A 113,660-nucleotide genomic window follows, 5' to 3' on the forward strand; every position below is an offset into this window, starting at 1 on the left:
GGAGGTCACCTGGACGATGAAGGACGACCGGCTGGTGCTGCGGACGTACTGCTCGGGCGTGGTCGCCGACTGCTCGGCCAAGCACCGCGTCGAGGTGCCGCGCGGCGTCGCCGTGAAGGTCGAGGAGGACGACGGCAGCGTCCGCGCACGGGGCTTCCGGGACGCCCTGAGCATCCGCACGGCCGACGGTTCGGTGCGCGTCACCGACTCCAGCGGGCCGCTGGACCTGCGCTCCGACGACGGTTCGGTGCGGGCGCAGGTCTCCTCGCGCCGGATCAGCGCGCACACGCGCGACGGCTCGGTCCACCTCGGCCTGGAGGCCGTACCGGACCGGGTGGAGTCCGTCAGCGACGACGGGTCGGTGACGGTCGAGCTGCCGCGGGCCACCTACAAGGTGACGACCCGCACCGGAAACGGGTCGGTCGACGTGTCCGTGCCCCGCGACGACTCCAGCGAACACGTCGTGTCCGCGCGCAGCGGCGACGGGAAAGTCACCGTGCGGAACGCGAACTAACCGGCCCGTGTGTTCGTCATTAACCGGTGGGAGAATGACTCCGGGCAGGGCGGATCACAGCACGGGAGAGGGATGTGACGGCGACACCAGCGCAGCCGTACTCGCCGTTGGTGCCGCGCGCGCGTCTGCGGGCGATCGGGGACACCCTCGCGCTCGCCGCCCTTCCCCTCGCCGCCCTCCTCCTGCTGCCCGGCGCGTTCGCCGGCGGAGGCACCCGCCGCTGGTTCGGCGGACGGGCGGAGAGCCAGCGGGCCGAGGCACAGGCCGCGAAGGACGCCGCGGCGGCCGCGTTCTACGAACTGGACACCGCCCAGCGGGATCTGCGGATCTCGATCGAGACGATCACGGCGGTCGACGCCTCGCCGGCCGCCCGGCGCGCGGTCGCCGACTTCGAGGCCATCGGGCGGCGCATCGACGAGGCCAGCCACCAGTACATCCAGGCCGTCGACGCCCACGACCTGGACCGGGACGACCTCGAGGCCTCCGCCGCCACGCAGGCGCGCGGCGAGCTGACACGCGCGAAGGACGAACTGGTCCGCGTCAAGGCCGAGCTGGACCGCTTCACGGACGGGCTCGGCCCGCTGCTCGGCAAGGCGGAGACCCAGCTGGCCCGGCTGGCGCCCGCCGTGGAGCGGGCCCGCCAGAGCCTGCTGGCGGCGTCGAACGCGCTGGACGCGGTCCGGGAGACGGGGCTGAAGGCGGACGACCTCGCCGCCCGGCTGGCCGCGCTCGCGCCCGAGCTGACCAAGCTCAACCAGGGCGCCGGGCAGCACGGCGTGCCGGGAACCCTGGAGCGGGCCGAGCGGGTCTCCCGCGAGGCGCAGGCGGTCCGGGCGGAAGCCGAGCGGCTGCCGGAGAAGGCCGCCGAGATCGACCACCGGCTGGTGTCCCTGCGCACCCGCGCCCAGGCGCTGACGACTCGATCGGGACAGGTCGAGCCGGTCCTGAGCGAGCTGCGGCGGCGTTTCACGGCGGCCTGCTGGCAGGACCTCCAGCACGTCCCCGGCCAGTCCGTGGAGCACGTACGGCAGGCGGAGGCGAAGCTCGCCGAGGCGCAGACCGCGCGGGACACCCAGCGCTGGCCGGACGCCACCGCGCTGCTGTCGACGGCGCGGGCCCTGCTGAACTCCACGGACGAGGCCGTCTCGGCCGCCGGCGACCGGCTGGCCAGACTGAACGCCGTACAGAAGGACCCGCGGCAGGAGATCGAACGGACCCGCTTCGCGATCCGGGACGCGCAGCGGCTGGCGATGGCCGGACGCAACACCCCCGACCCGCGGGACGCCGGGCCGCTGGACAAGGCGGTGGCCCGGCTGGAGCGGGCGATCGCCACGCTGGAGGGCCGCCACCCGGACTACTGGCACTTCCTCACCGAGACGGAGGCCGTCCGGCACACGGTGTCGGGTGTGGTGAGCCGCATCCGCGAGGACCGCGGCGCCGGGCACTGAGCCCGCCCGCGCCCGCCCGCGGTCGCTGCGTTGCCCCCGGCGCGCGTCGGGCGGATATTGGAGGTGCGTACGGCTCGGCTCGGACAGCGCTTCCAAGGGAGGCGAGGATGGCCACCCACATCATGCACTCGGGGACTCGGCGGCGGATCAGGCTGGACGACCACCTGCCCGTCGATCACCGTCTGAACAGGGTCTACCGGATCGGCGCCGGCCTGATGGGCCTCGGGCTGCTGATCTTCGGGATCTTCGGCATCATCGACCGGATCGGCTTCTTCGACACCGGCGGCGACACCGTCTGGGGCCTGAACACCAACGGCGCGCTCAGCTGGCTGTCGGTCGCCGTCGGCCTGCTGCTCCTCGTCGGCATGGTGATCGGCGGGAACTTCGCCTCCACGCTGAACATGACCCTCGGTGTGCTGTTCGTGGCCAGCGGCTTCCTGAACATGGGCCTGCTGGAGACGGACTACAACTTCCTGGCGTTCAAGATCCAGAACTGCATGCTCAGCTTCGTGATCGGCATCCTGCTGCTGGTGTTCGGGATGTACGGCAGGGTCGGATCGGCCCTGCCGCACGACAACCCGTACTGGCGGGCCCGTCACCCCGAACTCGCGGAGGAACGGGACCACCAGCGAGAGCTGCGGGAGCGGTTCCCGGCGGAACGCGCGGGGACCTCCCCCGAGAAGTCCCGGCCGGGTCAGGGCCCGCCGGGGCCCTGACCGGCTCCCGGCCCGTCAGGTGCGGTAGGCGTAGTACGCGGCGTTCGGGTACGACGCGATGATGCTCGCCACCGACCTGCTGTAGGTGTTGGTGGAGTGGTACGTCACGTACGGCACGCCCCGGCTGCGGGACGTGACGATCATGGTGTGGTCCTTGGAGCCGTTCTTGTCGAAGTCGACCTGGAGGACATCGCCGACGTCCAGCTGGTAGACGTTGGCGAGGCTGGTGGTGCGCTTGGAGTTCTGGGCGAACCAGGACCACTCGTTGACGCCGACGAAGGAGTCGGACTGGATGTCGGCGTTGCCGAACCACCTGGTGTAGTCGTACACGTAGCCGGGGACGTGCTTCCAGCCGCCCGCCTTCAGGGCCTGGCTGACGAAGTTGGTGCAGTCGCCGCCCGCGCCGTGCCCGTTGAAGTTCGGGTAGGCGGGGTTGTAGGAGGACCAGTACTGCTTGGCGTACGCGGCCATGGCCTTGTAGTCGAGGCCGCTGGCGGTGAAGTTCTTCGCCTTCGCCGGTCCGGGGTACGAGGTCGACGCCTTGGGGGCCGACGGCGTGGTGCTGGTGGTGGTGGCCACCATGGGCGCGACGGACGGCTTGGCCGTCTGGTTCACCGCGAGGCCCTCGTCGGTGTCGCGGATGCCGGTCAGCTGCCAGTCGCCGTGGCGGTCGGCGGTGAACGTCAGCTCGTGGTGGGCCTGGAACCCGGTGGCCTTCGGCTCGTCGCCGCGGACCTTCTCGTAGGTCAGGGTCGTGGTCTCGGTGACCGCGACCTTGGCCTTGCGGCCCTTCACGTTCGTGGCGTCCAGGGTGACGGTGGTGCTGCCCTTGCTGTACTTCTCGCCGAGCTGGGCGAGTCGCTCCTTGCGCTGGCCCAGCGAGGACAGGGTGGCGTCCTCGGTCCGGTTCTGCTTCGACGACAGCTTCACGTCACCGGAGAAGCCGTCGGTCAACGGCTTCCCGCGGTTGTCCTGCTTGCCGTCGACCAGGGCTTCGGTGCGGTCGGTGAACACCGCGTCGGCAAGGCGCTGGAAGGTGGCCTTGGTGCCGGCGTCCACCTTGGGGTCGTCGACGACCGCCGCGCCGGCGCTCCAGTTGGGCAGCAGGGCCACTCCTGCGACGACGGAGGTGGCGGCAGCCCCGAGTATCGCGGCGCGACGCCGCGTACGGCTCAATTTCCTTGACTTCACTGATGTTTCCCCTCTTGCCCCGGCGGCTGGATGCCGGGGTAGCGCATCTTTGCATGCCGCGCGTGCCCCAGGGGAGGAGGGGCGGCCCTACGGGCCCCGGAGTTACCGGACCGTCACTGCACAACCCATCCCGTGTCGACCGGTCACTGAACGACGGCCGACCAGTCCGGCGACTGAGCCGGGTCCAGGGTGCGCAGCCGCTCCAGCGTGGCGGGCTTCTGTACGTCCATCCAGTCCGCCAGCTCCTTGAAGGACACGCACTTGACGTCCTTCTTCACACACACGGTCTTGATGACCTCGTCGACGGCCTTCATGTAGATGCCGCCGTTCCACTCCTCGAAGTGGTTGCCGATGAACAGCGGGGCCCGGCTGCCGAAGTACACGCGGTTGAATCCGGACATGTAGGCGTCGACGGTCTCCTGCTGCCACTGCGGGTACTTGGCCGGGTCGCCCTCGGTCTCGCCCTCCGACTGGTTGTAGAGGAAGTTGAAGTCCATGGACAGGCCCTGGTACTTGCCGCCCTCGTACGGGAGCATCTGGAGCGGGAAGTCCCAGATGCCGTTCTTCTTCGTGGGCCAGATCTGGAAGTCGCCGGCCGAGCTGGCGTCGTAGCGCCAGCCGTAGCTCTTGGCGGCCTTCAGCAGGTTGGCCTGGCCCTCCAGGCAGGGGGCTCGGCCGCCGACGACCGCCTTCTTGAAGTCGAAGGGCAGCGGGTCCATGTCGGTGTAGCCGGTGTTCGTCTTCCACTTCTCGCCGAAGGCGAAGAACTGGTCGATCTCGCTCTTCCACTCCTCGACGCTCCAGTCGCCGCCGCCCTTGGCGCCGCAGAAGTGGCCGTTGAAGTGGGTGCCGATCTCGTTGCCCTCCTCCCAGGCCTTGCCGAGGTCCTCCAGCGTGGTGCGGACGTGCTCGTCGGTGGGGAAGCTGATCGCCGCCGACCCCTTGGGGTGCTGCGGCGGGCTGTAGAGGTCGGCCTTGCTCTTGGGCAGCAGGTAGATGCCCGTGAGGAAGAAGGTCATGTGCGCGTTGTACTCCCGCGCCATCTCCCGGTAGTGGGAGAACAGCCCGTCGTCGCCGGCCAGGGCGCCGTCCCAGGAGAAGACGACGAACTGGGGCGGTTTCTCACCCGGCTTGAGCGGTACGGGCTTGAGGCCGCCCTTCTGCGGGCCGGTGTACGAGGTGGAGCCGTCCCCGAGGACCTTGGTCTTGCCGTCCCACTCCGGCTCCTCACCCGCCGACGCCGCCGCCTTGCCGTCCTTGCCCGCGGAGGCGGTGGGCGCGGTGTTGTCCGTGCGGCTCAGCACCAGATAGCCCGCCACCAGCGAGGCGACGACGAGGAAGGCCGCCAGGGTCAGGAAACCCGGATGGGCGGCGGCGGGGCGGTTCGTTGCCCGGGCCTTGCGGCGGCGGCCCGACGGTGGCGTCATGTGCGGCTCATTCTCGAGGGGTTCGGGGACTGCGGTGCGGCCTGGGGTCAGCCGAGCGGGCTCATGGCTCTGGACCAGATGCCGTAGGGGACGCTGTCGTCCCCGGTGCCGTCGATGCCCTTCAGAGGCAGCGGTTCGAGACTCTCCGCCAGGTCGATGCGGTAGAGGACGACCGCCGTGGAGACGGCCTTGTCCGTGCCGACGTACCAGGCGGCCTTGTCGTCCTGGGTGGTCCCGGCCTTCCCCGCCACCCGGGCGCCCTCGGGTGCCGCGCCGGGGTGGGCGGTGCGGAAGGCGTCGGTGAGCGCGGAGGTGACCTCCGCGGCGGTGTCGGCGCCGATCGCGCGCGTCGGCCTGGGAAGGGCCAGCGGGACCTTGGTGCCGTTGTGGGTGATCTGCCGCACGGAGTACGGCTCGGTGTGCTTGCCTTCCGCGGCGAAGGTGGAGTATCCGCTGGCCATGCGGATGGCGCTGGGCGTGGAGCTGCCCTGTGACAGCGCGGGCACCTGTGCCCCGAGGCTGGAGGGGAGCAGTCCGGCCGCCTCGGCGGTGGAGCGCACCTTGTCCAGGCCGGTGTCCATGCCGAGCTGCATGAACGGCGTGTTCACCGACCTGGCGAGCGCCTGGTGCAGGGAGATCTTTCCGTAGGACTTGTCGTCGTCGTTGCTGGCGGCGACCTTCTTGCCGCTGCGGTCCCAGTAAGGCCCTTCGGGCGTGGTCACCGGCACGTCGTCGTCGCCGTCGTAGACGGACTCCCCGGTGACCGGTGTCGCCTCGCCGTCCCGCGTCTTGTGGACGCCGTGCTCCAGGCCGGCCGCGTAGACGAACGGCATGAAGGCGGAGCCGGCCGGGACGGTGGTGGCGTTGGACTCGTTGTAGCCCTGCGTACGGTGGTCGGGGCCGCCGTAGACGGCGAGGATGCGTCCGTCGGCGGCCACCGAGGCGGCGCCGTAGTGGGCGTTCTTCGCGTTCTTCGGGTCGTCCTTCAGGGCCTTGTCGCGGGCCTTGGTGACGGCGTCGGTGAGCTGGGCCTCACGGTCCTTCTCGAAGGTCGTGTAGATCTGGTAGCCGCCCAGGTCGAAGTCCTTCTCGTCGATCTTCGCGGCCTTCTTGGCGTACTGGGAGGCGAGTTCCACCAGGTAGTCGCTCTGCTCACCGGTGTCGTACAACGGATTGCTTTTGAGCGGCTCGGGGAGCTTCGTGTACGTGGCCCGCTCGGCCTTGGACAGTTTGCCGATGGCCACCATCCGGTCCAGGGTCCACGTCCAGCGTTCCACGGCGCGGGCGCGGTTGGCGCTGCTCAGCGTGGGGTCGTACAGCCCGGCGCCCTTGAGGAGGGCGGCGAGGAAGGCGGCCTCGCTGGCGTTCAGCTCGCTGACGTCCTTGCCGTAGTAGGCCTGGGCGGCGCGCTGGATGCCGTAGGTGCCGCGGCCGAACCAGCTGGTGTTGAGGTAGCCCTCCAGGATGTCGTCCTTGCTCATCTGGTTGTCGAGCTTGAGGGCGATCATCGCTTCGGTGAACTTGCGCCGGACCGTCTGGCTCTGGTTCAGGTAGACGTTCTTGACGTACTGCTGGGTGATCGTGGAGCCGCCCTGGGTGTCGCCCTGGCCGAGGGTGCGGAACAGGGCGCGGCTGATGCCCTTGAGCGAGATGCCGGGGTCGCTGTAGAAGCTCTCGTTCTCGGCGGCGAGGACCGCCCAGCGGACGTCCTCGGGGATGTCCTTCAGCGGCATCGCCTGCCGCTGGACCCAGCCGGTGCGGGCCATGGGCGTCCCGTCGGCCCAGAAGTACACGTTGTCCTGTTGGGTGGCGTAGCTGTTGAGGTTGTCCGGGACGTCGGTGGCGGCGTAGGCGACGGCCAGGAAGAGGGTGCTCAGGCCGAGGGAGGCGAGGAAGCCTCCGAGCGACTGCCGCCAGGAGGGTACCCAGCGGCGCCAGCCGGTCCGGCCCGGCCGCGGGTACTGCGGGCGCATGCGGCGTGCGTACGGGGCGAGGAAGGCCGTGAGGCGCGCGACGTACGGGGCGAGCAGGGCGACGAGGGGTGCCAGGCGGCGGCCGACGGCGGCGGTGAGCCGGGAGCGCAGAGGGGGGCGGGGGGCTTTCCTGCCCTTCCGCCGGTCTCCGGCTACGGAGGATTCACCGGACTTGTCCGACGTATGGGATATTTCCGGTTCATCCCTACTGCCGGGTATGCCCTCCGGTGGCACCCGCAGCTGCATGGTCTCGTCCGCCTTGAAAGAAGCGGGAACCTTCAGCTGCATGGTGGCGTCGGCCGGCTCCTGGGGCTCCTCCCCCTGCCCCACCTGAGTCACGATGTCTCCCTCCGCACTCGGTATTGCTCGCGTAGGCAGACGTACAGACGTACGAGGGTCTGACATGGTTGCCGCCGCAGCGGCAGCAAACCCTGAATCCCCCAACCTCGCGGTTCATCGCGGCGCCCTCAAATTACCAGCGCCCTTCGCAAGTTCTCCACATAAGAAATTGACAGAAGCGAACACCATCGAAACAGGGGGCACCGCTTCCCCCCATAGAGGGATTAATCTGTCCGCATGCCTCGCTACGAGTACCGCTGCCGGACCTGCGGCGACACCTTCGAACTCAGCCGTCCCATGGCGGAGTCCGCCGCGCCCGCCGACTGCCCCGCCGGTCACGACGACACGGTCAAGCTTCTGTCAACAGTAGCGGTGGGCGGCACGGTCTCCGCCCCCGCACCCAGGGCGGGCGGCGGGGGCGGCTGCTGCGGCGGCGGCTGCTGCGGCTGACGCCTACCTGTCGCGCACGCCCTTCAGGAACTCCCGCAGGATCCGCTCCCCCGCCAGCACACCACGCTCGGGCAGCGCCGTGACCTGCGGTGCCGTCCAGGCCGCGTCGGCCAGCTCACCGTGACCGGGGCGCCAGCCCCGGTCCGACACCAGCAGCAGATCGGCGTCGAGCAGGGAGTCACCGGCCGCCAGCGTCAGCTCGGCGCCGGTGCGCCGGGCCACCTCGCGCACGGCCGCGCTCTTGGTCAGCGGCTTCGGCACGGCGTAGATCTTGCGGCCCTGGAGCGACACCGTCCAGCCGCGGTTCTCCGCCCAGACCGCCAGCTCCTTCACCCACTCCTCGGGCAGCAGCTCGCGCTCCACCACCAGATAGGCGAACAGTTCCTCGGCGATGCGCTCCTTGCGCAGCCAGAGCGGGTCGGCGAAGGCCGCGAGGTGCGCCTGCACCTCCGCGAGCGGCGCGCACTCGTCGGCCAGCCGCGCGGTCACCACGGCCTGCCACTCCGGGTCGGACACCCCGTCCACCAGCAGATGCCCGCCGTTCGCGCAGATCGCGTACTTCGGCGGCGGACCCGGCAGATTGATGCGCTGGTACTGCTTGCGGGTCCGGGTCGTCGTCGGCACGAACACCGCCGCGTCCCCGAGATCCGTCAGCAGCTGCGCCGCCGTCTCCGTCAGGTACGACAGCGGACGGCTCTCGTGCACCTCCACGCACAGCAGCCGGGGCGCCCGCGCGTCCGGCATGGTCAGCGCGAGGGCCGCCGCGGAGTAGATGAGCGTGCGGTCGAGGTCGCTCGCCACGAGCACCGGCATCAGGAGGTCACCGCCTTGCCGTCGGCGCCGGTCGCGCCGCGCGTGTACCGCGGGTGGATCAGTCCCACGCAGGTGTACGGCAGGTCGCCGACCTCCTCCACCGGTACCCCTCGCTGCCCGGCGAGCAGCCGGACGTGGTCCAGGTCGGCGCCCGCCCCGGCCCGCGCCAGGATCTTCCACGGCACCCGCCGCAGCAGCACCCGAGTGGTCTCGCCGACGCCCGGCTTGACCAGGTTCACGTCGTGGATGCCGTACTGCTCGCTGATGCGCTCCACCGCCGCCCAGCCCTCCCAGGTCGGCGCCCGGTCGGCGGCCAGCAGCTCCTTCACCGCCGCGTCCACGGCGTCCGCGACCTCGGGGAAGCGGGCCGAGACGGCGTCCAGGAAGGCACCGGAGACGTCCGCGCCGGCCAGCTCGCGGTAGAACTTCGCCCCGTGGAAGTCGTCCGGCCCGACCAGGTCGGCGCGCAGCACGGTCCGCGATATCAGGCCCGACACGGTGGAGTTGAGGCAGGCGGAGGGAATCAGGAAGTCCTCCCGTGTGCCGTACGTCCGCACGCAGGAACCCGGGTCAGCGAGCACCGCGATCTCCGGGTCGAAGCCGGCCGCACCGCCGGCCGCCTCGAACTCCTCCACCGCCGCGACCAGTTCGCGGCTGATCGCGCCCTTGCCGGTCCAGCCGTCGACGAAGACGACGTCCGCCGGGTCGTGGTGCTCGGCCAGCCAGCGCAGCGCGTTGGCGTCGATGCCCCGGCCCCGGACGATCGACACCGCGTAGTGCGGCAGCTCCAGGCCGTGCCGGTGCTGGGCCCAGCGGCGCATCAGCACCCCGATCGGGGTGCCGGCGCGGGCCAGGGAGACGAGCACCGGCCGCGGGGACCGCTCGGCGATCACCAGTTCCGTCACCGCGCCGACCGCCTGCGCCAGCCGCGCCGCGTTCGTCTCCAGCGCCGCGTGGAACAGCTCCTGGTACTGCTCGCTGGGCTGGAACTCCACCGGCAGCGACTCCGCGTAGTGGGCGCCGCCGCTCTGGATGGCCTCCTCGCGCTCCTCGGTCGGCGCCTCCAGCGTCACCTCCGAGAGGTCCTGGAGCAGCCAGCCGACCTCTTCGGGCGCGTACGAGGAGAAGGCGGGACCACGGAGGGGGTCGGGCAGCATGGCGGGCCTTTCGGGTACGTACAGCGGCTCGGGGACGTACGAGGGCACGACCGCGAGGACGACGTGCGGGGTGTGCGCGGCGAGCCGGTCCAGGAGGCCGCCGGGGGCGTGCAGCGCGGGGGTGTCGGCGGCGGAGTCGACCACGACGGCCACAGCGTCGAAGCCCGCACCCGCGACGTTGTAGGCGTAGCGCTCGCCGGGGCCGTCGGCCGGATCGTCGTGGGCGGGGAAGACGATCCGGCTGCGTATCGCGTAGCCCGGGTCGTCGACCGCGAGCACGGGTGAGCGGGTGGTGGTGGAGAAACGCACCTCGGCGGCCGCGACCCGCTCCAGCTCACGGGCCAGCCGCAGCGGCGCGTACATCAGCTCCTCGAAGCCGAGGACGTGCACACGCTCTGCCTCCGCCGGCAGGGCATCGGCAAGCCGCGCCGCCATCGCGGGCAGGGCACCTTCCAGCCGGACGCGGTGCCGGGGGGTGAAGCCGTGGCGGCCGCCGTCGGGGAGGCCACGGGGCCAGCGGAGGTCGACGCGAGTGACGCCCGGCCGGGTGAGGTCGTCGTCCGGGCGCGGGCCGGTGGGGGCGGCCGACCGTGCCTCGGCGGCGGAGCCGCGGGAGTCACCGCAAGGCGCCTCCTGGGGGTCCGGTTCGTATCTCGCCACCAGCTCCCGGCCCTTCTCCAGCACCCCCTCGGGGAGCCGGACCGTGCCCGAGGCCGCCGTCACGAGGTCCACCCTGGCGTCGATCTCGCGGGCGAAGGCCTCCAGGCGCCGCGCGTCGGCGGGGGATCGCATGTCGACCAGGGCGACGACGACGTAGCGGCGGCGCGGGTAGCGCTCGTGCAGCTCACGGATGGTGTTGAGGACGGTGTTGCCGGTGGAGAACTCGTCGTCGACGAGGACCAGCGGGCCGTCCCCGACCAGCAGCGCCGGGTCCTCCGGCAGCAGCAGGTGGGAGGTGGCGTGGGAGTGCGACTCCTCGAAACCGCCCGCCGGGACGACGCCGGGGACGGGGCGCCGGGTGGAGTGCAGGTAGGGCGCCGAACCGACGCCGTCGGCGACGGAGTGGCCGAGGCCGGTGGCCGTCTCCGCGTACCCGAGGACGACGGCCTCGGCGGCCTCCTCACCGAGCAGCTCGCCCACCCGGCGGCCCAGGGCGAAGCCGTGGCCGTAGACCACGGACGGCGACTGCGGCACGTGCTTGCCCAGCACGTGGGAGACGAGCAGGTGGGCCCGCTTGGGGTTGCGGCGCAGGGCCAGCCCGAGCAGGTCGGTCAGCGCGTCGTCGCCCACGAGCTGGACGCCGAGCCGCTCGGCGACCCAGCTCCCGGACCAGACCCCGTTGTTCACTGCGTTGTTCATGCGTCCCTATGTCGTGAGGAGGGTGGTGCGGTGGTTCAGCCGGGGATGCCCGCGGCGAGCAGGTCGACGAAGCTGACGTCCTCGCGCGCGACGCCGAAGACCTCGGCGCGCACCATGGTCCGCTCGGCCCAGGCCCGGTGCGGCTTCACCTCGTTCATCTTGTTCGTGTACGCCGACCTCATCACGCCCCCGCCGCCGCGCTCCGGCCGCAGAATGTCCGCCGCGTCGCTGTACTCCTCGTGGCTGACCACGGACAGGGCGTGCACGGCCGGTACGTGCGAGGGGTGGATGCAGGTCTTGCCGAGCAGGCCGTTGGCGTGGTCGAGGGAGATCTCGCGCAGCAGTCCGTCCATCGCGTGTTCGATCAGTTTCTCACGCAGCTCGACGGCCTGTCCCTCCAGGAAGGGGCTGTGCCGCAGCATCGGCTTGAACATGCGCTCGGGGACCCGGAAGTACTCCCAGACGGGCCCGGTCACCGTGAACCCGGTGCCGTCGGCCCGCCCCAGCATGTTCACCACGTCGGCGATCACGGAGGCGACGATCTGGACGTCGTAGGCGGTCATGTCGGGTGCCCGGCGCAGACCGTACGACGAGCAGAAGTCGGTGACACCGAGGCGCAGGGCGAGGACGCGGCTGCGGTACTTCTCGACGGCGCGGGCGATGCCCTCCAGGGCGTCCACCCGTGACTCGCGGTACATCAGCTCGGGCGTCTCCAGGACGGGCATGCCGAACAGCCGTCGCCCGCCGGCCAGCTCGGCGTCGGCCAAGGCCTCCAGGAAGGGGATGCCGCGCTCCTCGGTGAACTTCGGGAAGACGAACCCGCTGAGCAGCCGCACGGCCGGGCCCAGGCGCCGGACCAGGTCCGGGATCTGCTCGGGGGTGCGGATGCGGATGAACAGCAGCGGCGGCTCCAGGTCGGGACGGGCGGCCAGGTCGGTGAACTGGCGGACGAGGTTCTCCTCCCCCTGCTCCACGTCCTCGTCGCCGATGGAATCCTCCAGGCACAGAACCATGGACACCACCCCACGCCCGGTCTGCTTCAGGATGTCCTCCGCCAGCCGGGGCCGGGTGGCGGGGCTGTAGAGCGTGGCCCCGAGGGCGGCGGACAGTGTCCGGGCCGGCGAGTCCGCGTCGAACGCACACGGCTCCCGGTGGAACAGGCGCTGCCGAACCTCAGGGGCGAGGTGCCCGAAATGACGCATATATCTCCCCCATGGTGCAAGTCGAGCGGGTGAATTCGGCAAAGAGGTGGCCGGTAATAGTACGTAGAGACCCGTGTCACGGGTTCCCACCGGTCATGAACTTCAGGTAACGCAGAGCGACACGATCCCGGCACGGTCCGTCGACGTCACCCACGGGACCGTCCGGACCGCCCGTTGCCGTGTACCCGCATTGTCGTGAGCAGAACCGAGAGGGCAGGATGAGCGCATGACGCACGCGATGCTGAAGGGGTCGAACGTCCCGCTGAAGGTCACCACGGTGCGGGCCGTGCTGCGCTGGTCACCCGGGCAGGGGGTCCCGGACGTCGACGCCTCCGCGCTGCTCCTCGGCCCCGAGGGTCGTGTGCGATCCGACGAGGACTTCGTCTTCTACAACCAGCCCCGGCACCCCTCCGGGAAGGTCTGGCGGCTCGGCAAGAAGCGGAGCGCCGAGGGCCTCACCGACACCATCCAGACAGATCTGGCCGGTGTCGAGGCCGACGTCAGCCAGATCCTCCTGGTCGCTTCGGCGGACGGCGTCACCTTCGACCGCGTGCGCGCCCTCAGCATCCTGCTGTACGACGCGGCGGCCGCCGAGGGCGAGCCGTTGGCCACCTTCGACATCCGTCCGGAGACCGGCGAGGAAACCGCGCTGATCTGCGGCGAACTGTACCGCCGCGGACAGGGCTGGAAGTTCCGGGCGCTCGGCGAGGGCTACTCCAACGGCCTCAAGGGCCTCGCCACGGACTTCGGCATCTCCGTCGACGAGTCGGAGGAGGCCGCCGCCGGCGCCGACCCCGGCTCCACGCCCAGCCTCTCCCAGCCGCTGCCGCCGGAGGAACCCACGACGGCCGTCCCGCGGCAGCCCGCGGCCTACGGCTATCCGGCGTCCCTGCCGACGTACGGCTACGGGTATCCGGACGCCCAGCCGGCCGGGGCGGCGGCCCCCGCCGGCGAGTTCCGCATGCCGCCGCAGGGACCGCAGTTCATCGGACGGTGAGGGCGGCGAGGGCGCTGCCAGAGCCGGGGCCACGGCCGGGGCCGCGGGAAGTCAGCGCTCCGCCTTGGTCTTGTAGCCCCGCCCCCACTGCAACCCCCACCCGTACAACCGGTCCAGTTCGGCCTGGAAGCCGTACACGAATTTCACCTCGCGCCGGACGAGCAGCTCCCCCTTCACGTTCTCGATCATCACCACCGCGCACGAGCGGGCCTGGGGGTGCCGCTCGTCGAGTCCCACCTCGATGCGCGGTCCGTTGCTGGGGTAGAGCGTGACGATCGCGTGCGTGCGGTCGAAGGCCGGCGTCTGATCGTAGATGTAGACGAACACCAGCAGCCGCTTGATGGCGTCGCGCTGGTCCAGGTTGACGTAGAGCGTCTCGCCGGACGCCGACCCGAACCGGTCGTCACCGCTCAACTTCACGTACGGCGCCGCGTTGATCTCGCCGAGCAGGCCGCCCAGCGGCTGGACGACCCCCTTCGTCCCGTCGGCCAGCTCGTACAGGCAGCCCAGGTCGAGGTCGACGTTGACCATGCTCTGGCTGTGTCCTATGACCTCCGGCGGGCGCAGCGCCTTGAGGGGGTGGCGCAGCAGGCTCTGCCGCGAGGAGCCGCCGAAGTCGGAGGTGCGCATCCGCCAGGTCAGGTTGACGCGCAGGTGCCCGGTGGCGGCGGCCTGCTTGGTGAGCGAGACCTGGCTGTGCCGTTTGGTCAGCTCTATCGCGTTGCTCGCCGCACTGCCCGAGTCGAAGTCGGCGGCCCTGCCTGGCCGGAGTCCGTCGAAGAAGCCCATTACCGCCCCCAAGTCCTACGCCCGAAAAACGCCTGACCGCACAGTCCCCCGGAAACGACCGGCGGGGCGGCCGTGGAGGAATCGTCCTCGACGGCCGCCCCGCTCAGAGCGTTCCTCATCCGGAAGCTGATCACACTCCGGACGAGACCTCGGTCTTCTCGTCCGAGCCCGCGTCGCCCTCTGCCGCCGCCAGCGCCCGGTTGCGGCGCACGGAGGACCAGAAGGACCAGGCGATCAGGACGACACCGACCATGCCGGTGATGACCTCGTGGATCTCGTACTGGATGGTGACGAGCAGGATCACCGCGAGGGCGCCGATCGCGTAGTGCGCGCCGTGCTCCAGGTAGACGTAGTCGTCGAGGGTGCCCTGGCGGACCAGGTAGACGGTGAGCGACCGGACGTACATGGCGCCGATGCCGAGGCCGAGGGCCATCAGCACGATGTCGTTGGTGACGGCGAAGGCGCCGATCACACCGTCGAAGGAGAAGGACGCGTCCAGGACCTCGAGGTAGAGGAACATGAAGAAGGCCGCCTGGCCGGCCAGGAGGACCGGGGACTTCTTCTTGCCGGTGCGCCGGGCCTCTTCCTCCTGCTCGTGCTCGCGTTCCTCCTCTTCCTCGAGTTTGCCCTCGAAGTAGCCGGAGAGGCCGCCGACCACCATGTACGTGATCAGGCCCCCGATGCCGGAGAGCAGGACGGTCTCGGCCTTGTCCGCGTGCCCGGCGTGCAGGTGGGCGTGGGTGGCGACGGTCAGGGAGCTGATCAGCAGGACGATCAGCGCGATGCAGACCGACAGCATGTCGACCTTGCCCAGCTTGGCCAACGGGCGTTCCAGCCAGCCGAGCCACTTGATGTCCCGGTCCTCGAAGATGAAGTCCAGGAAGATCATCAGCAGGAACATGCCACCGAAGGCCGCGATCGCGGGGTGCGCGTCGGTGACCAGTTCCTGGTAGCGGTCCTTGTCGGTGAGGGCGAGGTCGACGGCCTCGACCGGCCCGAGCTGGGCACTGATCGCGACGATCACGACGGGGAAGACCAGCCGCATGCCGAAGACGGCGATCAGAATGCCGACCGTCAGGAAGATGCGCTGCCAGAAGGCGTTCATCTTCTTCAGGATTCCGGCGTTGACGACTGCGTTGTCGAAGGACAGCGAGATCTCGAGGATGGACAGGATCGCCACGATACCGAAAGCGGTCCACCCCCCGTAGAGCACCGCTGCGACGAGGCCGAGCGCGGTGACCGCGAACGACCACCCGAAGGTTTTCAGAACCACTGGCTACCCAATCCTGTCTCTGGGCCCCGGTCCCCCCAAGCGAAGCCTGGGGGAGGGTTTCCCCCGCGCTGTACGCGGCTTTACGAAACGTTGACTCCGAAGTCTAGAGCGATGCCCCGTAGACCTGACGCGTACCCCTGACCCACCGCACGGAACTTCCACTCGCCCTGGTAGCGGTACAGCTCGCCGAAGATCATGGCCGTTTCGGTGGAGGCGTCCTCGCTGAGGTCGTACCGCGCGAGTTCCTGGCCGTCGGCCTGGTTGACGACCCGGATGAACGCGTTGCTGACCTGTCCGAAGGTCTGGCCGCGCTCGTCGGCCATGTGGATGGAGACGGGGAAGACGATCTTGTCGCACTGGGCGGGCACCGTGCCGAGGTCGACGATGATCGACTCGTCGTCGCCGTCGCCCTCACCGGTGATGTTGTCCCCGGTGTGCTCGACCGAGCCGTCGGGGCTCGTGAGCTGGTTGTAGAAGACGAACCACTCGTCACCCATGACCCGTCCGCCGGTGCACAGCAGTGCGCTGGCGTCCAGGTCGAAGGGGGCTCCGGTGGTGGAGCGCGCGTCCCAGCCGAGACCGACCATCACCTGAGTGAGGTTCGGCGCGACCTTGGAAAGGGAGACGTTGCCTCCCTTGGCGAGCGTGACGCCCATGTGCTGGTCCTCCCCTAGGCCGTGCTTCTTCGGTTCCTGCACGTCCGGCGCCGCCCGTGAACGGTGCGGCGCCGGACGATGCCGTCATGTCATGGACGACGGCGTCTCACAGGGGTCGGCTCAGACGTTGACCCCGAAGTCCTGCGCGATGCCGCGCAGGCCCGAGGCGTAGCCCTGGCCGATGGCGCGGAACTTCCACTCCGCGCCGTGCCGGTACAGCTCGCCGAAGACCATGGCGGTCTCCGTCGAGGCGTCCTCGCTGAGGTCGTACCGGGCGATCTCCGCCTCGCCGGCCTGGTTCACGACGCGGATGAACGCGTTGCGCACCTGGCCGAAGGACTGCTGGCGGTTCTCGGCGTCGTAGATCGAGACCGGGAAGACGATCTTCTCGACGTCGGCCGGTACGGCCGCGAGGTCGACCTTGATCTGCTCGTCGTCGCCCTCGCCCTCACCGGTGATGTTGTCGCCGGTGTGCTCGACGGAGCCGTCGGAGCTCTTGAGGTTGTTGAAGAAGACGAAGTTGGCGTCGCTGGCGACCTTGCCCGAGCTGTTCAGCAGCAGCGCGCTGGCGTCCAGGTCGAAGTCGGTGCCGGTCGTGGTGCGCACGTCCCACCCCAGACCGACGATGACCGCGGTCAGGCCCGGGGCCTCCTTGGTCAGCGAAACGTTGCCGCCCTTGCTGAGGCTGACTCCCACGAGTCCTCCATTGGTGTCCGGGGGCGGGGAGCCCCGTCGTGCGTCGGATATCGGATCAACGATTCGATCCTAGTGAGGGGTTCCCGCCCCCCGCAGGCCGTGGAGCCGAAGAATCACCGGATGTCGGCCACGGCCCGGCATCGCAAAGGGCTCGGCCGGGAACGGCCGGGATCACAGCGCGTCGAGTGCCGAGACGTACTCACCGAGGTCGCGGGCGTCCGGCAGCGCGTTGACGACGGTCCAGCGCACGACGCCCTCCTTGTCGATGACGAAGGTGCCGCGCACCGCGCACCCCTTGTCCTCGGCGAAGACGTCGTAGGCGCGGGAGACCTCACCGTGCGGCCAGAAGTCGCTCAGCAGCGGGTAGTCCAGGCCTTCCTGCTCGGCGAAGACCCGAAGGGTGTGGATGGAGTCGTTGGAGACGGCGAGCACCTGGGTGTCGCGGTCGGAGAACTTCGGCAGGTTGTCACGCACCTCGCACAGTTCGCCGGTGCACACACCGGTGAAGGCGAAGGGGTAGAAGAGCAGGACGACGTTCTTGCTGCCGCGGAAGTCGGACAGCCTCACGGTGCGGCCGTGGTTGTCCTTCAGCTCGAAGTCGGGGGCCTTGTCGCCGACCTTGATCGCCATCGTCGTGGAACCCTTTCCTGGGGCTTCGCCGGAGCCGGTTGCGGCATTCGGGTGAGAGCATCCCCGGAACGCCGGGAACCACCCTACGCAGCGGCCACGACGCACCTGTGGACGGGCCGATGCGGGATCGGCCCGTCCACGGGCGTCGAGAGGGGTTTTTCGCGGTTCTCCGCTACCTCGACGAGGTCGCTACGGGAACGAGGTCACTTCTTGGACTTGGCGGCCTTGGGCGTCACCAGCCGGCTGCCACTCCAGTCCTTGCCCACGCTGACGCTCTTGCTGGCCGACAGACCCGCCGTCGTCGCGGCTTCAGAGATGTCACTCGGTTCCACGTACCCCGTCCGGCCGGTCTTCGGCGTCAGGAGGAGGATCGAGCCGCCTTCTTCGATGTACGTGGTGGCGTCCACCAGCGCATCCGTCAGGTCGCCGTCATCGTCGCGGAACCAGAGCACCACGGCGTCGGCAACGTCGTCGTAGTCCTCGTCCACCAGGTCGCTGCCGATGACTTCCTCGATGGACTCGCGGAGCTCCTGATCGACGTCGTCGTCGTAGCCGATCTCCTGGACCACCTGCTCGGGCTGGAACCCCAGCCTGACGGCAGGGCTCGTCCGCTCCTCCGCGTGGTCCGCGGTCGCGCTCACGGGTTGCCTCCTGATCATGTTTCGGAAATAACTCAGCCACGCGCGTGCGCGAAGCATTGGCCGTAGTCCACACGGGCGGGGCGGATCGCGCAAGTACCCGGCGGTTCGGACCGCCGAAACGGTGACGATCCTGGCGGTGTCGCCGCAACTCCAGGCACGCGATCCGGACGGAAGGTGACGTGCACCACACCTATCTGCCCCGTTTGCGTATTTGAGAACCCTCCAAGGGTACGAGACTCGAACGGGTGCCGGTTACCTCGGGGTAGAGATGACGTTTTCGGCCCCTAGGTACACGATGGGGGCGGTGCAAGTACTGGAGAACGAACGGGGGACATCGTCCCCATGCACAGCCCCCCGCCCACACAGCCCCACACAGCCCCTCTGACAGGTAAGGACCAGCGTGGCTTCCGGATCCGATCGCAACCCGATCATCATTGGCGGCCTTCCGAGTCAGGTTCCTGACTTCGATCCCGAGGAAACCCGGGAGTGGCTCGACTCCCTCGACGCCGCCGTCGACGAGCGAGGCCGGGAGCGGGCCCGCTACCTCATGCTGCGCCTGATCGAGCGGGCCCGCGAGAAGCGCGTGGCCGTGCCCGAGATGCGCAGCACGGACTACGTCAACACCATTCCCACGCGCGCCGAGCCGTTCTTCCCGGGCAACGAGGAGATCGAGCGGAAGATCCTCAACGCGACCCGCTGGAACGCGGCCGTGATGGTCTCGCGCGCGCAGCGGCCGGGCATCGGCGTCGGCGGCCACATCGCCACCTTCGCCTCCTCGGCGTCGCTGTACGACGTGGGCTTCAACCACTTCTTCCGCGGCAAGGACGAGGGCGACGGCGGCGACCAGGTCTTCTTCCAGGGCCACGCCTCGCCCGGCATCTACGCCCGCGCCTTCATGCTCGACCGGCTGAGCGAGCAGAACCTCGACGCGTTCCGCCAGGAGAAGTCCAAGGCGCCGTACGGCCTGTCCTCGTACCCGCACCCGCGGTTGATGCCTGACTTCTGGGAGTTCCCGACCGTGTCGATGGGCCTCGGGCCGATCGGCGCGATCTACCAGGCGCGGATGAACCGCTACATGCACGCGCGCGGGATCGCCGACACGTCGAAGTCGCACGTGTGGGCCTTCCTCGGCGACGGCGAGATGGACGAGCCGGAGTCGCTCGGGCAGCTGACCATCGCCGCGCGCGAGGGCCTGGACAACCTGACCTTCGTGGTCAACTGCAACCTCCAGCGCCTCGACGGCCCGGTGCGCGGCAACGGCAAGGTCATCCAGGAGCTGGAGTCGGTCTTCCGGGGTGCCGGCTGGAACGTGATCAAGCTGATCTGGGACCGCACCTGGGACCCGCTGCTCGCCCAGGACCGCGACGGCATCCTCGTCAACAAGATGAACACCACCCCGGACGGCCAGTTCCAGACCTACGCCACGGAGTCCGGCGCGTACATCCGCGACCACTTCTTCGGCGACGACCACCGCCTGCGCGCGATGGTCGAGGGCATGACCGACGACCAGATCCTGCACCTGGGCCGTGGCGGTCACGACCACCGGAAGATCTACGCGGCGTTCAAGGCGGCCGTGGAGCACACCGGCCAGCCCACGGTCATCCTGGCGAAGACGGTCAAGGGCTGGACCCTCGGACCCAACTTCGAGGGCCGCAACGCCACGCACCAGATGAAGAAGCTGACGGTCGACGATCTCAAGGGCTTCCGCGACCGGCTGCACCTGCCCATCTCCGACAAGGAGCTGGAGAGCGGCGCGCCGCCGTACTACCACCCGGGGCGCGACTCCGAGGAGATCCAGTACATGCACGACCGGCGTAAGGGGCTCGGCGGGTACGTCCCGACCCGCGTCGTGCGCGCCCAGCCGCTGCGACTGCCCGACGACAAGACGTACGCGACGGTGAAGAAGGGCTCCGGCCAGCAGTCCATCGCCACGACCATGGCCTTCGTGCGGCTCCTCAAGGACCTCATGCGGGACAAGGAGATCGGCAAGCGGTTCGTACTGATCGCGCCGGACGAGTACCGCACCTTCGGCATGGACTCGTTCTTCCCGAGCGCGAAGATCTACAACCCGCTCGGCCAGCAGTACGAGTCGGTCGACCGGGAGCTGCTGCTCGCGTACAAGGAGTCCCCGACCGGGCAGATGCTGCACGACGGCATCTCCGAGGCGGGCTGCACGGCCTCGCTGATCGCGGCAGGTTCGGCGTACGCCACGCACGGCGAGCCGCTCATCCCGGTGTACGTCTTCTACTCGATGTTCGGTTTCCAGCGCACCGGCGACCAGTTCTGGCAGATGGCGGACCAGTTGGCGCGCGGTTTCGTGCTGGGTGCGACTGCCGGACGTACGACGCTGACCGGTGAGGGACTCCAGCACGCCGACGGCCACTCGCAGCTGCTCGCCTCGACGAACCCGGGTTGTGTGGCGTACGACCCGGCGTTCGGCTTCGAGATCGCGCACATCGTCAAGGACGGTCTGCGCCGGATGTACGGCCCGGACAGCGAGGACGTCTTCTACTACCTCACCGTCTACAACGAGCCGATCCAGCACCCTGCCGAGCCCGAGAACGTGGACGTGGAGGGCATCCTCAAGGGCGTGTACCGCTTCAGTGAGGGCACCTCCGGGGCGATCCCGGCGCAGATCCTCGCCTCCGGTGTGGCCGTCCCCTGGGCCGTGGAGGCGCAGCGGATCCTGGCCGAGGAGTGGAACGTGCGCGCCGACGTCTGGTCGGCGACCTCCTGGAACGAGCTGCGGCGCGAGGCGGTCGACGTCGAGCGGCACAACCTGCTGCATCCGGAGGAGGAGCAGCGCGTGCCGTACGTGACGCGCAAGCTCAGCGGGGCCGAGGGGCCGTTCGTGGCCGTCTCCGACTGGATGCGGTCGGTGCCGGACCAGATCGCGCGCTGGGTGCCGGGGCCGTACCAGTCGCTGGGCGCGGACGGCTTCGGCTTCGCGGACACCCGTGGGGCCGCGCGCCGCTTCTTCCACATCGACGCGCAGTCGGTGGTCCTGGCGGTGCTGACCGAGCTGGCCAAGGAGGGCAAGGTCGACCGGTCCTCGCTGAAGCAGGCCATCGACCGCTACCAGTTGCTGGACGTGGCGTCGGCCGATCCGGGGGCGGCGGGCGGCGACGCGTAGCGGCCGTCCCGGACCGGGTCGCTGAGGGGCGGCGGGGCCTGTCGGCTCCGCCGCCCCCTGTGCGTTCCCTACGATGCGGGCATGGAGCAACAATCGGCGCGGGACCGGTGGGAGCGGCGGACGCAGCGGCCGCTGCTGGCGCTGGCCCTGGTGTTCGCCGTCGCCTACGCCGTGCCCATCGTGCACACCTCGGCCCGACCGTCGCTGACGTCCGCGTGCGCCTGGGTCGAATGGGGGGTGTGGGCGGCGTTCGCCGTGGACTACGCGGTGCGGCTGGTGCTGGCCGAGCGGCGGCGGGAGTTCGTGCGCGCGCAGTGGCTCGACCTGTGCGCGGTGCTGCTGCCGCTGATCCAGCCGCTCAGGCTGCTGCGGCTCGTGTCGACCCTGCTGCTGGTGGGGCAGCGGGCCCGGATGGCATCGCAGGTCCGGCTGACGACGTATGTCGCGGGCTCGGTGCTGGGGCTGCTGGTCTTCGGCTCGCTCGCGGTGCTGTCCGTAGAGCGGGAGTCACCGCAGGGGAACATCCGGTCGCTGGATGACGCGCTGTGGTGGTCGTTCACGACGATGACGACCGTGGGGTACGGCGATCACGCGCCGACCACGGGGCTCGGGAGGCTGATCGCGGTCGGGCTGATGCTGTCCGGGATCGCGCTGCTGGGTGTCGTCACCGCGAACATCGCCGCGTGGTTCATCGAGCGGTTCGAGAAGGACGACGTGGAGGAACGCGAGCAGACGGAGGCGATCCGCACCCTCACGGCCGAGGTCAGCGCTCTGCGCGCGGAGGTGGCGGCCCTGCGGGCCCACCCCGTCGTCAGGCAAGCCCCGCCGGGCCCTGGGACTCCGCCCCCGGATCCCCGGCCCATGCCCACCCGCAACCCGACCCGGTGAGCTGAGAAGCGCGGTCCGGGGACGCGGTCCCCGGGGCAGGGGCGAGAAGGGGTGGCGGGGACGAGAACGCGCCCCGCCGGAGCCCCCGTCTCACAGCAGCCCGTTCCCGGCCATCCCCGTCCCGGTCAGCCACACCAGGGCGAGCAGTGTGTCGATCGCGCCGAGGACGACGGCGACCAGGGCCGGCACCGGGCGGGGTCCCGCCCAGCTGCGGCCCATGGCCAACCAGCCGCAGACGATCGCCGCGGGACCGAGGACGATCCCCAGCGCGAAGAAGCCGGCGACCGCGCAGACCAGGCCGACAATGCCGAGCGTCGCGTTGTCCGGCCCGCTCCGTGACCACGTCCGGCCACGTGAACGGGGGTGCCCGCGCGTTCCATGTCCAAAGCCCGCCATCGTCAACTCCCTTGTGCCTGGGACTGTTTCGATGGTTCGGGTACCCGCCTCACACCGGTTATGCGGCAACGGGCGAGGGCCGTCGGCGCGCTGTCCCCCTCCGGCAGCGCGCCGCAGCCCCGGCCGCCCTCCCATCCGGAGGGCTTGACCCACTGTGACCTGCGGCGCGTACCGGACGCGAGAAACCTTTAGCGTTCTCACCCTGATAGGGGAATTCCGCTGAAGATCCGTCAGAGTCGAAACCCGTTCAGCGAGCCGAAACCGCGTCGGAGAGCGAAGCCGCGTCCGGCTCGGAGCGGCCTCGGAGCCGGGTCCCGTCAGAGGTGACCGACCCCGGCGCCCGCCTCGGCGTTCTCCCCGCGCTTGGTGAGCAGCGCGACGAACACGGCGACGGCCGCGACCCCGGCCGCGACGAGCGAGGCGAGACTCATCCCGGAGATGAAGGTGTCGTGGGCGACGTCGGTGATCTTCGCGGCGATCTCCGCGGGCGTGCCCTCGGCCACCGGCGCCACACCGACCTGGACGGCCTCGGAGGCCTGGCCCAGTTGGGTGGGGGTGAGTTCGGGCAGGCCGGCGCCCTTCCAGTTGCCGGGCAGGTCGCTGTCGACCTTGGAGGCCATCACGGCACCGAGGACGGCCGTACCGAGACTGCCGCCGATCTGCATGGCGGCCTGCTGGAGACCGCCGGCGACTCCGGACAGCTCCATGGGGGCGTTGCCGACGATGACCTCGGTGGCGCCGACCATGACGGGGGCGAGGCCGAGGCCGAGCAGGGCGAACCAGACGGACATCGCCAGGCTGCCGGTGTCCGTCTTCAGGGTGGACATGCCGAACATGGCGATCGCCACGCAGAGCATGCCGCCGGCCAGCGGGACGCGCGGACCGACCTTGGTGATCATCGCGCCCGCCAGCGGGGAGCCGACGATCATCATCCCGGTGAGTGGAAGCAGATGCAGGCCGGCGTCGACCGGGCCCATACCGTGCACGTTCTGGAGGTAGAACGTCACGAAGAAGAGGCCGCCCATGAAGGCGATGGCCATCAAAACCATCAGGACGACACCTGCGGACAGCGGCAACGAGCGGAACAGGCCCAGCGGCACGAGCGGTTCCGCGACGAAGTTCTCCCAGGCGGCGAAGCACGCGAAGAGCAGCACGGAGCCACCGACGAACGCCCAGGTCCTGCCGTCGCCCCAGCCCCATTCGGGAGCCTTGATGAGGGCCCAGACCAGGCAGAACATCGCGCCGGAGAGCAGCGCGATGCCCAGGATGTCGAAGGAGCGCGGGGCCTTCTCGGCGCGGTGGTCGAGCAGCATCACCACACCGAGGGCGACGGCGAGGACGCCGACCGGCACGTTGATGAAGAACACGGACTGCCAGTTGACGTGCTCGACGAGGACGCCGCCCAGGATCGGGCCACCGGCGGTGGAGGCACCGATGACCATGCCCCAGATGCCGATGGCCATGTTGAGCTTCTCGGCCGGGAACGTCGCCCGCAGCAGGCCGAGCGCGGCCGGCATGAGCAGTGCGCCGAACAGACCCTGGAGGACGCGGAAGGTGACGACGAACGCGATGCTGTCGGACAGGCCGATCGCGCCGGAGGCGGCGGCGAAGCCGACGACACCTATCAGGAAGGTCTGGCGGTGGCCGAATCGGTCACCGAGCTTGCCCGCGGTGATCAGGCAGACCGCGAGGGCGAGGAAGTACGCGTTGGTGATCCACTGCACCTCGGCGAAGGTGGCGCCGAGGTCCTTGGCGATGGCCGGGTTGGCGATGGCCACGATCGTGCCGTCGAGGGCCACCATCATGACCCCGACGGCGACGGTGATGAGCGTGAACCACGGATGGCCGCGCAGCCCCTTGGCCGGTGGCTGGTCCGACGGGTTCGAGGGCGACTTGTCCGCCGGTCCCGTCGTGTCGATGGTGGTCTGACTAGTCATGTGTTCGAGGCTAGTGACAGCCGCTGACAGTTGACAAACTGATTCACAAGTCGGCAACTGACATGTCACCGCCCTTGCCCGGGCGGACGGACGGCAGAAGGAGAGGTCGCCATGGAGACCACCACGCCGCGGCCGGGGCTGCGGGAGATGAAGAAGCGCCGCACCCGTGACGAGTTGCTGCGGGCGGCCGTCCACCTGTTCACCTCGCAGGGGTACGAGCGGACGACCGTCGACGAGATCGCGGAGGCCGTGGGCGTCTCGCAGCGCACCTTCTTCCGCTATTTCGCCGGCAAGGAGGAGGCCGCGCTCGCCCTGGAGGGCATCACGGTGGCGCGCTTCGTCGAAGGGGTACGGGCCCGACCGGCCCACGAGGCGCCGATGGAGGCGCTGCGGCAGGCGGTCCTGGAGGGCTGGAGTTCCCTCAGCGAGGCCATCGAGTCGATCGCGTCCGTCGAGCTGTATCTGCGCATGTACCGGGTGATCGAGTCGACCCCGGTCCTGCTCGCCGCACATCTGCGGCGCTCGGCCGAGACCGAGGAGGCGATCGCGCGAGTGCTCGCCCACCGCGAGGGGCTGGGCGTGGACGACCCGCGGCCACGGCTGGCGGTGGCCGTCTTCGGCGCGGTGATGCGGGTGACGGAACGGCAATGGAGCACGGGCGGGGACTTCGGCCTGGAGGAGATGCGCGAGCTGGCGTCCCGGTACCTGGATCAGGTGGGACCGGCCCTGCTGGGCAGCTGGCGGACCGGGACGTGACGCACGGCGTGGTCGCGTCGGCCATGGACGATGCAGGCCCCGAAAGGCCCCCGAGGCCTTCTCGTCCGCCGAAACCGTGATCCCTGTCACTCCTGCGACCCGAGACCTTCTCGTTCTCCTAGTGTGTCCTCCCAGTGACTTCCTTCGACACCTCCCCGCAACTGACGGCATGGCGCGCACTGCTCGCACTGGCCGTGGTGTTCGTGATGCTGACGACCACCGGCTGGACCGCCGTCCACCGGCACGAGGGGACCACCGCGCTCAAGGCCTCGCTCACCGCATGGGAGCGCGGCCGGGTCGCCGGACGCCGGCTGCCCGACCCGCAGGCGGCCCCGGCCCGGCTCGCACGGTTCTTCACCTCGCTCACCGCGGCCCAGCGCGCCGGGCTCGCCGAGCGCTACCCCCTCGCCGTCGGCAACATGAACGGCGCCCCCGCCACGCTGCGCTACCGCGCCAACCGCATCGCGATCCAGGAGCAGATCGGCGTCGAGCGCGCCCGGATGCGGGACGAGCGGCTCTCGCCCACCGGGCAGCACGAGGCCGGCCGGCGTATGCGACGTCTCGAGTCGATGACCGCCGCCGGCCGTCAGATCCTCGCCTTCGACCCCGGGGGCAGCGGCCGGGTCGCCGAGGTGTTCGGCGACCTCGACCGGGCCGGGCGGATCTCCGTCGTCGTCCCCGGCGTGGACACGGCGCTGCTCACCTTCCAGCGCACCGACCGCAGGTATTCGGCGCCCGTCGGCATGGCCGAGGCACTGTACGCGGCCGAGCGCAAGGCGCGCCCCACGACGCGGACGGCCGTGATCGCCTGGGCGGACTACACCTCGCCGTCCGGACTCGGCTTCGACTCGGCGACCGCGATGCGCGCCGAGCGGGGCGCCGTGCGGCTGAACGCCCTGGTGCGCGGCCTGCCCGGCCGCTCTCCCGTCTCCCTGTTCTGTCACAGCTACGGCTCCGTGGTGTGCGGGGTCGCCGCGCACACCCTGCCGGGCCGGGTGGCCGACATCGCGGTGGCGGGCAGCCCCGGGATGCGGGTGGAGAACGCCGCGCAGCTGCACACCGACGCCCGGGTGTGGGCGATGCGCGACTCCGACGACTGGGTGCAGGACGTGCCGTATCTGGAGCTGGGCGGTCTGGGGCACGGCGCGGACCCGGTGGCGTCCGGGTTCGGCGCGCGGGTGCTGTCGGCCCGCGAGGCCAGCGGCCACGGCGGCTACTTCGAACCGGGCACGGACAGCCTGCGCAACTTCGCGGACATCGGCACCGGCGAGTACGGCTCGGTGCGGTGCGCCGACGGCAAAGACGCTTGCCGGGAGGATCTGCCCGGCACGACCACGGCCGGACGCGCGTAGAGGCGCAAAAATCACGGTGCGCGCGAGGAGGGGACGATGGAGCGAGTGCCGCATACGATGAGCCGCATGGGTGACGTACTGGCCGGGTTTCATGCCGCCTGGGAGTTCGAGTCCGACTCCGTCCTCATCCGCTACGAACGGGGCATCCGCACCCCCAAGCTGTTCTCCGCGCTGGGCGAGCGCCGGATCCCGCTGGCGGCGATCGAGGCGGTGACGCTCGAACCCGGGAGGCGCGGGACGGTGGTGCTGCGCATCGCCCCGCGGCCCGGCGCCGATCCGCTGACGGAGGTGGCGGCGGGACAGCTGAAGGAGACCTGTGACCCGTACCGGCTGGTGCTGCCCGCCGAGCGGGACGCGCTCGCGGAGTACTACGCCGACGAGCTGCGGGCGGGGCTGACGGAGTCCGGGCCGGCCGAGCGGTTCCTGGTGGCCGCGCCGGAGGCGCCGCTGTCGTTCAAGGCGTACGACGCGAAGGCGTCCTTCGACGGGCGGACCGTACGGTTCCGCTGGTTCTGGACCGGGGCCTCGTCCGCGAAGTGGAAAGCCGGCGACCAGAGCTTCGCCGTGTCGGAGCTGACCGGGGTGGAGTGGCGCTCGCCCGAGGCCCTCGAGGGCTGTCTGCGGCTGCTGCGAGGGGACGACCTGCCCACGCAGGCCGACCAGGACCCGGCGGCCGTGGTGTTCGGGCTGGGTTACGGGGCCGTGCACGAGTCGCTGCCGTTCGCGGCGGCCGTGCTGTCCGCGGTGCGCGGGCGGGGGGCCGTGGCCGCGGTGGCGGTCACGGCCCCCCGCCGCGATCCGGCGGACGTCGCCGAGCGGATCCGCCACCTCGGGGAACTCCACGGCGCCGGACTGGTCACGGACGACGAGTTCTCCGTGAAGAAGGCGGAGCTGCTGGCGGAGCTCTAGGTCCTCCCGTTCCTCGGAAGAGGGCCTCGCGGCTCGGTCCTCAGGAGAGGGCCTCCCGGCCGGCGGAGGTGAACGTCATGTCGGCGTACCGGTCGCCCGCGACCTTGCCCGCGATCGGCTCCAGGAGCGCCAGCTCGTCCGCGCTCAGCTCGATGCCCGTCGCCCGTACGTTCTCTGTCACCCGGCCGGCCTTGCGGGTCCCCGGGATCGGGATCACCGGCAGGCCGTGGACGCCGGCCTGCTGGTGGACCCAGGCCAGGGCGACCTGGGCCGCGGTGGCGTCGTGGGCGCGGGCGACCGCGCGGACCGGCTCCAGGAGGGCGGCGTTGGCCGCCGCGTTCCCCCCGGTGAAGCGGGGGTGCTGACGGCGCAGGTCGTCGGCGGTGAGGTCCTTGTCGGCGTCGACGAAGGAACCGGAGAGGAAGCCCCGGCCGAGCGGGGAGTAGGGCACGAGCGCGACGCCCAGCTCACGGGCGGCCGGCACCACCCGGTCCTCGATGTCCCGGCTGAACAGCGACCACTCCGACTGCACGGCGGCGATCGGGTGCACGCCCCGCGCGGCCCGCAGCTCGTCGGCCGTGACCTCGCTCAGGCCCAGATGCTTGACCTTGCCCTCGCGCACCAGCTCGGCCATCACGCCGACGGTGTCCTCGATCGGCACGGCCGGATCGCGCCGGTGCATGTAGTAGAGGTCGATGACATCGACGTCCAGGCGCTTCAGGCTGGCCTCGACGGCCTGGCGGATGTAGGGCGCGTCGTTGCGGATGATGCGGCGGCTCGGGTCGTCCGCCGGGATCGACAGGGCGAACTTGGTGGCGATGACGACCTCGTCGCGGTGCGCCTTGAAGAACGGGGCGAGGAACTCCTCGTTGGCACCGGCTCCGTACGCGTCCGCCGTGTCGTACAGGGTGACGCCCAGGTCCAGGGCGCGGTCCAGGGCGGCCCGTGACTCCTTGGCGTCCGAGGGGCCGTAGGCGAAGCTCATGCCCATGCAGCCCAGGCCCTGGACGCCCACCTCCGGACCCGCTTCGCCGAGTCGTGCCGTGGGGATCCTGCTGTCGGTCATCGGGTCCTCTCCGATTCGTACGCCCGTGTGGCGTCCGAGTAGAACGTGATCTTCCGGTCGAGCACGGCGAGCGTGTCCTGGAGTTCGGCGATCCGCGCCCGGACGTCCCGGCGGGTCTGTTCGAGCAGCTCGCGCCGCTCGTCGAACGTGTTCTCCCCCTCGCGCACCAGCTCCGCGTACCGGACCATGTCGGCGACCGGCATTCCGGTCAGCCGCAGCTTGCCGACCAGATCGAGCCAGTCGAGGTCGCGGTTGCTGTAGCGGCGCTGGCCGGTGTGCGAACGGTCGACGTGGGCCATCAGGCCGATCCGCTCGTACCAGCGCAGGGTGTGCGCCGTCAGGCCGGTGAAGGCGACCACCTCGCTGATCGTGTAGCGGTCCTGCCCGTCGGGGCGGGGATGCCCCGGTGGCGGGGCGGAACAGACGTCTGCGGGGGGTGGGCCTTCTTGGTTCGTCACGGGTGTGGTCTGCAACACCGTCATGTCCTCCACGCTATGACCTTCGAGCGCACTCCAAGCAAGCGAATTCGGTAAGAAGTCCGAAGGTAGGCTCATGGCCATGTCGCTCACGAGCCTCGCGCTGATCGAGAACTGGCCGGTCCCCTCCGCCGCGGCGGGTGTCGTACGGGCCGACGGCACGGTCGCGGGCACGCACGGCCCGGTCGGCCGGCGTTTCCCGCTGGCCTCGGTGACCAAGCCGCTGACCGCGTACGCCGCCCTCGTCGCGTACGAGGAGGGGGCGGTCGAGCTGGACGAGCCCGCCGGGCCGCCCGGAGCGACAGTCCGCCATCTGCTCGCGCACACCTCCGGGCTGGCCTTCGACGAACACCGGGTGACGGCGCCGCCCGGGGACCGGCGGCTGTACTCCAACGCCGGTTTCGAGCAGCTCGGGGACCACATCGCGAAGGCGACGGACATCCCGTTCGCGGAGTATCTGCGGCAGGCGGTGCTGGAGCCGCTGGGAATGACGGCGACCGCGCTGGAGGGCTCGCCCGCGAAGGACGGCGTGTCGACGGTGGAGGATCTGCTGCGGTTCGCCGCCGAGGTGCAGGCGCCTCGGCTGCTGGACGCGCGGACGGTCGCGTCGGCGATGACCGTCCAATACCCCGGTACCAAGGGCGTGTTGCCGGGATACGGCCACCAGAACCCCAACGACTGGGGACTGGGCTTCGAGATCCGGGACTCCAAGTCGCCTCACTGGACCGGCGGTTCCTCCTCGCCGCGCACGTTCGGGCACTTCGGGCAGTCCGGTACGTTCCTGTGGATCGACCCCGAGGCGGGGGTCGCCGCGGCGGCCTTGACGGACCGGGCGTTCGGGCCGTGGGCGGCCGAGGCGTGGCCCGTGTTCACGGACGCCGTGCTCGGCGAGGTCCGGGGCTCCGGTCCCGCCCGCTGACCGCCGCGCCGTCCTCCTCCGCTAACCTCCCTCTGCACACAGCGTCCAACGCGTGGATCTCGGGGGAGAGCAATGACAGGTGGTCAACCGGGCGGTCACTTCCGCCCGTTGCACAGCGGCGACCCGACGTCGGTGGCGAGCTACCGGCTGGCGGCACGGCTCGGCGCGGGCGGTATGGGCACGGTGTACCTGTCGTACACGCCCGGCGGGCATCCGATCGCCCTCAAGACGATCCGTCCGGAACTGAGCGAGGACCCGGAGTTCCGCCGCCGGTTCCGCCAGGAGGTGCAGGCAGCCCAGCGCGTGCAGGGCCTCTACACCGCGCCGGTCATCGACTACGACACCGAGGACGCCCAGCCCTGGCTGGCCACCGCCTACGTGGCCGGGCCCTCGCTGGCCTCGGCGGTCGGCGAGCACGGACCGCTGCCGGCGCCGTCGGTCCTGCTGCTGCTCGCGGGCATGGCCGAGGCGCTGTCGGTGATCCACGGGGCGGGCATCGTCCACCGCGACCTCAAACCGTCCAACGTCCTGCTCGCCTCGGACGGTCCGCGGGTCATCGACTTCGGGATCGCCCGCGCCGCCGACGCCACCGCGCTGACCGGTACCGGTGTCTCCATCGGCACGCCCGCGTTCATGTCGCCCGAGCAGGCCGCGGGGAAGTCGGTCACGCCCGCCTCGGACGTGTTCGCGCTCGGTCAGGTGGCCGCGTTCGCGGCGCGCGGCACCGGGGCGTACGGGGACGGTCCCTCGCACGCGGTGCTGTACCGGATCGTCCACGAGGAACCCGACCTGAGCGGGCTCGCGGAGCCGCTCGGCTTCATCACCCGCTGCCTGGCCAAGGACCCGGCCGAGCGACCCTCCCCCGCCGAGATCATCACCCTCTGCCAGGAGGCGTCGCCGACGCCGCTGCGCCAGTCCGGGTCCTGGCTGCCGGAGGCCATCGCCGCGCAGATCACCCAGCGCGTTTCGGCGTCGGCCGCGCTGGCGGCGGCACCGACGGCTGCCCCGGCAACCCCCGCGCCCACGGCTCCGGTCACCCGGCCCGACCTGACCCCGCCGCCGCGGACCCCGGCGCACGCCCCGGCGCACACGGCTCCCACCGAGGCCGCCCGGCATGTGCCGCCGACGCCCTCGTTCGGTCCCGCCGTCCCGCCGCCGCAGCCGCAGGCCCCGTTCCAGCCGTCGTACGGCCCGCCGACCGCGCCGCAGCCGCACTTCGCCCACCAGCAGCCCGCCTGGCGGCCGCATCCCCTGCCGCTGCCGCCGAAGCGGAACCAGACCGGCAAGTGGATCGGGATCGCCGTCGCGACCGTGATGGGGCTGGCCTGGCTCGGCGGCTGCGCGTCCGTCATCAAGGGCCTCGACGACTCGTCGGACGCTTCCACGGACACCTCCGCCACCAGCGGCGGCACCGGCGGCGGCACCGACTCGCGGAGCACCCGGCGGCAGCCCGACCCCACACCGGTCACCTACCGGGGCATCAACATCCCCGAGAGCTACTCCGTCCGGTTCGCGGACTCCCCGCCGAAGCCCTTCGAGGCCCCCGACGGCAGCAGCCCCCGCTACGAGTCGGACAGCGACCTCTACTACTACGACGCCGGCGGCTGGGACAACGACCCGCTGCTGGGCAGCAGCGGCGAGAAGGTCGTCCTGCTGAACAACGCCCAGAAGGGCTCGCTGGCCACCTGCCGCGCCGAGACCCGGTACACCGAGGAGGTCAAGCTCGCCCAGGTCTCCAAGGGTTCGCAGATGTGCGTGCACAGCTCCTCCGGCCACATCGCCCTGGTCACCTTCAAGGGCAGCGCGCCGGAGAACGACCCCAGCGACTACGTCACGGTGGACATCACGGTGTGGCGCAACGCCGAGGAGCCCACCGTCGAGGAGTAGGCGGCGGCCCGCTCAGCCGGACATCTCCCAGATCAGCACCTCGGCCGGACCCGCGCCGGCCACCGCCTCCAGGTCCTTCTCGTCGGCGGCGCGCACCGCGTCCCCCGGCCCCAGCTCGTGCGGGCCGAGCCGCACGGCGCCGCAGACCACATGGAGGTAGACCCGCGGGGCGTCCGGCACGGCCGTCCGCTCCCCCGCCGCCAGACGCCGTACGTGCAGCATCGCGCCCGCCTCCGGGACGGCGTACGGCGTGGAGTCGGCGATACCGCGGACGAGGTCGTAGGCGGGCTCACCACCCGGCTCCAGCGGGGCCAGCCACATCTGCACGAAGGTCAGCGGGCCCGTGCCGTCGTTGCGCTCGACGTGCCGCACGCCGGCCGCCGAGCTGAGCCGCTGCACGTCGCCGACGCGCACCAGCGTCTCGTGGCCGCGGGAGTCGCGGTGGGTCAACTCGCCCTCGACCACCCACGTCACGATCTCGGTGTGACTGTGGGGGTGTTCGCCGAAGCCGGCGCCGGGAGCGAGACGCTCCTCGTTGCAGGCGATCACAGCGCCGAAGCGGAGGTTGGCGGGGTCGTAGTGCGGGCCGAAGGAGAAGGCGTGCCGGGTCTCGATGCCGGCCCCCGGGTCCCCACCGGGGTAGCGCTCGTCGGCGCGGCGTACGTCCATCACGGAACCACCGTAGACCCGCCGGTCGGCGGGGCGGTGTTCTCGCCGGTGACCCGCCCGTCCGTGCTCGCGTCCCGATAAGGCAGTCTTGTCCACGTGCCCGAACCCGAAGCCCGCGCCGCCCGAGCCGCGGCGCACGCCGCCCACGCCCACTCCGCGACCCTGAAGCGGCTGGAGAAGTCCTCCGGGAGTCTCGCCGCCCAGGCCATCACGCGCATGGACGAGACGCTGCCGTGGTACCGGGCCATGCCCCCGGAGAACCGTTCCTGGATCGGGCTGGTGGCCCAGGCGGGCATCGCCGCGTTCACGGAGTGGTTCCGGCGTCCGGACGCCCCGCAGGCCATCTCCACCGACGTCTTCGGGACCGCGCCGCGCGAGCTGACCCGGGCCATCACCCTGCGCCAGACCGTCGAGATGGTGCGCACCACCATCGAGGTGATGGAGAGCGCGATCGACGAGGTCGCGGCGCCGGGCGACGAGAACGTGCTGCGCGAGGCGCTCCTGGTCTACGCCCGCGAGATCGCCTTCGCCACCGCCCAGGTGTACGCCCAGGCCGCCGAGGCACGCGGCGCCTGGGACGCGCGGCTGGAGTCGCTCGTCGTGAACGCCGTCCTCAGCGGGGAGGCCGACGAGGGCGCCGTCAGCCGGGCCGCCGCACTCGGCTGGAGCGCGCCCGAGCACGTGTGCGTGGTCCTCGGAAACGCGCCGGACGGGGACTCCGAGCTGACGGTGGAGGCCATCCGGCGGGCCTCGCGGCACGCCAAGCTCCAGGTGCTCACCGGGGTGCTCGGCTCCCGGCTCGTCGTCATCGCGGGTGGCAGCGACAATCCGATGGCCGTGGCCAAGTCCCTGATCGGGCCGTTCGCCGCGGGGCCGGTCGTCGCGGGCCCCGTGGTGCCCGACCTGCTCGCCGCGACCCGGTCCGCGCAGGCCGCCGCGGCCGGGCTCAAGGCGTGTTCCGCCTGGCAGGACGCGCCGCGCCCGGTGCTGGCGGACGATCTGCTGCCGGAGCGCGCGATCGCGGGTGACCCCGGAGCGCGCGAGCAGCTGGTGGAGGAGATCTACAGACCGCTGGAGGAGGCGGGCTCGGCGCTGCTGGAGACCCTCGCGGTCTATCTCGAACAGGCGTCCAGTCTGGAGGGTGCGGCCAGGATGCTCTTCGTCCACCCCAACACCGTGCGCTACCGGCTTCGACGTGTGACTGACGTCACCGGCTGGTCACCGTCGGATGTACGCTCTGCGTTCACCTTGCGCATCGCGCTGATCCTGGGGCGTCTCGTCGACGGGGACCCCCAGAGCTAGCGTTTTGTGGGGGGCCCACAAAACCCCCTGCTGTTCTTCGTCCCTGTCCCCACGGGCGGCCGTGCCCGTACCCAAGAGAGAGTGTGAGAGTGCTCGTACTCGTCGCTCCCGGCCAGGGCGCACAGACGCCCGGCTTCCTGACCCCCTGGCTCGAACTGCCCGGCGCCGCCGACCGTGTCGGCGCGTGGTCGGACGCCATCGGACTGGACCTCGCCCACTACGGCACGCAGGCCGACGCGGACCAGATCCGTGACACCGCGGTGGCGCAGCCGCTGCTGGTCGCGGCCGGCATCCTGTCGGCCGCCGCGCTCGGCGAGCTCGCGGACATCGCACCCGGCGCGGTCGCGGGTCACAGCGTCGGCGAGATCACCGCCGCCACCTTCGCGGGCGTCCTGGACGACATCGCCGCGCTGGCCCTCGTCCGCAAGCGGGGCCTGGCCATGGCCGAGGCCGCCGCGATCACCGAGACCGGCATGTCGGCGCTGCTCGGCGGCGACCCCGAGGTCTCCGTGGCGCACCTGGAGAAGCTGGGCCTGACCCCGGCGAACGTCAACGGCGCCGGCCAGATCGTGGCCGCGGGCACCCTGGAGCAGCTCGCCGCGCTGAACGAGGACAAGCCGGAGGGCGTCCGCAAGATCGTTCCGCTCAAGGTCGCGGGCGCCTTCCACACGCACCACATGGCCCCCGCGGTCGACACGCTGGCCGGCGCCGCCAAGGAGCTGTCCCCCGCCGACCCGCAGATCGCCTACGTCTCCAACAAGGACGGGCGGACCGTGGCCACCGGCGCCGAGGTCCTCGACCGGCTGGTCGGCCAGGTAGCCAACCCGGTCCGCTGGGACCTGTGCATGGAGACCTTCCGGCAGCTCGGCGTGACCGCGCTGATCGAGGTCTGTCCCGGCGGTACGCTCACCGGTCTCGCCAAGCGCGCCCTGCCCGGCGTGAAGACGCTGGCGCTGAAGACCCCCGACGATCTCGACGCGGCCCGCGAGGTCATCGCCGAGCACAGTGCCTGACAAGGAGCCGACGAGCATGTCGAAGATCAAGCCCAGCAAGGGCGCCCCGTACGCGCGCATCCTCGGCGTGGGCGGCTACCGGCCCACCCGTGTGGTGCCCAACGAGGTGATCCTCGAGACGATCGACTCGTCCGACGAGTGGATCCGCTCGCGCTCCGGCATCGAGACGCGGCACTGGGCGAACGACGAGGAGACCGTCGCCGCCATGTCGGTCGAGGCGTCCGGCAAGGCGATCGCCGACGCCGGGATCACCGCCGGGCAGATCGGCGCCGTGGTCGTCTCGACCGTGTCGCACTTCAAGCAGACCCCGGCCGTGGCCACCGAGATCGCCGACAAGCTCGGCACGGACAGGGCCGCCGCCTTCGACATCTCGGCCGGCTGCGCGGGCTTCGGCTACGGCCTGACCCTCGCCAAGGGCATGATCGTCGAGGGTTCCGCCGAGTACGTCCTGGTCATCGGCGTCGAGCGGCTGTCCGACCTGACCGACCTGGAGGACCGGGCCACCGCGTTCCTGTTCGGCGACGGCGCGGGGGCGGTCGTGGTCGGCCCGTCGAAGGAGCCGGCCATCGGCCCGACGGTCTGGGGTTCCGAGGGCGACAAGTCGGAGACCATCAAGCAGACCGTGCCGTGGACGGACTACCGCGACGGCGAGGTCGCGAAGTTCCCGGCGATCACCCAGGAAGGCCAGGCGGTGTTCCGCTGGGCCGTGTTCGAGATGGCGAAGGTCGCCCAGCAGGCACTGGACGCGGCCGGCATCAGCTCCGCCGACCTGGACGTGTTCATCCCGCACCAGGCCAACGAGCGGATCATCGACTCGATGGTGAAGACTCTCAAACTGCCGGAGTCCGTCACGGTCGCGCGTGACGTACGGACCACCGGGAACACCTCGGCCGCCTCGATCCCGCTCGCCATGGAGCGGCTTCTGGCGACCGGCGAGGCCAGGAGCGGCGACACCGCGCTCGTCATCGGATTCGGGGCGGGTCTCGTGTACGCCGCGACGGTCGTTACCCTCCCCTAGGCACTCCGTGCCGGATCATGCGGTCCGGAACGGAAAACACCCAATGCCACACCCTCTGGAACACAACGAAGGAGCGCCGACAATGGCCGCCACTCAGGAAGAGATCGTCACCGGTCTCGCGGAGATCGTGAACGAGATCGCCGGGATCCCGGTCGAGGACGTCCAGCTGGACAAGTCCTTCACCGACGACCTCGACGTCGACTCGCTGTCCATGGTCGAGGTCGTCGTCGCCGCCGAGGAGCGCTTCGACGTCAAGATCCCCGACGAGGACGTCAAGGACCTCAAGACGGTCGGCGACGCGACGAACTACATCCTCAAGCACCAGGACTGAGCCACTGCTGGGGCCGGATGATCCGGCCTGCCCCGCCACCCGGCGGTGGCGCCGCTGAATCCCGATCGTTGGAGAAAGAATTCCCGTGAGCCCGACCAATCGCACCGTGGTCGTCACCGGTATCGGCGCAACCACACCGCTGGGTGGCGACGCAGCCTCTACCTGGGAGGGCCTGGTCGCCGGCAAGTCCGGCGTCAAGCCCCTGGAGCAGGACTGGGCGGCCGAGCAGGCCGTCCGTATCGCGGCGCAGATCGCCGTGGAGCCCACCGAGGTCATCCCGCGGCCGCAGGCCCGCAAGCTGGACCGCTCGGCGCAGTTCGCGCTGATCGCGGCTCAGGAAGCCTGGAAGGACGCCGGTTTCGCGGCCAAGGCCGGCGAGGACGCGAGTGTCGACCCGGACCGGCTCGGCGCGGTCATCGCCTCCGGCATCGGCGGCGTGACGACCCTGCTGGACCAGTACGACGTGCTGAAGGAGAAGGGCGTCCGCCGCGTCTCCCCGCACACCGTGCCCATGCTGATGCCGAACAGCCCGTCCGCCAACGTGGGTCTGCTCGTGGGCGCCCGCGCGGGCGTGCACACGCCGGTCTCGGCGTGCGCGTCGGGTGCCGAGGCCATCGGCTACGCCATCGAGATGATCCGTACCGGCCGCGCCGACGTCGTGGTCGCCGGCGGCACGGAGGCGGCGATCCACCCGCTGCCCATCGCCGCGTTCGGCAACATGATGGCGATGTCCAAGAACAACGAGGACCCGCAGGGCGCCTCGCGTCCCTACGACACCGGGCGCGACGGCTTCGTGCTCGGTGAGGGTGCCGGTGTGATCGTCCTGGAGTCCGCCGAGCACGCCGCCAAGCGCGGGGCGCGGGTGTACGCCGAGGCGGTCGGCCAGGGCATCTCCGCCGACGCCCACGACATCGTGCAGCCGGAGCCGGAGGGCCGCGGCATCGCGCACGCCCTCCAGAACCTGCTGGACCACACCGACCTGGACCCGGCGGAGATCGTGCACGTCAACGCGCACGCGACGTCGACTCCGGCCGGTGACGTGGCCGAACTCAAGGCACTGCGCAAGGTGTTCGGCGACGAGGCCGACCACATGGCGGTCTCGGCGACGAAGTCGATGACCGGTCACCTGCTCGGCGGCGCGGGCGGCGTGGAGTCGGTGGCGACGGTCCTCGCGCTGTACCACCGGGTGGCTCCGCCCACCATCAACGTCGAGAACCTCGACCCCGAGGCCGAGGCGAACGCGGACATCGTCCGCGGCGAGGCGCGCAAGCTGCCCGTCGAGGGCCGTATCGCCGCGCTGAACGACTCGTTCGGCTTCGGCGGGCACAACGTGGTGCTGGCGTTCCGGACGGTCTGAGAACCGCCTGTACGTGCGTGAAGGGGCCCCACCCGAGAGGTGGGGCCCCTTCTTCGTGCCCGGCGCCCTCGTCCGGGGCACCGTGGCTCACACGACCTGGTGCAGCCATCTCACCGGGGCGCCCTCACCCGCGTAGCGGAACGGCTCCAGTTCGTCGTCCCAGGGCTTGCCCAGGAGCTTGGCGATCTCCGCCTCCAGGTCCGTCTCGCCGCGCTGGGAGCGGGCGAGGGCGGCGCGCAGGCGGTCCTCGGGGATGAGGATGTCCCCGTGGATGCCGGTGACGGCGTGGAAGATACCGAGGTCGGGGGTGCAGCTGTAACGCTCGCCCTCGGCGGTGGCGCAGGGCTCGGCGGTGACCTCGAAGCGCAGCAGGTGCCAGCCGCGCAGTGCGGAGGCGAGCTTGGAGGCGGTGCCGGCCTCGCCCTGCCAGGAGAACTCCGAGCGCCAGGTGCCGGGCGCGGCGGGCTGCCGGATCCAGTCGAGGCTGACGCGAGTGCCGAGCACCCCGGCGACGGCCCACTCGACGTGCGGGCACAGCGCGCGCGGCGCGGAGTGCACGTACAGAACTCCACGTGTCGTCACCGGGACCTCCGGGCAGAGCGGGACAGTCTTGCAGGCTGGCATGGCGGCTGTGGCGGGCAGCCACGTTGATGGCGAGGCTACCGTGCGACGGCGCAAGGAGTGTGACGTACCGTCGGTCCCGGGCCGCCGAAAGGCCCCCATTCACCCGGCAGGACGCCTGAACCCGCGTGATCCGTCGCTTCCTGTCGGACTCGGGAACTCCCGGACGTTGTCATTGGGGGGGGGCGAATCGTCCGGCCGGGGGACCGGCCGGCGAGCGGGACGACCGAGGGGACACCAGGGATGCGGAACCGAAGCCACCGCTCGCGGGCCGTGGCAGCCGTGACGACCGCGGTCGTGCTGGGCGCGGCCGGCTGCGATGTGCTGGGCGGGGAAGGGCCGGGCGCGTCGGGTGCGCGGGAGCGGCAGGCGAAGCCCTCGGCGTCGCCGACGCCGGTGTGGGACAGCAGCCCCGCCTCGCTGGCCGCGGTGGGCGACTCCATCACCCGCGGCTTCGACGCGTGCTCGGTGCTGTCGGACTGCCCCGAGGTCTCGTGGGCGACCGGCGACAGCGGCGAGGTGAACAGCCTGGCGGTTCGGCTGCTGGGGGCGGCGAAGGCTGCCACGCACAGCTGGAACTACGCGGTGTCCGGGGCTCGGATGGCGGATCTGCCGGCGCAGATGGTCCGGGCGGCGGCGAAGAAGCCCGCGCTGGTGACGGTGATGGCGGGGGCCAACGACGCCTGCCGGGCGTCGGCGGAGGCGATGACGCCGGTCTCCGGCTTCCGGTCGGAGTTCGAGGAGTCGCTGCGCACCCTGCGCCGGGCCTCGCCCTCGACGCAGGTGTACGTGGCGAGTGTGCCGAACCTGAAGCGGCTGTGGTCGCAGGGCCGGACGAACGAGCTGGGCAAACAGGTGTGGAAGCTGGGGATCTGTCCGTCGATGCTGGGGGACGCGGACGCGCTGGACTCGGCGGCGAATCTGCGGCGGGAGACAGTGCAACGGCGCGTAGAGGACTACAACGCGGTGTTGAAGGAGGTCTGCGCCAAGGATCCGCGGTGCCGGTTCGACGGCGGCGCGGTGTACGAGTTCCGCTTCGGGACGGACCAGTTGAGCCCCTGGGACTGGTTCCACCCGAGCAAGGACGGCCAGGCCAGGCTGGCCGAGATCGCCTACCGCAAGGTCACCGCGCGGATCGCGTGATTTAGGGTTTCGCTCATGAGTGATCACTTCGGAACACTTTCCGACGGCACCCCCGTGCACCGCTGGACCCTGGAGCGTGCGGGCGTGCGGGTGCGGGTCCTGTCGTACGGCGGGATCGTGCAGTCGCTGGAGGTCCCGGACCGGGACGGGGCGACGGCGGACGTCGTGCTGGGGTTCACCGACCTGGAGGGGTATGTCTCGCATCCGGAGCCCTACCTCGGTGCTCTGGTCGGGCGGTACGCGAACCGGATCGCTCAGGCCCGCTTCCCTCTGGACGAGGTGACCTACGCCCTCGCGCCGAACAACGGGCCGAACTCACTGCACGGCGGTGAGCGCGGTTTCGACAAGCGGGTGTGGGACGTGGAGCCGGTCGAGCACGGCCTGCGGCTGAGCCGGGTCAGCCCGCACGGCGAGGAGGGTTTCCCCGGCCGCCTGGAGGTCACGGCGACGTACACGCTGGACGCGTCGGGGGCGCTGCGGTTCGTGTACGAGGCGGTCACGGACGAGCCGACAGTGGTGAACCTGACCAATCACAGCTACTTCAACCTGAGCGGCTCGGGGAACGCCGGTGGGCACGAGCTGCGGCTGGCCGCCTCCCGGTACACGCCGGTCGACGACGACCTGATCCCCACCGGTGAACCGGCGGACGTGGCGGACACCCGCTTCGACTTCCGCACCTCCCGCAAGGTCGGAAGCGGCTTCGACCACAACTTCGTGCTCGACAAGGGCGTCACGGCCGAGCCGGTGGAGGTGGCGGAGCTGTACGATCCGGCGTCCGGGCGGCTCCTGACGGTGGCTACGACCGAGCCGGGGATCCAGGTGTACACGGCGGACCACCTGGGCGAGCCGTTCGGTCCCGGCGAGGGCATCGCGCTGGAGACCCAGCACTTCCCGGACTCCCCGAACCGACCGGAGTTCCCGAGCACCGAGCTGCGGCCGGGCGCGGTGTACCGGTCGGAGACGGTGTACGGCTTCTCGGCGCGGTAGACGCCGCGGGAGCCGGACACGGGAGCGGCTTCTCGGCGCGGTAGACGCCGCGGGAGCCGGACACGGGAGCCCGGCGGAAGTCGGACACGGGAGCCGAAGCCGGGAGCCGGACGCGGGAACCGCGGCGGGAGCCCGGCGGGGCGGTCCAGCGGGGTGCCGTGCCGCCGGCACGCCGGCGTCGGGCACCGCGCGGGCCCCCTGCGGGCCCGCCCCCTGGCACGCTGGCGGGAAATAGCCCCGGTCCAGGGGTCAGGTCCCGGACCGGGGCTGCTCTTGGGGCGCGGGGCCCGCGTCAGACGTTAATCGCCGCGACGGTCCTGCGGTCCGCGAGAGACCTACCCACCTGGATTTCGTACGAACCCTTCACAAAGGACCACCGGTGGGCGGCCCCGATCGACCCGTTGTGCTCGCTGGTCGAGTACGACGGGATGCGGCATGGCATCCCCCGGCCCCTCCGCGCGCTCCTGGGCGGGAGCGTCACCGAGAGGGAATCGCGGCGCGGGTAGGCTTCAGCGACCGGTGACCGGTACCAGCAGGTGCGGCGAACATCGCGGCGGTCCTGCGCACCGAGTGCGGCGATCGCCTCCCGAGCGGCCTCCCCCCGGAATGGACCGCTCCCCTGCTGGTGAGAGACGGCTCCGGTTCCAGCGGCTCCCGGACCCAAGCCCGGAGTCGGAGTCGGAGGACACGCCGGGCGCCTTCCGTGACCTCCCGCGGCCGCTCGGCCAGAACGTGGACCGAGGGCCGGCCGGGCCGGTGCGTGAGGCCGGGCCGGGCAGTCGGCGGGGCGGGCGGGCGCCCCATGGCGTGGACCACGCCGGTCACGCGATACTTCCGGCGTTCCGCGCCACGCGCCCCACCCGCGACGGAAGGACCTCAATGCCCCCGCGTTGCCCACGAGTTCGTGCCGGTGTCCTCGGCCTGTCCCTGGCGGTCTGCCTCTCGGTACCCGCGACGGCCACCGCCGCTCCGGCCACCGCTGCCGACGCGTCCACGGCCGAAGCCGCCACCGTCGAGGAGCAGCGGCTCGACCGGGCGGTGCCACGGGAGATCCTCGCGGCGTCCGGGTTCGACGCCGTCACCTCCGACTTCGCGCGCAAGCTCGGCGCCGCCCACTCCTATGCGCAGGCCCGGAGTGTCGTCGTGCGCGAGGGCGCGGCGCTGTGGCGGCGGGCGGTGGACCGGGCACAGGGGCGGGGGCCGGCCGGCGGGGAACTGAGCCGGGACGACGACCGGCCGCTGTACTGGGCGCGGTTGGCCATGGCACGTGAGGTGCGTTCGTGGGAGCCGGGCTTCGGCCTGAGCGTCGTTCGACGCAGGGTGCTGACGGACGACCTGGAGCGCACCACGCGCGGGCGGACGGACATCCGGTACCCGCGGGGAACCAAGGGGGTGAAGCGGGTTCTCGTCACCGGGTTCGACCCGTTCACCCTGGACCGTGACGTGCGGATCTCCAACCCGTCCGGGGCGAGCGCGCTGGCACTGGACGGCACGGTGATCGAGACCGATCAGGGACCGGCACGGGTGGAGGCGGCCGTGTTCCCGGTGCGCTGGCGGGACTTCGCCCAGGGGACGGTGGAGCGGACGCTGCGCCCGTATCTGCGGCAGGTGGACCTGTTCACGACCGTCAGTCAGGGGCGCGTGGGCCGGTTCGACGTCGAGCGGACCAACGGCGCCTGGCGGGGTGGGTTCCCGGACAACGAGAACGTGAGCAGGACGGAGACCGTCCCGGTCACCGACCCGGCCTCGCAGCCCCAGTGGACGGCCACGACCCTGCCGTACCGGGAGATCGTGGCGGCGGACACCGGTCGTTTCCCGGTGTACGACAACACGAGTGTGACCGAGATCCCCGCGGGCGGCACCGATCCCGTCGTACGGCCGGACGGGCCCACCGCCGGGTCGAGCGCGCGGGCCGGGGGCGGCGGGAACTACCTCTCCAACGAGATCGCCTACCGGGCCACCCTGCTGCGCGACCGGCTGGGGCTGCGCGACACGCTGCCGGGCGGCCATGTCCACACGCCCGTGCTCCAGTTCGGTGCAGGGAACACCGACCCGGCCACGGGGACGGTGACGGACCCGGAGTTCGTGCGCAACCGGCTGGACATCGTCGCGCAGGTGCGGGCGATCGTGGCCGTGGCGGTCAGTAGGGCCGCGGGGTAGCGGCCGGCTCCTCGCGGTCGTCGTCGGCGCCGGTCTCCTCGCCCAGCAGGTCCCGCGACATGAGCGTCGCGCCCGCGACTGCGCCCGGCATCAGGAACACCGCGACGAAGGGGACCAGGAAGGCGACCGCGAGGGGCGTGCCGAAGCCCCAGACGAGGGTCCGGCGGGAGCGGAGCAGCGCGAGCCGGGACCGTGCGTCGACGGTCCGGCGCTGGAGGGCGACGGACGTCAGTTCCTCGGTGAGGAAGAAACCGGTGACGAAAAGGCCGATCACCGGCACGACCGTCTGACCGAGGAACGGGACGAAACCGAGTGCGAACAGCAGCACGCCCCACAACAGCGCGCGCAGCAGGACCCACAGGCTGTCGCGGGCCGAGATCCACAGCTCGCGCCAGAGCGGCAGCCCGGACACCGGGGCCGAGCCGTCCGGCGACACGTCACGGTCGACCTTCTCGGAGAGGCTCTCGTAGAAGGGCTGCCCGATCAGGAGCGTGACCGCGGTGAAGGTCACCACGGCGAGCAGCAGGCCGAGCGCGAACAGCACGGCGGTGAGGAACCCGCGGAACAGGCCTTCCCAGGGGCTCGGCCAGTCGTCGGCGAACGGTGTCGCCCACCCCACGAAGTCCTCGCCCCACACGGCGAGCGTCACGAGCGCGCCCACGTAGAGGACGAGCGTGATCAGACCGGGCACGAGCCCGAACCCGTACTGCTTCCCGTGTCGGGCCACCCAGCGCTGGCCCTTCAGCAGGTATCCGAAACCCACCCCAAGATCGTGCATGGCCGGAATTCTATCGGGGCGCGGGCATGACATCCGAGCCGCTGTGGACAGCGTGCGGGACGGGGCCGGACAGCGGACCGGTGCGGGCTCGAACCCCTGTCCCGGTCGGCCACGTAGGCCATCCGGGCTATCGGTGACACCGACATCTGCTTGTTGCAGTTGAGTCGAAGGGCTCGACCTCGCCGTATCGAACCACGGAGAGCAGCTCACGATCGCGGCACGTCCAGAGGAGGTACGCGTGCGCACCACGAGAACCACCCCCGCCGGACGCTGTGACCCGGTGGACCTCCCGCCCGTCTCCGTCCGCCGGCGGACGCTCGCCGACGGGACCGGCGGTCCCTCCACGGCGGCCGGGCGACCCGCGGCCGGGAGGGCGCCGCACGCCGTTCCGGCCGGCACCGAACCCCTCTTGCGGCATCACCCGAAGGACGGGTTCCCGCAGGTCGCGCAGGCATTGTTGACCACGGCACACGCAATCAGCGGTCTGGTTGAGGAGAGCGGATGACCCAAGAGATCCATGGCACCGTCGCGGCGGGCTTCGAGACGGTGCGGGACGAGTTCGCCGCGTTCGTGGCGACCGAGCGGCCCGACTACGAAGGCCAGTTGTGCGTCCATGTGCACGGCCGGCGGGTCGTCGACCTGTGGGCCGGGCAGGACGCGGACGCCGACTCCCTCTACGGCGTGTTCTCGTCCACCAAGGGTGCCGCCCATCTGGTGGCCGCGCTCCTCGTCCAGGAGGGGACGCTGGAGCTGGACCGCAAAGTCACCTACTACTGGCCGGAGTTCGCCTCGGAGGGCAAGGGCGCGCTGACCCTGCGGGACCTGCTCGCGCACCGGGCCGGCGTGGTCGGCACCGACTCCGGGTTCTCCCGGCAGGAGTTGGCGGACGACCGGCAGATCGCCGAACGGCTCGCCGACCAGCGGCCGTTCTGGCGTCCGGGCACCGCGTTCGGCTATCACGCGCTGGTCATCGGCGCGCTCAGCGGCGAGGTCGTACGGCGGGCCACCGGCCGTACGCTCCAGGAGGTGTACGAGGAGCGGGTGCGGGCGCCGTACGGGCTCAACTTCTTCCTGGGGCTGCCGGGGGCGCACGAGCCTCGGTTCCGGCCGACGCAGGCGATGGAGCCGACCGGGAAGCAGCGGGCGCTGCTGGACTCGCTGCCGAGCGGACCGCACACCCTGTCGGCCGTCGCCTTCAACCGGCATGCCGCCGAGCCGACGGATCTCGAACTGCTGCCCAATGACCCGCTGGTCCGGGCGAAGGGGCCGGCGTCCGTCGGCGGTGTCGCCTCCGCGCGCGGGCTGGCCGGGATGTACGCGGCGGCGATCAGTGAGGTCGGGGGGAAGGCTCCGCTGCTGAAGGAGGACACGGCGGCGGAGTTCGGGCAGTTCCACTCCGTGGGGTACGACCTGGTGGCACGGGCGCACAAGTCGTACGGGCTGGGGTTCCAGGCGACCGCCGACACCTGGTATCCGGTGCTGGGCGTGGGGGCCTTCGGGCACAGCGGGGCGGCGGGGAGTCAGGGGTTCGCGGATCCGCGCAGCGGGGTGGCGTACGGCTACACGCGGCGGCGGTTCGCGTATCCGGGTGGGGCGGGACCGGAGAACGAGAGGTTCGTCGCCGCGGTGCAGGGGGCTGCGGCGACTCTCGGGTGAGGGGAGCGGGTGGGGTGCTTCGCCCGCCCGCCCGCCCGTCCCGCCCCGGGGACTCCGCCCCCGGGCCCGCGGCCTCGCCCGCCCTTCCCCGTACCGGTGGGGGAAGGCGCGGGCACACCCGCCGGTGCTACAGCTTCACGATCATCTTGCCCGTGTTGTCGCCTCGGAGTACTCCGAGGAACGCCTCCAGGTTGTTCTCGATGCCCTCGACGATCGTCTCGCGGTACTTCAGGGCGCCCGAGGCGACCCAGGGGCCGACCTCCTGGACGAACTGGGGCTGGAGGTCGTAGTGGTCGCCGACCAGGAAGCCCTCGATGCGGCCGCGGGTCTGGATGAGGCGGGCCAGGTTACGCGGGCCGGGGGCCGGCTCGGTGTTGTTGTAGACCGAGATCATGCCGCAGATCACGATGCGGCCGCCCTCGTTGAGGGAGCCGATCGCGGCCTCGAGGTGGTCGCCGCCGACGTTGTCGAAGTAGACGTCGATGCCGTCCGGGGCGGCCTCGCGGAGCTGCTCGCTCACGGATCCGTTCTTGTAGTTGAACGCCGCGTCGAAGCCGTACTCCTCCACGAGGAGCTTGACCTTCTCGTCGGAGCCGGCCGAGCCGATCACCCGCGAGGCGCCCTTGAGCCTGGCGATCTGGCCGACCTGGCTGCCGACCGCGCCGGCCGCGCCGGAGACGAAGACGACGTCGCCCTCCTTGAGGGCGCCGGTGCGCAGCAGGCCGGCGTAGGCGGTGAGGCCGGTCATGCCGAGGACGCCCAGGTAGGTGGAGAGCGGGGCGGCCTCGGGGTCGACCTTGACGGCCTGCTTGGCGTCGAAGGTGGCGTACTCGCGCCAGCCGCCGAAGTGCAGCACATGGTCGCCCACCGCGATGCCCTCGGCGTGGGAGACGACGACCTCGCCGACCGCGCCGCCCTGCATGGCCTTGCCCAGCTCGAAGGGGGCCGTGTACGACTTCGCGGCGCTCATCCGGCCACGCATGTACGGGTCGACCGAGAGGTACGCGTTGCGGACGAGCACCTCACCGGGGCCGGGCTGCCGGATCTCCGCCTCGGCCAGTTCGAAGTCCTCGGCCTTGGGCCAGCCGACGGGGCGGCTGAGCAGGCGCCATTCGCGGCTGACGGAGGGGAGCGTGGGGGTGTCGGACATGGAGGCCTTCCTTGTGTGCTTGTGCGGCGGCATGCGCGTACGGGCCAAATACTTCAGTACCTGAAACAACCATGCGCCTGGATATTTCATGATGTCAAGTAAGCGGGTACCCTGAGAGGCATGTCCACACCTCAGAAGACCGGTCGGCCCGACGCCCTCACCCTGGAGGTCGTCGAGTTGATCGGCGAGGTCGTATCGCGGTTCCACCAGGACTACGAGGAGGCCGCCGCCGGGCACTCCCTCACCGGTGCGCAGGCCAGGCTGCTCAGCCTCCTCTGCCTGGAGCCGCTGCCGATGCGGAAGCTGGCGGTGAAGCTGAAGTGCGAGCCGTCCAACGTCACGGGCATCGTCGACCGCCTGGAGGCCCGCGGCCTGGTGGAGCGTCGGCCCGACCCGGCCGACCGCCGGGTCAAGCTGGCGGCGGCGACGGACGAGGGGCGCCGGACCGCCCGGGAGCTGCGGGAGTCCCTGCGGTTCGCCCGCGAGCCACTGGCGGGGCTGGACGAAGGGGAACGGACACTGCTGCGGGGAATGCTCCAGCGGATGCTGGCGGCGTAGGACGCGGGAGAAGACGACTGTGCCCGGCCCGCGGCGCACCGGGCCGCCGGCGCAGGGGGCGTCGGCGGCGAACCGGGGCCGCGGACCGGGCAGGCCGGTTCCGGCTCAGGTCTTCCTGCGGGTCGTCATGAAGCGCTGGACCAGGATGAAGGCGCACAGCAGCACCCCGGTGGCGATCTTCGTCCACCAGGAGCTGAGCGTGCCCTCGAACTGGATGATGCTCTTGATCAGGCCCAGCACCAGGACACCGAACAGGGTTCCCAGCACATATCCGGAGCCGCCGGTCAGCAGTGTGCCGCCGATGACGACCGCGGCGATCGCGTCGAGTTCCATGCCGGTCGCGTGCAGCGGGTCACCGGACTGGATGTACAGGGTGAACAGGAGTCCGGCCAGCGCCGAGCAGAACCCGCTCACGGTGTACACGGCGATCTTCGTGCCACCCTGCGGGAGTCCCATCAGCATGGCCGACTGCTCGCTGCCGCCGACGGCGTACACCCGGCGTCCGAAGCGGGTGTAGTGCAGGACGTAGAACGCCACCGCGAGGACGACCAGCGAGATGATCGCGCCGAGCGACAGGAATCCCATCCCCAGCGACACCTGCGTCTCGGCCATGCCGCTCACCGAGGAGTCGCTGATGGAGATCGACTCCTTGCTGATGACCAGGCACAGGCCGCGGAAGAGGAAGAGGCCGGCGAGGGTCACGATGAAGGGCTGGATCTCGAAGGTGTGGATCACATAGCCCATCAGGAAACCGCCGAAGGCTCCCACGAGCAGCGCCATGGGGATCACGACCGGAAGCGGCAGTCCCTGGCGCTCCACCAGCCAGGCCGTGAACATCGTCGTGAAGCCGATCACCGAGCCGACGGACAGGTCGATGCCGCCGGACAGGATGACGAAGGTGACACCGACCGCGGCGACCAGCAGGTAGCCGTTGTCGATGAACAGGTTGAGGAAGACCTGCGGTTCGGTGAAACCGTAGTTCTGGTACCGGCTCAGGCCCACGGCGTACATCAGCACGAAGAGCAGGGCCGTCACCGCGACGGACAGGCGCCGGTCGCCGAGCAGACGCGTGGCCCTGGACGGGGTACGGCTGCCGGAGGCCGTGGGGCTCTGGGTGGTCGCGCTCATCACGACACCTCCATCTTGCGAGCGGCCTCGGTCGCCACGGCGGGGTCCGCCGGGGCCGCGGCCGGCGTGGCGCTTGCCTTGGCGCCGAACCTGCCACCGAAGACCTTGGCGCGGAACTTCGGGGACTGCATCAGGCACACGGCGATGACGACGGCGGCCTTGAAGACCAGGTTGGTCTGGGTGGGCACGCCGATGGTGTAGATCGTGGTGGTCAGCGTCTGGATGACCAGGGCGCCGACCACCGTGCCACCGACGGAGAACCGGCCGCCCAGGAGCGAGGTGCCACCGATCACCACGGCGAGGATCGCGTCGAGTTCGATCCACAGGCCGGCGTTGTTGCCGTCGGCGGCCGAGGTGTTGGAGCTGATCATCAGGCCCGCGATGCCCGCGCACAGCGCGCAGAACATGTAGACCATGATCTTGATGCGCCGGGACCTGATGCCGACCAGGCGGCTGGCCTCGGCGTTGCCGCCGACCGCCTCGACCAGCAGACCCAGAGCCGTGCGGCGGGTCAGCACGGCGGTGACGACCACGACCGCGGCCACCACGAAGATCGAGAACGGCAGCGTCAGCCAGTAGCCGCCGCCGATCAGCTTGTACGGCTCGCTGTTGATGGTGATGATCTGGCCGTCGGTGATCAGCTGGGCGACACCGCGCCCGGCGACCATGATGATCAGGGTGGCGATGATCGGCTGGATGCCCATCCTGGCCACCAGGAAGCCGTTCCACAGGCCGCAGACGACAGCGGCCAGCAGGCCGAGGCCCATCGCGAGCAGCACCCCGGACAGGGCGCTCTGGTCGGACCGGTCGCTGATGTACGAGCAGGCCAGTGCTCCGGTGATGGCGACCACGGCGCCGACGGAGAGGTCGATGCCGCCGGTGGCGATGACCAGGGTCATGCCGACCGCCACCAGGATGAGGGGCGAGCCGAACAGCACGATCGAGACGAGGCTGCCGTAGAGGTGACCGTCCGCCATGCGGATGGAGAAGAAGTCCGGTGTGAAGGGGACGTTGACGAGCAGCAGGAGGACGAGGACCGCTACCGGCCAGAACAGGTGGTGGCGGGTCAGCGCCCGCCATCGGGAAGAGGTGGTCACTGGTGCTCTCCGCTCGCGATGGTCTCCAGGATCCGGCTCGTGGTCATCTCGGGCCCGTTGGCGATCTGCGCCACGAGCCGGCGGTCGCGCAGCACTCCGATCGTGTGACTGAGCCGGAGGACCTCCTCCAGCTCCGCCGCGATGTACAGGACGGACATGCCGTCCTCGGAGAGGGAGACGACGAGCTTCTGGATCTCCGCCTTCGCGCCGATGTCGATGCCACGCGTCGGCTCGTCGAGGATCAGCAGCTTCGGCTGGGTGATCAGCCAGCGGGCCAGCAGCACCTTCTGCTGGTTGCCACCGCTGAGCTGGCCCACCCTGGCCTCGGGGTTGGCCGGGCGGATGTCGAGTGCCTTGATGTACTTGGCGACGAGTTCGTCGCGCTGGGCCACCGGGATGGGCCGGGTCCAGCCGCGCGAGGCCTGCAAGGCCAGGATGATGTTCTCCCGCACGGTGAGATCGGGCACCAGGCCCTCGCTCTTGCGGTTCTCGGAGCAGAACGCGACCCCGGCCCCGATCGCGTCGTTGGGGGCGCTCATCGAGACCTGCCTGCCGTCGATGGTCACCTTCCCGCTGTCCGGCTGGTCGGCGCCGAAGAGCAGCCGCGCGAGTTCGGTCCGGCCCGATCCGAGCAGGCCGGCGAGCCCGATGACCTCGCCCTTCCTGATCTCCAGGTCGAAGGGGGCGATGCCGCCGGTCCGGCCGAGCCCGTCCGCCTGGACCAGGGTCTGGCCCGCGTGGGAGTGCAGTTGGTGGTCGTGGAGCCGGTCGAGCTGGCCCATGGCCTTGCCGAGCATGAGCTGGACGAGCCCGACCTGGTCGAGATCGCGCACCATGTGCTCACCCACGAGGGTGCCGTTGCGCAGCACGGTCATCCGGTCGCAGACCTCGTAGATCTGGTCCAGGAAGTGTGAGACGAACAGGATCGCCACGCCCTCGTCCTTCAACCGCCGCATCAGCGCGAACAGTTGGAGAACCTCGTCCCGGTCGAGGCTGGAGGTCGGCTCGTCGAGGATCAGCACCTTGGTGCCCGGCCCCTCGCCGTCGCCGGTGCCCAGCGACCTGACGATCGCGACCAGTTGCTGCACGGCCAGCGGGTACGAGGACAGCGGGGCGCTGACGTCGATGTCGAGCCCGAGCCGCTCCACCCGTTCCGCCGCCTGCCGGCGCAGCTGCTTCCACTGGATGCGGCCCATGCGGGTCGGTTCGCGCCCGATGAAGATGTTCTCCGCCACCGACAGGTTCGGGCAGAGGTTGACCTCCTGGTAGACCGTGCTGATGCCGGCCTGCTGCGCCTGAAGCGGGCTGGTGATCCGTACGGACCGGCCGTCCAGCGTGATCGTGCCGCCGTCCAGGGGGTAGACCCCCGTGAGCACCTTGATGAGGGTGGACTTGCCCGCCCCGTTCTCTCCCATCAGGGCGTGGATCTCACCGGGGAAGAGCCGGAAGTCGACGTCCGACAGAGCCCGTACCCCCGGAAACTCCTTGACTATGCCCGCCATTTCCAGGACGGGCCGCGGCTCTGCCATAAGTCTCCTAGCGAGGGACCACCGGCTTCGTCCGGTGGGGGGAATTCACTGATCTGGTCTGTGGTGCGTTCGTTCCGCCCCGACAGGGGGCGGTTCGGGGCCGCCCGCAGGGCCGGCCGACCGAGGGTCCGGCCGGCCGGAGGCACCCTGCCCGGGCGCGGTCGGTCAGTACTTGCGGCTCGGGAGGGCGGCCTTGGCCTGGTCCTGCATGAAGTCGCCCTCCTTGGTCTTGATCCAGCGCTCGACCGTCTCGCCGGCCTTGACCTTCTTCACGACGTCCATCAGCTGGGGACCGAGCAGCGGGTTGCACTCGACGATGGCGTTGATCTTGCCCTCGGACATGGCCACGAAGCCGTCCTTCACGCCGTCGATCGAGACGATCAGGATGTCCTTGCCGGGCTTCTTGCCCGCCGCCTCGATGGACTGGATGGCGCCGATCGCCATGTCGTCGTTGTGCGCGAAGAGCACGTTGATGTCCGGGTTGGACTGGAGGAAGGCCGCCATGACCTGCTTGCCGCCGGCGCGGGTGAAGTCACCGGTCTGGCTGACGACGATCTTCCAGTCGTCCTTGTGCTCGGCGTCCATGACCTCCTTGAAGCCCTTGGCGCGCTCGATCGCCGGGGCGGCGCCCGTGGTGCCCTCCAGCTGTGCGATCTTCACCGCGCCCTTGTGGCCGGCCTTCGCCAGGACCTTCTCGAGGATCTTGGCGGCGCGGCGGCCCTCGTCGGTGAAGTCGGAGCCGACCAGCGTGACGTACAGGGAGTCGTCGGAGGTCTCCACGGAGCGGTCGGTGAGGACGACCGGGATCTTCGCGGCCTTGGCCTCCTTGAGGACCGCGTCCCAGCCGGTGACGACCACCGGCGAGAAGGCGATGACGTCCACCTTCTGCGCGATGTAGTTGCGGATCGCGGAGATCTGGTTCTCCTGCTTCTGCTGGGCGTCCGAGAACTTGAGGTGGTAGCCCGCCTCCTTGGCGGCCTCCTTGACCGAGGTGGTGTTGGCGCTGCGCCAGCCGCTCTCCGAGCCGACCTGGGAGAAGCCGAGCGTGATCGTCTTGCTGCCGCCCGCGGAGGAGGAGCCGGTGGAGCTGTCGTCCTCCTTGGCGCAGGCCGCCAGGCCGCCCGCGGCTGCCACGCCGACCGCCGCGGTGAGGAAGTTCCTTCTGCTGAGCATGTTCTTCTCCTTTGAAGAGCCGGTCCGGGGACGGACCTGCTGGTGCTCGACGGGACCGGCCACACTGCGTCCAGCCTGTCGATCATCGTTCGATATTTCGGCCACACCGCTGGGCGGGTGAGTCCGGCCGGTCGGTCAGAGGGGAGTGCGCTCCGATGGGGCGGCGTACGGGAACGTACTGGCGCGCACGACGAGTTGGGGTTCGATGGCGATCCGTGAGGGACCAGCGGGTGGCCGGCCCTCGATCAGATCGAGGAGCAGTGCGATGCCTTGCTTGCCCACCGCCGAGAAGTCCTGCCGGACGGTGGTGAGCGGAGGAGCGAAGAACTCCGCCTCCGGGATGTCGTCGAAGCCGACCACCGCGACGTCCTGGGGAGTTCGGACACCCGCCTCACGCAGGGCCCGCAGCACCCCCAGCGCCATCTGGTCGTTGGCGACGAAGACGGCGGTGAGCCCCCGGCCCACCCAGCCGGCCAGTTCCTGGCCCGCACGGTAGCCCGACAGCGGACTCCAGTCCCCGCGCAGCAGCATGGGCGGCTCGACACCCTCCGCTTCGAGGGTCGACCGCCAGCCGGCGGCCCGGTCGGCCGCCTCCTGCCAGTCCTCGGGCCCGGCGAGGTGCCAGACCGTGCGGTGGCCGGCGGCCAGCAGATGGGCGGTGGCCAGCCGGCCCCCGAGCCGCTGGTCCACGCTGACGCTGGGAATGTCGACTCCCGGCCCGCTGCCCACGACCACCACGGGGAACGGGTGGCGGAGTTCGGCCAGAGCGTCCACCGCCGACCGCTGGGGAGCGATGGCGACCACTCCTTCCACCCCGCCCTCGCTGAGGTGGTCGAGGGCCTCGGACAGCTCCTCCATGGTCAGTTTGCGCAGACTGACCGTCGAGACGAGATAGCCCTCGGCGCGTGCCGCCTCTTCGAGCGCGAACAGGGTACTGGCCGGCCCGTAGAGGGTGGTGTCGGAAGCGACCACACCCAGCGTCCGGGTGCGCCGGGTCACCAGGGCCCGTGCGGAGGAGTTGCGGCGATAACCCATCTCCTCGATCGCCCGCAGCACCCGGGCCCGTGTCTCCTCCCGCACATTGGGGTGATCCCCCAGCACGCGGGAGACGGTCTGGTGGGACACGCCTGCCAGGCGCGCCACGTCGGCCATGGTGGGCGGCCGAAGCTGCGTATGGGTCACGGCCGCACCTCCTTGGCGCTCGTCCGCCGATAAGTCCTGTGGTGTGGGTGGTCGATCCCGCGCCGCCGGCTTCACGCCGGGATTCCGGTGGGTCCGACGGCGGGGGGACGGAAGGCGAGTGGGGACACCAGGGGCACGACGCTCGTAACTCCCGTGTTTCTCGGCGGACACTGAGTGGTGAAGTGGAGGTCATTGTGAGCGCTAACAATTCATGGCGGTCAAGGGGGTTGCGGCGGAAGGTCGTCACGGTTCCATAACGCGCCTGGCGGCCATGACACATACCCCCTGGTCACAGCCCTGACGGCAGACAAAGGCACCCCCGCGCCCGAGCACGGCCCGAGCACGACTCGACGAGGGCCTGCGGTGCGGGAAGAACCCGCACCCGTGCCCGCGCCGGGGATTGTGTGCCCTTTCGCGACACCGACGGCGCCGCCCTGGACGGCCGTCCAGCCGGGGCCGCCGCCCGTTCAGCGGCCCCTCAGGACGGCGACTCGGCGCATCGGGACGCGAGACCGGTCCCGCTCCGCCTGTCCACCGCACGCGGCCCCGCCCGCACCCGGACGCCCGGAACGCCCCCTCCCCGCGGCGACGGCTCCCCAGCCGATCGACCGGGAGGCGGCCCACCGGGCACCGGAGGCGCTTTCGTCCGGCCGGAGCCCTACGAGCACCACCACAGGAAGCGCGTGCACGTCTGCGACGGCGACGGTTCGGGGGACGAGGTCGGGCCGGCGGTCGGAGCGGCGCCCGAGTCCGGGTCGGGATCGGGGTCGGGGTCCGCGCCGGAGCCGGAGTCGGACTCGGGGTCCGAGGGCACGGTCGATCCGGGGGTCGACCCGGCGGAGCCGGAAGGGGTTGCCGACTGCACCCCGTCCGGGGTCTGCGTGGCCTTGTCGTCCTTCGAGGACTCCGACGCCGACGGGGAGGCGGAGGGGCTCGGGGAGGCGGAGGCGCTGTCCCCTCCCGCGGCCGTCCTGTCGTCCAGCGACCGCGCGGACGGGCTGGACTCCGATGCCGACCCGTCGACCTCGGACGACTCTCCCCCGGCCACCGCGGGGTTGCCGGGGGACGGGAACCCCGGTGCGTCCACGCCGAGTTCGGCCAGGCTCAGGCCGCCCGCCGCCAGGGCGAAGCCGACGGTGAGCAGCACCACGTGCTTGCGGCGCCTGCGGTGGACGGAGGCCTTGCGGTCACGACGGCTCGCGTCCGGCACGGCAGTCGCGCCTTCGGGACCCCGTCGGCCGCCCCGGCCCTGCCCGCGGCGGCGCGCGGCGCGGCCTTGGGGTTCGTCGGTCTCGGTTCCGTGATCGTCCTGATCGTCCTGGTCGTCCCGGTCACCTGCACGGCCTGCGTCAGCTGGACCACCTGGATCGGCGCGGTCGTAGGGCGCCTCGTGCGCCGACACGCCCTGCGGGTACTGCTCCGTCGCGTACGGTTCGGCGGCGTACGGTTCGCTCGCCTGCGGCTGCGGCTCCGGCTCGCGCGACTCCGGCTCGTACGGCGTGGACGGATACGCGCGTAGCTGTTCGGCAGGTGCGCCGCACCCCGGGCAGGCGAGGGCGCCGTTGAGGTGTCTTCGGCACGGGTGGCAGTAGTCCATGACGCGGGAAGACTAAGTTCCAGGACGGCCGCGTTCCCAGGCCGACCTGTGAAAGTTGTGTGGTAAACCGCCATACCGGCGCGCCAACATGAGTGACCTGCGCCACACCGCCGACTGTCGGGGTTCCGAAAGGGCGCGAAACTATCAAGTCGTTACCTGTTCGACCCATTGACACCCCGCTCGCGCGATCCTTACTGTCTGCCCAGCATTTCGAACGTGTGACGAAATCTCGAACACCGAAGGGTAACTTCCGTGCGCATCACTGGAATCAGCACGCACGTGGTCGGGACGCCGTGGCGCAACCTGACCTACGTCCTGGTGCACACCGACGAGGGCATCACGGGTGTCGGGGAGACCCGCATGCTGGGCCACACCGACGCGCTGATCGGCTATCTGAAGGAGGCCGAGGTCAACCACATTCTCGGCTCCGACCCGTTCGCTGTCGAGGACCTGGCGCGCCGTATGAAGTACGGCGACTACGGGCGCGCCGGCGAGATCGTGATGTCCGGCATCGCCGTCGTCGAGATGGCCTGCTGGGACATCAAGGGCAAGGCCCTGGGCGTGCCCGTCTGGCAGCTCCTCGGCGGCAAGGTCACCGACAAGGTCAAGGCCTACGCCAACGGCTGGTACACCACCGAGCGGACCCCGGAGGCCTACCACAAGGCCGCCCAGGGGGTCATGGAGCGCGGGTACAAGGCGCTCAAGATCGACCCCTTCGGCACCGGGCACTTCGAGCTGGACCACCAGCAGAGCCTGTACGCCGTCTCCCTCATCGAGGCCGTGCGCGACGCCATCGGGCCGGACGCCGAGCTGATGCTGGAGATGCACGGCCGCTTCTCCCCCGCCACCGCGATCCGGCTCGCGAAGGATCTCGCGCCCTTCAAGCCCGCGTGGCTGGAGGAGCCGTGCCCGCCCGAGAACCTGAAGGCGCTCGAGAAGGTCGCCGCCAAGGTCGACATCCCCGTCGCCACCGGTGAGCGCATCCACGACCGCATCGAGTTCCGCGAACTCTTCGAGAGCCAGGCCGTCGACATCATCCAGCCCGACGTCGGCCACATCGGTGGAATCTGGGAGACGCGCAAGCTGGCCGCGACCGCCGAGACGCACTACATGCTCGTCGCCCCGCACAACGTGGGCGGCCCGGTCCTCACGGCCGCCTCCCTCCAGGTCGGGTTCACCGCCCCCAACTTCAAGATCCTCGAGCACTTCAACGACTTCGCCGACGCGGAGATCAAGAAGGTCGTCAAGGGAGCGCCCGAAGTGATCGACGGGTACTTCCACCTCTCCGACGCCCCCGGGCTCGGCGTCGAGCTGGACGTCGACGCGGCCGCCGAGTTCCCGCAGCAGCAGGCCCGCTTCGACCTGTGGGCCGAGGGCTGGGAGCGGCGCAGGCCGAAGGGCGGCAAGTGAGCACCGCTGTCGTCGTCGAGGGGCCGGGCGAGCACCGGCTCACCTCGCACGAGCCACGGCAGCCGGGCGCCGGCGAGGCCCTGGTCCGCGTGCACGCCGTCGGCATCTGCGGCAGCGACCGCGAGGTCTACCAGGGCAACCGGCCCGAGGGTTACGTCCGTTACCCCCTGACCCCGGGCCACGAGTGGTCCGGGACGGTGGAGGCGGTCGGGGCCGGCGTCCCGGAGTCGCTGGTCGGCCGCAAGGTCGTCGGCGAGGGCTTCCGCAACTGCCAGGTCTGCGACCGCTGCCACGCGGGCGAGACGACGCTGTGCACGGACGGGTACGAGGAGACCGGCTTCACCCAGCCGGGAGCGATGGCCGCCTCCCTCACCCTGCCGGCCCGGCTGTTGCACGCGCTCCCGGACGACGCCGACCTCACCGCCGCCGCCCTGCTGGAGCCCGCCGCCTGTATCGCGGCCGCCGCGATCAAGGCGAACGCCCGGCCCGGCGAACGGGTCGCGGTGGTCGGCACCGGCACACTGGGCATGTTCGCCGTCCAGTTCCTGAAGGCCGGATCCCCGGCCGAACTGCTCGTCGTCGGCACCCGGAGGGACCGGGAGGCCCTGTCGCGGCAGTTCGGGGCCACCGACTTCCGTACCCGCGACGAGGAACTCCCCGGCGACTTCGACGTCGTGATCGAGACCGCCGGGTCCGCGTCCGCCGCGCGCACCTCCGCGGCGCTCCTCAGACGCGGTGGCCGGCTGGTCCTGACGGGCATCCCGGCGCCCGGCGCGGAAGGGCTCGACCCCACCGACCTGGTCGTGCGGCAGCTGGAGGTGCACACCGTCTTCGGTGCGCCGCCGGACGCCTGGGCGCACACGGTGCGGGTCTTCGCGGCCGGGTTGCTGGACCCGTCGCCGCTGGTCACGCACGAGCTGCCGCTCGCCGAGTTCTCGCAGGCCATCGATCTGGTGGGTTCCGGCGATCCGAAGGTGGGCAAGGTCCTGCTCCGCCCCTAGACGTACGCCGGTACGGAGGCGATCTGACGGCCCCCGTACCGGCGTACACCCAAGCCCCCCACGCCTTGAGCCGCGAACCTCGTCCGATACACCGAACACGAAGGACAGCTTGTGACGACCGACGCCTCCGCCACGGCCCCCCGTCGACCCGGTGAGCAGGCGCTCACCACGCTCGGCCTGGGCGCGCCCGCGCTCGATCCCGCCGACGCCTCCGACCACACTTTCCCCGGCGGCGGCCGCTGGCGCACCGAGGTCCCTTCGTGCGAGGGCCCCGAAGCGCTGGCCGTCATCCTCAAGGAGGCCTCACGCCTCGACGTGCCGATCCACCGGATCAGCCAGGGCAGCGGGGTGTGGATGCTGACCGACGCCGAGATCACGGAGATGGTCGAGGCCACCGGCGAGCGTGACATCGAGCTGTGCCTGTTCACCGGGCCTCGCGGCACCTGGGACATCGGCGGCTCCACCCGGACCGACTCGCGCGGCGGGGGGCTCCGGGCCCGCGGGCACGACGCCGTCGCCGGATGCGTCGAGGACGCCGTCCGGGCCACGGAGCTGGGCGTCAAGTGCCTCCTCATCGCCGACGAGGGTGTGCTGTGGACGCTGCACCGGGCCCGTGAGGCCGGCATCATCCCGGCCGACACCACGCTGAAGGTGTCTGCGCTCATCGGCCCCGTCAACCCGGCGGCGTACGCGGTGTACGAGCGGCTCGGGGCCGACTCGCTCAACGTGCCCAGCGATCTGACGCTGGATCACCTGACCGAGATCCGCCGGGTCTCCGGCGCCCCCATGGACATGTACATCGAGGCCCCCGACGACCTCGGCGGCTACATCCGGATGTACGAGGTCGCCGAGCTGATCCGGCGCGGCGCACCGCTGTACCTGAAGTTCGGTCTGGCCAAGGCCCCGGGCATCTACCCGTACGGCCACCACCTGCGGGACCTGGCGCTCTCCACCGCCCGGGAGCGGGTGCGGCGCGGGCGGCTCGCCCTCGACCTGCTCGCGCGTCACGGAGCGGACGGCGACATGGCCCCGCTCGGCTCGCGCCTGCCGGGCGAACTGAAGCGATTCGACATCCGGTCATAACGTTCCGGAAACCCCGCTTCACAGAAGCCGACACAGGCGCGCAGAATCCCACACACCGCTTCTCGGTCTTTCCGGCCTCGTTCCCGGAGCGTCCTCCGCAGCGCGAGACCGATCCCCTGCACACACATCAAGGATGATGATCATGCCCAACCGCAGAGCCGCCCTCGCCGCCATAGCCGGAGCCGCCTCCCTCGCCCTGACCCTGACCGCCTGCGGGCAGTCCGGGGAGGGCGGCAGCAAGGCGGCCTCGGACGACGCCAAGGGCGGGACCGTCGGCATCGCGATGCCGACCAAGTCCTCCGAGCGCTGGATCACCGACGGCGCGAACGTCGAGAAGGACCTCAAGGCCAAGGGCTACAAGACCAAGCTGGTCTTCGGCGAGGACGACCCCGACCAGCAGGTCTCCCAGATCGAGAACCTGATCACCCAGGGTGTCAAGGCGCTGATCATCGCGGCCATCGACAACAAGTCGCTGAACAACGTCCTCCAGCAGGCCGCCGACGCCAAGATCCCGGTCATCTCCTACGACCGCCTGATCCTCGGCACGAAGAACGTCGACTACTACGCGTCCTTCGACAACGAGAAGGTCGGCAAGCTCCAGGCGAGCTACATCGTCGACAAGCTGGGTCTGGCGAGCGGCAAGGGCCCGTTCAACATCGAGCTGTTCGCCGGCTCCAACGACGACAACAACACCAAGTACTTCTTCAACGGTGCGATGAGCGTGCTCCAGCCGTACATCGACAGCAAGAAGCTGGTGGTCAAGTCCGGCCAGACCAAGATCACCCAGGTCACCACCCTGCGCTGGGACGGCGCCACCGCCCAGAAGCGCATGGAGGACATCCTCACCTCGTCGTACTCCAGCGGCCGGGTCGACGCGGTGCTCTCGCCCTACGACGGCATCTCCATCGGCATCCTCGCCGCGCTGAAGTCGGACGGCTACGGCAGCGCCGGCAAGCCGCTGCCGGTCATCACCGGCCAGGACGCCGAGCTGGCCTCGGTGAAGTCGATCATCGCCGGCCAGCAGTCGCAGACCGTCTACAAGGACCTGCGCAAGCTCGCCCAGGTCGCCACGGACATGGTCGACGCCTCCCTCAACGGCAAGAAGCCCGAGATCAACGACACCAAGTCGTACGACAACGGCACCAAGGTCGTCCCCGCCTACCTGCTCCAGCCGGTGAGCGTCGACAAGGCGAACTACGAGAAGGTGCTCGTCCAGGGCGGCTACTACACGGCGGACCAGCTCAAGTAAGCGTCGAACCTTACGGATTGGAAGGCACGACCATGGCGGGACCCGTCCTGGAAATGCGCTCGATCGTCAAGACCTTTCCCGGCGTCAAAGCGCTGTCGGACGTCACACTGACCGTCCGTCAGGGCGAGGTCCATGCCATCTGCGGGGAGAACGGCGCCGGCAAGTCCACCTTGATGAAGGTGCTCTCCGGCGTCCATCCGCACGGCACCTACGAAGGGGAGATCCTCTTCGAGGGAGAGGTCTGCTCCTTCAGGGACATCCGGGCGAGCGAGCAGCGCGGCATCGTGATCATCCACCAGGAGCTGGCGCTGTCGCCGTACCTCTCACTGGCGGAGAACATCTTCCTCGGCAACGAGCACGCCAAGGGCGGGTTCATCGACTGGCGGGAGACCCTGCGGCACGCCACCGAGCTGCTGCGCCGAGTCGGTCTCGACGACCACCCGGAGACCCGCGTCGCCGACATCGGCGTGGGCAAGCAACAGCTCGTGGAGATCGCCAAGGCGCTCTCCAAGAAGGTGAAGCTGCTGATCCTGGACGAGCCGACGGCGGCGCTGAACGACGAGGACAGCGGCAAACTCCTGGATCTCATACTGGAGTTGAAGAAGCAGGGCATCACCTCGATCATCATCTCCCACAAGCTCAACGAGATCCGCAAGGTCGCCGACTCGGTGACGATCCTGCGCGACGGCCGCTCCATCGAGACGCTCGACGTCAAGGCCGCTGAGACGACCGAGGACCGGATCATCAGCGGCATGGTCGGCCGGGACCTCGACCACCGCTTCCCCGAGCGCACCCTGATCGAGACGGACAAGGCCGCGGCCCCGGCTCTGGAGATCCGCGACTGGACCGTGCACCACCCGATCGACCAGCAGCGCAAGGTCGTCGACGACGTGTCGATCCACGTGCGCCGCGGGGAGATCGTCGGCATCGCCGGCCTCATGGGCGCGGGCCGCACCGAGCTGGCCATGAGCGTCTTCGGCCGCACCTACGGTCGGCACGCGGGCGGCACGGTCCTCAAGGACGGCAAGGAGATCCGCACCAAGACGGTCGCCGAGGCCATCGACCACGGGATCGCCTACGTCACCGAGGACCGCAAGCACTACGGCCTCAACCTCATCGACACGATCAACCGCAACATCTCGCTGACCGCCCTGCACAAGGTCGCCAAGCGGGGCGTGGTCGACGAGCACGAGGAGCGGCAGGTCTCCGAGGGCTTCCGCAAGTCCATGAACATCAAGGCGCCCACCGTCTTCGAGCCGGTGGGCAAGTTGTCCGGCGGCAATCAGCAGAAGGTCGTCCTCAGCAAGTGGATCTTCACCGGTCCCGACGTGCTGATCCTGGACGAACCGACACGCGGCATCGACGTCGGCGCCAAGTTCGAGATCTACACGGTCATCGACCAGTTGGCCGCCCAGGGCAAGGCGGTCGTCTTCATCTCCTCCGAGCTGCCCGAACTGCTCGGCATGTGCGACCGCATCTACACGATGGCCGCCGGGCGGCTCACGGGCGAGTTCCCGCGGGCCGAGGCCACGCAGGAAGTGCTGATGCGTCAGATGACGAAGGACAAAGAGGTAACGCGATGAGCACGGACGTGACGGACAAGAGCCCGGCGGCCGCGCCGCCCGGGAAGAGCGGGGGCTCTGCCACCGGCGGCGGGCTGCTGCAACTGATGCTGGACGGCCTGCGGCGCAACATGCGTCAGTACGGCATGCTGATCGCGCTCGGCCTGCTCGTGGTCCTGTTCCAGGTGTGGACCGGCGGCGACCTGCTGCTGCCCCGCAACGTCTCCAACCTGGTCCTTCAGAACAGCTACATCCTGATCCTCGCGATCGGCATGATGCTGGTGATCATCGCGGGCCACATCGACCTGTCGGTCGGTTCGCTCACCGCGTTCGTGGGCGCCTTCGCGGCCGTCCTGACGGTGGAACACCACGTGGCGTGGCCCGTCGCGCTGGTGCTGTGCCTGGTCGTGGGCGCCGTCGCCGGCTCGGTGCAGGGCTTCCTGATCGCCTATCTCGGCATACCCTCCTTCATCGTCACCCTCGCCGGCATGCTGCTCTTCCGCGGTCTGACGGAGATCTTCCTGGAGGGCCAGACCCTCGGCCCGTTCCCCGACGGCCTTCAGAAGATGGGCAACGGCTTCCTGCCGGAGGTCGGTCCGAACACCAACTACCACAACCTCACGCTGCTGCTGGGCTTCGCGCTGCTGGCGTTCGTGATTCTCCAGGAGGTCCGGGACCGGGGGCGTCAGCAGGAGTTCGCGCTCGACGTGGTGCCCAGGAACCTGTTCCTGCTCAAGCTCGTCGCCATCGCCGCCGCGATCCTCACCGTCACCATGCTGCTCGCCAGCTACAAGGGTGCGCCGATCATCCTGCTCATCCTCGGCGTGCTGGTGGTCGGTTACGGCTACATCATGCGCAACGCCGTCTTCGGCCGTCACATCTACGCCATCGGCGGCAACCTGCCGGCGGCGAAGCTGTCCGGCGTCAAGGACAAGAAGGTCACCTTCCTCGTCTTCCTGAACATGGGCGTGCTCGCGGCCCTGGCGGGTCTGGTGGTCGCCGCCCGTCTGAACGCGGCCTCGCCCAAGGCCGGTCTCAGCTTCGAACTCGAGGCGATCGCCTCGTCGTTCATCGGCGGCGCGTCCATGAGCGGCGGAGTCGGCACCGTCCTCGGCGCCATCATCGGCGGTCTCGTCCTCGGTGTGCTGAACAACGGCATGAACCTCCTCAGCGTCGGCACCGACTGGCAGCAGGTCATCAAGGGCCTCGCCCTGCTGATCGCGGTCGGGTTCGACGTCTGGAACAAGCGCAAGTCCGGTTCCTGAGCCGCAGCGGGCCCCGCCGGAAGGCGGGGCCCGTTCTGTTTCCGGTGGACGAGGCAGGAAGGGGAAGGCGGACAGTGGTGAAGACCCGCTTCGGCACGCTGGCCGACGGCACCGAGGTCTTCCGTTGGGCCCTGGACAACGGCGGGACCCGGCTGAGGGTCCTCGACTACGGCGGGATCGTCCAGTCCCTGGAGATCCCCGACCGGCACGGCCGCTACGCCAACGTCTCCCTCGGCTTCGACGCCATCGAGGACTACGTCGCCGGCAGCCCGTACTTCGGCGCGCTGATCGGCCGGTTCGGCAACCGCGTCGCCGACGGCCGCTTCACCCTGGACGGCGAGAGCCACCAGCTGCCCGTCAACGACGGAGCCCACAGCCTGCACGGCGGCACCGAGGGCTTCGACCGGCACCTCTGGGAGGTCGAGCCGTTCACCGACGGCCCGGACCTCGGCCTGCGCCTGTACCGCACGAGCCCCCACGGGGAGATGGGCTACCCGGGCACGCTGAAGGTGCAGGTGACATACACCCTCACCGAGCGCGGCGAGTGGCGCATCGACTACGAGGCCACCACGGACGAGGCCACCGTCGTCAACCTCACCAGCCACGTCTACTGGAACCTGGCCGGCGAGGGAAGTGGCACGGTCGAGGACCACGAGCTGGCCATCGCCGCCTCCCGCTACACGCCGACCGGCCCGGACCTGATCCCCACGGGCGAACTCGCCGAGGTCGCCGGCACCCCCTTCGACTTCCGCGAGACCAGGACGATCGGCCGCGACCTCCGGGCCGGTCACGTCCAGCAGGTCCGGGCGAAGGGCTACGACCACAACTGGGTCCTGGACAAGGGCGTCACCGCCGGTCCGGAGCACGTGGCCACGCTGCGCGACCCGCGCTCCGGCCGCACCCTGGAGATCGCCACCGACCAGCCGGGACTCCAGTTGTACTCGGGCAACTTCCTCGACGGCACCCTCACCGGCACCGCCGGCCGCGCCTACCGCCAGGGCGACGCCGTCTGCCTGGAGACCCAGCACTTCCCCGACGCGCCGAACCATCCGTCGTTCCCCTCGACGGTGCTGCGGCCGGGGCAGACCTACCGGACGACGACGGTCCACTCGTTCGGCGCCTGACACACCTTCAGTGTGGCGCACGCCCCTGCCCGGTTCCCCGGTGCTTGAACAGCGCCACACCCGTCTCCGTATGTAGGGGCGGCCCGTGCTCCCCCGCGCGGGCCACCCACATGACGACGGGCCCGGTCGTCCCCGCCGGGTCCGCCCCATACGGAGGTTCCATGGCCGACAACGTCACCTCGTTGTTCCGCAGCACCGCCGCGCACAGCCCGTCGATGGCGGCGCTGACGCGGGAGGGCGGCGACGGGGGCGGCCCGGTGGACTTCTGCATCCCCTGCAACCCGTACTTCCCCACCCCGAAGATGTTCGAGGACATGTCGGCACGGCTGCGGGACATCATCACGTACTACCCGAGCAGCGCCGACACGATCACCGCCGAGTTGTGCAGCCTGCTCCAACTGCCCCCGCAGGCCGTCGCCATGGGCAACGGGTCCACCGAGCTGATCACCTGGATCGACCACCTGCTGGTGCGCGAGTCCCTCGCCGTCCCCGTCCCCACCTTCGGCCGCTGGACCGACCAGCCGATGGAGACCGGCAAGCGGGTCGACATGTTCCCGCTCCAGGAGTCCAGCGGCTTCGCCCTGGACCTCGCGCAGTACGCCGAGTTCATCCGCGCTCGCGGCACCCGGGTCGCCGTCATCTGCAACCCGAACAACCCCGACGGCGGGTTCCTGCACAAGCACGCGATCGTGCAGTTCATGGACGCGATGGCCGACCTGGACCTGGTCATCATCGACGAGTCGTTCCTGGAGTTCGCCGACGCGGAGGCCGAGCCCTCGGTCGTCCAGGAAGCGCTGCTCCGTCCCAACGTCATCGTCCTGCGCAGCCTCGGCAAGAACTTCGGCCTGCACGGCGTCCGCTTCGGCTACCTCGTCGCCAACCCGGCCCTGGCCGGGCGCGTGCGCTCCATGCTGCCCAAGTGGAACCTCAACTCCTTCGCCGAGCACGTGGTGTTCATGCTGAAGGAGCACGGCCCCGAGTACGCGCAGAGCCTGATGCAGGTACGCCGCGACCGCCTCGACATGGCCGGCCAGCTCTCCTCGCTCCCCGGCCTGACCGTCTACCCCTCCCAGGGGAACTTCCTCTTCGTACGCCTTCCCGTGGGCGCCGAGGGAACGGTGGTCCGCGACCGGCTGCTCACCGAGCACCGGATCCTGGTCCGCGAGTGCGGCAACAAGATCGGGTCCTCCAGCCGCTTCCTGCGGCTCGTGGTGCGCCCCCAGGTGGACGTGCGTCGCCTGGTGTCCGGCCTGGAACAGGTGCTCTACGGGACCAGGAGGGGAGCCGCCGTGCCCGAGCCGGGCAACGCGACCAGTTACAGCTCGGGTACGGCGGCGGTGGACCGGCTGGTGGGAGCGACGAACGGGGCGGGTGCGCGGGGCCTTGCCGCGCAGGCACAGGCCATGGGAGGCGGGACGCCGATGCCCATGCCGGAGCCGGTACCGGCCGCGCCGCCGGTACCGGTGCCGGCGCAGGTACCGGTGCCGGCGGCGGCGCAGGTACCGGTGCCGGTGCCGGCGCAGGTACCGGTGCCGGCGGCGGCGCAGGTACCGGTGCCGGCGGCGGCGCAGGTGTTTCCGCAGTCCGTTCCGGCGCCGGCTCCGGAGCCCGTGCTGATGCCCGCGCCCGTTCCGACGCCCAGTCCGGCACCCGTGCCCGCGCCCATGCCCGCGCCCATGCCGGCGGCGGCCGCGGCGGCGTCCATGGCGCCGGTACCCCCGCCGATGCCGACACCGATGCCGGCACCCGTGACCGCGCCCCTGCCCTCCGCGCCGAACGCCGGGCCGATGGGCGGGCCGGGCGGGCAGACCCCGCCGGGCGTCCCGGCCCGCGGTGGCCTCACGGCCGCGCAGGTGCGGGGCACCAACGGCCTCTCACCCGCGGCCACGACAGGCTGGCCGAACGCCCAGAGCTGGCCCAACCCCGCGGGGATGGGCCAGGCGGGCTGACCGGCCGAGGTCGCTGGGGACCCCGGAGGTCATGCCGGGGTCAGGCGCCACTGTTGGCAGGTGTTGTTCAGCCACGTCCACTGGCGGACGTCCGCCGAGTCCGCCGCGGAGCAGTTCGCCACGTCGGCGACCTTGCCGGTGGCCTGGTTCACGATACGGACGTAGTCACTGTCCGTCGCGACGAACCGGAACCGCTGGCAGGTGTTGTTCAGCCACGACCACTGACGGAGGTCGGCCCCGTCGGCGGTGGAGCAGTCGGCCGTGTCCAGGACCTTGCCGGTGGCGACGTTCACCAGCCGGCTCGTGTCGTCGCCCTGGTCCTCCAGACGCCACCGCTGGTTCGCTCCTGCGCTGCACGTGTACTGCTGCACGTCGGCCCCGTCGGCGGTGGAACCCCCGGCGACCTCCAGGCACTTCCCGCTGTTGCGGTTGCGCACGGTGTACGTTGTCGAGGCCGCCGAGGGCTCGCCGGAGGGACCCGTCCGACTCGCCCCGAGACGAACCGGCGTACCGAGGTTCGGCGTGCCGTCGGAGTTCCAGGTGAACCTCTGCGCACGGGTCGTACGCCCGTTGTCGCAGCCTTCCGACGCCGCGTCGTTGGCGTGGTAGACGATCCAGCTCTCGGTGCCGTCGGGGGAGGTGAAGAAACCGTTGTGGCCGGGGCCGTACACGCCGTTGGCGTCGCTGCGCTGGAAGACGGGGGTGGACTTCTTCGTCCAGGACGACGCCGACAGCGGGTCGCTGCCCGTGAGGGTCAGCTGCCCGAGTTTGTAGTCGGGGGTCCAGCAGCCGCTCGCGGAGTAGATGAGGAAGGTCCGCCCGCCCCGCTGGAGGATCTCGGGCCCCTCGTTCACGGACCCTCCGCCCTTCTCCCAGGAGTCGGTGGGAGTCGAGATGGTGGAGAAGCCGGTCGCCAGGGTGTACGGGTTGGACATGCGGGCCGCCACGAGGTTCTGCGTGCCGCCGCTCGCGCTGCCGAACAGATAGAGCTGACCGTTGATCGTCGCGACCGTCGGGTCGAGCATCCAGGCGGAGTTGAGCTGGTTGCGGTAGGTGTAGGGCCCGAGGGGGTCGGAGCCCGTGCTCTCCAGGACGTGCGTGCGCTGGGTGGAGTTGTAGTCGGTGACGTTCTGACCGGCGACGTAGTACAGGTACCAGCGGCCGTTCAGGTAGTGCAGCTCGGGCGCCCAGATGTTGCAGCAGCGGCTCGCCGCGTCACCCTGCCAGACCTGCACGCTGGGCGCGGTGGCGAGTCCGGCGAGGGTGGCGGACTTGCGGATGGTGATGACGCTCGTCCAACTCGTCGTCACCAGGTAGTAGTTGCCGTCGTGGTATGTGATCCAGGGGTCGGCGCCCTTCTGTGACGTGACGGGGTTGGCGAACGAGGCCGCGCCGGCGGTGGACTGCCCGACGGAGAGGGCGAGCAGGAGCGCGGCCAGCAGGGTCAGTAGGCGACGGGCCATCCGCTGCTCCAGTTCAGGAGGTTGACGCCGAGTTTGGGGGTGCCGTTGTCGTTGCCGTCGTAGTAGTGGTAGACGATCAGGTCGCCGTCGGTGTCCTTCATGATCGACTGGCCGCCGGGGCCGATGTACCGCCCGTGCGACTCCAGGACCGGCGTGCCGCCGTTGTTCATGAGGGCGACGCCGTTCCTGTCGTAGTACGGACCGGTGACGCTGGTGGCGCGGCCGACCTTGACCTTGTAGGTGGAGCTGGTGCCGGCGCAGCAGGTGTCGTAGGAGGCGAAGAGGTAGTAGTAGCCGTTCCGCTTGACGATGTACGGCGCTTCGACCGCCTTGGTCCCGGTCGGGCGGGAGGCGAGGGAGTAGCGGGTGGTGTTGCCCGCCGACTGTTTGCCGGTGGCCGGATCGATCTGGATCATCTTCAGGCCGGTCCACCAACTGCCGAAGGACAGCCACCACTTGCCGTTGTCGTCGACTAAGAGGTTGGGGTCGATGGCGTTGTGGTCGCTGGAGGTGGTGGAGGTGTGGACGGTGCCGCGGTCGGTCCAGGAGCCGGGCAGTCCGGTGGTCGAGGTGGCCAGGCCGATGGCGGACTTGTTGGAGCCGAAGGTGGAGACGGCGTAGTACATCAGGTACTTGCCGCCCTGGTACGAGATGTCGGGCGCCCAGGCCTCGGTCGTCCCGTACGAGGACCACCAGCTCGGCCTCGTCGAGAAGGCGTCGCCGCCCGCGCCGAACGCGATGCGGTCGGTGGAGGTGCGGTAGGAGAGACCGCCGCCGGTGGCGTAGAGCAGGTAGCGGCCGCCGGACGTGCGGATCATCGTCGGGTCGTGCACGACGGTGGATCCGGTGACCGTGCCGGGGTTGGGGTAGGCGGAGGCGGCCGAGGGGACCAGGGCGAGCAGGACCGCGGCGGGGAGCGAGAGCAGTGCGGCCCGCCGGGAGGTGCGGGGGGTGCGGGGGGTGCGGGGGGTGCGGGGTGCTGGTGAGGTGCGGCGCATGCGGACGCTCCTTCAGTGGGGTTTACCGTCCGGGATACCGAACAGCAGTCGCGTCATCGGACGGGACCGTAGGATCGACCCCCTTGCGCGTCAATGGTCCGCGCAGTACCGAAACTCTCGCGAGAACGCCTGCGCGACCGGGAACCCGCCGGACGGCCACGTCACCGGCGGCCGGGGAATCCACACCGATCAGCATCTTCTTCGGCGGAACGATCACGGCCCCGGTCGCAGGAGTCTGGCCGTACAAGCGAACACGGTCACCCGCATCGCCGGGCGTCGAGCGCCGACCTCGGCAACCGGGCGTCACCGCGGTCGCGGTGGCGCCCACCCACGCCCGTACGTGCCCATCCACGCCGGCAATCGCCCGCGAACCGCAAACCGCAAACCGCAGACCGGGGACGGGGAACGGGGACGGCGGCCGGGAGGCCTAACCTTGCGGGACGTCGGCCGTCGCCGCTCCACAGCCTTCGCGGCGCATCCGTTCACTCCCCCAGACGCCGAGCGGCGCGAGCGCGTTGTTGAGCGTACGCCCGTGCTCGGTCAGGGAGTACTCCACCCGTGGCGGCACCTCGGCGTAGACCTCCCGGCGCACGAGTCCGTCCGCCTCCATCTCACGCAGATGCTGCGTCAGCATCTTCTCGCTCACTCCGGGCAGACCGCGACGCAGCTCCGCGAAACGGCGCACGCCGTGGACGTCGAGCTCCCACAGGATCCATCCCTTCCACTTGCCGCTCACCACGTCCAGCGCAGCCTCGATGCCGCAGAGGTAAGGCCCGCGTCTCGGCGCCCTGGCCATCACTCGTCTCCCTTACGAAAAGGTAAGTACCGCAGAAAATAGTGGGTACTTCCGAGGTTAGTGGCGTCGGCAGAGCATGGACGGGTGAACGAACAGAACCGCACCACCAGGCAGAACAGCGCTGTCAGCGTGATCGGGCTCGGCCCGATGGGCCAGGCGATGACACGTGCCCTCCTCACCGCCGGCCACCCGGTCACCGTCTGGAACCGCACCGCCGGCCGGGCCGACGGCGTCGTCGCCGACGGGGCGACGCTCGCGGCCACAGCCGGCGAGGCGGTGGAGGCGAGTGACCTCGTGATCCTCAGCCTGACCGACTACCGGGCGATGTACGACATCCTCGACAGCGCGACCGCGTCACTAGCCGGCCGGACGCTGGTCAACCTCAGCTCGGACACGCCCGACCGCACACGCGAGGCGGCGGCCTGGGCGGCGGGCCACGACGCCGCCTTCCTCGTCGGTGGTGTCATGGTCCCGGCGCCGATGGTCGGCACGGAGGCGGCCCACGTCTACTACAGCGGTCCCGAACAGGTGATGAAGAACCACCGGGCGGCGCTGGAGCGGCTCGGCACTCCGAGGTACCTGGGCGCAGATCCGGGCCTCGCCCAGATGATGTACCAGGCCCAGCTCGCGGTGTTCCTCACCACCCTGTCCGCGTTGATGCACGCCACCGCGATGCTCGGCACCGCGGGGATGACGGCGACCGAGGCACTTCCGGAGCTGCTCTCCTTCACCGACTCGATCGGCGCCATGCTCCGGGCCGGTGAGGAGACTCCCGGCGCAGCTCTGGACGCCGGGGAGCACCCCGGCGACCTCAGCACCGTCACCATGATGGGCGCGACGTCCGACCACATCGTCGAGACCAGCACGTCGGTCGGCCTCGACCTCGCGCTCCCGCTCGCCGTGCGGGATCACTACCGGCGCGCGATCGAGAACGGACACGGCGGAGACAACTGGACCCGCATCATCGACAGCATCCGAGAGCCGCGCTGACCCGGCGCCGCACAGGTCGACGCTCAGGTGCCGGCTCTCCGGGCGACGCCCAAGGCAGCCGGGCAGCCGGGCAGCCGGGCAGCCGAACTGGACCGCGCGGGCGGAACGGTCCGCCGCTCCAAGGCCGGCAGAAGCGGCCCTCAGCTCGCTCTCTCCCCCAGTGCCTGCCCAGTGCCTGGGCCGACTTCGTGGCCCAGGCCGGCACGTGAGACGAGGGGGCCGCCCGCGCGGGCGGCCCCCTCGTCTCACGTGCCCGGACACTCCTTCCACGCCATGTGGTACACCGTGCTGATGTCGCCGTCGGTCGAGTCCATGGTCATGAAACTGACCTTGCCCGGTGCGGAGCTGCCCGCGTTGACCCGTAGCTCTGTGTTGATGTTGAAGTTGCGCTGGACCCCGCAGGGCGCCCACACGAGCTGTGCCCAGTCGGTGTTGTCGGTCGCCTGCCAGTTGTCGTTGTAGGCGCCGGTGACGGGGTGGTTCTTGTACACCGTGCTGGACGAGCCCTGGAAGTAGTACGAGGCCCGCTGTACGGCGGTGGCGCCGGGCTGGAGGAGGGCGAAGCCCCGGTAGTCCGCGCTGGCGATGGCGTAGGTGAAGCCCTGCGGGACGTGGACGACGAGGTTGAGCTGACAGTTCTTGCGGAACGCCGTCGGGTCGGAGTTGCCGCCGGCCTGAGCGAGGTAGTCGCTGTAGGTGACGGTGAAGGCGGTGTTGTCCTCGGAGACGGCGATGGCGGCGGTGCCCGCCGGGCAGCCGGAGCCGTTCACCGTGGCGACGTCGATGACGATCTTGTCCGGGGGCGGGTCGACGAACCCGAAGGACGGGTTGTGCGCGGGAAGCGCGGAGGTGACGAGAGCGGCGACGGCGCCGCTCAGAAGGAGCCCACCTGTCATGGTCTCTCCCTGGGTCGGGGGGTGACTGCGCCCGCGCTCTCACGCCAACTGCGTGAAGAATCAATGGAGTTGAGGTGAAGAACCGGGGCGTTCGCATCGTAGGGAGGCCCCGGCGACCCGGGCAGGCCGAACTCCGGCCATTCACCTCGACGCGTTCACACCGACACCGGGTGTGTCTGCGGGTAACTCCCCTCGCCCCGCGTTCCGTTCCTTTCTGTGACCGTTCCTGTTCGACCCGTTGACACCCCGCACGCCCCCTCTTAGGGTCGCGCCAACATTGCGATCATGTGACGAGATTTCGAACGGCGAACCTCCAGGTGCACACCGGCAGAGACATCACGAGAGTCGACGGGGACCCGGATGTCAGGCCGCACCGCCGCACATCTCCGGATCCATCACGGCGCGCCCCTCACTCCGCGGTCCGGTCTGTCCAGCGCGCCCCGGGATCCCCCGTAGGCACGGGCGTCAGCTGGCTTCCTCAACGACGAGAAGAACAAGGAACGATCACCATGCGCACTCGAAGAGCCGCCCTCCGCACCTTCGCCGGAGCCGCGTCCCTCGCCCTCACCTTGTCCGCCTGCGGCGAGGACAGCGAGGTCAGCTCCAGCTCCGAGGGCGGCACCATCGGGATCGCCATGCCGACCCGAGCCTCCGAGCGCTGGCTCACCGACGGCAAGAGCGTCGTCAAGGACCTCCGGACCAAGGGGTACGAGACCAAGCTGGTCTACGGTGACGACGACCCGAAGGCCCAGGTCGCGCAGGTCGCCGACCTGATCGGGCAGGGCGTCGACGCACTGATCATCGCGGCCATCGACAACAAGTCGCTGGACGGCGTGCTCCAGCAGGCCGCCGACGCGCACATCCCGGTGATCTCCTACGACCGGCTCATCCTCGGCTCCAGGAACGTCGACTACTACGTGTCCTTCGACAACGAGCAGGTCGGCCGGCAGCAGGCCCGCTACATCATCGACCGCCTCGGCCTGGAGGACGGCGAGGGCCCCTTCGACATCGAGCTGTTCGCCGGGTCTCCCGACGACAACAACACCAAGTACTTCTACGACGGTTCGATGCACCTCCTTCAGCCGTACCTGGACAGCAAGCAGCTGATCGTCCGGTCCGGCGAAACCGCGCTCGAGAAGATCACCACCTTGCGCTGGGACGGGCCGACCGCGCAGAAGCGCATGAGCCGCATCCTGTCCACGTCGTACAACGGCAAGACGGTCGACGCGGTCCTGTCGCCGTACGACGGCATGTCCCTGGGCATCCTGTCCGCGCTCAAGTCCTACGGCTACGGCTCCGGCGGGAAGGCTTTCCCGATCATCACCGGTCAGGACGCGGAACTGGCCTCGGTGAAGTCGATCATCGCCGGCGAGCAGTCGCAGACCGTCTACAAGGACCTCCGCCAACTCGCCACGGTGGCCGCGAACATGGCCGACGACATACTCAAGGGCAGGACGCCGAGGATCAACAACAGAAGGGGCTACAACAACGGCGTGAAGCCCGTGCCCGCCTACCTGCTCCAGCCGGCGTCCGTCGACAAGAGCAACTACAGCTACGTTCTGGCCGGTTACTACTCCGCCGAGGAGCTGAAGTAGCGGTCGAGCGCCTGGCCGGGCCCGTGCTCGGCGTCACGGGTTCTCCCAGGCCGTCGGTTCCGCCGCCAGGTCCCGGACCGGCGCGGGCAGGGTGTCCGCGGCGAGGTCGGCCACCGTGACGCCCTCCAGGACCTTGCGGACGTTGGCGCGCAGGGCGATCCACAGGGGCAACAGGGGCTGTGCGGTGCCCGTGTAGGTGAGGCCGGTGGGACGTTCGCCCCGGACGGACACGATCGGGCCGTCGACCGCCCGGATCACGTCCGCGACCGTGATCCGGGCGGCGTCGCGGGCGAGCCGGTAGCCGCCGCCTCCGCCGCGCCGGCTCTCGACGACGCCGCCGCGCCGGAGGTCCCCGAGGATCCCCTCCAGGAACTTGTGCGGGATGCCCTGCTCGGCGGAGATCGTCTCCGCCTTCACCGGGTCGCCGCCCTGCCGTACGGCCAGTTCCAGTACCGCCCGTACGGCGTAGTCCGCCCGTGCCGAGATCCTCATACCGACATTGTGGGGCAGCCGGCGGCGTCCGGTTCAGGCCAGCCGGATCACGTTCCAGGACAGCGGCTCCAGCGTCGCCCTCAGCGTCCCGTCCGTGACCGCCGTACCGTCCACGGCGTGCGGCGCGACCCGCTCGGGGTCGTCGAGTGTGTTGCGGGCGTCCGGGTCGGCGTCGGCGAGCGCGCTGTGCTCGACGAGCCGCGAGACCCCGAGACCGGTCAGCGTCACCTCCAGCGGCAGCGCCTCGGTACGGCCCCGGTTGACCGCGAAGATTGTCACCGAGCCGTCCTGCGCGCGTACGGCGGTGGCGTGCAGCAGGTCCGCCTCGCCGTACTTCCGGGTCTGGTACGTCGGTGAGTCCACCCGGACGTCGAGCACCTCGCCCCGCCCGTACCGGGAGGCCTGCGCGAACGGGAAGAACGTCGTCTGGCGCCAGGCCGGGCCGTCCGGCTCGGTCATGATCGGCGCGATCACGTTCACCAGCTGGGCCAGGCAGGCGACGGTGACGCGGTCGGCGTGCCGCAGCAGGGCGATCAGGAGCGAGCCGAAGACGACGGCGTCGGTGACGCTGTAGTTGTCCTCCAGGAGGCGGGGGGCCTCGGGCCAGTCGTCCTGCGCGAACGTCGTCGCCTGCTCCTGCCAGCGGGACAGGTACCAGACGTTCCACTCGTCGAAGGAGAGGTTGATCCTCTTCTTCGACTTCAGCCGCGCGCCGACGTGGTCGCAGGTGGCGACCACGTTCTCGATGAAGGACTCCATGTCGACGGCGGAGGCGAGGAAGGAGTCCACGTCGCCGTCGACGGGCTCGTAGTAGGCGTGCAGGGAGATGTGGTCGACCAGGTCGTACGTCTCCGCCAGGACCGTCGCCTCCCACGCGGCGAACGTCGGCATCGACTGGGCCGAGCTGCCGCAGGCGACGAGTTCGACGCCCGGGTCCTGCTGGCGCATGGCGCGGGCGGTCTCGGCGGCGATCCGGCCGTACTCCTCGGCGGTCTTGTGGCCGGTCTGCCAGGGGCCGTCCATCTCGTTGCCGAGGCACCACAGCCGGATACCGAAGGGGTCCTTGTCGCCGTGCGCGGCACGCAGGTCCGAGAGCGCCGTGCCGGAGGGGTGGTTGGCGTACTCCTGGAGTTCGAGGGCCTCCGCCACGCCACGGGTGCCGAGGTTGACCGCCATCATGGGCTCCGCCTGCGGGCCGATCTTCCTCAGGAAGGCCATGTACTCGGAGAGACCGAAACGGTTGGTCTCCGTCGAGTGCCACGCCAGGTCCAGACGGCGGGGGCGGTCCTCCACCGGCCCGACGGAGTCCTCCCAGCGGTAACCGGAGACGAAGTTGCCGCCGGGGTAACGGACGGCGGTGACGCCGAGTTCACGGACGAGGTCCAGGACGTCCCGCCGCAGACCGCCCTCGTCGGCGGTGGCATGGCCGGGCTCGTGGATGCCGGTGTAGACGCAGCGGCCGAGGTGCTCCACGAAGGAGCCGAAGAGGCGGGGGTTGACCTGACCGACGGTGAAAGCGGGATCGAGGGTGAAGCGGGCGGTTCGCATGCGCGCCTTTCGAGGTGGGTGGTCGGTGTTGGCTTGACGGGTGCGGCCGCGCGGCCTTGCGGTGGCTCGTCGCGCGGTCGCCCGCGCCCTGAAGGACGGCCGGCCGTCCTACTGCCGGTGCGTGCAGGTGTCCAGGCCGAGTTCGGGTGTGCCCTCGTCCGCCGCGACGAGGCAGCGGTGCGCCAGAACGTCTCGCCCCCGTCCCTGAGGAAGGACCGGCCACCGGTCCCGACGTACCGGCCGTGGCCTTCCGGGAGGAGGTCTGTGCCGTCCGTCGGCATCGGGGTGTCGGCGCTGTCGGCGTACGGGCCCGTGATCGTCGTCGATCCGCCGGTCCTGATCCCGTACGTCTCGCTCGCATCCGCGCGGCACGCGGCGCAAGGGGCGAAGAGGCGGGAGTGCCGTCGCGCGTCCGTGGCGCCTCACCTCGGTGGCTCTCCAGGAGGAGTCACTGGCCCGCGAGGCCGGTGTGCGCGACACCTGCCACGATCTGCCGCTGGAAGAAGACGAAGACGATGATCAGCGGCAGGCCCGCCATGAGACCGCCGGCCATGAGCTGGGCCCACTGGATGCCGTAGGAGTTCATGACGGTCGCGATGCCGTTCGGCATGGTCATGAGGTCGGGGTTGTTGGTCACCATGTACGGCCACAGGAAGTTGTTCCACGAGGCGATGAAGGTGAAGATGCCGACCGCCGCCAGCGACGGGCGGGAGAGCGGGACCACGATGGTGAAGAAGACCCGCCAGCGGCCGGCGCCGTCGATGAAGGCCGCCTCCTCCAGTTCGCGCGGGATGCCCTGGAAGAACTTGTAGAGGATGTAGACCATCGCGGCGGGCGCGCACTGCGGCAGGATCATGCCCCAGTAGGTGTCGACCATGCCCATCTGCTGGACGGTGGTGAACAGCGGCACGCCGAGGACCGCCGGGGACACCATGAGGCCCGCCATCACCACGCCCATGAGGAAGCCCTTGCCGCGGAACTCCGTGCGGGCGAAGCCGTAGCCGGCGAGCGCGGCCACCATGAGCACCACGGCCGTCACGCACACCGAGACGACGAGGGAGTTCACGAACCAGTTGGTGATGTTGCCGGTCTCGAAGATGGCCGACCACGCCTGACCGGTCCAGTCCTTCGGCAACCAGTGCGGCGGCACCTCGACGGCCTCGGTCTCCGACTTCAGGGAGGTGAAAACCGCCCAGACCAGCGGCGAGAGGAACACCAGGGAGACGGCGGCGCCGAGCAGGGTGAGCACGATCTGGCTGGGCGACCACGCCCTGCGGGACTCGGCCCGTGCCGGTGTGGCGGTCTGTGCGGCGGTGGTCATCGGCCGCCCTCCTCACGGTTGCGCAGCAGCCACATCCGCGCGAGCGCGACGGCCGCGATGAGCACGAAGAAGATGATGGAGATCGCGGAGGCGTAGCCCACGCGGTAGCTGGTGAAGCCCTCTTCGAGGGTGTACTGGACGAAGGTGCGGGTCGATTCCTCGGGACCGGTGCCGAAGTCCATCATCACCACCGCCTGGTCGAAGACCTGGAGCGAGGCGAGGATCTGGAGGGCGATGACGAGCCCGGTGATGTTGCGCAGCATCGGCAGCGTGATGTGGACCATGCGGTGCCAGGCGTTCGCACCGTCCAGCTTGGCGGCCTCGTAGAGGTGTGCGGGGATGCCCTGGAGGGCGGCGAGGTAGAGCAGGAAGCTGAACCCGACCGTCCACCACAGGGTGCAGATGACGACGGCGAGCATCGCGTACGACTTGTCGGTCAGCCACGGTGTGTCGATGCCGAAGACGTAGTTGATCATTCCCGTGCCCGGGTTGAACAGCCACTGCCAGAGATTGGCGGCGACCGTGGACGGCAGCAGGAACGGGGCGAAGAAGCACAGCCGCCACAGCCACTTGGCGCGCTCGATGTGGTGGGCGAGCATCGCGAGGAGGAAGGCGAGCGCGGTGATGCACGGCACCACGAGAAGGGTGAAGTAGGCGCTGTGGCCGAGCGCGTCCCACACCAGTGGGTCGCCGAGGGCCTCGCGGTAGTTGTCGAGGCCGACGAAGCTCGCGCCGTCCCCGGTGATGTTGGCGTCCGTGAAGCTGAGGTACAGGCCGCGCAGCAGCGGCCAGATCACGAAGAGCGTGAACAGCGCCAGGAACGGCGCGACGAACCAGCCGCCGTGCTGGAACCCCTGTCCGCGGCGGAGGGTGGCGCCCCGCGCGGCGGTCTTCGCACGCGCGGGGCGGATGACGGCCTCGGCGCTGGTCGTCGTCATGCGGCCGCACCTCCCTGGGCGGCGGTCCTGCCGTCCATGGGGTTCTTCGAGGCGAGCAGCGCGGTGAGCGTGCTCCTCATGCGGCGGGCGGCGGCATCCGGCTTGGCGGAGCCCATCGTCGAGGAGACGACGATGGGACCGACGCGCTGGGCCAGGATGCCGGTGGAGCCCGCGAACCAGACCTTCGGCTCGGCGGCCTGGTGATCCATCGCCGTGACGTACTCGTTCTGCGGGCTCAGCTTCTGGTACGCGGCCGTGGACAGGGTCGGCGTGTACGCCGGGATGTGGCCGCCGGCCGCCCACTGCTGGGCGTGCCTGACGACGTAGGCGGCGAGCCGGTGGGCGGCGTCGTCGGCGGCGCCGCCGCGGCCGGACTGGTGCGGCAGGACGAAGGCGTGCGACTCGGCGTGGGTGGCCTGCTCGCCGAAGACGGGCGGCAGCGGGGCGGCGCCGTAGTCGAGTTCCGCGGCGTCGAAGACCGGCACCGACCAGTTGCCCTCCCAGACGAAGGGGGCGCCGTTGACGAACTGTTCGGCGCCCGCGCCGCCGCCGAATCCCGGGTCGGCGTAGCCGTCGGTGATGTGCCGGCGGAGGAACTCCAGGACCTGGGTCGCCTTGTCGGTGTCGAAGGTGACCTCGGTGTTGGCGGCGTCGAACCAGGTGCCGCCGAGCTGGGTGTAGAAGGCGACGAAGAACCACCACTGGAAGTTCTGGTCGTTGTGCCACAGGCCGATGGTCTGGAGCCCCTTCCCGGTGGCCTGCCTGGCCTCCTTCAGCGCGTCGAACCACGCGTCGGTGGACGTCACGGACACCATCCGCCCGTCGGCGCCGAGCAGGCCCGCCTTCCTCAGCACGTCCTTGCGGTAGAAGCAGAGCTGGACGTGGATGTCGAGGGGGAGGGCGTACAGCTCGCCGTCGATGACGGCCCGCTTCCACAGCGCGGGGTTGAAGTCCGCCTCCCGCACGCCGTACCTGGCGAGCAGGTCGACGTCCCAGGGGTCCAGGAGGCGGCCGGGCGAGAAGCCGGTGACCCGGCCCATGTGCATGACGCCGAGGTCCGGTGCGCGGTTGCCCGCGGCGGCCATGGCGAGCTTGGTGTAGAAGGGGCTGCCCCACTGGAGGGTGGAGTCCTTCACGTCGATGCCGGGGTTGTCCTTCCGGAAGGCGTCCAGCATCGCGATCATGTTGTATCCGTCGCCGCCGCTGAAGAGGTTCCAGTACCGGACCCGGGTGTCCGCACCGGAGGCGAGCGCGTCGGCTCCGGTCCCGAGCGCCGCGAACCCGAAACTGCCCGCGACGGTCAGGCCGCCGGCGGCGGCCAGAAGTTGCCTGCGACTCAGGCCAGGTCGTCCCATGTCCTGCCCTACTGTTCGACATCTCGAATTGTGCCCGTAACTTCGAACGGGACCGTAAATTCGATGCGCCCTCGCGTCAATGGTTCTGACAGGACTGCCAGGACTTCCGGCGCACCTTCCCGACACTGCGTCTGATAGCGCTTTCTGCGGGGCGGGCGCTCGGAATCCGTGCCATATCGTTGCCCCGTCGGCGTCCCGCCCGTCCCACGCCGGCGCCACGCCCGCTCCGCGCCCGCTTCCCCGTGACGCGGACGCCTCCGGCCGCGTAGCCTCGGGGACGGCTGCCGCAGGGCGGCCGGAAAGGGGACCGGATGGACATCGCGGGCGTGCGCGGAACGGCTGCCCGGATCACCTCGGAGCTGCGGCGCGCGAGGACCGGCCCCGCCATGCGCCGTCTGGCCGGCGAACTGACCGCCGCGGTGCGGGCCCGGCCCCGGACGCCGGACGGAGTGCGCGAGGTCGCCCACGCGCTGTGCGAGGAGATGGCCGCACTGCGCGGCGGACGGCCCGTCGAGCTGCGCTTCGAGCGGTTCCCCGACGAGATCGAAGTGACCGGCCTGTGGGTGGAGTTCGAAAACTTCGACCTGGTCATCGTGGAGGAACGCGCCGAAGAGGTGCAGCAACTCGTGATCCTCGGGCACGAGTTGTGGCACCTGCACGCCGGACACGACCACCACCACAGCGCCGGTACGGCGGCCGCCCGCGCGCTCGCCGTACGCCCCGCCTGGCACGACGGCATCCTCGCGGTCGCCGCCCGCAACGGCTCCCGCGCACAGGACGAGGCACAGGCCGACGACTTCGGCCACCGCCTGGCAGCCGCCCTACGGCCGCTGCTGCACGGCGACGACACCGCCGTACCCCTGGAACCCGTTCAGCGGTCCCTGGGCTACCGGGGACGCGGAGGAGCTGACCGACGATGAGCGCCCTGACCCCCGCGGCGGCGCGGCTCACCGAACCGCTGGCCCTGACACCGGCCGGCTTCGTCAACGAGTTCTACCCCTCCTTCTGGTGGATCCCCGCCGGGATCCTCGCGGCCGCCCTCGCGATCAAACTGCCCAGCATCATCCGCCTGTGGACCGACCCGCTGCTGCGGGCGGTCGGCGGGCTGCTGTTGCTCGCCCTGGCGGTGTTCGTGTTCGTGGCGCCGTCGACGATCGCCTGGGTCAACCGGGTCACCGGCGTGCCCAACATCTCCGGTCCCTGGGTGTACTCGCTGCTCACCGCGTTCTGCGGCTCGTGTCTGCTGCTGATCATCACCTGGCGCAACGGCCTGTCCGACCGCTCCGCCCGCACCCGCTCCGCCATGCGCTGGGTCCTCGGCACCTACGCCGGGGTGATCGCCGCGCTGTGGGTGCTGTTCGCCCTCGCCGAGATGCCCGAGGAACGGCTGCGCGACCTCGACACGTACTACGCGAACACGCCGTACGCCCGCGAACTGATCGTGCTCTACCTGCTCGCGCACACCGCGGCCACGCTGATCACCAACGCGCTGATCTGGAACTGGGTACGTGCCGACGGACTCGACTCCCTGCTGCGCTGGGGGCTGAAGTTCCTCGGTGTGGGCTACGCGGCCCAGTTGCTCTTCGACGCGGCCAAACTGACCGCCGTGGGCGGCCGGTGGGCGGGGCGGAACCTGGACTGGCTGAGCACGGCCGTGGCGCCGCCGCTGGCCTGCCTGTCCGCCGTCCTGATCGCGGTGGGGTTCATCCTCCCGCACGCCGGCCAGTACCTCCACGACCGCTGGCAGGTCCGGTTCGCTGTGCGCGAACTGCGGCCGCTGTACCTGCTGATGAAGGCCGGCAACGGCGGCGGCGTCCCCCGCGTCCTGCGCTCCGCGCCGGACCTGCGCCTGATCCGCCGGGAGACGTTCATCCGCGACGGGCTGCTGGCACTGGCCCGGTACGTCGACGAGGACCTGCGAGGCCGCTCCTACGACGCGGCCCTCGCCCTCGGCTTCCCCGCGGACCGGGCGAAGGCACTGGCCGCCGCGGTGACCGTGCTCGACGCGGTGGACGCCAGGAGCCGCGGGCTGGAACGCGACACCGACGGCGAGTCCGACACGACCGACCTGCTCAGGGACATCGGCGCGGTGTCGCGTGCACTGCGACAGCCGGACGCGGTACGGGCGGTGAGGGAACGGGCCGCCACCAAGGACGACGGCCGGGCCGCCGCCCCGACGAGCGGAGTCCGCGCCGACGCCCCCACGGGCGGAGTCCACAGCGACACCCCCGCGGACGGAGGCCGCACCGGCACCCCCGCGGGCCACGAACGCGCCCAGCGCTAGCGGCAGCGGCGCCCCGGCGGATGCCTGCGGGCCGAACAGGGACATGAAGGCACCGCCCCGGGCGGACGGCGAACGCACCGGGCGCCCGGCTGGCGGGCCGAACGCACGGCGGGCGTCCTGGCGTTCCGGTGGGGGCGTCCGATGCGAGGGCGAGTGGCCGGCGTGGGATCGCGCCGCGCGGTGTGCGTGACTCTTCCACCCGGTGTTCACCGGACCCGCACACTCGCCGACAAAGGCCGGATCTGGTGGGCGGGGCGTGGGTCGTTCCGGGCGGGGAGCGGGGAGTGGGTGGGTGACACGGGAGGTTTTCGGCCAGAGGTGTCGGGCCGCCGTATCCCGTTCATCCGTTACAAGCGGTTCCTCCCCACCGAGTTCGCGCCGAATCTTCCGGGCGTCGGAGGCGGAGGTAGCTGAGACGGCACAGGTCTTGGCATATTGCAGGACCGAACGCCCGCGCAGCCACGGGGAGAACCGTGCGTACGAACAGGGAGATGCGTCGCCTCGCCGACACCCTCATCGCTCCCATCCGGGTTCCGGTCCCGGCCGAGCCCGAGGCCCTGTTCGACGCCGTCGTCGCGGCCGCGGCGCGATGGCGGGGCCGCGACATCGTCGTGCACCGCGCGGTGTTCCCACCCCACACCGCCAGCGGGCTCTGGCTGGAGGGCGAGAGCCACGACGACGTCGTCATCGACGAACGGGCCGCCGTCTGGCATCAGATCGTGATCTTCTGCCACGAGGTGTGGCACATGCACCGGCGTCAGACCGACGCCGTGCCCGGCGCCGCTCCGGCCGCCGCCGCCCGCACCGACTTCTCCCTCTCCGACGAGCAGGAGGCCGACCGCTTCGGCATGCTGATGGGCCGTCGGCTGCGCTCCTGGCTGGAGGCCTCCGCCGACTCGGTGTACGCCGACCGCGGCGACGACACCCAGGACATCGCCGGCCGCATCGGCGCGGCCCTCAACTACCGCGGAACCCGCAGGTGAACGGCGCGCCCCACTACGTCAGCGCCGCCGTCCTCTGGCTCGGCCTGCTGGTGCGGGCCCCCGATCTGCTGCGCCACCGGCACGACCCCTATCTGCGGTCCATCTGCGCCGTGCTCGGTCTGGCCGGACTCTGCTTCCTGCTCGGCGCCCCGCCCACGGTCGGCGCCGTCAACCGCCTCGGCCGGACACCGAACCTGGCCGCACCGCTGACGTACGCCGCGATCACCGGATACAGCGCCGCCTCCCAGGTGCTGATCGTGCACTGGCGGGGCGGACCGCGGGTGCGACGGACGGCCCGGCGCTGGATCCTGGCCTACACGCTGGTCGTCCTCGGCATCGTCACGATGTTCGTCCTCGGCGACGCGCCCGTGGAGCGGCGCACCGACCTGGACACCTACTACGCGAACACCCCCTACCTCCGCGAGATGATCCTGCTCTACCTGCTCGGGCACCTCGCCGCCGTCGGCGTCACCAGCGTTTCCGCCCTGTGCTGGGCCCGCCAGGTGCGCGGCTGGCTGCGGGCCGGCCTCGTGACGCTGGGCCTGGGCTCGCTGTGCGGGGCCGTGTACAGCCTGTCCAGGCTCGCCGCCGTGGCCGCCCGCTGGACCGGCCACGACTGGTCCGCCCTGGTCACCGAGGCCTCCCCGGCGGCGGCCGGACTCGGCGCGGTCATGACGGTCGTCGGCGTCCTCGTCCCGCTGGCCGGACCCCGGCTGACGGAGTGGCGGCGGACCCGGCGCGCCTACGCCCGCCTCGAACCCCTGGAACGCGAACTGGACGGCGTGCTCACCCGTCACGCCCTGCGGCTGCCCCCGCCGTGCTGGGTGCGGCCCGCCACCCGGCTCGTCTGGCGCCGGACCAGCATCCACAACGCGCTGACCCACCTGGACGCCTACGTCGACCGCGACCTGTACGACGTGACGCGGCGGGCCGCCCTGCGCCGTACCGGCGACGCGGAGCGAGCCGCGGCGACGGCCTGGGCGACCGTCATCGCGGCGGCCGTACGACGGGAGGCGCAAGCCGGGCCGGACGGGGGCGACGCCGGCGTGTCCGGGGAGTCCGACTGGTTGCTGGAGCGGGCGCCGGACCCGGCCGCGCTGGTGCGCATCGCCGACGCCCTGGCCGGCGAACCCCTCGTGCGCGCCGCCGCGACGGAAGCGGTGGCGGCGGCCGGACCGGTCCCCGCCGAACGGAGGACCCCGTGAGCCTCGTCGTCTATCTCGCCGGCGCCGTCCTCCTGCTGTCCGCCGCCGTTCTGTTCCGCAGGCCCCGCTCGGCCGCGTCCAACCCCCTCACCGTGTCCACCTGTGTCGCGATCACCCTCGGCGCACTCGTCTTCGTCTGCTCGGCGCCCGTCACGCTGGCCGCCGTCAACGACCTCACCGGCATCCCCAACTTCGGCGCCCCGCTGACGTACGGCATGCTCTCGGCGTACAGCTGCTCGCTGCTGATCCTGCTCGCCCACTGGCGGGGCGGGCCGCCCGAGCGGGTACGGCGGCAGGTGCTGGGCGGCATCGCCGTGTACGGACCGCTGATCGTGGCCGTGATCGTGCTGTTCGCGCTCGCCGACGCACCCACCGAACGGCTCACCGATCTCGACACCTACTACGCGAACACGCCGTACATGCGCGAGATGATCGTGCTCTACCTGCTCGGGCACACCGTGGCGATCGTCGCGATGGCCGTGGTCTGCGTGCAGTGGATGCGCGAGGTCACCGGGCTGCTGCGGACCGGGCTGCTGCTGATCCTCGTGGGCGCGCTGCTGGACCTGCTCGGCTTCCAGCTGACCAAGTACACCGCGGTCGTGGCCCGTTGGAGCGGACACGACCTCGACTTCCTCTCCACCACCGTCGCCCCGCCGATGGCCGCCCTCGGCGCGCTGCTCTGCTCCGCCGGCTACGTCCTGCCGCGGCTGCTGCCGGCGGCCGTCGCGCACGGGCGCGGACTGCGGGACCACCGGCGACTGCGGCCGCTGTGGGACCGCGTGGGGTTCGTGTCGGTGGCTCCCAAGCCGCCCGTTTCCTGGTGGCGGCTGCCCGAGGAGCGGTTGCACTGGCGGGAGGTCGCCATCCACGACGCGCTGCTCGCCCTCGCCCCCTACTTCGACGACCGGGTACGGTCGCGGGCGCTCGCCGCCGCGCTCGCCGAGGGCCGCGGCGCGCACGAGGCACGGGTCGCCGCGGAGGCCGCCATGCTCGCCGAGGCCGCCCGACGGGCCGCCGCGCGGGAGGCGCCGTGCGAGACCCCGAGCGCCCACCGGCTGCACGCCACCGAGGTGTCCGGCGCCGCAGGACTGGTCGAGCTGGCGCAGGCACTGGCCCGAACTCCCGCCCCGGACGCGATCGGTGAAGGTACGGTGAAAGCCTTCCACGGCTGAAAGCCTTCCCGGCCGGATGCCTGGTGCGGCGGCAGGCCTTCGTGGCCGAACGTCCTGGTGGGCGGGTCCCTTCGCGGCGCACGTGCCGCGGGGCCGGTCCCCCGGTGGCCGCACCTCCGCCGTGGTGGCGTCCGCAGTCAGGATGTCCGCCGCCCCGATGTCCGCCGTCCCGCTGCTTGTTGTGTCCGCAATGACCGTCATGCCTGCCATGACTGCCATGACTGCCTTCATGGCCGAGTACGAGGAGCCCCATGTCCAGTAGAGCTGTCGTCATCGGTGCCGGGCTGGCCGGCATGCTGGCCGCGGCGGCCCTGTCCACCGTCGTGGACGAAGTGATCGTGCTGGAACGGGACGACCTGCCCGACGGGCCGGAACACCGCAAGGGCCTGCCGCAGGGGCGGCACGCCCACCTCCTCATGGCCGGCGGACTCGCCGCCATGGAGGACCTCGTTCCGGGCGTCGGCATGCGCAAGCACCTGCTCGCCGCCGGGGCCCGCGAGATATCCCTCAGCTCCGGCATGATCGCCCTCACGCCCGAAGGCTGGTTCCGGCGCTGGCGCCACGAGGGGCCGCGGATGATGACCTGTAGCCGGGCCCTGCTCGACTGGGCGGTCCGCGACGCCGTGCTGGCCAACACAGGCGTCCAGGTCCGCAAGGGTCAGGTACGGGAACTGACCGGCGACGCGCGGCGCGTCACGGGCGTACGGGTCGCCGCTCCCGACGGGGACGAGGTGATCGACGCCGCATTCGTGGTCGACGCGAGCGGACGGGGGTCGCGGGTCGTCACATGGCTCTCCGGGTTGGGCATCTCGGACGTGCGGGAGAAGACGGTCGACGCGGGGCTGGTCAACGCCACGCGGGTCTACCGCACCCCCGAAGGAGCCGAACGGTTCCCGCTCACCATCATCCAGGCCAACCCGTACCAGGGGCGGCCCGGACGCAGCGGCATGGTGCTGCCCATCGAGGACGACCGGTGGATGGTCAGCCTCGCCGGGACTCGGGGCGGAGGCGAACCGCCCTCCGACCCGGACGAGTTCCTCCGGTACACCCTCGATCTGCCGCATCCCCTCGTGGGGCGGCTGATCTCGGGCGCCGAGCCGCTCACCGACATCCACGTCAGCCGCAGCACCAGCAACCACCGGCGGTACCTGGAGAAGACGCGGGAGTGGCCCGAGCGGTTCGTCGTCCTCGGTGACGCGCTGGCCACCTTCAACCCGGCGTACGGGCAGGGCATGTCCGTTGCCGCGCTCGGCGCGCGGGTGCTGAGCCGGGAACTGGGCCGGGGCGGCGGGGTCGGGTCGGCGGGCCTCGCGCGGCGCGTGCAGCGGGGGGCCGCGTCGTCGGTCGGGGCGGCCTGGACGATGGCCGTCAGCCAGGACGTCTGGTTCCCCGGAACGCGGGGCGGTGCCCCGACCGTCGCGGACCGGCTGGTCACCGGATTCACCCGGCGGGTGATCCGCACGGCCACGGGGTCGTACGGCGCGGCGTCGGCGGTGTGGGACGTCACCAGTCTCACGGCCGGCCCGGAGCGGTTCCTTCGCCCGTCAGCGCTCCTGGCGACCCTGAGCGGCCCACCGCTGCGGACTCCGGCGGGGCCGCCGCTGACCGAGACGGAGCGGGAGGTCCTACGAGGGCTGGAGGGGTCCGGCGCGGCGGTGGGATGAGGTCGGGTGACGTGAAGGGGTGACCGTGGCGGGTCGGCTGATGCTCGGGAACGCGGCGGGCTGCGGCCCCGGGCGCGGCTGCGCCGTCCGCCTGAGGGGCCGACCGCCCCCGACGCCCTCCTCGCCGCGGTCGGCGGCCTGGTCCTGATCCTTCGGGATCACCGCCCGCCTGCCGCGTCCGCGCAGGGGGGTCCGGCCACCGCGGGACGAGTAGGCCCTGTCGCCGACGACCGCGTCCGGCCGGGTGCGCGGGGCGGCCGACGGGGCGAGGATCCGTGTCGTCGGGGGCACGGTGATGAACCGCGGGCCGTCCGCGGGCCGTCCGCGGCATGGCCCCCGGTCGGCACGAGGACCGGCGCGCGGCGTTGGCGGTCGGCGCGAGGTGGACCGTGCTGATCCGTCGCCCCTGAACGTCCCGCGAGAGCGGCCTCCAGCCGGAGTGTTCGTCGACGCCGGATGCGTCGAGTACCAGTCGGAGACCCGGCCGGCCATGGCTCGGGCGGCGGTGGAGTCGCCGCCCTGGAAGATCTCCGGATGAGGGCGTTCGGGCCGCTCCCGCTCGGGACCGGTCCCGGCAACCTGCCCGTTCCGTCCTTCGAGGCGGCCCCTTTCGGCCTGGCTTCCTCCGCCTCGGCGGCAGCCGCCTCCGGAGCGGTGAGGACGTCCTCACCTCGGTGCGTCCCGGCAGCGTCGTAGTGGGCGCCCGCGGTGGTGGAGTCCATGCCGACCAAGGACAGGTCGACTCCGCCCCGACGTCGCGGCTTCCGCGGTCGCGCCCTCCAGCACGGCCTCCACGACGCGCGGCATCACGCCACTGCCGGAAGGGGTGGTGGACGGTCGACCGGGCGCCGACCGCCTTCGGCGTGTTCGCCACTGACCGCCGTGCGGCATGCCGCGCCGGCAGCATTCATTCCCGCGTTCGCCGCCGGTGGCCGTCGGTCAGCAGAGTTTGCGCTCGCCGGACTTGACCTTGTTGCCGGTCGAGCTGACCGTCTCGGTGTAGTAGGTCGCGTTACCGTCGCAGCCGGCGATCACCGTCATGTTGCCGTTGCCGAACAGTGCGTGCGTCCGCGATCCCACCGTGACGTCCGTCTGGAGGGTCCTCTTCTTCTGGATCCTGACCGTCAGCGTGACACGGCTGGAGCCGCAGTCGGTGCGGCTGCCCACCCCGACGATGGTGCCGTTGGCGCCCGGCTGGGGCGGATTGGCACCGAGGGCACAGGCGAGCGGGCCGGCTTCGGCCGCTAACGCCGGATTCGCCATCGTCATGCCGGTAGCGATCAGGGAACCCGCCAGGGCGAGTGCGCCGAGTGTCCGAGATGTGCGGTTCACAGAGAGACCTCCTGGTCGATGCGACAACACTGTCGACAGCCCACCCGTCCGGTCGACCAACCTCCCCGCGCTCGAACCGAACGGACCCGGGCCGCCATGCGAAACGGTAACGACCACCACCGGGGCCGTCAACTGAGATAAAGAAAGAATGCACATCTCATTCACGTCAGTTGTCACCGCTAGACTGAGGGAATGGCAGACAGCAGCGTCAACAACCCGCTGGCGGCGAAGGTGAACCGTTTGTTCAGCGTGGTTCGCCGTTCGTCTGACGGCGACGAGTACACGTTCGAGGAGGTCGCCGAAGCGATCAAGGCCCAGGGTGGTCCCACCATCTCGGCGACCTACCTGTGGCAGCTCCGCAAGGGGTTGCGCGACAACCCCACCAAACGGCACCTCGAAGCACTCGCACGGTTCTTCGGCGTACCACCCGCCTACTTCTTCGACGATGCGGAAGCCGAGCGCATCGACGCCGAACTGGCCCTGCTCGCCGCGCTGCGTGACGCGTCGGTGCGGCAGATCGCGCTGCGCGCTCGAGGCCTGTCCACGAAGAGCCTCGGAGCGATCAGGGACATGGTCGACCACGTCCGTGAACTCGAAGGGCTGCCCGATCCCGCAGGCGAAACCGACCGATGACGCGGATCAACCGGCACCGGCTGAGGCGTCGCTGTGCCAGGGCGCTGCGCGAGCTCGGGCTGCCGGACACGTTCGACCTCCCGACGCTGTGCGCCGCGCTCAGCGCGCAGCGCGGTCGGCCGCTCCGGCGCATGCCCGTGCCCGGCCTGTTCGACGTGTGCGGGTTATGGATCGCGACCGACAGCGCCGACTTGATCGCCTACGAGCAGCACACGAGTGCGCCACACCAGGACCACATCGTGCTGCACGAGATCGGGCACGTTCTGTGCGACCACTTCCCAGCCACTCTCAGTACGGCCGAGCAGGCACAACTCTTGCTCCCCGACCTCGACTCGGCCATGGTCCGGCGGGTGCTGGGCCGCTCCGGCTACTCAAGCGTCGAGGAACGCGAGGCGGAATTCCTTGCGTCCCTGCTGGGGCAACGCACACGCCCCGCGCGGACGGACGAATCCGTCGCCGGCCGCCTGCGCTCCGCCCTGGACGACACTCCCCACTATGAGTGAGCTGGTACGCCGCTACGGTCCGGCGCTGATCGCCTGGGCGATGCTGCTGTGGCTGCGGCCGAGCCCGGCACCAGGTCGTCGACTGGTGCGGCTCTGCGTACTCGCTCTGGCCGTTTCGCAGACGCTGCTCACGCCCGCCGCGATCGGTTTCACGCGGGTCGTGGGCCTGGCCGGCATCGAGCGGCTCACCGGCCACGTCGCCATGCTCGTCGCCACCTGGGCAGGTTCCCAGATCCTCCTGCGCTTGCACGGACATCAGGCGCGGGCGCGGGTGAACACGGCTTGGGTCATATGCACCGGCACCGTCATGTGCCTCCTCTTCGCGCTCACTCCGAATCTGGAGCCACAGTCGCCCTGGGTCATGGAGTACTGCGTCGCCTATGCCGTAGCACTGTTCCCCGAACTCACCGTCATCGGCTGCCTCTGCATGCGGGAACTCCGCACGGTCCCGGACCGGACGCTCCGTCTCGGCCTCGGACTGATCGTCGTCGGGATCTGCGCGGCGGCCTCCTACATGACGAGCAGAACCGCGGTGGCCGTCTCGGCCCGCGCCCCCTTCGACTTCGCCTGGGGACAGTCCTTCGCCATGAGCAAGGCGCTGCCGACCGCAGCTCATCTCCTGGTGCTCGCCGGGGTGGCGGTACCGGCCACGGCGGGGTGGCTGCGCCGGTACCGGCGCTATCGCCGTCTCGCCCCTCTGTGGTCCGCCCTCTACCGGGCCGAACCCGCTATCGCCCTGGAACGTCCGAGCCCCCTGCATCCCCGGAGGCTCTTCCCCACGCAACTTCAGCTGTACCGGCGAGTGATCGAGATCCGAGACGGCCTCCTGGCGATCCGCCCCTACCGAGCCCAGGCCGACACCGTCACCGTCACCGGGCAACTCGACGGCCACCAGCAGGAAGCGGCCGAGATCCTGGCCGCCCTGCACGCCCGAGAGACGGGAGCACCGCCCGGCGTGCCCCCGTCCACCACGCCGGGCGGCCACGACCTCAGCAGCGACACCGAGTACCTCTGCCGCCTCGCCGACGCCTACCAGACCCTCGCTGGAGCTGACCGGCGGCGCACGAAACGCTGAGGAACCGCAGCAGCCAGGCGAAGGAGGTGTCCCGACCGGCGCCGTGACGTCCCGGCCCCCAGCTCCACGCAAGTCCCGAAGCACCCCGCCGAGCGCATTCGACTCCCCCCTCGGTCCGGTCGACTTCCCTCGTGGTCCACGGGTTTTCAGCGAGGGCCGGCCGTCCGTCCGCCCGCCGCCCGCCGGGCCTCACGACGCCGGCCCCGCCCCCTCAGCCGCTGAAGGCCGGTTGGGGCATGCCCTTGCCCGCGTCCGGGACGACCAGGAGCGAGCCCGACAGCGGGTGGGGGGCCTCCAGGCCCACCCGTGCTGTCGTGATGTACAGGTCCGTCAGCTCGGCACCGCCGAACGCGCAGGCCGTCACCCTCGGGGTCGGCAGCTCGATCACGCGGTCCAGCACGCCCGCCGGGGTGTAACGGCGTACCGCCGCCCCCTCCCACAGCGCCACCCACACGCACCCGTCCGCGTCGACCGTCAGCCCGTCGGGGAAGCCCGCGCCGTCCTCGATCTCGACGAAGGGGCGACGGTTCGTCACCCGGCCGTCGGCGTGGTCGAAGACGTCGACGCGGCGGGTCGGGGAGTCGATGTAGTACATCAGCGCACCGGAAGGGCTCCAGCCCGTCCCGTTGCTCACGGCGACGTCGTCGAGGACCACAGTGACCGAACCGTCCCCGGTGAGGCGGGACAGCGATCCCCCGCCCGGCGCCTCGTCGTAGCGCATCGTGCCGGCCCAGAGCGAGCCGTCGGGCGCGACGGCCGCGTCGTTGGCGCGGCGGCCGGGGACCGGCTCGTGGTGGAGCCAGCGCAAGCGCCCGTCCTCGTCCAGCACACCCACGCCGTCGCGGAGGTTGAGGACCAGGCCGCCGCCCGCACGTGGCTTGACCGCGCCCACGTGCTGGTCGGTGACGCGGACCGTGCGGCGGCCCGTCGACGGCTCGTAGGTGTGCAGGCGTGAGCCGAGGATGTCGAGCCAGAGGAGGCGGCCGGTGGCCGGGTCCCAGGTGGGGCCCTCGCCGAGGGAGGCCTCGGCGCGGACGGCGACGTCGAACACGTTGGTCATGCCAGGCTCCGGTAGCCCAGCTGTTCGGACAGCTCGGCCGCGCCCTTGGCGGCGAGCTGCTCCAGTTCGACGCGGCGCTCGTCGCTCCAGCGGATCATGGGGACGGAGATCGACAGCGCGGCCACGACCCGGCCCGTGCGGTCGCGCACCGGGGCCGCCACGCAGCTGACGTCCGGGTTGGACTCGCGGCTCTCGACCGCGATGCCCCGTTCCCTGATCTCCGCGAGGGCCTCCCGCAGCGCGCCCGGTTCGGTGATGCTGTTGGGCGTCATCGCGACCAGGTCGGCGTCGTCGGGGATCCGCGCGGTCAGCTCGGCGTCGGGGAGGGAGGCGAGCAGCATCTTGCCGACGGAGGTGCAGTGCGCGGGGAGGCGACGGCCCGCCGCCGACACCATGCGTACGGCGTGCGTGGAGTCGACCTTCGCGATGTAGATGACGTCGGCGCCCTCCAGGATCGCCACGTGGACCGTCTCGTCGCAGGTCTCGGCGACGGTCCTGGCGACCTGCTGGCCCTCGGCGGCCAGGTCGAGCTGCTCGGCGTACCGGCTGCCGAGCTGGTACGGCCGTACGCCGAGGCGGTAGCGTCCGGGCTGTCCGGGGACGGTGACGATGTACGACCGGGCGGCGAGCGTGGTGACCAGCTCGTGCACCGTGGTGCGCGGCAGCTGGAGCCGGCGCACTATGTCGGGGGCGGACAGCGTCCCGTCCCCGTCGAGGAAGAGCTCGAGGATGTCGAGAGCCCGGGTGACGGCAGGTACGAGTCGTCCCACGGCCGGCCCCCTTCCTTGGTTCGTCTCAGGCCTGCGTTCGAAATTTCAACAGACGATCGGCATGACGAACACAGGCTAGTCATAGAGCGCGGCGCCGGGCAATGGCCATGGAGGGACGCGTGCCTGGAGCGCCCATCGGCGGCCCGTCCGCCTCCGCAGTCTGCCGCCGCCTCGCCGCTCGCGTGCGCCCGTCGCCCCGTCGGCCGGCGGCTCGCCGACCCGTTCGCCGTGAGGCCGCCCGGCCGGTGGGCGACGATGGATCGCATGCCGTCCGACACGCGCCCCGCCGGCCGCCCCTTCACGCCCCTCGACCTCCAGCTGGTGCTGCTGCGCCGCATGGCGGACCACAATCCGGACCTGGTGGAGGACGCCCGCCGCGAGCTGGGCGCCTCCCTGACCGACATGCGGGAGGCCAACAAGCGTTGGCAGGCGATGGTCCGCTCACCGCGCGGCCGGGGTGCCGCCTCCCGGTACCGCTCCGTCCTCGGCGCCCCCGAGACACGGGCGGCGCGCCGCATCGGGGACCTGGACTGCGAGGCCTGGCTGTGGCCGCTCCCCCTCTGGCCCGCCCTACGCTTCGAGGTCCTCCTCGCCCCGAACGGCGCGGTCTGGAACGAGTGGCTGGTCCGCGCACCCGGCGCTCCCGCCCCCGCCCTCCGCACCCTCGACGACCTCACCCCCTGGTCCTGCACGGTCGACGAGGCCGCCCGCGCCTTCGCCCCCGCCCGCCCGCTGGAGGGCTCGGCCCCCACCCGCTGGGGTCTGGCCTTCAGCGCGCCGGACGGGGAGGGGGTGCGACGGGAGGTGGCCGCCGAGTTCACCTGGGGGCTGCTTCAGCGGACGGCGGTGCGGAAGTAGTCCGCGAAGGTCCCTGACCGGTGCCGGCCGCGGCGAGGATCGCCTCCACCACCCGCGGCACCGACTCCGGGTGCAGAAACAGGAAGAGGTTCGGCTCCACCAGCTCCAGCTCCATCACCCGTGGCCGGCCGTCGTCACCGTCCACCAGGTCGACCCGCGCGTACAGCAACTCGGATGCGTCCGGCACGGCCGCCAACGCCCGCTGAGCGACGTCGAGTTCGGCTGCTGTCGGGGTCCAGGGCTCCAGCCCCGGATGCGCCACCTTGGCCGCGTCGAAAGCGGTTCCGCGAGCGAGCACGGCCCGCTTGCGGCTGGCGTGCAGCAGGCCACCCCCGAAGAACTGGAGGGCCCGCTCCCCCGCGATGTCGATGCTGCGCACATACGGCTGGACCATCGCCGTCAGCCCTTCCTCGTGCATGCGCGCGAGATGGCGTACGGCGGCGTCGTGCAGGTCCGGCGTGTAGCGCGCGGCGTAGCGGGCGCCGGCGCCCGAGGTGGGTTTGACGACGTACTCGCGGTCCTCGGGAAGGTCCGCCGGGTCGCCGGGGGCGAGGTAGCGGGTGGGGACCACGGGTACGCCGGCCGCCTCGAGTTCACCGAGGTAGCGCTTGTCCGTGTTCCAGCGCACCACGGCGGCCGGGTTCGCCAGGCGGGTCACCCCGGCGCACCGGTCCGCCCACGCCGTGAACTCCGCCGCGCGCCAGCTGTAGTCCCAGGTGGAGCGGATCAGGGCGAGGTCGTAGGAGGCCCAGTCGGCGTCGGCGTCGTCCCAGCACACCGCCTCCGCGTCGGCCCCGGCCTCCTCCAGCGCCCGCACCAGGACCGGGAGGTCACGGTCCTTGCTCGGCTCCGGACGGGGATCATAGGTGACCAGGGCGACTCGGGACACGGCGGGACTCCCTTCTCGTGACGACGCCCTCGGGGTCGTCACCTCTCGTAGCGCCTCGTGACAGGTCGGGACGCCCCGTGACTACTCGTGGCTTACGCACGGACCCGCAGGCTAACCGGCACCCCCGCAGCCGCCGCAACCCGTTCGACCTTCCCCCTCGGCGAAGGTCCGGCATCGGTGGCGGAACGGACACGGGAGCGGGTGCGCAGACCGCGTCCCCCGCGGACCGGACAACGTGAGCTGTGGGGAGGCCGACGTGGTGCGGAAGTGACGGGCGGCGACCTCCGGAACCGGAACCGACGGGTCGGACCGGTCATGGGGTAGGAACGACCTTGTCGTCCCCTGCCCGAGGAGTGTTCCGGTGTCCTTTCTCTTTCCGGCCCTGACGGGGCCGCCGCCCGCTGCGCCGTCCGACCGCGTGGCTCTGCGGTTCGGTGAGCGGTCCCTGACGTACGCGGAACTCGCCCGCGCGGCGGGCTCGCTGGGGGGCCGGCTGCCGGGCGGCGGCGCGCGGGTCGCCGTATGGGCGACGCCCGAGCTGGAGACGGCGGTGGCCGTCGTGGCGGCCCTGGAGACCGGGGTGCCGGTGGTGCCGCTCAATCCGAGGTCCGGGGAGAAGGAACTCGGGCACATCCTGTCCGACAGCGCGCCCGCGCTCCTCCTGGCCGCCCCCGGAGACGAACTCCCGCCCGCCGTGAGGGGCCTGCCGCGCGTCGATGTGGACGTGCGAGCCACCGGCGGACGGCTCCCGGACCATCTCCCGGTCACCGGAGAGGACCCCGCGCTCGTCGTCTACACCTCCGGCACCACCGGCCCGCCCAAGGGCGCGGTCATCCCACGGCGGGCGGTCGCGGCGACACTGGACGCGCTCGCCGACGCCTGGCGGTGGACCGGCGAGGACGTGCTGGTGCACGGGCTGCCGCTGTTCCATGTGCACGGGCTGGTACTGGGCGTCCTCGGACCGCTGCGGCGCGGAGGGTCGGTACGGCATCTGGGGCGGTTCTCCGCCGAGGGCGTGGCCCGGGAGCTGAACAGCGGCGCCAGCATGCTGTTCGGGGTGCCCACCATGTATCACCGGCTCGCCGAGGCCCTCCCCGGCGACCCCGGCCTCGCGGCGGCGCTCGGCCGGGCCCGGCTGCTCGTCTCCGGCTCCGCCGCGCTGCCGGCGCACGACCACCAGCGGATCACGGCCGCGACCGGGCAGCGGGTCATCGAGCGGTACGGCATGACGGAGACCCTGATGAACACCTCCGTGCGCGCCGACGGCGAACCACGGACGGGCACGGTCGGGGTGCCGCTGCCGGGCGTGGAACTGCGGCTCGTGGAGGAGGACGGCACTCCCCTCACGTCGTACGACGGGGAGAGCGTCGGGGAGATCCAGGTGCGAGGGCCGAACCTGTTCACCGGCTACCTCAACCGGCCGGACGCCACGGCGGGGGCGTTCACCGCCGACGGGTGGTTCCGGACCGGTGACATGGCGGTACGGGACGGTGACGGTCACGTCCGGATCGTCGGACGCAAGGCCACCGACCTGATCAAGAGCGGTGGTCACAAGATCGGCGCCGGTGAGATCGAGAACGCGCTCCTGGAACATCCGGGCGTACGGGAGGCCGCCGTCACCGGGGAGGCGGACGCCGACCTCGGGGAGCGGATCGTGGCGTGGATCGTGCCCGAGGACCGGCACTCGCCGCCTTCCGAGGGCGAGTTGGCCGATCACGTGGCGCGGCGGCTCGCCCCGCACAAGCGGCCCCGCGTGGTGCGCTACCTCGACCTGCTGCCCCGCAACGACATGGGGAAGATCATGAAAAGGGCGCTGCCGTCATGAGTGGTCCGCTTCGCCTCTCCGCGCGCGAGATCCTCGCCCTCGTCTGTGACTCCCCCGCCTCCCCCGGTTCCCCCGGTACCGTCGGTTCTGCCGGGACCCCCGGCTCCCCCGGCGTCCCCGGCTCTCCTGACGCTTCCGAGCCCTTGGGTTCCTCGGGCTCCTTCGCCGAACTCCCGTACCCGGTGGCGGGTTCCGCACCCGACGGTCCTCTGTCCTGGCCCGGCTACGGCACCTCCCGCGCCCGTGCCGCCGAGCGGACCGGCGAGACGGAGTCCGTGGTCTGCGGCACCGGCAGTGTCGCGGGCACCCGCGCCGTGCTGATCGCGTTCGAGTTCGGCTTCCTGGGCGGCTCGCTGGGCGAACGCACCGGCGACCGGCTGGAGGCGGCGTACACCTACGCCCGTGAACACCGGTTGCCCGTCGTCCCGTTGGTCGCCACCGGCGGCTCGCGGATGCAGGAGGGCATGCTCGCCCTCACTCAGCTCCAGCGCGTGGCCCGGCAGTCGGCGCTGACGCGGCAGGCCGGGCTGGCGCAGATCGCCGTGGTACGCGACCCGACGACCGGCGGTGGCTGGGCCACCCTGGGCGCCGGCGCCGACGTGGTCCTCGCGCTGCCGGGCGCCCAGGTCGGCTTCGCCGGGTCGCGGGTACGTCCGCCGGACGCCGACCCCGCCGCGTACACCGCCGAGGCGCAGGTCGCGGCGGGGTCGGTGGACGCCGTCGTGGAACCGGGGGCGCTGCGGGCGACGCTGGGGCGGTGGCTGCGGCTGCTGACCCGCCCCTCGCAGGAGCCCGCTCCGGTCCCCCGTGCCCTCGGCGCGGCGGACCTCCCGGCCACCGGCTGGGAAGCCGTCCGGCGCGCCCGGTCGCCGCGACGCCCCCGCGCCCACGCCTACTTGGACGCCTACTTCACCCTGCGCGCCGAGATCGGCGGCGACCGCTGCGGCGGCACCGATCCCGACGGCATGCTGTGCGGCTTCGGCGAGCACCAGGGCCGTACCGTCGCCTACGCCGCCCAGACCGGAACCGCGACCCGGCCCGCCGGATACCGCACCGCCACCCGGCTGATCCGGCTCGCGGACCGGCTCGGCATCCCGGTGCTGACCCTGGTGGACACACCCGGCGCGGCCAACGACGCCGAGGCGGAGCGGCAGGGCGCGGGCGCGGCGATCGCCGAGCTGTTCGGCGTAGTGGCCACCGCCGGGACGCCCGTCACCACGCTGGTGATCGGCGAGGGCGGTTCCGGGGGCGCTCTGGCGCTGGCCGCGCCCGGCCGCACCTGGGTCACGCCGGACAGCTACTTCTCGGTGATCGCTCCGGAGCAGGCCGCCGCGATCCTGAAGCGGCCGCCCGAGGAGGTCGAGGCGACCGCCGGCCAACTGCGCATACGCCCTCAGGACTTGGCGGAACTGGGGGTGGTGCGCACGGACCTGCCGTGAGGGTGCCGACACCCCTGGGGAGGGGCGGCCGAAGACCTCCCGCACGGGGCACAAGGCCATGAACCCCCATTCGGCGGCTCCCCGCCCGGCCCTCTCCAGCGGGCGCCCGCCCTCCCGCCCCCGCACGATGCGAAGGAGGGCCACCGCCCGGCGGCCCTCCCAGAAGGCCCGCCGGCCCGGCGGCCGCCACGGTCTGTGCTCTCGGGAGGACCTGCCATGACCGCCAGTCTGGAGCAGCTGCGCCGCTGCCACTTCGCCGTCGATCTCGGAGCGGCGCGGACGCGGGTGTACGTCAAGGGGGCCGGCCTCGTCGTCGACCAGCCGTCCGTCGCCGCCGTGAACACACGCACCGGGGCGCTGATCGCGGTCGGCGAGTTCGCCGAGAAGATGACCGGCCGCACGCCGCACTACATCCGCGTCGTCCGCCCGGTCTCCGGTGGCACGGTCGTCGACATCGAGATGGCCCAGCGCATGCTGCGGCACCTGATCGGCGACAAGATGCGCCGCCAGTTGCGCCGCAAGCCGTTTCTGCGGGCCGCCGCGTGCACCCCGCACGACGCCGACCCGCTCGCCCAGCGCGCCGCGATCGAGACGCTCGTCGGGCTCGGCGCCCGGCGCGTCGAACTCGTCGACACCCTCATCGCCGCCGCCGTCGGCTGCGGGCTGCCCGTGGAGCGGCCCGAAGCCACCATGATCATGGTGTGCGGCGCGGCCGCCACCCAGGTCGCCGTCCTCTCCCTCGGCTCCATCGTGACCGCCGAGCGCATTCCGGTCGGCGGCGAGGCGGTGGACCACGCGATCGTCCAGCACCTGCGCCACGAACACGAGTTGATGCTCCCGAGCCAGTCCGTACGGCCGCTCCAGCTGGCCCTGTCCGGCAACGGCCTCACCCCGCACGGCCCCGCCTCCACGGAGATCCACGGCCGGGACGTCGCCACCGGCCTGGCCCGGTCCGTCCAGGTCGACACCGCGGCCGTACGGGATGCCATCGAGACCCCGCTCACGGCCGTCCTGGACGGCATCGGGCGGGTCCTGCGGGACTGCCCCCCGGATTTGGTCGCCGATCTCGCCGACCGCGGCATCATGATGGTCGGCGGTTCCGCCCTGCTGCCCGGTTTCGACCAGATGCTCCGTGAGGCCACCGGCATGCCGGTCCACATCGCCGATCGGCCCGACATCTGCGCCGCCCAGGGCCTGGGCGCGATGCTGGAGGGCAAGGTCGAGCCCCTCACCTTGCAGTCGATCGCGACCGCCTGACCCCGTCGCCTCGCGCCGGCCAGGCGGCCGTCAGGACCCGGCGCGGCGGGTCGGGCCCAGCCTCACGGCGTACGCCGACCGCGGCGCGGGCGGACTGAGGGCGGGGATGCGCGGGCGGGACGGGCAGCGGGCGGACTGAGGATGTGCGGGCGGGACGAGGCGGGGCGGCGGTGAGCGCGCGGTGGGGCGCCGGCCGTCGGCGCCCCCGGCGGAGGCGGCCCAGCGAGGAGGCGGCCCAGCGCGGAGGCGGTCCAGCGAGGAGGCGGCCCAGCGAGGACGTCACGTGTGGGACACCTTGACGATCACTGTGGCGGGTGCCACGATTCCGGCGCCGCCATGTTTACGTAAACATCGGGACGCCACGGTGGCTGATGTTTACGTAAACATGCAGAGGCGCCCAGAGACCGAGCCCCCCACGCCGTCGAACCGAACCGTCTCCCCGATCCGAAAGGCCAGGCCGATGCGCACCACCCCCACCCGCACCCGCCGGACCCCCCGCCTGCGAGCCGCCCTCCTCGCCCTGCTGATCGCGGGAGCCGGCACCAGCCTGGCCGGCGCCCCCGCCCAGGCCGCCCCGCGCATGGACACCAGCCAGTTCAAGGGCGTCAACTGGGCCGACCCGCGGGACAACTTCGCCGACGACCCGGTCGTCCTGTCGGGCCTGTCGCTCTCCGACGGCTACGCCCGGACCTACACCAAGTCGAGCCGGGTGATATCGGCGTTCCGCGCGAACCTCGGCGCCAACACCGTACGGCTGCCGATCAACCCGTACACGGTGAACGGCGGTTACTGGACGTCGTACCGTGCGGTCGTCGACGCCGCCTCGGCCAAGGGCTTCAAGGTCATCCTGTCGTACTGGGAGGGCACCGGTCCCCGCAAGGACGGCTTCATCGACGACCAGGCCACCTACTGGCCCATGTGGGACAGGGTCGTCAAGGCTTACGGGAACGACCGGAACGTGTACTTCGAGCCGATGAACGAGCCGCACGGCTACACCGACACCGAGTGGGCCGACCTCGCCGCCACCTGGCTGGACACCTACTCCTCGGTCCCCCGCGACCGGGTGTTCGTCAGCGGCGCCGGCTACAACGACCACGTCACCGGCGTCTGCGCCGACCCGCGCCTGAAGGGCACCTACCTGTCCCTGCACCACTACGGGTTCTGGAAGGAGTACGCCACCTACGACCAGTGGGTGGCCGACCTCAAGGTGCGCATCGGCGACTGCGCGAACCGGACCGTCGCCGACGAGTTCGGCGCCCACATGACCACCGGCCTCGACTACAACAGGCCGGCGCCGGACAACAACTTCGTCAACTACATGCAGGCCGTCACCGACACCTTCCGCGAGCTGAGGATGGGGTCGGTCTACTGGCCGGGCCTGCGCACCGGGGACACGTACTCCCTCCAGACCCTGACCGGCGACCCGGCCCGCCCCTGGCTGGCGACCACCAACCAGTCCGGCGCCGACCGTCTCGCCTGGGCGTGGGGCCGCGGCAAGGCGGTCCGCCCCTGACCCACACCCCACTCGCCTTCGCCTTCGCCTTCGCCTTCGGGAGAGGAGATGCCGCACCCTCCCCCGAAGGCACCCGACGGCGGAAGTGAGGGAAACCCTGACCGTGCGCCGGGGCTCGGCTAGCCTCGTCTTCTCTTGAACGCGAACTGACGTACGTCGAATACCACTTCGGGGAAACTCCGTGTCAGATCAGCGGCCGTCGCCATCGGGCCCGGCGACGAGCGAGGCCGCCGCACTGCGGCAGGCAGGCGCCTCACCCCTGCGTCCGGGCGATCCCGAACAGGTGGGACCCTACGTGCCGTTGGCTCTGCTGGGCAGCGGTGGCATGGGACGCGTCTACCTGGCGCGCCCCGTCGACGACAGCCCCGGCCTGGTCGCCGTGAAGGTGATCCGGCCGGAGTACGCGGAGGACCCCCGGTTCCGGCGCCGGTTCGAACGCGAGGCGGCCGTGCACGCCAGGCTGCGCACCCAGCACGCGCCGAAACTGTGCGGAACCGGTTTCCGGGACGAACTGCTGTGGATGGCCACCGAGTACCTCCCCGGGCCGGACCTCGCGGAGGCCGTACGGGAGGACGGCGCCCTCGCCTCCGCCGCCGTGTGGCAGGTGGCGGAGCAGCTCGCGCGGGCCCTGCGCGAACTGGCGGCCGCGGGCATCGTCCACCGCGACCTCAAGCCGTCCAACGTCCTGCTCACCGTCCGCGGCGCGCACGTCATCGACTTCGGCATCTGCAAGGCGGTGGACGCGAGTTCGATCACCGGCACGGGCAACCGGGTGGGAACGCCCGCCTACATGTCGCCGGAGCACCTCAGGACGGGCCACTCCGACACGGCGTCGGACGTGTTCTCGCTGGCGGGAACGCTGGTCTACGCGGCATCAGGACGGGCCCCGTTCGGCGATGGCACCGGTGTCGACGTCATGCACCGGGTGGCCTTCGAGGAACCCGACCCGGAGCTGCTCGGCGAGATCGCCGCGGCCGACCCGGCGCTCGGCTCGCTGCTGTCGGCCTGCCTGGCCAAGGAGCCCGAGCGGCGCCCCACCCCGGCGGAACTCCTCGCGACGGCCGCGCGGCACGCCGGCCCGCCCGGCTGGCCCGAGCCGCTGGGCGGCAGGGTCCTGGCCCGACAGCGGGCGTACGACGCGCTGTTCCGCCTGCCGGTCGACCGCAGAGCCCGCTTAGGCCGCCCGACGCCGGCACCGCCGCCTGCGCCCCCTCCGTCCGACGGGCCCGGCCCCTCCGCCGCCGTGCCGGACCCTGGCGCCGGTCCCCGCCGTCGGCGGCACAAGCCGCTGCTGGCCGGCGTCGCGGCCCTCCTCCTTGGCCTGATCTGCGCGGGCTGTTACCTCCTCACCCGTCAGGACGCCCCCGCCGCCGCTCCCCCACCCGGACGGGCCGCGACCGTCCCCGCCGGTTCCGGACCCGGCGGCACCGCCCCCTCCCCGACACGTGGCACCCGCGGCGGCACGTCCACCGAGAGCGGCAGCGCGGCCCGCGCCGACGGCACCACCGACGAGACCAAGGACCCCCTCGCCACCGCCTCCCCGTCCCCTTCCGCCGGCGGTACGGCCACCTCCGCCGCTCCACCGGCGGGCCCCGGCGCCTCCACCGGCCCCGCCCCTACCCCGAGCAGCCCCTCCGCGGAGCCCGCGACGGCACCCTGGAACACCGACTGCACCCACTACCGCGGCAACGGCCGCACCCGGCACGGCGACAGCGGCAACCGCGTCCTCCAGGTGCAGTGCATGCTGACGAAACGCGGCTACGGCATCGGTGGCAACGGCGTCGACGGCGTCTTCGGCTCCGGCACGGAAACGGCCGTACGCGGGTTCCAGAGCGACAGGGGACTGACCGTCGACGGCATCGTCGGCCAGGACACATGGAGTGCCCTGCGCGGCGAGGTCTGACGCCCCGCCGGCTGGTCAGGAGAGTGCTCCCGTCCCTGCGCCCCCGGCGCGGCCCGCACAGGTGGGCGTGGGTACGGGACGCTCATCCCACCGGCTCGGAAAGGGGATCGAACCCGTCCGCAGCGGATCCCCCTTCCCCCGCGCAGGAGCTTCGACCCGCTGTCCGGGACGGAGTCTCGACGCCCCGCGTGCAACCTGGGACGTCTCCCCGGCGAGAGGCCGAGTACGTCACGTCATCCCCGCCGGGGTCCGCAGGAGAGCCCGGGTCGCCGCGTGGCCCGGAGCGGTGAAGACGGATGCCGTGAGGCCGGACTCGACAGTGCGACCCGCGTCGAGGACGGTGACCGTGTCGGTGCGGTCCGCGATGAGCGCCAGGTCGTGACTGATGAGGACGAGGGCCGTGCCGCGCTCCTCTCGCAGCCGGACCAACAGGTCCATGATCGCCTCGGCGGTGGCCGAGTCCAGCGCCGAGGTGACCTCGTCGCAGATCAGGACGTCCGGATCGGCGGCGAGCGCCCGGGCGACGGCCACCCGCTGGCGCTGACCGCCGGACAGTTCGTGCGGATAGCGGTCGGTGAACTCGGGCGGCAGACCCACCTGTTCGAGCAGCTCCAGCACGCGCGCGGCCACTTCGCCCGCACCGCACCGCCGGTGCAGTCGCATCGGCCTGCCGACCGTGGCGCCGACCGTGCGGCTGGGGTTGAGCGCACTGAGCGGGTTCTGCGTGACCAGCTGGACCCGGCGCCGCTGTTCGCGGCTCCGGCCGCGCAGGCCGGTGCTGAGCGGCACCCCGTCGAGGCTTATCGTGCCGGCGGTGACCCGCTGCAACCCGACGACGGCACGGACCAGTGTGGTCTTGCCGGAGCCCGAGGCCCCGACGATCCCGGTCGCCGAGCCGGGCGCGACGGCGAGGGCGACGCCGTCCAGCGCGGGGGCCTCCGAGCGACGGCCGAAGACGACTCGGAGATCGCGTACGTCGAGCAGGGGTTCGCCCGCGGCCGAGGGTGTCCGCCGCTGCGGCGGTTCCTCGGCCGTACGGGGTGCGACGGTCCCCGCTGTCCCGGTGACGGTGGTGGCGGCATACACGCCGGCGTGCGTGCCGAGTTCCACCACCTCGTCCGCTATCCGCTCGACGAGTTCGGGGTCGTGGCAGGAGAGCGCGACGGCGAGGCGGTGCTCCGCGGCAAGGTGCCGTAGCAACTCGCCTATCTCGTCGCGTACTTCTGGGTGCAGTCCGGCGGTCGGCTCGTCCAGGAGCAGGACCTCGGGGCGGCGGGCCAGGGCACGGGCGAGGGCCACTCGGCGCTGCTGTCCGCCGGACAGTGCGGCGGGCCGACGGGCGGCGAGGGCGCCGTCGTCCGGGAGCCGTACCTCGGCGAGGAGCGTCCGTATCGCCTTCGGGCTCCGGTCGTCGGCGACCTCGCGGAGCAGCGAGCTGACGCGCATGCGGGGGTTCAGCCCCGAGCCGGGATCCTGGCCGACGTAGGCGAGCCGCCGGCGGCGCAGGGCGCGCAACTCCCGATCCGGCAGGGCGAACACGTCGTGGCCGAGGACCTCGACCCGGCCGGCGGTGCGTCGCGTGCCGGGCGGCAGCAGCCCTGTGAGGGCCCGCAGCAGCGTGGTCTTGCCGGAGCCGGAGGGTCCGGTCAGGGCGACGACCCGCCCTGGGTGGAGGGCGAGTCCGGCGTTCTCGAGGATCAACCGGCGGTCGGGGGCGGCGACGGTGAGGCCGCAGACCCTGACTGCCGCTTCGGCGGGAAACGCCGCGATGCCGTCGGGAGCCGAGTTGCCGTCGTCCTCCCGGTACCGGTCGGGTCCGTGGCTCACGAAACGGTCACCGCCTTCCGGCCCGTCTGCGGGGCGATCGCCGCCGCGGCGAGGTTGACGCTGAGGGCGAGGAGGCCGATGGCGATGCTGGGGGCGACGACGGCCCAGGGGTTGAGGAGAATGCCTGAGGAGTTCTCGCGGATCATCAACGCCCAGTCGGCTGCCGGGGGCTGGGGCCCGACCTGGAGGAACCCGGCGGTGGCGACCAGGTAGACGGCGGCGACGAAGCGCAGTCCGAACAGGGCGAGGAGGGTGGCGCGCAGGTTGGGCAGGACCTCGCGCAGGACGAGGTGCCAGAGGCGCTCGCCGCCCGCTGCGGCGGCCTCGACGTATCCGGAGGCGGCGACGGGTGCCACCGCGCCGGCCGCGAGCCGGACCGCGTACGGCACCCCGAGCAGTACGGCGGCGCTGATGACGGCGAGCCGGCCACCGTCCGGCCACGACAGGGTGACCAGGAGGATGCCCAGCACGGCGGGCAGCAGCATCAGCACGTCGGCGACCCGTTCCACCAGGCGCCCGACGCGCGGCCGCAGGGCGCCTGTCGCGCCGAGGACCGCCGCGCTGCCGGTGACGAGCACCGCGACGAGCAGCGAGGACAGCACCAGCTCCCGGCCGCCGGCCAGCAGCCGCGTGAGCACGTCCCGGCCGAGCTGGTCGCCGCCGAGCACGGCATCGGCGCCCGGCTCCCCGTACGGCGCGGTGACCGGCGCGTCGACTGCGTGGGGCGCGAGCCAGGGGCCGGCAAGGGCGAGGCAGACGAGCAGCAGGGCCGGCAGAACACGGATGACCGTGGCACGCGTTCGGGGGGTCATCGGCAACCTCCGGCATCGAGGGCTTCGGCATCAAGGGCTACGACACCGATGGCCACGGCATGCGTCGCCGGCCGTCGGGGGTTCATCGCCGCGCTCCCGCCGTCAGGTCGCGTACGAGGTCGGCCAGTAGCAGTACGCCGGTGATGACCGCGCCCGACAGCGCGGTCACGCCCGCGATGACGGGGCTGTCGCGGTCGGTGACCGCGGAGGCGAGGACGGAGCCGATGCCCGGGTAGTTGAAGATGGTCTCCACGACGACGGCGCCGCCGAGGAGCATGCCGGTGGAGGTGGCGAGGCCGGCGGTGATGGTGGGCAGGGCGCCGGGCAGAACGTGGTGGGTGAGGACTCTGTGGGGTGGAAGGCCGTCCAGGACGGCGGTCTCCACGTGCGGCGCGCGGGCCTCGTCGGCGAGGGCGGCGCGCACGATGCGTACGTTCCACCCGGCCTGCGGGATGGTCAGGGCGAGCGCGGGCAGGACCAGCATCTCCCAGGAGGCGGGAGTTCCGTCGGCGTCGGCGATGGTCACCGCGGGCAACCAGTCGGTCCACAGTGACAGCACCAGGACCAGGGCCACGGCGACCACGAACTCGGGGAGAGCCAGCACAGCGGTGGCCGTCCCGGACACCGCCCGGTCCACCCTGCCGCCCGGCCGGAGCGCGGCCCAGCAGCCGAGGGCAGTGGACAGCAGGGCGGTGAGCAGCAGTGCCAGGCCGCCCAGCAACAGCGTGTTCGGGAAGGCGGTCGACAGGAGGCCCGTGACCTTCTCCCCGCGTGCCGAGGTGCCCAGATCCCCCGTCGGAAGGCCGCTCATCCAGTCCCGGAAGCGTTCCGGGACCGGCCGGTCGAGGCCGAGCAGCCGGCGTCGCTCCGCGGTGTCGGCGGCGCTCTCGCCGCGCTCGGAGGTGGCCGTCGCGGCGTCCCCCGGCAGCAGTTCGACCGTGCCGAAGACCAGCGCGAGGAGCGCCGCGAGCAGTACCGCCCGTTTGAGGACGACGAGGCCGACCCGGGCGAGCGACCGGACGGCAGCGCGGGTCGGCCGGGCCTTCACCACCACGGGAGAGGGCCCGGCCGGGGCGGCCGTCTCAGGCGTCAACGGGCCAGCCACGCCTGTTCGAGCTGGACCCTGCCGTAACCGGGCAGCGTGGGCAGCCCGTGGACGGCGGACCCGGCGAGGTCGATCCCGTCGGCCATGCCCCACAGGAGGTAACCGGAGCTGTCGTACTCGATCCTCTGGAGTTCCTTCAGCAGCGCGGTGCGCTCGCGCGCGCCGGCGGTGCCGATGGCCTTCTCGTACGCCGTGTCGAAGGCCTCGTCCTTCCAGCCGGCCTCGTTCTGGCCGCTGTCGGAGACCATGGTCTTGCTGGCGAAGAAGACCACGGAGTCGTTGGTGCCCCAGTAGGTGGTGTAGAGGTCGCCCTTGAGCCAGGTCTTGTCCCAGAAGGTCCCGGACTCCTGCTTGACGACCTTCACCTTCACCCCGGCCTCGCGGACCTGGGTGGCGAAGAGGGTGGCCGACTCGGCGAGGCCGGAGATGTCCTCGGTGGTGTACAGCTCGTACGTCTTGGAGGTGTCGAACTTGGCCTCGGCCAGCAGTCTCTTGGCCTCGGCGAGGTCGCGGGTGCGCTGCGGAAGGCTCTTGTCGTAGGCCGGGTCGCCGGTGCCGAGGACGTCGTTGGCGACGGTGCCGTAGCCGGACAGGACCTGCTTGACCATGGCCTCGCGGTCGACGGCCAGGCGCAGCGCCTCACGGACCTTCGCGTCGGCGAACGGACCGTCGGCCGTGCGCATGACGATGGGCATCGCCATGTCGTTGGGGCGGCGGACGGTCTGGATGTCCTTGCGGCCCTCGGCGGTGCGGGCGGCGACGGCGCCGACGTTGGAGGCGACGTCGATCTGGTTGGCGAGCAGGGCACTGGCCATGGCCTGCGGGCTCTCGAAGATCTTCACCTCGATGGCGTCGAGGTACACCTGGCCGCCGTACCAGTCCTCGTTGCGGACGAGGCGGGCGTTGCCGCCGCGGAACCAGTCGAGCTTGAAGGGGCCGGTGCCGGGTGCCTTGGCGATGTCCTTCTCGGTGGTGCCCTTCGGTATGACGAAGGTGGTGAGGCGGGTCAGCAGGGGCAGTTCGGCGTTGGCGTAGTCGGAGACCAGGACGACGGTGTCGGTGCCTTCGGCACTGATGTTCTTCTCCTGGATGCCCGGCAGCCGGGAGGCGCCGGCCGGGGTGGCGCGCAGACGCTTGAGCGAGAAGACGACGTCCTCGGCGGTGACCGTCGAACCGTCGTGGAACTTCGCGCCCTTGGCGATCGTGAACCGCCAGGTCCTCAGGTCGTCGGAGGCTTTCCAGCTCGCCGCGAGCCGCGGCTCGGTGTTGGGCTCGGAACCGGGGACGGTCAGTGTGTCGTAGATCAGGCTGAGGACGAGGTAGTCGCTCTCGTTGGCCTGAGTGCCGTGGGGGTCACGGGTGATGGCGCCCGCTCGCCCCAGCGCGCCGACCCGCAGCGTGCCGCCGGTACGCGGCTTGGCCGAGTCGCCGGCGGCGGACCCGGTCGGCTCCTCGTCGTTGCCGCCTCCACAGGCGGTCAGCAGGGCGCCCGCGCCGAGGGCGCCCCCGGCCCACAGCACATGACGTCGCGTCAGCTCCACTTGTCCCTCGTTCTCTGGCAGTTGGCCGGGAATGCTTAGCCTTACCTACCCTGATTCGCACCTGCGCGACAAGACCGCGAACAGTGTGACACAGATCCTTCTTAGGTAAGCCTTCCCTATTTCCTCTGGGCTGGCTATGTTTCCGACGGGCTCCCCGAGGCCGCTCCGGACCACGCGGTCCGCTCCGGGAAGCCTTCTTCGCCATGCCCGTTGACCGCTGCACGCGCCCCGCACCGCACTCCGCAATGGAACGGACGGATCCCCATGCCCACGGGAATCGCCCCCGTACGCCTGCTCAGTCCCGATTCGGTGGCCGAACTGACCGCCGCCGCCCGCACCCTTCTCACCGCGTTCGACGGATCACCGACCGCCCCTGGCCTGCTGGCTCGAGTCCCCGCTGTCGCCGCCTCGTTGAGCGACCCGATCCGCCACGCCTGCCGCCCCGTCGACACCACCGACGGCCTGTTCGTCCTGCGCGGACTGCACGTCGACGACGCGGCGATCGGCCCCACCCCGGACCACTGGTCGACCGCAGGGAACGCGGGGGCCGTGTTCGATGTCGTCCTGCTTCTGCTCTCGACCGTGATGGGCACCCCCATCGCCTGGGAGGGCCAGCAGGACGGCCGATTCGTCCACAACATCGTGCCCAGTCCCGGTCACGAGGAGGAGCAGACCGGCGCCAGCAGCAGCGTGCTGCTCAGTCCGCACACCGAGGACGCCTTCCACCCCGGCCGCGCCCACCTCCTGGTGCTCGGCTGCATGCGCAACCCCGACTCCGTCGCGACCACGGCAGCCGGCATCCGTCAGGTCGAACTGTCCGACCATGACGTGGAGTTGCTCAGCCGCCCCGTTCTCCCGATCCTGCCGGACGACGCCTACGAGGAGGCGCAGGGGTACGAGGGCGAACCGCCGGCCGTGCCCACGCTGTGGCAGTCGGAAGACGGCCTGACCCTGCGCTTCGACCCGGCCTACACCCCGCTCGCCCGGGCGCCCGAGGACCACCGTGCCGCCTACGCCCGCCTGGAGCACGAACTCGGCCGCGTCAGCGTGGCGGTGAGCCTCGACCCCGGCGAGATCCTGGTCGTGGACAACGACCTGGTCGTCCACGGCCGTGTCCCCTTCAAGGCCCGCTACGACGGCACCGACCGTTGGCTGAAACGTTCCTCCGTGCGAGTGCGGGGTCGTCAGACCCGGCCTCCGGCCGAGCGCTCCGAGCACGGATACGGCCAGGCCGCAGTGGAGGCGTTCGCATGACCGACACCGACATGTCCCGGGGGACCAGCATGACGGCCGACGACAAGACCCTGCGCGTGCTCAGCACCAGTGACGTGGCCGGCATCGACATCACGCTGCCGGACGTGGTCGCCGTGGTCGAGCAGGCCTACCGCACTCTGGCCGACGGCCGCTCCGACAACCCGCGCAAGCTCACCGTCAAACCGGAGGACGGTCACTCCGTCGCGTACGCGATGCTCGGCCGGGACGGGGTGCGCGGAGTCGTCGCGGTCAAGACCTCGTACAAGTACGGCCTCCACGAGGAGCGCGACAAGCAGCACTACTACACGACGCTGACTCTCTACGACGACGAGACGGGCCTGCCCGTCGCGATGATGGACTGCGGGCGTATCGGCGCCCTGCGCACCCCCGCCGTCTCCGCGCTCCTCGCCCGTGAACTCGCCGCCCCCGGCAGCCGAAGCGCCCTCGTCATAGGCACCGGCACCCAGGGCCGGCTCGCCCTGCCGTTCCTGCTGACGACTCTGCCGGACCTGGACCGGCTGATGCTCTTCGGCACCCACCCCGACGGCATCCGGGCCGTGCGCGAGCAGTTGCACGCCCACTTCCCCGACCGCCGGCTGGAGGTCGTGACGGACCTCCGGGCGGCCGCCGCGGACGCGGACGTCGTCCTCGCCACCGCCGGGCCGGGCACCCCGGCCTCCGTCGAGGCCGACTGGCTCAAGTCATCCGCCCTGTCCGTACTGATCGGATACGGCATCGCGCCCTCCACCCTGCACCGGGCCGACCGGGTCATCGCCACCAGCGAGGCGCAGATGCGCGTCACCGGCACCGACATGGCGGACGCGGACGGCCGACTCCGCGACGCGCACGCCGAGTTCCCCGAGGTGCTGGCGGGCCGCGCCGAGGGCCGTACGGATCCGGGGCAGCGGATCTTCGCGTACAACAGCGGGCTGGTCGTCACCGACATCGCCCTCGGCCACCGCTTCGCACAGCTCGCCCTGGCGCAGGGGCTCGGCACGGCGGTGCCGTTGTGGACGTGACCAGCGCCCTCGCCTCCCACACCGCGGAGGAGGTGCGCGCGCTCCTCGCCCCGCCGGGCAGCGCCCTCCTGCACGAGCTGAGTTACGGCATCGGCGGCCCGTACCACCTACTGTTCCCGGAGCGGTTCGACGCCAACTCGGTCGCGTTCCGCGAGGCGTTCGCCGAGGCGGGAGTCGACGGGCGGGTCTACTACGCCAAGAAGGCCAACAAGGCCGCCACGTTCGTGGAACGGGCGGCCCTGGCCGGACTGGGCCTGGACGTGGCGAGCCACGGGGAGCTGCGCGAGGCACTGGCGGCGGGGGTCCGCGGCACGGACCTGGTGGTCACCGGCCCGGCCAAGGACGACCGACTGCTGCGCGTCGCCGTGCTCCAGGGCGCCCTCGTCGCCGTTGACGCCCTCGACGAGCTGGACCGGCTCCTCGCCCTTGCCCCCGACCTCGGCCGTGTGGCCAGGGTGTTGCTGCGCCGACTGCCTCCTGGGCAACCGCACAGCCGCTTCGGCCTGGACGACGGCGAGATGGAGACGGCCCTGCGCCACTGCCGCACCGAGCACGTGGACATGGCGGGGTTCAGCTTCCACCTGTCCGGCTACGACATCCGGGAGCGGGCCGATCTGGCCGCCGAGTCGGTACGGCTCTGCGCACGCGCCCGGACCCTGGGCCTGCGGGCCGACCGGGTCAGCGTCGGCGGCGGCTTCGCGGTGGACTACGTGGACGCGCAGAGCTGGAGCCGCTTCCACGAAAGCACCCGCCCCGAGCACTTCCACGCGCACAAGACCTTCTCCGGCTACTACCCGTACCACTCCCCCGTGGCCGGGGCCGACGCCCTGCGCGCCCTGCTCTCGACGACGCCGACCGGCGAGGACCTGAGTCTGGCCGAGCTGCTGCGGACGGCCGGTGTCACCCTGCTCGTCGAGCCGGGCCGGGCGCTGCTGGACCAGGCCGGGTGCACCGTCTTCAGGGTCCAGGGCACCAAGGAACGCGACGGCTACGACATCCTCACCGTGGACGGCAGCAGCCTCAGCCTGTCCGAGCAGTGGTTCGACAGCGAGTTCCTGCCCGATCCCGCGCTCGTGCCGTCCGACGGGACGGGCCGCGCCGACGCGGGCCCCTACCCCGCCTGTGTGGGAGCCGCCACCTGCCTGGAGTCGGACATGCTGACCTGGCGCAAGATCCCCTTCCCGGTCCGGCCGGCCGCCGGCGACCTGCTGGTGTACCTCAACACGGCGGGCTACCAGATGGACTCCAACGAGTCGCCGTTCCACGAGTTGCCGCTGCCGCCCAAGGTCGTCATCGACAGCCCCTCGCCCGCCTCCGGCTCCGTCCGTCCCCGCTGGCGTCTCGACCGCCACCCGTAGGGAGTTCCCGCCATGAACCGCCACCCCCTGCACCGTCCCGCCATCGTCCGCCAGGTCTCCGAACTCATCGGCGCGACCCCGCTGTTCGAGCTGTGCCGCACCGAGAGCGACGCACGGCTGCTGCTGAAGCTGGAGCAGTTCAACCCGACCGGGACGGCGAAGATACGCATGGCCCGGCAGATGGTGATCGACGCCGAGGAGCGCGGACTGCTGCGCCCCGGCGGCCGGATCATCGAGTCCACCTCCGGCAACACCGGCCTCGGCCTCGCGGTCGTCGCCGCCGAGCGCGGCTACACGTTCACCGCGGTCGTCGACCACCACGCCTCCAAGGACAAGCTGCGCGCCATGCGGGCCATGGGTACGGAACTCGTCTACGTGGCCGAGGAGGGCGACGACGAGCTGGCCACGGCGGCTCGCGAGGAGCTGGCGGAGCGGATGGCCGCCGAGTCCGACAACGCGTACTTCACCGAGCAGCACAACAACCACGCCAACGCGGTCGGCTACCACCCGGTGGCCCGGGAACTCGACGCCGCGCTGGACGGCCGTATCGACGTCCTGATCGGCGCGGTGGGCACCGGCGGCGGGCTGTTCGGCACCGGTGCCGAGCTGCGCAGGACCGTGCCCGGCGTCAGGATCGTCGGCGTCGAGCCGAAGGGTTCCATCGCGTTCGGCCCGCCCGCGCACGATTACCACCAGTCGGGCACCGGTACGCCCGAGGGCGCCACCATCGGCGCCATGGTCGACTACGAGCTGCTCGACGAGGGCGCGAAGGTCGGCGACATCGAGGCGTTCGCCACCGCCCGGTCCGTGGCCCGCCGCACCGGGCTGCTGCTCGGCGGCTCGGCGGGCGGAGTGGTCCACGAGGCGCTCACCCGGATGGCCTCGCTCGCGCCGGGGACGACTATGGTCGCTCTGATCAACGACGGCGGCGAGAAGTACCTGGACACCGTCTTCGACGACGACTGGATGAGCGCCCGGGATCTGCTCGCCCCCGACGTCGAACGCGAGGTGGACGAACTGCTCGCCAAGCTCCGCCGCGTCGAGCCGGAGGCCCGGGCATGACAGCCGAGGGATGACAGCCCCGTCGTACAGTCCCCGCACACAGGAACGGAACCGATGCCGCCCGCCCTCGCCCGCCTCCTCGGCGACAGCCGCGCCCTCGCCTCGCTCGCCGTGCCGCTGGCGCTGACCCAGCTCGCCCAGGTCGCCCTCACCACCACCGACACCGTCATGATGGGCCTGCTCGGCACCGAGGCCCTGGCGGCGGGCGGCCTCGCCATGGTGATCTTCAATCAGTTGCGGACCATGGGCGTCGGCATGGTCACCGCCGTCGGCAACCAGGTCGCGGCGGCCGACGCGCGGGCGGAATCCGCCGGGGACGGCTCCGGCAGCCCCGGCAAGGAGGCCGCCGAGGACGAGGTCCGGGACCTCGTCCGGGCGAGTCTGCTCCTTTCGACCCTGGCAGGTGTCGCGGGTGCCGTCCTGATGGTGCTCATCGGCCACGCCGTGATCTGGCTCGGTCAGGACCCGGACGTGGTCGACGTCGCCAAGCCCGTCCTCCACACCATGGCGCCCGGTCTCATCCCCTGCCTGTGGTTCCAGGCGATACGCCAGTTCACCGTCGGCATGCGCCGCCCACAGGCCCTGCTGCGCATCACCCTCGCCTCGATCGCCGTCAACGCGGGCCTCAACTGGGCCCTCATCCACGGCACCTGGATCTTCCCGAAGCTGGGCCTGCCGGGCATCGGCCTGTCCACCAGCCTGGTGTACGCCCTGTCGTGCCTGGCCCTGTACCTTTCCGCCCGGCGCGACGCCCGGCTCGCCCCGGTGCTGTCGCTCCGCATCTGGAAGACCCGGCCGGCCACCCTGCGCAGGCTCATCGGGCTGGGTACACCGATCGCCGCCACCTACGGCTCCGAAGCGGGCTTCTTCTTCGTCGTCGCGCTCTGCGCCGGCAGCTTCGGCACAGCCGCGCTGGCCGCGCACACCGCCGTCAACCAACTCGTCTACATCGTCTTCCAGATAGCCGTCGGCCTCTCCCACGCCGCGTCCATCGGCGTCAGCCGGGAGCTGGCGCTGCACCACCTGGCCGCGGCCCAGCGGCTCAAAGCCACCGCCCTGGCCTGCGCGGCGGCTGTGATGGCCGTGGTCGGGCTGGTGTACGTGACCGTGCCCGGTCTGGTCCTCGCCCCCTTCTTCGACAGCGGTGACGACAGGGCGGTCGAGATCGCCACGCGGCTGCTCCTGGTCGCCGCGGTCCTCCAGTTCTTCGACTGCGCCCAGAACATCGGCGTCGGTCTGCTGCGCGGCCTCGACGACACCAAGGGCGGCTTCCGCGTCACCCTCGTCGGCTACTGGCTCGTGGGCCTGCCCGCCGCGGTCCTCCTCGGCCTCGGCATCGGCTTGGAGACGCTCGGCATCTGGCTCGGCCTCCTCACCGGCCTCGCCACCACCGCCGTACTCCTCCTGCGCCGCTTCGACCGGGGCCTCGGCCGGCTGCCCGGGGCGACAAAGCCGGCGCCGTCCCAGGCCTGATCGCCGGACGCCGGGTTTCGGGGCGGGTCGTGGCCGACCGTTGGCGCCGATGCGGCCCGCCGGAACCGAGGTCCGTCCGTTCCCGCAGGCCGGGACAGCGCCAACCAGGTGCGTCGTCTACGCGGTTGAAGGTGTGAGCAGCGGATGCGATCCGCTGGACCGAAGTCCGAAACCGAACGCCCGATGAGACGTTCACGCAGGTCGGACGCCTGCATTTCGGGCGAGCAACGGGCGAGCGAAGATCTTGGGCGGATCACTGCGCCGCTCGCTCAGGCGGAGGATGCAAGGTTGATGCAGGCCAGAACGGTTCTGCGTCAGCCTGCTCAAGTGGGGCGGGTGGGACTCGAACCCACGGCCGGCGGATTATGAGTCCGCTGCTCTAACCGGCTGAGCTACCGCCCCATAGCGGCGTGTCGCGTACACGTGTGCGCGCCGTCTGCCGCAGCATAGCCGCTCATACGATCTCACGCTCCGCCTGGTCCGACGCCGCTGACCATGAGGACCGCAGTGCGGCCTGCGCGGTTCCCGGCGACATGAAAAAGGACCCCTAAGGGTCCTCGATCACGATGCTCCCCCGACTGGACTCGAACCAGTAACCTGCCGGTTAACAGCCGGCTGCTCTGCCAATTGAGCTACGGAGGACCGAGCTCCCCCGACTGGACTCGAACCAGTAACCTGCCGGTTAACAGCCGGCTGCTCTGCCAATTGAGCTACGGAGGAATGCCTCGTTGCATCGAACGAACCTACCTGGGTATTCGCCAGGGGGCGGACGCTCGCTGCGACACATACATTAGCGCAAGCAGGGGGGTGCTCCGCCAATCGGTTCCCTCCGGCACCGATGCCGCACCGCAGACCTACACAAGGGAAGGGTGGCCTTCATGCGCTACCGGCTCACATTCGTCGTCGGACTCGCCCTGGGCTACGTGCTCGGCACGAAGGCAGGGCGGGAGCGCTACGAGCAGCTGAGGAAGTCCGCCCGGCGATTCGCCCAGAACCCCGCCGTGCGCAACACGGCGGAGTCGGCGGCGCAGCAGGGCCGCCAGTTCGCGGGCAAGGCGTACCACGTGGTCAGCGACAAGGTGGGTGACCGGATGCCCGAGTCCGTCGCGGGCCGTGTCCGGTCCCTGCGGGAGCGGTCCGCGCAGAGCGACGGATCGGACGACTGGGGCACCAGTCATACGTAGTGCGCGCCGAGCCGACGCGGTCACCCCCCGCGGTGCGGCAGAATTTTGGCCATGGGGATAGTCGCCGGGTTGGACAGTTCGCCCGATTTCACTCGCATCGTCGTCTGCGACGCGGACACAGGGGCCGTGCTCAGGCAGGGCTATGCGCCGCATCCGGTGGAGGGTTCCGACGGTGCCGGCCGTCCTTCCGATGTCGATCCGCAGGCCTGGCTGCTCTCCCTCGGGGAGGCGGCCGGCGGCGGACTGCTGGAAGGCGTGCAGGCCATCGGGGTCTCCGCGCAGCAGAACGCGATCGTGCCGCTCGACGCCCAGGGCGGCACCGTGCGTCCGGCGATGGTCGGCGGCGACAAGCGCGCGCAGGTCGCGGCGGCCGATCTGATCGACGCGCTCGGCGGGCGCGAGGCGTGGGCGCAGGCGGTGGGCTGTGTGCCGCAGACCGCGCAGCCGGTGACCAAGCTGCGCTGGCTGGCGAAGAACGAGCCCGAGGCCGCCCTGCGCACCGCCGTGCTGCTCCAGGCCCACGACTGGCTGGTGTGGCAACTTCTCGGGCGGCCCGTGCGCCGCACCACCGACCGGGGCGGCGCCTCCGGGACCGGGTACTGGTCGGCGGCCATCGGCGGTTACCGGCCCGAGCTGGTGGAGCTGGCACTGGGGCATCAGGTCATGCTCCCCGAGGTCATCGGCCCCTCCGACGCGGCCGGTACGACACCGGAGGGCCTGCTGATCTCGGCGGGCACCGGCGAGACCATGGCCGCCGCGTTCGGTCTGGGCATCGGTCTCGGGGACGCGGTGGTGTCGCTGGGCGCCTCCGGGTCCGTGATGGCCGTGCACCCGGAGGCCCTCGTCGATCAGAGCGGCATGATCACCTCGCTGGCGGACGCGACCGGCATGCATCTGCCCGTCGTCACGACCCTGAACGCCGTACGGACCCTGCGCGGAGCCGCCGAGCTGCTCGGGCTGGCCGATCTGGAGACGCTGTCCGATCTGGCGATGAAGTCGACGCCGGGGTCGCACGGGCTGGTGCTGCTGCCCTATCTGGAGGGTGAGAGGACGCCGAACCTGCCGCACACCGCGGGCACCCTGACGGGACTGCGGCGCGAGTCGATGAAGCCGGAGCACTTCGCGCGGGCGGCCTTCGAGGGCATGTTGTGCGGGCTCGCGGACGCGCTGGACGTGCTGCGCGGCC

97 protein-coding genes, 3 tRNA genes and 2 pseudogenes (2 of these 102 only partly in view) are annotated in these 113,660 nt (G+C 71.1%); 55 read left to right on the plus strand and 47 right to left on the minus strand.

Annotated features, from left to right (window positions below):
• The 3 genes from ACZ5Y0_RS00950 to ACZ5Y0_RS00960 form a co-directional block, all read left to right on the plus strand.
• Positions 1–514, plus strand: partial view of a DUF4097 family beta strand repeat-containing protein gene (locus tag ACZ5Y0_RS00950; protein WP_469126517.1) — the 3' portion only. The gene continues 257 nt to the left of window position 1, outside the view; only the last 514 of its 771 coding nucleotides appear in the window; the start codon falls outside the window, past its left edge; its stop codon occupies positions 512–514.
• 74 nt (positions 515–588) lie between these two features.
• The gene (locus ACZ5Y0_RS00955; RefSeq protein WP_469126518.1) at positions 589–1,962 is read left to right on the plus strand and encodes a hypothetical protein; all 1,374 of its coding nucleotides are present in this window, start codon (positions 589–591) and stop codon (positions 1,960–1,962) included.
• 107 nt (positions 1,963–2,069) lie between these two features.
• Entirely contained in the window at positions 2,070–2,678 is a 609-nt protein-coding gene (locus ACZ5Y0_RS00960) for a DUF4383 domain-containing protein (protein ID WP_469126519.1), read from the plus strand.
• Between the two features lie 15 nt (positions 2,679–2,693).
• Here ACZ5Y0_RS00960 and ACZ5Y0_RS00965 read toward each other — a convergent pair whose 3' ends face one another.
• The 3 genes from ACZ5Y0_RS00965 to ACZ5Y0_RS00975 all read right to left on the minus strand — a co-directional run bounded on the left by ACZ5Y0_RS00965 (position 2,694) and on the right by ACZ5Y0_RS00975 (position 7,557).
• The gene (locus ACZ5Y0_RS00965) at positions 2,694–3,854 is read right to left on the minus strand and encodes an amidase domain-containing protein (protein ID WP_469126520.1); all 1,161 of its coding nucleotides are present in this window, start codon (positions 3,852–3,854) and stop codon (positions 2,694–2,696) included.
• A gap of 158 nt (positions 3,855–4,012) precedes the next feature.
• Entirely contained in the window at positions 4,013–5,296 is a 1,284-nt protein-coding gene (locus ACZ5Y0_RS00970; RefSeq protein ID WP_469126521.1) for a polysaccharide deacetylase family protein, read from the minus strand.
• A gap of 47 nt (positions 5,297–5,343) precedes the next feature.
• Complete coding sequence (locus ACZ5Y0_RS00975; RefSeq protein ID WP_469126946.1) at positions 5,344–7,557, minus strand: transglycosylase domain-containing protein; 2,214 nt, start codon at positions 7,555–7,557, stop codon at positions 5,344–5,346.
• Positions 7,558–7,845: 288 nt separating this feature from the next.
• Between ACZ5Y0_RS00975 and ACZ5Y0_RS00980 the strand changes: the two genes are divergently transcribed.
• Positions 7,846–8,058: an FmdB family zinc ribbon protein gene (locus ACZ5Y0_RS00980; RefSeq protein WP_401469053.1), complete on the plus strand. Its 213-nt coding sequence runs from the start codon at positions 7,846–7,848 to the stop codon at positions 8,056–8,058.
• Positions 8,059–8,061: 3 nt separating this feature from the next.
• Here ACZ5Y0_RS00980 and ACZ5Y0_RS00985 read toward each other — a convergent pair whose 3' ends face one another.
• From ACZ5Y0_RS00985 to ACZ5Y0_RS00995, 3 genes are read right to left on the minus strand one after another with little or no spacing between them, the layout of a single operon-like run.
• Positions 8,062–8,871: an HAD family hydrolase gene (locus ACZ5Y0_RS00985; protein ID WP_469126522.1), complete on the minus strand. Its 810-nt coding sequence runs from the start codon at positions 8,869–8,871 to the stop codon at positions 8,062–8,064.
• Positions 8,871–11,387: a phosphoribosyltransferase gene (locus ACZ5Y0_RS00990; protein ID WP_469126523.1), complete on the minus strand. Its 2,517-nt coding sequence runs from the start codon at positions 11,385–11,387 to the stop codon at positions 8,871–8,873. The genes ACZ5Y0_RS00985 and ACZ5Y0_RS00990 overlap by 1 nt, the downstream gene beginning before the upstream one ends.
• A 35-nt stretch (positions 11,388–11,422) precedes the next feature.
• Positions 11,423–12,589: an HpcH/HpaI aldolase/citrate lyase family protein gene (locus ACZ5Y0_RS00995; protein WP_469126524.1), complete on the minus strand. Its 1,167-nt coding sequence runs from the start codon at positions 12,587–12,589 to the stop codon at positions 11,423–11,425.
• 226 nt (positions 12,590–12,815) lie between these two features.
• On the opposite strand from ACZ5Y0_RS00995, the gene ACZ5Y0_RS01000 reads away from it, so the two are divergent.
• Positions 12,816–13,586 carry a TerD family protein gene (locus ACZ5Y0_RS01000; RefSeq protein ID WP_469126525.1) on the plus strand — a complete coding sequence of 257 codons (771 nt, stop codon included), beginning with the start codon at positions 12,816–12,818 and terminating at the stop codon, positions 13,584–13,586.
• A gap of 51 nt (positions 13,587–13,637) precedes the next feature.
• Here the strand turns inward: ACZ5Y0_RS01000 and ACZ5Y0_RS01005 are convergent, their stop codons facing one another.
• From ACZ5Y0_RS01005 to ACZ5Y0_RS01030, 6 genes are all read right to left on the minus strand, one after another.
• Positions 13,638–14,375: a TerD family protein gene (locus ACZ5Y0_RS01005; protein WP_469126526.1), complete on the minus strand. Its 738-nt coding sequence runs from the start codon at positions 14,373–14,375 to the stop codon at positions 13,638–13,640.
• Between the two features lie 130 nt (positions 14,376–14,505).
• Positions 14,506–15,648, minus strand: coding sequence for a DUF475 domain-containing protein (locus tag ACZ5Y0_RS01010; protein WP_469126527.1), 1,143 nt, complete (start codon positions 15,646–15,648; stop codon positions 14,506–14,508).
• An 80-nt stretch (positions 15,649–15,728) separates the two neighbouring features.
• A complete protein-coding gene (locus tag ACZ5Y0_RS01015) occupies positions 15,729–16,304 on the minus strand; it encodes a TerD family protein (RefSeq protein ID WP_469126528.1) in 576 nt (191 codons plus the stop codon).
• Between the two features lie 120 nt (positions 16,305–16,424).
• Positions 16,425–17,000 (minus strand): calcium homeostasis/redox stress adaptation protein, encoded by a 576-nt coding sequence (locus tag ACZ5Y0_RS01020; RefSeq protein WP_469126529.1) that lies wholly within the window; start codon positions 16,998–17,000, stop codon positions 16,425–16,427.
• A gap of 171 nt (positions 17,001–17,171) precedes the next feature.
• Positions 17,172–17,630, minus strand: a complete 459-nt coding sequence (locus tag ACZ5Y0_RS01025; protein WP_469126530.1) for a peroxiredoxin — start codon at positions 17,628–17,630, stop codon at positions 17,172–17,174.
• 203 nt (positions 17,631–17,833) lie between these two features.
• The gene (locus ACZ5Y0_RS01030; protein WP_057583034.1) at positions 17,834–18,271 is read right to left on the minus strand and encodes a DUF3052 domain-containing protein; all 438 of its coding nucleotides are present in this window, start codon (positions 18,269–18,271) and stop codon (positions 17,834–17,836) included.
• Between the two features lie 400 nt (positions 18,272–18,671).
• On the opposite strand from ACZ5Y0_RS01030, the gene aceE reads away from it, so the two are divergent.
• On the plus strand, positions 18,672–21,404 hold the full coding sequence (aceE, locus tag ACZ5Y0_RS01035) for a pyruvate dehydrogenase (acetyl-transferring), homodimeric type (RefSeq protein ID WP_469126531.1): 2,733 nt from the start codon (positions 18,672–18,674) through the stop codon (positions 21,402–21,404).
• A gap of 81 nt (positions 21,405–21,485) precedes the next feature.
• The gene (locus tag ACZ5Y0_RS01040) at positions 21,486–22,292 is read left to right on the plus strand and encodes a potassium channel family protein (protein WP_469126532.1); all 807 of its coding nucleotides are present in this window, start codon (positions 21,486–21,488) and stop codon (positions 22,290–22,292) included.
• 90 nt (positions 22,293–22,382) lie between these two features.
• Here the strand turns inward: ACZ5Y0_RS01040 and ACZ5Y0_RS01045 are convergent, their stop codons facing one another.
• Entirely contained in the window at positions 22,383–22,688 is a 306-nt protein-coding gene (locus ACZ5Y0_RS01045; protein WP_469126533.1) for a small hydrophobic protein, read from the minus strand.
• 317 nt (positions 22,689–23,005) lie between these two features.
• On the minus strand, positions 23,006–24,625 hold the full coding sequence (locus ACZ5Y0_RS01050; RefSeq protein WP_469126534.1) for an MFS transporter: 1,620 nt from the start codon (positions 24,623–24,625) through the stop codon (positions 23,006–23,008).
• A gap of 111 nt (positions 24,626–24,736) precedes the next feature.
• Between ACZ5Y0_RS01050 and ACZ5Y0_RS01055 the strand changes: the two genes are divergently transcribed.
• The 3 genes from ACZ5Y0_RS01055 (at position 24,737) to ACZ5Y0_RS01065 (ending at position 27,642) form a co-directional block, all read left to right on the plus strand.
• Positions 24,737–25,381 (plus strand): TetR family transcriptional regulator, encoded by a 645-nt coding sequence (locus ACZ5Y0_RS01055; RefSeq protein WP_469126535.1) that lies wholly within the window; start codon positions 24,737–24,739, stop codon positions 25,379–25,381.
• A gap of 134 nt (positions 25,382–25,515) precedes the next feature.
• Positions 25,516–26,733 carry an alpha/beta hydrolase gene (locus tag ACZ5Y0_RS01060; RefSeq protein WP_469126536.1) on the plus strand — a complete coding sequence of 406 codons (1,218 nt, stop codon included), beginning with the start codon at positions 25,516–25,518 and terminating at the stop codon, positions 26,731–26,733.
• 57 nt (positions 26,734–26,790) lie between these two features.
• A complete protein-coding gene (locus tag ACZ5Y0_RS01065) occupies positions 26,791–27,642 on the plus strand; it encodes a DUF4429 domain-containing protein (RefSeq protein WP_469126947.1) in 852 nt (283 codons plus the stop codon).
• 40 nt (positions 27,643–27,682) lie between these two features.
• On the opposite strand, the gene ACZ5Y0_RS01070 is transcribed toward ACZ5Y0_RS01065, so the two are convergent.
• On the minus strand, positions 27,683–28,708 hold the full coding sequence (locus tag ACZ5Y0_RS01070; RefSeq protein ID WP_469126537.1) for an aldo/keto reductase: 1,026 nt from the start codon (positions 28,706–28,708) through the stop codon (positions 27,683–27,685).
• Positions 28,705–29,190, minus strand: coding sequence for a MerR family transcriptional regulator (locus ACZ5Y0_RS01075; protein ID WP_469126538.1), 486 nt, complete (start codon positions 29,188–29,190; stop codon positions 28,705–28,707). The genes ACZ5Y0_RS01070 and ACZ5Y0_RS01075 overlap by 4 nt, the downstream gene beginning before the upstream one ends.
• Before the next feature lie 76 nt (positions 29,191–29,266).
• On the opposite strand from ACZ5Y0_RS01075, the gene ACZ5Y0_RS01080 reads away from it, so the two are divergent.
• A complete protein-coding gene (locus tag ACZ5Y0_RS01080) occupies positions 29,267–30,103 on the plus strand; it encodes a serine hydrolase domain-containing protein (protein WP_469126539.1) in 837 nt (278 codons plus the stop codon).
• A gap of 72 nt (positions 30,104–30,175) precedes the next feature.
• The gene (locus ACZ5Y0_RS01085; RefSeq protein WP_469126540.1) at positions 30,176–31,990 is read left to right on the plus strand and encodes a serine/threonine-protein kinase; all 1,815 of its coding nucleotides are present in this window, start codon (positions 30,176–30,178) and stop codon (positions 31,988–31,990) included.
• Positions 31,991–32,002: 12 nt separating this feature from the next.
• Here ACZ5Y0_RS01085 and ACZ5Y0_RS01090 read toward each other — a convergent pair whose 3' ends face one another.
• Entirely contained in the window at positions 32,003–32,662 is a 660-nt protein-coding gene (locus ACZ5Y0_RS01090; protein WP_469126541.1) for a pirin family protein, read from the minus strand.
• A gap of 93 nt (positions 32,663–32,755) precedes the next feature.
• On the opposite strand from ACZ5Y0_RS01090, the gene ACZ5Y0_RS01095 reads away from it, so the two are divergent.
• The 5 genes from ACZ5Y0_RS01095 to fabF all read left to right on the plus strand — a co-directional run bounded on the left by ACZ5Y0_RS01095 (position 32,756) and on the right by fabF (position 37,680).
• Positions 32,756–33,961, plus strand: a complete 1,206-nt coding sequence (locus ACZ5Y0_RS01095; protein ID WP_469126542.1) for a PucR family transcriptional regulator — start codon at positions 32,756–32,758, stop codon at positions 33,959–33,961.
• 89 nt (positions 33,962–34,050) lie between these two features.
• Positions 34,051–34,974 (plus strand): ACP S-malonyltransferase, encoded by a 924-nt coding sequence (locus ACZ5Y0_RS01100; protein ID WP_469126543.1) that lies wholly within the window; start codon positions 34,051–34,053, stop codon positions 34,972–34,974.
• Between the two features lie 16 nt (positions 34,975–34,990).
• Positions 34,991–35,992 (plus strand): beta-ketoacyl-ACP synthase 3, encoded by a 1,002-nt coding sequence (locus ACZ5Y0_RS01105; protein WP_469126544.1) that lies wholly within the window; start codon positions 34,991–34,993, stop codon positions 35,990–35,992.
• Positions 35,993–36,074: 82 nt separating this feature from the next.
• A complete protein-coding gene (locus ACZ5Y0_RS01110) occupies positions 36,075–36,323 on the plus strand; it encodes an acyl carrier protein (RefSeq protein ID WP_467513517.1) in 249 nt (82 codons plus the stop codon).
• An 85-nt stretch (positions 36,324–36,408) separates the two neighbouring features.
• The gene (gene fabF / locus ACZ5Y0_RS01115; protein WP_469126545.1) at positions 36,409–37,680 is read left to right on the plus strand and encodes a beta-ketoacyl-ACP synthase II; all 1,272 of its coding nucleotides are present in this window, start codon (positions 36,409–36,411) and stop codon (positions 37,678–37,680) included.
• A gap of 87 nt (positions 37,681–37,767) precedes the next feature.
• Here fabF and ACZ5Y0_RS01120 read toward each other — a convergent pair whose 3' ends face one another.
• On the minus strand, positions 37,768–38,262 hold the full coding sequence (locus ACZ5Y0_RS01120) for a DUF3145 domain-containing protein (RefSeq protein ID WP_469126546.1): 495 nt from the start codon (positions 38,260–38,262) through the stop codon (positions 37,768–37,770).
• A 282-nt stretch (positions 38,263–38,544) separates the two neighbouring features.
• Between ACZ5Y0_RS01120 and ACZ5Y0_RS01125 the strand changes: the two genes are divergently transcribed.
• The 3 genes from ACZ5Y0_RS01125 (at position 38,545) to ACZ5Y0_RS01135 (ending at position 42,591) form a co-directional block, all read left to right on the plus strand.
• Complete coding sequence (locus ACZ5Y0_RS01125; protein ID WP_469126547.1) at positions 38,545–39,444, plus strand: SGNH/GDSL hydrolase family protein; 900 nt, start codon at positions 38,545–38,547, stop codon at positions 39,442–39,444.
• Positions 39,445–39,459: 15 nt separating this feature from the next.
• Positions 39,460–40,431, plus strand: a complete 972-nt coding sequence (locus ACZ5Y0_RS01130) for an aldose epimerase family protein (protein ID WP_469126548.1) — start codon at positions 39,460–39,462, stop codon at positions 40,429–40,431.
• An 879-nt stretch (positions 40,432–41,310) separates the two neighbouring features.
• Complete coding sequence (locus ACZ5Y0_RS01135; RefSeq protein ID WP_469126549.1) at positions 41,311–42,591, plus strand: pyroglutamyl-peptidase I; 1,281 nt, start codon at positions 41,311–41,313, stop codon at positions 42,589–42,591.
• Here the strand turns inward: ACZ5Y0_RS01135 and ACZ5Y0_RS01140 are convergent.
• A complete protein-coding gene (locus ACZ5Y0_RS01140; RefSeq protein WP_469126550.1) occupies positions 42,572–43,369 on the minus strand; it encodes an EI24 domain-containing protein in 798 nt (265 codons plus the stop codon). The genes ACZ5Y0_RS01135 and ACZ5Y0_RS01140 overlap by 20 nt on opposite strands.
• Before the next feature lie 238 nt (positions 43,370–43,607).
• Between ACZ5Y0_RS01140 and ACZ5Y0_RS01145 the strand changes: the two genes are divergently transcribed.
• Positions 43,608–43,874, plus strand: coding sequence for a hypothetical protein (locus tag ACZ5Y0_RS01145; RefSeq protein WP_469126551.1), 267 nt, complete (start codon positions 43,608–43,610; stop codon positions 43,872–43,874).
• Positions 43,871–45,025 carry a serine hydrolase domain-containing protein gene (locus ACZ5Y0_RS01150; protein WP_469126552.1) on the plus strand — a complete coding sequence of 385 codons (1,155 nt, stop codon included), beginning with the start codon at positions 43,871–43,873 and terminating at the stop codon, positions 45,023–45,025. Before ACZ5Y0_RS01145 ends, ACZ5Y0_RS01150 begins: the two co-directional genes overlap by 4 nt.
• A 127-nt stretch (positions 45,026–45,152) precedes the next feature.
• Here ACZ5Y0_RS01150 and ACZ5Y0_RS01155 read toward each other — a convergent pair whose 3' ends face one another.
• Positions 45,153–46,175: an NADP-dependent oxidoreductase gene (locus tag ACZ5Y0_RS01155; RefSeq protein ID WP_469126553.1), complete on the minus strand. Its 1,023-nt coding sequence runs from the start codon at positions 46,173–46,175 to the stop codon at positions 45,153–45,155.
• Between the two features lie 120 nt (positions 46,176–46,295).
• Here ACZ5Y0_RS01155 and ACZ5Y0_RS01160 point away from each other — a divergent pair, with 120 nt between their 5' ends.
• Positions 46,296–46,733, plus strand: a complete 438-nt coding sequence (locus tag ACZ5Y0_RS01160) for a MarR family winged helix-turn-helix transcriptional regulator (RefSeq protein WP_469126554.1) — start codon at positions 46,296–46,298, stop codon at positions 46,731–46,733.
• Between the two features lie 105 nt (positions 46,734–46,838).
• Here the strand turns inward: ACZ5Y0_RS01160 and yjfF are convergent, their stop codons facing one another.
• The 7 genes and pseudogenes from yjfF to ACZ5Y0_RS01195 form a co-directional block, all read right to left on the minus strand.
• Positions 46,839–47,861 carry a galactofuranose ABC transporter, permease protein YjfF gene (gene yjfF / locus ACZ5Y0_RS01165; RefSeq protein WP_469126555.1) on the minus strand — a complete coding sequence of 341 codons (1,023 nt, stop codon included), beginning with the start codon at positions 47,859–47,861 and terminating at the stop codon, positions 46,839–46,841.
• Entirely contained in the window at positions 47,861–48,958 is a 1,098-nt protein-coding gene (locus tag ACZ5Y0_RS01170; RefSeq protein ID WP_469126556.1) for an ABC transporter permease, read from the minus strand. The genes yjfF and ACZ5Y0_RS01170 overlap by 1 nt, the downstream gene beginning before the upstream one ends.
• The gene (locus tag ACZ5Y0_RS01175; protein ID WP_469126557.1) at positions 48,955–50,487 is read right to left on the minus strand and encodes a sugar ABC transporter ATP-binding protein; all 1,533 of its coding nucleotides are present in this window, start codon (positions 50,485–50,487) and stop codon (positions 48,955–48,957) included. The genes ACZ5Y0_RS01170 and ACZ5Y0_RS01175 overlap by 4 nt, the downstream gene beginning before the upstream one ends.
• A 165-nt stretch (positions 50,488–50,652) precedes the next feature.
• Complete coding sequence (locus ACZ5Y0_RS01180) at positions 50,653–51,660, minus strand: ABC transporter substrate-binding protein (protein WP_469126558.1); 1,008 nt, start codon at positions 51,658–51,660, stop codon at positions 50,653–50,655.
• 135 nt (positions 51,661–51,795) lie between these two features.
• Entirely contained in the window at positions 51,796–52,842 is a 1,047-nt protein-coding gene (locus ACZ5Y0_RS01185) for a LacI family DNA-binding transcriptional regulator (protein ID WP_469126559.1), read from the minus strand.
• A gap of 658 nt (positions 52,843–53,500) precedes the next feature.
• Positions 53,501–54,052, minus strand: coding sequence for a hypothetical protein (locus ACZ5Y0_RS01190; protein ID WP_469126961.1), 552 nt, complete (start codon positions 54,050–54,052; stop codon positions 53,501–53,503).
• 81 nt (positions 54,053–54,133) lie between these two features.
• Positions 54,134–54,439 (minus strand): annotated as a pseudogene (locus tag ACZ5Y0_RS01195) (SCO2400 family protein); the annotation flags it as partial.
• A 252-nt stretch (positions 54,440–54,691) separates the two neighbouring features.
• Between ACZ5Y0_RS01195 and ACZ5Y0_RS01200 the strand changes: the two are divergent.
• The 8 genes and pseudogenes from ACZ5Y0_RS01200 to ACZ5Y0_RS01235 all read left to right on the plus strand — a co-directional run bounded on the left by ACZ5Y0_RS01200 (position 54,692) and on the right by ACZ5Y0_RS01235 (position 65,082).
• On the plus strand, positions 54,692–55,849 hold the full coding sequence (locus ACZ5Y0_RS01200; protein WP_469126560.1) for a mandelate racemase/muconate lactonizing enzyme family protein: 1,158 nt from the start codon (positions 54,692–54,694) through the stop codon (positions 55,847–55,849).
• Complete coding sequence (locus tag ACZ5Y0_RS01205) at positions 55,846–56,850, plus strand: zinc-dependent alcohol dehydrogenase (protein WP_469126561.1); 1,005 nt, start codon at positions 55,846–55,848, stop codon at positions 56,848–56,850. The genes ACZ5Y0_RS01200 and ACZ5Y0_RS01205 overlap by 4 nt, the downstream gene beginning before the upstream one ends.
• A gap of 111 nt (positions 56,851–56,961) precedes the next feature.
• Complete coding sequence (locus ACZ5Y0_RS01210) at positions 56,962–57,933, plus strand: hypothetical protein (RefSeq protein ID WP_469126562.1); 972 nt, start codon at positions 56,962–56,964, stop codon at positions 57,931–57,933.
• A 142-nt stretch (positions 57,934–58,075) separates the two neighbouring features.
• Positions 58,076–59,182 carry a multiple monosaccharide ABC transporter substrate-binding protein gene (chvE, locus tag ACZ5Y0_RS01215; protein WP_469126563.1) on the plus strand — a complete coding sequence of 369 codons (1,107 nt, stop codon included), beginning with the start codon at positions 58,076–58,078 and terminating at the stop codon, positions 59,180–59,182.
• A 32-nt stretch (positions 59,183–59,214) separates the two neighbouring features.
• Positions 59,215–60,765, plus strand: coding sequence for a multiple monosaccharide ABC transporter ATP-binding protein (gene mmsA, locus ACZ5Y0_RS01220; RefSeq protein WP_469126564.1), 1,551 nt, complete (start codon positions 59,215–59,217; stop codon positions 60,763–60,765).
• Entirely contained in the window at positions 60,762–62,009 is a 1,248-nt protein-coding gene (gene mmsB, locus ACZ5Y0_RS01225; RefSeq protein ID WP_469126565.1) for a multiple monosaccharide ABC transporter permease, read from the plus strand. Before mmsA ends, mmsB begins: the two co-directional genes overlap by 4 nt.
• Before the next feature lie 62 nt (positions 62,010–62,071).
• Positions 62,072–63,133: pseudogene (locus tag ACZ5Y0_RS01230) on the plus strand (aldose epimerase family protein); the annotation flags it as partial.
• A 161-nt stretch (positions 63,134–63,294) separates the two neighbouring features.
• Positions 63,295–65,082, plus strand: coding sequence for a pyridoxal phosphate-dependent aminotransferase (locus tag ACZ5Y0_RS01235; RefSeq protein WP_469126566.1), 1,788 nt, complete (start codon positions 63,295–63,297; stop codon positions 65,080–65,082).
• Between the two features lie 29 nt (positions 65,083–65,111).
• Here the strand turns inward: ACZ5Y0_RS01235 and ACZ5Y0_RS01240 are convergent, their stop codons facing one another.
• The 3 genes from ACZ5Y0_RS01240 to ACZ5Y0_RS01250 all read right to left on the minus strand — a co-directional run bounded on the left by ACZ5Y0_RS01240 (position 65,112) and on the right by ACZ5Y0_RS01250 (position 68,339).
• Positions 65,112–66,545: a family 43 glycosylhydrolase gene (locus tag ACZ5Y0_RS01240; protein WP_469126567.1), complete on the minus strand. Its 1,434-nt coding sequence runs from the start codon at positions 66,543–66,545 to the stop codon at positions 65,112–65,114.
• A complete protein-coding gene (locus ACZ5Y0_RS01245) occupies positions 66,527–67,543 on the minus strand; it encodes an arabinan endo-1,5-alpha-L-arabinosidase (protein ID WP_469126568.1) in 1,017 nt (338 codons plus the stop codon). The genes ACZ5Y0_RS01240 and ACZ5Y0_RS01245 overlap by 19 nt, the downstream gene beginning before the upstream one ends.
• Before the next feature lie 427 nt (positions 67,544–67,970).
• Entirely contained in the window at positions 67,971–68,339 is a 369-nt protein-coding gene (locus tag ACZ5Y0_RS01250; protein ID WP_469126569.1) for a winged helix-turn-helix transcriptional regulator, read from the minus strand.
• Positions 68,340–68,423: 84 nt separating this feature from the next.
• Between ACZ5Y0_RS01250 and ACZ5Y0_RS01255 the strand changes: the two genes are divergently transcribed.
• Entirely contained in the window at positions 68,424–69,329 is a 906-nt protein-coding gene (locus tag ACZ5Y0_RS01255) for an NAD(P)-dependent oxidoreductase (RefSeq protein WP_469126570.1), read from the plus strand.
• Between the two features lie 245 nt (positions 69,330–69,574).
• Here ACZ5Y0_RS01255 and ACZ5Y0_RS01260 read toward each other — a convergent pair whose 3' ends face one another.
• Positions 69,575–70,225, minus strand: coding sequence for a DUF4360 domain-containing protein (locus ACZ5Y0_RS01260; RefSeq protein ID WP_469126571.1), 651 nt, complete (start codon positions 70,223–70,225; stop codon positions 69,575–69,577).
• Between the two features lie 509 nt (positions 70,226–70,734).
• On the opposite strand from ACZ5Y0_RS01260, the gene chvE (ACZ5Y0_RS01265) reads away from it, so the two are divergent.
• Positions 70,735–71,820, plus strand: a complete 1,086-nt coding sequence (gene chvE, locus ACZ5Y0_RS01265) for a multiple monosaccharide ABC transporter substrate-binding protein (protein ID WP_469126572.1) — start codon at positions 70,735–70,737, stop codon at positions 71,818–71,820.
• Between the two features lie 33 nt (positions 71,821–71,853).
• On the opposite strand, the gene ACZ5Y0_RS01270 is transcribed toward chvE (ACZ5Y0_RS01265), so the two are convergent.
• The 5 genes from ACZ5Y0_RS01270 to ACZ5Y0_RS01290 all read right to left on the minus strand — a co-directional run bounded on the left by ACZ5Y0_RS01270 (position 71,854) and on the right by ACZ5Y0_RS01290 (position 77,474).
• On the minus strand, positions 71,854–72,312 hold the full coding sequence (locus tag ACZ5Y0_RS01270) for an RrF2 family transcriptional regulator (RefSeq protein ID WP_469126573.1): 459 nt from the start codon (positions 72,310–72,312) through the stop codon (positions 71,854–71,856).
• A gap of 33 nt (positions 72,313–72,345) precedes the next feature.
• Positions 72,346–73,860 carry an arabinosylfuranosidase ArfA gene (arfA, locus tag ACZ5Y0_RS01275; protein ID WP_469126574.1) on the minus strand — a complete coding sequence of 505 codons (1,515 nt, stop codon included), beginning with the start codon at positions 73,858–73,860 and terminating at the stop codon, positions 72,346–72,348.
• A 448-nt stretch (positions 73,861–74,308) separates the two neighbouring features.
• Entirely contained in the window at positions 74,309–75,181 is an 873-nt protein-coding gene (locus tag ACZ5Y0_RS01280) for a carbohydrate ABC transporter permease (RefSeq protein ID WP_469126575.1), read from the minus strand.
• Entirely contained in the window at positions 75,178–76,119 is a 942-nt protein-coding gene (locus ACZ5Y0_RS01285) for a carbohydrate ABC transporter permease (RefSeq protein WP_469126576.1), read from the minus strand. The genes ACZ5Y0_RS01280 and ACZ5Y0_RS01285 overlap by 4 nt, the downstream gene beginning before the upstream one ends.
• Entirely contained in the window at positions 76,116–77,474 is a 1,359-nt protein-coding gene (locus ACZ5Y0_RS01290) for an extracellular solute-binding protein (RefSeq protein ID WP_469126577.1), read from the minus strand. Before ACZ5Y0_RS01290 ends, ACZ5Y0_RS01285 begins: the two co-directional genes overlap by 4 nt.
• A gap of 311 nt (positions 77,475–77,785) precedes the next feature.
• Between ACZ5Y0_RS01290 and ACZ5Y0_RS01295 the strand changes: the two genes are divergently transcribed.
• The 6 genes from ACZ5Y0_RS01295 (at position 77,786) to ACZ5Y0_RS01320 (ending at position 84,782) form a co-directional block, all read left to right on the plus strand.
• The gene (locus ACZ5Y0_RS01295; RefSeq protein WP_469126578.1) at positions 77,786–78,394 is read left to right on the plus strand and encodes a toxin-antitoxin system, toxin component family protein; all 609 of its coding nucleotides are present in this window, start codon (positions 77,786–77,788) and stop codon (positions 78,392–78,394) included.
• Entirely contained in the window at positions 78,391–79,758 is a 1,368-nt protein-coding gene (locus tag ACZ5Y0_RS01300; RefSeq protein ID WP_469126579.1) for an MAB_1171c family putative transporter, read from the plus strand. Before ACZ5Y0_RS01295 ends, ACZ5Y0_RS01300 begins: the two co-directional genes overlap by 4 nt.
• 473 nt (positions 79,759–80,231) lie before the next feature.
• Positions 80,232–80,741, plus strand: a complete 510-nt coding sequence (locus tag ACZ5Y0_RS01305; protein ID WP_469126580.1) for a toxin — start codon at positions 80,232–80,234, stop codon at positions 80,739–80,741.
• On the plus strand, positions 80,738–81,946 hold the full coding sequence (locus ACZ5Y0_RS01310; protein ID WP_469126581.1) for an MAB_1171c family putative transporter: 1,209 nt from the start codon (positions 80,738–80,740) through the stop codon (positions 81,944–81,946). Before ACZ5Y0_RS01305 ends, ACZ5Y0_RS01310 begins: the two co-directional genes overlap by 4 nt.
• Positions 81,943–83,118, plus strand: a complete 1,176-nt coding sequence (locus ACZ5Y0_RS01315; RefSeq protein WP_469126582.1) for an MAB_1171c family putative transporter — start codon at positions 81,943–81,945, stop codon at positions 83,116–83,118. Before ACZ5Y0_RS01310 ends, ACZ5Y0_RS01315 begins: the two co-directional genes overlap by 4 nt.
• 251 nt (positions 83,119–83,369) lie before the next feature.
• Entirely contained in the window at positions 83,370–84,782 is a 1,413-nt protein-coding gene (locus ACZ5Y0_RS01320; protein ID WP_469126583.1) for an NAD(P)/FAD-dependent oxidoreductase, read from the plus strand.
• Between the two features lie 939 nt (positions 84,783–85,721).
• Here the strand turns inward: ACZ5Y0_RS01320 and ACZ5Y0_RS01325 are convergent.
• Positions 85,722–86,114, minus strand: a complete 393-nt coding sequence (locus ACZ5Y0_RS01325; protein WP_469126584.1) for a hypothetical protein — start codon at positions 86,112–86,114, stop codon at positions 85,722–85,724.
• Between the two features lie 192 nt (positions 86,115–86,306).
• Here ACZ5Y0_RS01325 and ACZ5Y0_RS01330 point away from each other — a divergent pair, with 192 nt between their 5' ends.
• Genes ACZ5Y0_RS01330 through ACZ5Y0_RS01340 form a run of 3 tightly spaced genes read left to right on the plus strand, consistent with a single transcriptional unit; the run spans position 86,307 to position 88,325 of the window.
• Positions 86,307–86,747 carry a helix-turn-helix domain-containing protein gene (locus ACZ5Y0_RS01330; RefSeq protein ID WP_469126585.1) on the plus strand — a complete coding sequence of 147 codons (441 nt, stop codon included), beginning with the start codon at positions 86,307–86,309 and terminating at the stop codon, positions 86,745–86,747.
• Positions 86,744–87,250, plus strand: coding sequence for a hypothetical protein (locus ACZ5Y0_RS01335; protein WP_469126586.1), 507 nt, complete (start codon positions 86,744–86,746; stop codon positions 87,248–87,250). Before ACZ5Y0_RS01330 ends, ACZ5Y0_RS01335 begins: the two co-directional genes overlap by 4 nt.
• Complete coding sequence (locus ACZ5Y0_RS01340) at positions 87,243–88,325, plus strand: MAB_1171c family putative transporter (RefSeq protein ID WP_469126587.1); 1,083 nt, start codon at positions 87,243–87,245, stop codon at positions 88,323–88,325. Before ACZ5Y0_RS01335 ends, ACZ5Y0_RS01340 begins: the two co-directional genes overlap by 8 nt.
• 211 nt (positions 88,326–88,536) lie before the next feature.
• On the opposite strand, the gene ACZ5Y0_RS01345 is transcribed toward ACZ5Y0_RS01340, so the two are convergent.
• Both ACZ5Y0_RS01345 and ACZ5Y0_RS01350 read right to left on the minus strand, forming a co-directional pair.
• The gene (locus ACZ5Y0_RS01345) at positions 88,537–89,385 is read right to left on the minus strand and encodes an SMP-30/gluconolactonase/LRE family protein (RefSeq protein ID WP_469126588.1); all 849 of its coding nucleotides are present in this window, start codon (positions 89,383–89,385) and stop codon (positions 88,537–88,539) included.
• Positions 89,382–90,155 carry an IclR family transcriptional regulator gene (locus ACZ5Y0_RS01350; RefSeq protein WP_469126589.1) on the minus strand — a complete coding sequence of 258 codons (774 nt, stop codon included), beginning with the start codon at positions 90,153–90,155 and terminating at the stop codon, positions 89,382–89,384. Before ACZ5Y0_RS01350 ends, ACZ5Y0_RS01345 begins: the two co-directional genes overlap by 4 nt.
• Positions 90,156–90,410: 255 nt before the next feature.
• On the opposite strand from ACZ5Y0_RS01350, the gene ACZ5Y0_RS01355 reads away from it, so the two are divergent.
• Positions 90,411–91,013: a hypothetical protein gene (locus ACZ5Y0_RS01355; RefSeq protein WP_469126590.1), complete on the plus strand. Its 603-nt coding sequence runs from the start codon at positions 90,411–90,413 to the stop codon at positions 91,011–91,013.
• On the opposite strand, the gene ACZ5Y0_RS01360 is transcribed toward ACZ5Y0_RS01355, so the two are convergent.
• Positions 90,973–91,902: an ATP-grasp domain-containing protein gene (locus tag ACZ5Y0_RS01360; RefSeq protein WP_469126591.1), complete on the minus strand. Its 930-nt coding sequence runs from the start codon at positions 91,900–91,902 to the stop codon at positions 90,973–90,975. The genes ACZ5Y0_RS01355 and ACZ5Y0_RS01360 overlap by 41 nt on opposite strands.
• A 361-nt stretch (positions 91,903–92,263) precedes the next feature.
• Here ACZ5Y0_RS01360 and ACZ5Y0_RS01365 point away from each other — a divergent pair, with 361 nt between their 5' ends.
• The 5 genes from ACZ5Y0_RS01365 (at position 92,264) to ACZ5Y0_RS01385 (ending at position 99,839) form a co-directional block, all read left to right on the plus strand.
• Positions 92,264–93,727: an acyl-CoA synthetase gene (locus ACZ5Y0_RS01365; RefSeq protein WP_469126592.1), complete on the plus strand. Its 1,464-nt coding sequence runs from the start codon at positions 92,264–92,266 to the stop codon at positions 93,725–93,727.
• Complete coding sequence (locus tag ACZ5Y0_RS01370) at positions 93,724–95,166, plus strand: carboxyl transferase domain-containing protein (protein ID WP_469126593.1); 1,443 nt, start codon at positions 93,724–93,726, stop codon at positions 95,164–95,166. Before ACZ5Y0_RS01365 ends, ACZ5Y0_RS01370 begins: the two co-directional genes overlap by 4 nt.
• A gap of 216 nt (positions 95,167–95,382) precedes the next feature.
• Entirely contained in the window at positions 95,383–96,423 is a 1,041-nt protein-coding gene (locus ACZ5Y0_RS01375) for a rod shape-determining protein (RefSeq protein ID WP_469126594.1), read from the plus strand.
• Positions 96,424–96,883: 460 nt separating this feature from the next.
• A complete protein-coding gene (locus tag ACZ5Y0_RS01380) occupies positions 96,884–97,936 on the plus strand; it encodes a glycoside hydrolase family 5 protein (protein ID WP_469126595.1) in 1,053 nt (350 codons plus the stop codon).
• A 181-nt stretch (positions 97,937–98,117) separates the two neighbouring features.
• Positions 98,118–99,839: a protein kinase domain-containing protein gene (locus ACZ5Y0_RS01385; RefSeq protein ID WP_469126596.1), complete on the plus strand. Its 1,722-nt coding sequence runs from the start codon at positions 98,118–98,120 to the stop codon at positions 99,837–99,839.
• 228 nt (positions 99,840–100,067) lie between these two features.
• Here the strand turns inward: ACZ5Y0_RS01385 and ACZ5Y0_RS01390 are convergent, their stop codons facing one another.
• From ACZ5Y0_RS01390 to ACZ5Y0_RS01405, 4 genes are all read right to left on the minus strand, one after another.
• Positions 100,068–101,666: an ABC transporter ATP-binding protein gene (locus ACZ5Y0_RS01390; protein ID WP_469126597.1), complete on the minus strand. Its 1,599-nt coding sequence runs from the start codon at positions 101,664–101,666 to the stop codon at positions 100,068–100,070.
• On the minus strand, positions 101,663–102,478 hold the full coding sequence (locus ACZ5Y0_RS01395; RefSeq protein WP_469126598.1) for an ABC transporter permease: 816 nt from the start codon (positions 102,476–102,478) through the stop codon (positions 101,663–101,665). The genes ACZ5Y0_RS01390 and ACZ5Y0_RS01395 overlap by 4 nt, the downstream gene beginning before the upstream one ends.
• Before the next feature lie 82 nt (positions 102,479–102,560).
• Entirely contained in the window at positions 102,561–103,529 is a 969-nt protein-coding gene (locus ACZ5Y0_RS01400) for an ABC transporter permease (RefSeq protein WP_469126948.1), read from the minus strand.
• A 38-nt stretch (positions 103,530–103,567) separates the two neighbouring features.
• A complete protein-coding gene (locus tag ACZ5Y0_RS01405) occupies positions 103,568–105,124 on the minus strand; it encodes an ABC transporter substrate-binding protein (protein ID WP_469126599.1) in 1,557 nt (518 codons plus the stop codon).
• A 264-nt stretch (positions 105,125–105,388) separates the two neighbouring features.
• On the opposite strand from ACZ5Y0_RS01405, the gene ACZ5Y0_RS01410 reads away from it, so the two are divergent.
• The 5 genes from ACZ5Y0_RS01410 to ACZ5Y0_RS01430 are packed head-to-tail and all read left to right on the plus strand — an operon-like array spanning position 105,389 to position 111,290.
• Complete coding sequence (locus tag ACZ5Y0_RS01410; protein ID WP_469126600.1) at positions 105,389–106,378, plus strand: TauD/TfdA family dioxygenase; 990 nt, start codon at positions 105,389–105,391, stop codon at positions 106,376–106,378.
• Positions 106,375–107,397 carry an ornithine cyclodeaminase family protein gene (locus ACZ5Y0_RS01415; RefSeq protein ID WP_469126601.1) on the plus strand — a complete coding sequence of 341 codons (1,023 nt, stop codon included), beginning with the start codon at positions 106,375–106,377 and terminating at the stop codon, positions 107,395–107,397. The genes ACZ5Y0_RS01410 and ACZ5Y0_RS01415 overlap by 4 nt, the downstream gene beginning before the upstream one ends.
• On the plus strand, positions 107,394–108,755 hold the full coding sequence (locus ACZ5Y0_RS01420) for an alanine racemase (protein WP_469126602.1): 1,362 nt from the start codon (positions 107,394–107,396) through the stop codon (positions 108,753–108,755). Before ACZ5Y0_RS01415 ends, ACZ5Y0_RS01420 begins: the two co-directional genes overlap by 4 nt.
• Before the next feature lie 12 nt (positions 108,756–108,767).
• Positions 108,768–109,817: a cysteine synthase family protein gene (locus ACZ5Y0_RS01425; protein ID WP_469126603.1), complete on the plus strand. Its 1,050-nt coding sequence runs from the start codon at positions 108,768–108,770 to the stop codon at positions 109,815–109,817.
• Between the two features lie 54 nt (positions 109,818–109,871).
• Positions 109,872–111,290 carry an MATE family efflux transporter gene (locus tag ACZ5Y0_RS01430; RefSeq protein WP_469126604.1) on the plus strand — a complete coding sequence of 473 codons (1,419 nt, stop codon included), beginning with the start codon at positions 109,872–109,874 and terminating at the stop codon, positions 111,288–111,290.
• Positions 111,291–111,618: 328 nt separating this feature from the next.
• Here the strand turns inward: ACZ5Y0_RS01430 and ACZ5Y0_RS01435 are convergent.
• From ACZ5Y0_RS01435 to ACZ5Y0_RS01445, 3 genes are all read right to left on the minus strand, one after another.
• Positions 111,619–111,692, minus strand: a tRNA-Ile gene (locus ACZ5Y0_RS01435).
• Positions 111,693–111,859: 167 nt separating this feature from the next.
• A tRNA-Asn gene (locus tag ACZ5Y0_RS01440) sits at positions 111,860–111,932 on the minus strand.
• Positions 111,933–111,937: 5 nt separating this feature from the next.
• A tRNA-Asn gene (locus tag ACZ5Y0_RS01445) sits at positions 111,938–112,010 on the minus strand.
• Between the two features lie 158 nt (positions 112,011–112,168).
• Here ACZ5Y0_RS01445 and ACZ5Y0_RS01450 point away from each other — a divergent pair.
• Positions 112,169–112,474 (plus strand): YtxH domain-containing protein, encoded by a 306-nt coding sequence (locus tag ACZ5Y0_RS01450; RefSeq protein ID WP_469126605.1) that lies wholly within the window; start codon positions 112,169–112,171, stop codon positions 112,472–112,474.
• A gap of 51 nt (positions 112,475–112,525) precedes the next feature.
• On the plus strand, positions 112,526–113,660 hold the 5' portion of the coding sequence (locus ACZ5Y0_RS01455; protein ID WP_469126606.1) for an FGGY family carbohydrate kinase. The gene runs 320 nt beyond the window's last position; the window shows 1,135 of its 1,455 coding nt (coding positions 1–1,135); it begins with the start codon at positions 112,526–112,528; its stop codon lies beyond the right edge, outside the window.

It is taken from the genome of Streptomyces sp. NPDC033216, assembly GCF_055577115.1.

Excerpts from the sequence above, each read along its gene's own strand:
- ACZ5Y0_RS01085 (WP_469126540.1), top strand. The coding sequence starts at position 30,176 with ATGACAGGTGGTCAACCGGGCGGTCACTTCCGCCCGTTGCACAGCGGC.
- ACZ5Y0_RS01285 (WP_469126576.1), bottom strand. The coding sequence starts at position 76,119 with ATGACGACGACCAGCGCCGAGGCCGTCATCCGCCCCGCGCGTGCGAAG.
- ACZ5Y0_RS01410 (WP_469126600.1), top strand. The coding sequence starts at position 105,389 with ATGCCCACGGGAATCGCCCCCGTACGCCTGCTCAGTCCCGATTCGGTG.
- ACZ5Y0_RS01130 (WP_469126548.1), top strand. The coding sequence starts at position 39,460 with ATGAGTGATCACTTCGGAACACTTTCCGACGGCACCCCCGTGCACCGC.
- ACZ5Y0_RS01395 (WP_469126598.1), bottom strand. The coding sequence starts at position 102,478 with ATGACCCCCCGAACGCGTGCCACGGTCATCCGTGTTCTGCCGGCCCTG.
- ACZ5Y0_RS01175 (WP_469126557.1), bottom strand. The coding sequence starts at position 50,487 with ATGGCAGAGCCGCGGCCCGTCCTGGAAATGGCGGGCATAGTCAAGGAG.
- ACZ5Y0_RS01105 (WP_469126544.1), top strand. The coding sequence starts at position 34,991 with ATGTCGAAGATCAAGCCCAGCAAGGGCGCCCCGTACGCGCGCATCCTC.
- ACZ5Y0_RS01055 (WP_469126535.1), top strand. The coding sequence starts at position 24,737 with ATGGAGACCACCACGCCGCGGCCGGGGCTGCGGGAGATGAAGAAGCGC.
- ACZ5Y0_RS00990 (WP_469126523.1), bottom strand. The coding sequence starts at position 11,387 with ATGAACAACGCAGTGAACAACGGGGTCTGGTCCGGGAGCTGGGTCGCC.
- ACZ5Y0_RS01425 (WP_469126603.1), top strand. The coding sequence starts at position 108,768 with ATGAACCGCCACCCCCTGCACCGTCCCGCCATCGTCCGCCAGGTCTCC.
- ACZ5Y0_RS01110 (WP_467513517.1), top strand. The coding sequence starts at position 36,075 with ATGGCCGCCACTCAGGAAGAGATCGTCACCGGTCTCGCGGAGATCGTG.
- ACZ5Y0_RS00975 (WP_469126946.1), bottom strand. The coding sequence starts at position 7,557 with ATGCAGCTGAAGGTTCCCGCTTCTTTCAAGGCGGACGAGACCATGCAG.
- ACZ5Y0_RS01040 (WP_469126532.1), top strand. The coding sequence starts at position 21,486 with ATGGAGCAACAATCGGCGCGGGACCGGTGGGAGCGGCGGACGCAGCGG.
- ACZ5Y0_RS01125 (WP_469126547.1), top strand. The coding sequence starts at position 38,545 with ATGCGGAACCGAAGCCACCGCTCGCGGGCCGTGGCAGCCGTGACGACC.
- ACZ5Y0_RS01050 (WP_469126534.1), bottom strand. The coding sequence starts at position 24,625 with ATGACTAGTCAGACCACCATCGACACGACGGGACCGGCGGACAAGTCG.
- ACZ5Y0_RS01240 (WP_469126567.1), bottom strand. The coding sequence starts at position 66,545 with ATGGCCCGTCGCCTACTGACCCTGCTGGCCGCGCTCCTGCTCGCCCTC.
- ACZ5Y0_RS01430 (WP_469126604.1), top strand. The coding sequence starts at position 109,872 with ATGCCGCCCGCCCTCGCCCGCCTCCTCGGCGACAGCCGCGCCCTCGCC.
- ACZ5Y0_RS01375 (WP_469126594.1), top strand. The coding sequence starts at position 95,383 with ATGACCGCCAGTCTGGAGCAGCTGCGCCGCTGCCACTTCGCCGTCGAT.
- ACZ5Y0_RS01160 (WP_469126554.1), top strand. The coding sequence starts at position 46,296 with ATGTCCACACCTCAGAAGACCGGTCGGCCCGACGCCCTCACCCTGGAG.
- ACZ5Y0_RS01380 (WP_469126595.1), top strand. The coding sequence starts at position 96,884 with ATGCGCACCACCCCCACCCGCACCCGCCGGACCCCCCGCCTGCGAGCC.
- ACZ5Y0_RS01235 (WP_469126566.1), top strand. The coding sequence starts at position 63,295 with ATGGCCGACAACGTCACCTCGTTGTTCCGCAGCACCGCCGCGCACAGC.
- ACZ5Y0_RS01140 (WP_469126550.1), bottom strand. The coding sequence starts at position 43,369 with ATGCACGATCTTGGGGTGGGTTTCGGATACCTGCTGAAGGGCCAGCGC.
- ACZ5Y0_RS01290 (WP_469126577.1), bottom strand. The coding sequence starts at position 77,474 with ATGGGACGACCTGGCCTGAGTCGCAGGCAACTTCTGGCCGCCGCCGGC.
- arfA (WP_469126574.1), bottom strand. The coding sequence starts at position 73,860 with ATGCGAACCGCCCGCTTCACCCTCGATCCCGCTTTCACCGTCGGTCAG.
- ACZ5Y0_RS00985 (WP_469126522.1), bottom strand. The coding sequence starts at position 8,871 with ATGCCGGTGCTCGTGGCGAGCGACCTCGACCGCACGCTCATCTACTCC.
- ACZ5Y0_RS01415 (WP_469126601.1), top strand. The coding sequence starts at position 106,375 with ATGACCGACACCGACATGTCCCGGGGGACCAGCATGACGGCCGACGAC.
- mmsA (WP_469126564.1), top strand. The coding sequence starts at position 59,215 with ATGGCGGGACCCGTCCTGGAAATGCGCTCGATCGTCAAGACCTTTCCC.
- ACZ5Y0_RS01280 (WP_469126575.1), bottom strand. The coding sequence starts at position 75,181 with ATGACCACCGCCGCACAGACCGCCACACCGGCACGGGCCGAGTCCCGC.
- ACZ5Y0_RS01260 (WP_469126571.1), bottom strand. The coding sequence starts at position 70,225 with ATGACAGGTGGGCTCCTTCTGAGCGGCGCCGTCGCCGCTCTCGTCACC.
- chvE (WP_469126563.1), top strand. The coding sequence starts at position 58,076 with ATGCCCAACCGCAGAGCCGCCCTCGCCGCCATAGCCGGAGCCGCCTCC.
- ACZ5Y0_RS01150 (WP_469126552.1), top strand. The coding sequence starts at position 43,871 with ATGACCCAAGAGATCCATGGCACCGTCGCGGCGGGCTTCGAGACGGTG.
- ACZ5Y0_RS01340 (WP_469126587.1), top strand. The coding sequence starts at position 87,243 with ATGAGTGAGCTGGTACGCCGCTACGGTCCGGCGCTGATCGCCTGGGCG.
- mmsB (WP_469126565.1), top strand. The coding sequence starts at position 60,762 with ATGAGCACGGACGTGACGGACAAGAGCCCGGCGGCCGCGCCGCCCGGG.
- ACZ5Y0_RS01245 (WP_469126568.1), bottom strand. The coding sequence starts at position 67,543 with ATGCGCCGCACCTCACCAGCACCCCGCACCCCCCGCACCCCCCGCACC.
- ACZ5Y0_RS01295 (WP_469126578.1), top strand. The coding sequence starts at position 77,786 with ATGGACATCGCGGGCGTGCGCGGAACGGCTGCCCGGATCACCTCGGAG.
- ACZ5Y0_RS01025 (WP_469126530.1), bottom strand. The coding sequence starts at position 17,630 with ATGGCGATCAAGGTCGGCGACAAGGCCCCCGACTTCGAGCTGAAGGAC.
- ACZ5Y0_RS01330 (WP_469126585.1), top strand. The coding sequence starts at position 86,307 with ATGGCAGACAGCAGCGTCAACAACCCGCTGGCGGCGAAGGTGAACCGT.
- ACZ5Y0_RS01065 (WP_469126947.1), top strand. The coding sequence starts at position 26,791 with ATGAGCCGCATGGGTGACGTACTGGCCGGGTTTCATGCCGCCTGGGAG.
- ACZ5Y0_RS01080 (WP_469126539.1), top strand. The coding sequence starts at position 29,267 with ATGTCGCTCACGAGCCTCGCGCTGATCGAGAACTGGCCGGTCCCCTCC.
- ACZ5Y0_RS01270 (WP_469126573.1), bottom strand. The coding sequence starts at position 72,312 with ATGAGGATCTCGGCACGGGCGGACTACGCCGTACGGGCGGTACTGGAA.
- ACZ5Y0_RS01335 (WP_469126586.1), top strand. The coding sequence starts at position 86,744 with ATGACGCGGATCAACCGGCACCGGCTGAGGCGTCGCTGTGCCAGGGCG.
- ACZ5Y0_RS01370 (WP_469126593.1), top strand. The coding sequence starts at position 93,724 with ATGAGTGGTCCGCTTCGCCTCTCCGCGCGCGAGATCCTCGCCCTCGTC.
- ACZ5Y0_RS01045 (WP_469126533.1), bottom strand. The coding sequence starts at position 22,688 with ATGGCGGGCTTTGGACATGGAACGCGCGGGCACCCCCGTTCACGTGGC.
- ACZ5Y0_RS01155 (WP_469126553.1), bottom strand. The coding sequence starts at position 46,175 with ATGTCCGACACCCCCACGCTCCCCTCCGTCAGCCGCGAATGGCGCCTG.
- ACZ5Y0_RS01135 (WP_469126549.1), top strand. The coding sequence starts at position 41,311 with ATGCCCCCGCGTTGCCCACGAGTTCGTGCCGGTGTCCTCGGCCTGTCC.
- ACZ5Y0_RS01450 (WP_469126605.1), top strand. The coding sequence starts at position 112,169 with ATGCGCTACCGGCTCACATTCGTCGTCGGACTCGCCCTGGGCTACGTG.
- ACZ5Y0_RS00970 (WP_469126521.1), bottom strand. The coding sequence starts at position 5,296 with ATGACGCCACCGTCGGGCCGCCGCCGCAAGGCCCGGGCAACGAACCGC.
- ACZ5Y0_RS01345 (WP_469126588.1), bottom strand. The coding sequence starts at position 89,385 with ATGACCAACGTGTTCGACGTCGCCGTCCGCGCCGAGGCCTCCCTCGGC.
- ACZ5Y0_RS01000 (WP_469126525.1), top strand. The coding sequence starts at position 12,816 with ATGACGCACGCGATGCTGAAGGGGTCGAACGTCCCGCTGAAGGTCACC.
- ACZ5Y0_RS01005 (WP_469126526.1), bottom strand. The coding sequence starts at position 14,375 with ATGGGCTTCTTCGACGGACTCCGGCCAGGCAGGGCCGCCGACTTCGAC.
- ACZ5Y0_RS01320 (WP_469126583.1), top strand. The coding sequence starts at position 83,370 with ATGTCCAGTAGAGCTGTCGTCATCGGTGCCGGGCTGGCCGGCATGCTG.
- ACZ5Y0_RS00980 (WP_401469053.1), top strand. The coding sequence starts at position 7,846 with ATGCCTCGCTACGAGTACCGCTGCCGGACCTGCGGCGACACCTTCGAA.
- ACZ5Y0_RS00960 (WP_469126519.1), top strand. The coding sequence starts at position 2,070 with ATGGCCACCCACATCATGCACTCGGGGACTCGGCGGCGGATCAGGCTG.
- ACZ5Y0_RS01300 (WP_469126579.1), top strand. The coding sequence starts at position 78,391 with ATGAGCGCCCTGACCCCCGCGGCGGCGCGGCTCACCGAACCGCTGGCC.
- ACZ5Y0_RS01075 (WP_469126538.1), bottom strand. The coding sequence starts at position 29,190 with ATGACGGTGTTGCAGACCACACCCGTGACGAACCAAGAAGGCCCACCC.
- ACZ5Y0_RS01070 (WP_469126537.1), bottom strand. The coding sequence starts at position 28,708 with ATGACCGACAGCAGGATCCCCACGGCACGACTCGGCGAAGCGGGTCCG.
- ACZ5Y0_RS01015 (WP_469126528.1), bottom strand. The coding sequence starts at position 16,304 with ATGGGCGTCACGCTCGCCAAGGGAGGCAACGTCTCCCTTTCCAAGGTC.
- ACZ5Y0_RS01180 (WP_469126558.1), bottom strand. The coding sequence starts at position 51,660 with ATGCTCAGCAGAAGGAACTTCCTCACCGCGGCGGTCGGCGTGGCAGCC.
- ACZ5Y0_RS01355 (WP_469126590.1), top strand. The coding sequence starts at position 90,411 with ATGGATCGCATGCCGTCCGACACGCGCCCCGCCGGCCGCCCCTTCACG.
- chvE (WP_469126572.1), top strand. The coding sequence starts at position 70,735 with ATGCGCACTCGAAGAGCCGCCCTCCGCACCTTCGCCGGAGCCGCGTCC.
- yjfF (WP_469126555.1), bottom strand. The coding sequence starts at position 47,861 with ATGAGCGCGACCACCCAGAGCCCCACGGCCTCCGGCAGCCGTACCCCG.
- ACZ5Y0_RS00995 (WP_469126524.1), bottom strand. The coding sequence starts at position 12,589 with ATGCGTCATTTCGGGCACCTCGCCCCTGAGGTTCGGCAGCGCCTGTTC.
- ACZ5Y0_RS01250 (WP_469126569.1), bottom strand. The coding sequence starts at position 68,339 with ATGGCCAGGGCGCCGAGACGCGGGCCTTACCTCTGCGGCATCGAGGCT.